General features: G+C 30.5%; 147 protein-coding genes and 1 other RNA gene (2 of these 148 running past the window's edge). 83 read left to right on the top strand and 65 right to left on the bottom strand.

What is annotated here, in order from left to right; translation table 11 throughout:
- From urtA to urtE, 5 genes are all read left to right on the top strand, one after another.
- On the top strand, positions 1–138 hold the 3' portion of the coding sequence (urtA, locus tag HA149_RS04285) for an urea ABC transporter substrate-binding protein (RefSeq protein WP_209113341.1). Its footprint begins 1140 nt before the window's first position; 138 of the gene's 1278 nt are visible here — the last part of the coding sequence; its start codon lies beyond the left edge, outside the window; its stop codon occupies positions 136–138.
- An 84-nt stretch (positions 139–222) separates the two neighbouring features.
- Positions 223–1377 (top strand): urea ABC transporter permease subunit UrtB, encoded by a 1155-nt coding sequence (gene urtB / locus HA149_RS04280; RefSeq protein WP_209113339.1) that lies wholly within the window; start codon positions 223–225, stop codon positions 1375–1377.
- Positions 1377–2507 carry an urea ABC transporter permease subunit UrtC gene (gene urtC, locus HA149_RS04275; protein WP_209113337.1) on the top strand — a complete coding sequence of 377 codons (1131 nt, stop codon included), beginning with the start codon at positions 1377–1379 and terminating at the stop codon, positions 2505–2507. Before urtB ends, urtC begins: the two co-directional genes overlap by 1 nt.
- A complete protein-coding gene (urtD, locus tag HA149_RS04270) occupies positions 2500–3249 on the top strand; it encodes an urea ABC transporter ATP-binding protein UrtD (RefSeq protein ID WP_209113335.1) in 750 nt (249 codons plus the stop codon). The genes urtC and urtD overlap by 8 nt, the downstream gene beginning before the upstream one ends.
- A gap of 2 nt (positions 3250–3251) precedes the next feature.
- Positions 3252–3962: an urea ABC transporter ATP-binding subunit UrtE gene (gene urtE, locus HA149_RS04265; protein ID WP_025894429.1), complete on the top strand. Its 711-nt coding sequence runs from the start codon at positions 3252–3254 to the stop codon at positions 3960–3962.
- A 27-nt stretch (positions 3963–3989) separates the two neighbouring features.
- On the opposite strand, the gene HA149_RS09530 is transcribed toward urtE, so the two are convergent.
- From HA149_RS09530 to HA149_RS04250, 4 genes are all read right to left on the bottom strand, one after another.
- Positions 3990–4169 (bottom strand): hypothetical protein, encoded by a 180-nt coding sequence (locus HA149_RS09530; RefSeq protein WP_245154666.1) that lies wholly within the window; start codon positions 4167–4169, stop codon positions 3990–3992.
- A gap of 257 nt (positions 4170–4426) precedes the next feature.
- Positions 4427–4600 (bottom strand): hypothetical protein, encoded by a 174-nt coding sequence (locus tag HA149_RS04260; protein WP_209113333.1) that lies wholly within the window; start codon positions 4598–4600, stop codon positions 4427–4429.
- 398 nt (positions 4601–4998) lie between these two features.
- Positions 4999–5313 (bottom strand): hypothetical protein, encoded by a 315-nt coding sequence (locus tag HA149_RS04255; RefSeq protein ID WP_209113331.1) that lies wholly within the window; start codon positions 5311–5313, stop codon positions 4999–5001.
- A 126-nt stretch (positions 5314–5439) separates the two neighbouring features.
- On the bottom strand, positions 5440–5838 hold the full coding sequence (locus tag HA149_RS04250) for a hypothetical protein (protein ID WP_209113329.1): 399 nt from the start codon (positions 5836–5838) through the stop codon (positions 5440–5442).
- Between the two features lie 76 nt (positions 5839–5914).
- Here HA149_RS04250 and HA149_RS04245 point away from each other — a divergent pair, with 76 nt between their 5' ends.
- The 3 genes from HA149_RS04245 to HA149_RS04235 all read left to right on the top strand — a co-directional run bounded on the left by HA149_RS04245 (position 5915) and on the right by HA149_RS04235 (position 6972).
- The gene (locus tag HA149_RS04245; protein ID WP_209113327.1) at positions 5915–6064 is read left to right on the top strand and encodes a hypothetical protein; all 150 of its coding nucleotides are present in this window, start codon (positions 5915–5917) and stop codon (positions 6062–6064) included.
- Between the two features lie 93 nt (positions 6065–6157).
- Positions 6158–6454, top strand: a complete 297-nt coding sequence (locus HA149_RS04240; protein WP_025931810.1) for a hypothetical protein — start codon at positions 6158–6160, stop codon at positions 6452–6454.
- Between the two features lie 335 nt (positions 6455–6789).
- Positions 6790–6972 (top strand): hypothetical protein, encoded by a 183-nt coding sequence (locus tag HA149_RS04235; RefSeq protein WP_209113325.1) that lies wholly within the window; start codon positions 6790–6792, stop codon positions 6970–6972.
- Positions 6973–6993: 21 nt separating this feature from the next.
- Here the strand turns inward: HA149_RS04235 and HA149_RS04230 are convergent, their stop codons facing one another.
- On the bottom strand, positions 6994–7335 hold the full coding sequence (locus HA149_RS04230; RefSeq protein ID WP_209113323.1) for an RNA-binding protein: 342 nt from the start codon (positions 7333–7335) through the stop codon (positions 6994–6996).
- Positions 7336–7687: 352 nt separating this feature from the next.
- Here HA149_RS04230 and HA149_RS04225 point away from each other — a divergent pair, with 352 nt between their 5' ends.
- The 6 genes from HA149_RS04225 to HA149_RS04200 all read left to right on the top strand — a co-directional run bounded on the left by HA149_RS04225 (position 7688) and on the right by HA149_RS04200 (position 11470).
- Positions 7688–7882: a hypothetical protein gene (locus tag HA149_RS04225; protein WP_025931807.1), complete on the top strand. Its 195-nt coding sequence runs from the start codon at positions 7688–7690 to the stop codon at positions 7880–7882.
- A 158-nt stretch (positions 7883–8040) separates the two neighbouring features.
- A complete protein-coding gene (locus HA149_RS04220) occupies positions 8041–9363 on the top strand; it encodes a Rieske (2Fe-2S) protein (RefSeq protein WP_209113321.1) in 1323 nt (440 codons plus the stop codon).
- Positions 9364–9467: 104 nt separating this feature from the next.
- A complete protein-coding gene (locus HA149_RS04215) occupies positions 9468–10256 on the top strand; it encodes an ABC transporter ATP-binding protein (RefSeq protein ID WP_209113319.1) in 789 nt (262 codons plus the stop codon).
- A 17-nt stretch (positions 10257–10273) separates the two neighbouring features.
- Entirely contained in the window at positions 10274–10441 is a 168-nt protein-coding gene (locus tag HA149_RS04210; protein WP_209113317.1) for a hypothetical protein, read from the top strand.
- Between the two features lie 149 nt (positions 10442–10590).
- A complete protein-coding gene (locus HA149_RS04205; RefSeq protein ID WP_209113315.1) occupies positions 10591–11178 on the top strand; it encodes a Crp/Fnr family transcriptional regulator in 588 nt (195 codons plus the stop codon).
- A gap of 4 nt (positions 11179–11182) precedes the next feature.
- Positions 11183–11470, top strand: a complete 288-nt coding sequence (locus HA149_RS04200; protein ID WP_209113313.1) for a hypothetical protein — start codon at positions 11183–11185, stop codon at positions 11468–11470.
- On the opposite strand, the gene HA149_RS04195 is transcribed toward HA149_RS04200, so the two are convergent.
- Positions 11456–12010 carry a ferritin gene (locus HA149_RS04195; protein ID WP_209113310.1) on the bottom strand — a complete coding sequence of 185 codons (555 nt, stop codon included), beginning with the start codon at positions 12008–12010 and terminating at the stop codon, positions 11456–11458. The genes HA149_RS04200 and HA149_RS04195 overlap by 15 nt on opposite strands.
- Positions 12011–12253: 243 nt before the next feature.
- The gene (locus HA149_RS04190) at positions 12254–13312 is read right to left on the bottom strand and encodes an ABC transporter ATP-binding protein (RefSeq protein WP_209113937.1); all 1059 of its coding nucleotides are present in this window, start codon (positions 13310–13312) and stop codon (positions 12254–12256) included.
- Between the two features lie 95 nt (positions 13313–13407).
- Here HA149_RS04190 and nth point away from each other — a divergent pair, with 95 nt between their 5' ends.
- Genes nth through HA149_RS04175 form a run of 3 tightly spaced genes read left to right on the top strand, consistent with a single transcriptional unit; the run spans position 13408 to position 14970 of the window.
- Positions 13408–14061, top strand: coding sequence for an endonuclease III (nth, locus tag HA149_RS04185; protein WP_209113308.1), 654 nt, complete (start codon positions 13408–13410; stop codon positions 14059–14061).
- Positions 14062–14095: 34 nt separating this feature from the next.
- Positions 14096–14755: an SDR family oxidoreductase gene (locus HA149_RS04180; RefSeq protein ID WP_209113306.1), complete on the top strand. Its 660-nt coding sequence runs from the start codon at positions 14096–14098 to the stop codon at positions 14753–14755.
- A gap of 26 nt (positions 14756–14781) precedes the next feature.
- Complete coding sequence (locus tag HA149_RS04175; protein ID WP_209113303.1) at positions 14782–14970, top strand: hypothetical protein; 189 nt, start codon at positions 14782–14784, stop codon at positions 14968–14970.
- A 10-nt stretch (positions 14971–14980) separates the two neighbouring features.
- On the opposite strand, the gene HA149_RS04170 is transcribed toward HA149_RS04175, so the two are convergent.
- A complete protein-coding gene (locus tag HA149_RS04170; RefSeq protein ID WP_209113301.1) occupies positions 14981–15592 on the bottom strand; it encodes a PCC domain-containing protein in 612 nt (203 codons plus the stop codon).
- Positions 15593–15776: 184 nt separating this feature from the next.
- Between HA149_RS04170 and pgsA the strand changes: the two genes are divergently transcribed.
- Complete coding sequence (gene pgsA / locus HA149_RS04165; protein ID WP_209113299.1) at positions 15777–16316, top strand: CDP-diacylglycerol--glycerol-3-phosphate 3-phosphatidyltransferase; 540 nt, start codon at positions 15777–15779, stop codon at positions 16314–16316.
- On the opposite strand, the gene HA149_RS04160 is transcribed toward pgsA, so the two are convergent.
- Positions 16290–17210, bottom strand: a complete 921-nt coding sequence (locus HA149_RS04160; RefSeq protein ID WP_209113297.1) for an NAD-dependent epimerase/dehydratase family protein — start codon at positions 17208–17210, stop codon at positions 16290–16292. The genes pgsA and HA149_RS04160 overlap by 27 nt on opposite strands.
- 92 nt (positions 17211–17302) lie before the next feature.
- Between HA149_RS04160 and hisA the strand changes: the two genes are divergently transcribed.
- From hisA to fba, 17 genes are all read left to right on the top strand, one after another.
- Complete coding sequence (gene hisA / locus HA149_RS04155; protein ID WP_209113295.1) at positions 17303–18070, top strand: 1-(5-phosphoribosyl)-5-[(5-phosphoribosylamino)methylideneamino]imidazole-4-carboxamide isomerase; 768 nt, start codon at positions 17303–17305, stop codon at positions 18068–18070.
- Positions 18071–18149: 79 nt separating this feature from the next.
- The gene (locus HA149_RS04150; RefSeq protein WP_209113293.1) at positions 18150–19766 is read left to right on the top strand and encodes a DUF3685 domain-containing protein; all 1617 of its coding nucleotides are present in this window, start codon (positions 18150–18152) and stop codon (positions 19764–19766) included.
- A gap of 14 nt (positions 19767–19780) precedes the next feature.
- Complete coding sequence (locus tag HA149_RS04145) at positions 19781–20332, top strand: thylakoid membrane photosystem I accumulation factor (protein ID WP_209113291.1); 552 nt, start codon at positions 19781–19783, stop codon at positions 20330–20332.
- 5 nt (positions 20333–20337) lie between these two features.
- A complete protein-coding gene (locus tag HA149_RS04140) occupies positions 20338–21504 on the top strand; it encodes a hypothetical protein (protein ID WP_209113289.1) in 1167 nt (388 codons plus the stop codon).
- Positions 21505–22560, top strand: coding sequence for a hypothetical protein (locus tag HA149_RS04135; RefSeq protein ID WP_209113287.1), 1056 nt, complete (start codon positions 21505–21507; stop codon positions 22558–22560).
- Complete coding sequence (gene ruvX, locus HA149_RS04130) at positions 22557–23018, top strand: Holliday junction resolvase RuvX (RefSeq protein ID WP_209113285.1); 462 nt, start codon at positions 22557–22559, stop codon at positions 23016–23018. Before HA149_RS04135 ends, ruvX begins: the two co-directional genes overlap by 4 nt.
- 25 nt (positions 23019–23043) lie before the next feature.
- Positions 23044–23580: a DUF3727 domain-containing protein gene (locus HA149_RS04125; protein ID WP_209113283.1), complete on the top strand. Its 537-nt coding sequence runs from the start codon at positions 23044–23046 to the stop codon at positions 23578–23580.
- Positions 23581–23586: 6 nt separating this feature from the next.
- Positions 23587–24081, top strand: coding sequence for a YqeG family HAD IIIA-type phosphatase (locus HA149_RS04120; protein WP_209113281.1), 495 nt, complete (start codon positions 23587–23589; stop codon positions 24079–24081).
- Positions 24078–25160, top strand: coding sequence for a glutamate 5-kinase (gene proB, locus HA149_RS04115; RefSeq protein ID WP_209113279.1), 1083 nt, complete (start codon positions 24078–24080; stop codon positions 25158–25160). Before HA149_RS04120 ends, proB begins: the two co-directional genes overlap by 4 nt.
- 20 nt (positions 25161–25180) lie before the next feature.
- Positions 25181–26215, top strand: coding sequence for a UDP-3-O-(3-hydroxymyristoyl)glucosamine N-acyltransferase (gene lpxD, locus HA149_RS04110; RefSeq protein WP_209113276.1), 1035 nt, complete (start codon positions 25181–25183; stop codon positions 26213–26215).
- Positions 26216–26243: 28 nt separating this feature from the next.
- Entirely contained in the window at positions 26244–27317 is a 1074-nt protein-coding gene (gene leuB / locus HA149_RS04105) for a 3-isopropylmalate dehydrogenase (RefSeq protein WP_209113274.1), read from the top strand.
- An 89-nt stretch (positions 27318–27406) separates the two neighbouring features.
- Positions 27407–28303 (top strand): phosphoribulokinase, encoded by an 897-nt coding sequence (locus HA149_RS04100; protein ID WP_209113272.1) that lies wholly within the window; start codon positions 27407–27409, stop codon positions 28301–28303.
- A 139-nt stretch (positions 28304–28442) separates the two neighbouring features.
- Complete coding sequence (gene accD / locus HA149_RS04095; protein WP_209113270.1) at positions 28443–29324, top strand: acetyl-CoA carboxylase, carboxyltransferase subunit beta; 882 nt, start codon at positions 28443–28445, stop codon at positions 29322–29324.
- A gap of 1 nt (position 29325) precedes the next feature.
- Positions 29326–29718: a hypothetical protein gene (locus HA149_RS04090; protein WP_209113268.1), complete on the top strand. Its 393-nt coding sequence runs from the start codon at positions 29326–29328 to the stop codon at positions 29716–29718.
- A 2-nt stretch (positions 29719–29720) separates the two neighbouring features.
- Complete coding sequence (locus HA149_RS04085; RefSeq protein ID WP_209113266.1) at positions 29721–30818, top strand: Gfo/Idh/MocA family protein; 1098 nt, start codon at positions 29721–29723, stop codon at positions 30816–30818.
- Between the two features lie 103 nt (positions 30819–30921).
- Positions 30922–31989: a class I fructose-bisphosphate aldolase gene (locus HA149_RS04080; protein ID WP_209113264.1), complete on the top strand. Its 1068-nt coding sequence runs from the start codon at positions 30922–30924 to the stop codon at positions 31987–31989.
- A 147-nt stretch (positions 31990–32136) separates the two neighbouring features.
- Positions 32137–33210 carry a class II fructose-bisphosphate aldolase gene (fba, locus tag HA149_RS04075; RefSeq protein ID WP_075487829.1) on the top strand — a complete coding sequence of 358 codons (1074 nt, stop codon included), beginning with the start codon at positions 32137–32139 and terminating at the stop codon, positions 33208–33210.
- Between the two features lie 52 nt (positions 33211–33262).
- Here fba and purQ read toward each other — a convergent pair whose 3' ends face one another.
- The 5 genes from purQ to HA149_RS04050 all read right to left on the bottom strand — a co-directional run bounded on the left by purQ (position 33263) and on the right by HA149_RS04050 (position 36078).
- Complete coding sequence (gene purQ / locus HA149_RS04070; RefSeq protein WP_209113262.1) at positions 33263–33928, bottom strand: phosphoribosylformylglycinamidine synthase subunit PurQ; 666 nt, start codon at positions 33926–33928, stop codon at positions 33263–33265.
- A 1-nt stretch (position 33929) separates the two neighbouring features.
- The gene (gene purS / locus HA149_RS04065) at positions 33930–34184 is read right to left on the bottom strand and encodes a phosphoribosylformylglycinamidine synthase subunit PurS (protein ID WP_011376342.1); all 255 of its coding nucleotides are present in this window, start codon (positions 34182–34184) and stop codon (positions 33930–33932) included.
- Between the two features lie 97 nt (positions 34185–34281).
- On the bottom strand, positions 34282–34446 hold the full coding sequence (locus HA149_RS04060) for a hypothetical protein (protein ID WP_209113260.1): 165 nt from the start codon (positions 34444–34446) through the stop codon (positions 34282–34284).
- A 60-nt stretch (positions 34447–34506) separates the two neighbouring features.
- Entirely contained in the window at positions 34507–35556 is a 1050-nt protein-coding gene (locus HA149_RS04055; RefSeq protein ID WP_209113258.1) for a GTP-binding protein, read from the bottom strand.
- A 9-nt stretch (positions 35557–35565) separates the two neighbouring features.
- Positions 35566–36078, bottom strand: coding sequence for a pentapeptide repeat-containing protein (locus HA149_RS04050; RefSeq protein ID WP_209113256.1), 513 nt, complete (start codon positions 36076–36078; stop codon positions 35566–35568).
- Between the two features lie 63 nt (positions 36079–36141).
- Between HA149_RS04050 and HA149_RS04045 the strand changes: the two genes are divergently transcribed.
- Genes HA149_RS04045 through ilvD form a run of 3 tightly spaced genes read left to right on the top strand, consistent with a single transcriptional unit; the run spans position 36142 to position 38776 of the window.
- Complete coding sequence (locus HA149_RS04045; protein ID WP_209113254.1) at positions 36142–36759, top strand: uracil phosphoribosyltransferase; 618 nt, start codon at positions 36142–36144, stop codon at positions 36757–36759.
- Between the two features lie 29 nt (positions 36760–36788).
- Entirely contained in the window at positions 36789–37079 is a 291-nt protein-coding gene (locus HA149_RS04040; protein ID WP_011376338.1) for a hypothetical protein, read from the top strand.
- 23 nt (positions 37080–37102) lie between these two features.
- Positions 37103–38776 carry a dihydroxy-acid dehydratase gene (gene ilvD / locus HA149_RS04035; protein ID WP_209113252.1) on the top strand — a complete coding sequence of 558 codons (1674 nt, stop codon included), beginning with the start codon at positions 37103–37105 and terminating at the stop codon, positions 38774–38776.
- Between the two features lie 21 nt (positions 38777–38797).
- On the opposite strand, the gene HA149_RS04030 is transcribed toward ilvD, so the two are convergent.
- From HA149_RS04030 to glpX, 7 genes are all read right to left on the bottom strand, one after another.
- Positions 38798–39184 (bottom strand): hypothetical protein, encoded by a 387-nt coding sequence (locus tag HA149_RS04030; protein ID WP_025933409.1) that lies wholly within the window; start codon positions 39182–39184, stop codon positions 38798–38800.
- A complete protein-coding gene (locus HA149_RS04025; RefSeq protein ID WP_209113250.1) occupies positions 39174–39722 on the bottom strand; it encodes a CIA30 family protein in 549 nt (182 codons plus the stop codon). The genes HA149_RS04030 and HA149_RS04025 overlap by 11 nt, the downstream gene beginning before the upstream one ends.
- A 30-nt stretch (positions 39723–39752) precedes the next feature.
- A complete protein-coding gene (gene pgl / locus HA149_RS04020) occupies positions 39753–40490 on the bottom strand; it encodes a 6-phosphogluconolactonase (protein ID WP_209113248.1) in 738 nt (245 codons plus the stop codon).
- Positions 40478–41896: an NADP-dependent phosphogluconate dehydrogenase gene (gene gndA, locus HA149_RS04015; protein WP_209113246.1), complete on the bottom strand. Its 1419-nt coding sequence runs from the start codon at positions 41894–41896 to the stop codon at positions 40478–40480. Before gndA ends, pgl begins: the two co-directional genes overlap by 13 nt.
- Positions 41897–41991: 95 nt before the next feature.
- Positions 41992–43287, bottom strand: a complete 1296-nt coding sequence (locus HA149_RS04010; protein WP_209113244.1) for a glucose-1-phosphate adenylyltransferase — start codon at positions 43285–43287, stop codon at positions 41992–41994.
- Between the two features lie 130 nt (positions 43288–43417).
- A complete protein-coding gene (locus tag HA149_RS04005) occupies positions 43418–44728 on the bottom strand; it encodes a glutamyl-tRNA reductase (protein WP_209113243.1) in 1311 nt (436 codons plus the stop codon).
- An 18-nt stretch (positions 44729–44746) separates the two neighbouring features.
- A complete protein-coding gene (gene glpX, locus HA149_RS04000) occupies positions 44747–45748 on the bottom strand; it encodes a class II fructose-bisphosphatase (protein ID WP_209113241.1) in 1002 nt (333 codons plus the stop codon).
- A gap of 188 nt (positions 45749–45936) precedes the next feature.
- On the opposite strand from glpX, the gene rpe reads away from it, so the two are divergent.
- Complete coding sequence (gene rpe, locus HA149_RS03995) at positions 45937–46695, top strand: ribulose-phosphate 3-epimerase (protein WP_209113239.1); 759 nt, start codon at positions 45937–45939, stop codon at positions 46693–46695.
- Positions 46696–46716: 21 nt separating this feature from the next.
- Here rpe and ccsB read toward each other — a convergent pair whose 3' ends face one another.
- The 5 genes from ccsB to HA149_RS03970 form a co-directional block, all read right to left on the bottom strand.
- Positions 46717–47646 carry a c-type cytochrome biogenesis protein CcsB gene (gene ccsB / locus HA149_RS03990; RefSeq protein WP_209113236.1) on the bottom strand — a complete coding sequence of 310 codons (930 nt, stop codon included), beginning with the start codon at positions 47644–47646 and terminating at the stop codon, positions 46717–46719.
- A 113-nt stretch (positions 47647–47759) separates the two neighbouring features.
- The gene (gene lptB, locus HA149_RS03985) at positions 47760–48488 is read right to left on the bottom strand and encodes an LPS export ABC transporter ATP-binding protein (RefSeq protein ID WP_209113234.1); all 729 of its coding nucleotides are present in this window, start codon (positions 48486–48488) and stop codon (positions 47760–47762) included.
- 94 nt (positions 48489–48582) lie between these two features.
- Positions 48583–48951: a DUF309 domain-containing protein gene (locus HA149_RS03980; protein WP_209113232.1), complete on the bottom strand. Its 369-nt coding sequence runs from the start codon at positions 48949–48951 to the stop codon at positions 48583–48585.
- An 11-nt stretch (positions 48952–48962) separates the two neighbouring features.
- Entirely contained in the window at positions 48963–50759 is a 1797-nt protein-coding gene (gene typA, locus HA149_RS03975) for a translational GTPase TypA (RefSeq protein WP_209113230.1), read from the bottom strand.
- Between the two features lie 112 nt (positions 50760–50871).
- Entirely contained in the window at positions 50872–51591 is a 720-nt protein-coding gene (locus HA149_RS03970; RefSeq protein WP_209113228.1) for a M15 family metallopeptidase, read from the bottom strand.
- A 113-nt stretch (positions 51592–51704) separates the two neighbouring features.
- Between HA149_RS03970 and chlP the strand changes: the two genes are divergently transcribed.
- The gene (chlP, locus tag HA149_RS03965; RefSeq protein WP_209113226.1) at positions 51705–53045 is read left to right on the top strand and encodes a geranylgeranyl reductase; all 1341 of its coding nucleotides are present in this window, start codon (positions 51705–51707) and stop codon (positions 53043–53045) included.
- Here the strand turns inward: chlP and glyS are convergent.
- Positions 53026–55188 carry a glycine--tRNA ligase subunit beta gene (gene glyS / locus HA149_RS03960; protein WP_209113224.1) on the bottom strand — a complete coding sequence of 721 codons (2163 nt, stop codon included), beginning with the start codon at positions 55186–55188 and terminating at the stop codon, positions 53026–53028. The two genes, chlP and glyS, sit on opposite strands and share 20 nt — an antisense overlap.
- An 87-nt stretch (positions 55189–55275) precedes the next feature.
- Between glyS and HA149_RS03955 the strand changes: the two genes are divergently transcribed.
- The gene (locus HA149_RS03955) at positions 55276–57063 is read left to right on the top strand and encodes an NADPH-dependent assimilatory sulfite reductase hemoprotein subunit (protein ID WP_209113222.1); all 1788 of its coding nucleotides are present in this window, start codon (positions 55276–55278) and stop codon (positions 57061–57063) included.
- A gap of 3 nt (positions 57064–57066) precedes the next feature.
- On the opposite strand, the gene HA149_RS03950 is transcribed toward HA149_RS03955, so the two are convergent.
- The 11 genes from HA149_RS03950 to HA149_RS03900 form a co-directional block, all read right to left on the bottom strand.
- On the bottom strand, positions 57067–57750 hold the full coding sequence (locus tag HA149_RS03950; RefSeq protein WP_209113221.1) for a M15 family metallopeptidase: 684 nt from the start codon (positions 57748–57750) through the stop codon (positions 57067–57069).
- 57 nt (positions 57751–57807) lie between these two features.
- The gene (gene recG, locus HA149_RS03945) at positions 57808–60264 is read right to left on the bottom strand and encodes an ATP-dependent DNA helicase RecG (RefSeq protein WP_209113219.1); all 2457 of its coding nucleotides are present in this window, start codon (positions 60262–60264) and stop codon (positions 57808–57810) included.
- Positions 60265–60286: 22 nt separating this feature from the next.
- On the bottom strand, positions 60287–61363 hold the full coding sequence (locus HA149_RS03940) for an adenylate cyclase (protein ID WP_245154664.1): 1077 nt from the start codon (positions 61361–61363) through the stop codon (positions 60287–60289).
- 13 nt (positions 61364–61376) lie between these two features.
- The gene (tsf, locus tag HA149_RS03935; RefSeq protein WP_209113215.1) at positions 61377–62033 is read right to left on the bottom strand and encodes a translation elongation factor Ts; all 657 of its coding nucleotides are present in this window, start codon (positions 62031–62033) and stop codon (positions 61377–61379) included.
- A 64-nt stretch (positions 62034–62097) separates the two neighbouring features.
- Positions 62098–62802, bottom strand: a complete 705-nt coding sequence (gene rpsB / locus HA149_RS03930; RefSeq protein ID WP_025942891.1) for a 30S ribosomal protein S2 — start codon at positions 62800–62802, stop codon at positions 62098–62100.
- Between the two features lie 129 nt (positions 62803–62931).
- The gene (locus HA149_RS03925; RefSeq protein ID WP_209113213.1) at positions 62932–63843 is read right to left on the bottom strand and encodes a glycosyltransferase family 2 protein; all 912 of its coding nucleotides are present in this window, start codon (positions 63841–63843) and stop codon (positions 62932–62934) included.
- Positions 63844–63903: 60 nt separating this feature from the next.
- Complete coding sequence (locus tag HA149_RS03920; protein ID WP_011376314.1) at positions 63904–64053, bottom strand: hypothetical protein; 150 nt, start codon at positions 64051–64053, stop codon at positions 63904–63906.
- Between the two features lie 18 nt (positions 64054–64071).
- Positions 64072–64800 carry a DevA family ABC transporter ATP-binding protein gene (locus HA149_RS03915; RefSeq protein WP_209113211.1) on the bottom strand — a complete coding sequence of 243 codons (729 nt, stop codon included), beginning with the start codon at positions 64798–64800 and terminating at the stop codon, positions 64072–64074.
- A 13-nt stretch (positions 64801–64813) separates the two neighbouring features.
- Positions 64814–65986, bottom strand: a complete 1173-nt coding sequence (devC, locus tag HA149_RS03910; RefSeq protein ID WP_209113209.1) for an ABC transporter permease DevC — start codon at positions 65984–65986, stop codon at positions 64814–64816.
- Complete coding sequence (locus tag HA149_RS03905) at positions 65986–66900, bottom strand: HlyD family efflux transporter periplasmic adaptor subunit (protein ID WP_209113207.1); 915 nt, start codon at positions 66898–66900, stop codon at positions 65986–65988. The genes devC and HA149_RS03905 overlap by 1 nt, the downstream gene beginning before the upstream one ends.
- Positions 66900–67625, bottom strand: a complete 726-nt coding sequence (locus HA149_RS03900) for a phycocyanobilin:ferredoxin oxidoreductase (RefSeq protein ID WP_209113205.1) — start codon at positions 67623–67625, stop codon at positions 66900–66902. The genes HA149_RS03905 and HA149_RS03900 overlap by 1 nt, the downstream gene beginning before the upstream one ends.
- Before the next feature lie 41 nt (positions 67626–67666).
- Here HA149_RS03900 and HA149_RS03895 point away from each other — a divergent pair, with 41 nt between their 5' ends.
- Positions 67667–68920, top strand: a complete 1254-nt coding sequence (locus tag HA149_RS03895; protein WP_209113203.1) for a M16 family metallopeptidase — start codon at positions 67667–67669, stop codon at positions 68918–68920.
- A complete protein-coding gene (locus HA149_RS03890; RefSeq protein WP_209113201.1) occupies positions 68914–70131 on the top strand; it encodes a M16 family metallopeptidase in 1218 nt (405 codons plus the stop codon). The genes HA149_RS03895 and HA149_RS03890 overlap by 7 nt, the downstream gene beginning before the upstream one ends.
- Position 70132: 1 nt before the next feature.
- On the opposite strand, the gene HA149_RS03885 is transcribed toward HA149_RS03890, so the two are convergent.
- Positions 70133–70342 (bottom strand): NAD(P)H dehydrogenase assembly family protein, encoded by a 210-nt coding sequence (locus HA149_RS03885; protein WP_209113199.1) that lies wholly within the window; start codon positions 70340–70342, stop codon positions 70133–70135.
- Between the two features lie 108 nt (positions 70343–70450).
- On the opposite strand from HA149_RS03885, the gene ftsH reads away from it, so the two are divergent.
- The gene (ftsH, locus tag HA149_RS03880) at positions 70451–72364 is read left to right on the top strand and encodes an ATP-dependent zinc metalloprotease FtsH (RefSeq protein ID WP_209113197.1); all 1914 of its coding nucleotides are present in this window, start codon (positions 70451–70453) and stop codon (positions 72362–72364) included.
- On the opposite strand, the gene clpP is transcribed toward ftsH, so the two are convergent.
- Positions 72361–72951, bottom strand: a complete 591-nt coding sequence (gene clpP / locus HA149_RS03875) for an ATP-dependent Clp endopeptidase proteolytic subunit ClpP (protein WP_348535639.1) — start codon at positions 72949–72951, stop codon at positions 72361–72363. The genes ftsH and clpP overlap by 4 nt on opposite strands.
- Positions 72952–72983: 32 nt before the next feature.
- Between clpP and psb29 the strand changes: the two genes are divergently transcribed.
- Positions 72984–73640: a photosystem II biogenesis protein Psp29 gene (gene psb29 / locus HA149_RS03870; protein ID WP_209113193.1), complete on the top strand. Its 657-nt coding sequence runs from the start codon at positions 72984–72986 to the stop codon at positions 73638–73640.
- Positions 73641–73779: 139 nt separating this feature from the next.
- Here psb29 and petN read toward each other — a convergent pair whose 3' ends face one another.
- The gene (gene petN, locus HA149_RS03865; RefSeq protein ID WP_011376303.1) at positions 73780–73881 is read right to left on the bottom strand and encodes a cytochrome b6-f complex subunit PetN; all 102 of its coding nucleotides are present in this window, start codon (positions 73879–73881) and stop codon (positions 73780–73782) included.
- A 125-nt stretch (positions 73882–74006) separates the two neighbouring features.
- On the opposite strand from petN, the gene HA149_RS03860 reads away from it, so the two are divergent.
- Positions 74007–74285, top strand: coding sequence for a DUF2103 domain-containing protein (locus HA149_RS03860; protein WP_209113190.1), 279 nt, complete (start codon positions 74007–74009; stop codon positions 74283–74285).
- 260 nt (positions 74286–74545) lie between these two features.
- On the opposite strand, the gene HA149_RS03855 is transcribed toward HA149_RS03860, so the two are convergent.
- Positions 74546–74815, bottom strand: coding sequence for a hypothetical protein (locus HA149_RS03855; protein WP_209113188.1), 270 nt, complete (start codon positions 74813–74815; stop codon positions 74546–74548).
- Positions 74816–74943: 128 nt separating this feature from the next.
- Between HA149_RS03855 and HA149_RS03850 the strand changes: the two genes are divergently transcribed.
- The 3 genes from HA149_RS03850 (at position 74944) to HA149_RS03840 (ending at position 76032) form a co-directional block, all read left to right on the top strand.
- Positions 74944–75381: a hypothetical protein gene (locus HA149_RS03850; protein WP_209113186.1), complete on the top strand. Its 438-nt coding sequence runs from the start codon at positions 74944–74946 to the stop codon at positions 75379–75381.
- Positions 75382–75464: 83 nt separating this feature from the next.
- Positions 75465–75641, top strand: coding sequence for a hypothetical protein (locus tag HA149_RS03845; protein ID WP_209113184.1), 177 nt, complete (start codon positions 75465–75467; stop codon positions 75639–75641).
- 40 nt (positions 75642–75681) lie between these two features.
- Positions 75682–76032 carry an alpha-2-macroglobulin gene (locus HA149_RS03840; protein ID WP_209113182.1) on the top strand — a complete coding sequence of 117 codons (351 nt, stop codon included), beginning with the start codon at positions 75682–75684 and terminating at the stop codon, positions 76030–76032.
- Positions 76033–76345: 313 nt separating this feature from the next.
- On the opposite strand, the gene HA149_RS03835 is transcribed toward HA149_RS03840, so the two are convergent.
- Entirely contained in the window at positions 76346–76528 is a 183-nt protein-coding gene (locus tag HA149_RS03835; RefSeq protein WP_209113180.1) for a hypothetical protein, read from the bottom strand.
- Between the two features lie 143 nt (positions 76529–76671).
- On the opposite strand from HA149_RS03835, the gene HA149_RS03830 reads away from it, so the two are divergent.
- Complete coding sequence (locus tag HA149_RS03830) at positions 76672–76866, top strand: hypothetical protein (protein ID WP_209113177.1); 195 nt, start codon at positions 76672–76674, stop codon at positions 76864–76866.
- 25 nt (positions 76867–76891) lie between these two features.
- Here the strand turns inward: HA149_RS03830 and HA149_RS03825 are convergent, their stop codons facing one another.
- Positions 76892–77089: a hypothetical protein gene (locus tag HA149_RS03825; RefSeq protein WP_209113175.1), complete on the bottom strand. Its 198-nt coding sequence runs from the start codon at positions 77087–77089 to the stop codon at positions 76892–76894.
- A gap of 136 nt (positions 77090–77225) precedes the next feature.
- On the opposite strand from HA149_RS03825, the gene HA149_RS03820 reads away from it, so the two are divergent.
- Positions 77226–77399 (top strand): hypothetical protein, encoded by a 174-nt coding sequence (locus tag HA149_RS03820; protein WP_198936906.1) that lies wholly within the window; start codon positions 77226–77228, stop codon positions 77397–77399.
- 51 nt (positions 77400–77450) lie between these two features.
- On the opposite strand, the gene HA149_RS03815 is transcribed toward HA149_RS03820, so the two are convergent.
- A complete protein-coding gene (locus HA149_RS03815) occupies positions 77451–77654 on the bottom strand; it encodes a hypothetical protein (RefSeq protein WP_209113173.1) in 204 nt (67 codons plus the stop codon).
- 231 nt (positions 77655–77885) lie between these two features.
- On the opposite strand from HA149_RS03815, the gene HA149_RS03810 reads away from it, so the two are divergent.
- The 9 genes from HA149_RS03810 to HA149_RS03770 all read left to right on the top strand — a co-directional run bounded on the left by HA149_RS03810 (position 77886) and on the right by HA149_RS03770 (position 86887).
- A complete protein-coding gene (locus tag HA149_RS03810) occupies positions 77886–78254 on the top strand; it encodes a CopG family transcriptional regulator (RefSeq protein WP_209113171.1) in 369 nt (122 codons plus the stop codon).
- 132 nt (positions 78255–78386) lie between these two features.
- Positions 78387–79706 carry a DUF2130 domain-containing protein gene (locus tag HA149_RS03805; RefSeq protein ID WP_209113169.1) on the top strand — a complete coding sequence of 440 codons (1320 nt, stop codon included), beginning with the start codon at positions 78387–78389 and terminating at the stop codon, positions 79704–79706.
- A 96-nt stretch (positions 79707–79802) separates the two neighbouring features.
- Entirely contained in the window at positions 79803–80084 is a 282-nt protein-coding gene (locus HA149_RS03800; RefSeq protein ID WP_209113167.1) for a translation initiation factor IF-2 N-terminal domain-containing protein, read from the top strand.
- A gap of 83 nt (positions 80085–80167) precedes the next feature.
- A complete protein-coding gene (locus tag HA149_RS03795) occupies positions 80168–80581 on the top strand; it encodes a competence protein ComC (protein ID WP_209113165.1) in 414 nt (137 codons plus the stop codon).
- Between the two features lie 35 nt (positions 80582–80616).
- Positions 80617–81603 carry a ligase-associated DNA damage response exonuclease gene (locus HA149_RS03790; protein WP_209113163.1) on the top strand — a complete coding sequence of 329 codons (987 nt, stop codon included), beginning with the start codon at positions 80617–80619 and terminating at the stop codon, positions 81601–81603.
- Positions 81604–81605: 2 nt separating this feature from the next.
- Positions 81606–83246, top strand: coding sequence for an ATP-dependent DNA ligase (locus tag HA149_RS03785; protein WP_209113161.1), 1641 nt, complete (start codon positions 81606–81608; stop codon positions 83244–83246).
- Positions 83243–85729, top strand: a complete 2487-nt coding sequence (locus HA149_RS03780; protein ID WP_209113159.1) for a ligase-associated DNA damage response DEXH box helicase — start codon at positions 83243–83245, stop codon at positions 85727–85729. The genes HA149_RS03785 and HA149_RS03780 overlap by 4 nt, the downstream gene beginning before the upstream one ends.
- A complete protein-coding gene (gene pdeM, locus HA149_RS03775; RefSeq protein ID WP_209113157.1) occupies positions 85730–86380 on the top strand; it encodes a ligase-associated DNA damage response endonuclease PdeM in 651 nt (216 codons plus the stop codon). It abuts the gene before it with no gap.
- A gap of 204 nt (positions 86381–86584) precedes the next feature.
- Positions 86585–86887: a hypothetical protein gene (locus HA149_RS03770; protein WP_209113155.1), complete on the top strand. Its 303-nt coding sequence runs from the start codon at positions 86585–86587 to the stop codon at positions 86885–86887.
- A gap of 183 nt (positions 86888–87070) precedes the next feature.
- Here the strand turns inward: HA149_RS03770 and HA149_RS03765 are convergent, their stop codons facing one another.
- The 10 genes from HA149_RS03765 to HA149_RS03725 all read right to left on the bottom strand — a co-directional run bounded on the left by HA149_RS03765 (position 87071) and on the right by HA149_RS03725 (position 93985).
- Positions 87071–87217, bottom strand: coding sequence for a hypothetical protein (locus HA149_RS03765; protein ID WP_002808068.1), 147 nt, complete (start codon positions 87215–87217; stop codon positions 87071–87073).
- 394 nt (positions 87218–87611) lie between these two features.
- Positions 87612–88421 carry a phosphate ABC transporter ATP-binding protein PstB gene (pstB, locus tag HA149_RS03760; protein ID WP_209113153.1) on the bottom strand — a complete coding sequence of 270 codons (810 nt, stop codon included), beginning with the start codon at positions 88419–88421 and terminating at the stop codon, positions 87612–87614.
- Positions 88422–89315: a phosphate ABC transporter permease PstA gene (gene pstA / locus HA149_RS03755; protein WP_209113151.1), complete on the bottom strand. Its 894-nt coding sequence runs from the start codon at positions 89313–89315 to the stop codon at positions 88422–88424.
- 6 nt (positions 89316–89321) lie between these two features.
- The gene (gene pstC, locus HA149_RS03750; protein WP_209113149.1) at positions 89322–90269 is read right to left on the bottom strand and encodes a phosphate ABC transporter permease subunit PstC; all 948 of its coding nucleotides are present in this window, start codon (positions 90267–90269) and stop codon (positions 89322–89324) included.
- Between the two features lie 105 nt (positions 90270–90374).
- Positions 90375–91346, bottom strand: a complete 972-nt coding sequence (pstS, locus tag HA149_RS03745) for a phosphate ABC transporter substrate-binding protein PstS (protein ID WP_209113147.1) — start codon at positions 91344–91346, stop codon at positions 90375–90377.
- A 99-nt stretch (positions 91347–91445) separates the two neighbouring features.
- Positions 91446–92501, bottom strand: a complete 1056-nt coding sequence (locus tag HA149_RS03740) for a potassium channel family protein (RefSeq protein WP_011376270.1) — start codon at positions 92499–92501, stop codon at positions 91446–91448.
- A gap of 183 nt (positions 92502–92684) precedes the next feature.
- Entirely contained in the window at positions 92685–92816 is a 132-nt protein-coding gene (locus HA149_RS09575; protein ID WP_011818220.1) for a hypothetical protein, read from the bottom strand.
- A 77-nt stretch (positions 92817–92893) separates the two neighbouring features.
- Positions 92894–93247 carry a DUF1499 domain-containing protein gene (locus HA149_RS03735; protein WP_209113145.1) on the bottom strand — a complete coding sequence of 118 codons (354 nt, stop codon included), beginning with the start codon at positions 93245–93247 and terminating at the stop codon, positions 92894–92896.
- A gap of 120 nt (positions 93248–93367) precedes the next feature.
- A complete protein-coding gene (locus HA149_RS03730; protein ID WP_209113143.1) occupies positions 93368–93505 on the bottom strand; it encodes a hypothetical protein in 138 nt (45 codons plus the stop codon).
- A 96-nt stretch (positions 93506–93601) separates the two neighbouring features.
- Positions 93602–93985: a DUP family protein gene (locus tag HA149_RS03725; protein WP_079339727.1), complete on the bottom strand. Its 384-nt coding sequence runs from the start codon at positions 93983–93985 to the stop codon at positions 93602–93604.
- A gap of 283 nt (positions 93986–94268) precedes the next feature.
- On the opposite strand from HA149_RS03725, the gene HA149_RS03720 reads away from it, so the two are divergent.
- On the top strand, positions 94269–94580 hold the full coding sequence (locus tag HA149_RS03720; RefSeq protein ID WP_011818215.1) for a DUF3303 domain-containing protein: 312 nt from the start codon (positions 94269–94271) through the stop codon (positions 94578–94580).
- A gap of 95 nt (positions 94581–94675) precedes the next feature.
- A complete protein-coding gene (locus HA149_RS03715; RefSeq protein ID WP_209113140.1) occupies positions 94676–94870 on the top strand; it encodes a hypothetical protein in 195 nt (64 codons plus the stop codon).
- A 20-nt stretch (positions 94871–94890) separates the two neighbouring features.
- Here the strand turns inward: HA149_RS03715 and HA149_RS03710 are convergent, their stop codons facing one another.
- Positions 94891–95133, bottom strand: coding sequence for a hypothetical protein (locus HA149_RS03710; protein ID WP_209113138.1), 243 nt, complete (start codon positions 95131–95133; stop codon positions 94891–94893).
- A gap of 22 nt (positions 95134–95155) precedes the next feature.
- Entirely contained in the window at positions 95156–95392 is a 237-nt protein-coding gene (locus tag HA149_RS03705; RefSeq protein ID WP_209113136.1) for a hypothetical protein, read from the bottom strand.
- 534 nt (positions 95393–95926) lie between these two features.
- Here HA149_RS03705 and HA149_RS09570 point away from each other — a divergent pair.
- The 5 genes from HA149_RS09570 to HA149_RS03685 all read left to right on the top strand — a co-directional run bounded on the left by HA149_RS09570 (position 95927) and on the right by HA149_RS03685 (position 97324).
- Positions 95927–96052, top strand: coding sequence for a hypothetical protein (locus tag HA149_RS09570; protein WP_280634142.1), 126 nt, complete (start codon positions 95927–95929; stop codon positions 96050–96052).
- Positions 96053–96326: 274 nt separating this feature from the next.
- Positions 96327–96578 (top strand): molecular chaperone DnaJ, encoded by a 252-nt coding sequence (locus HA149_RS03700; protein ID WP_209113134.1) that lies wholly within the window; start codon positions 96327–96329, stop codon positions 96576–96578.
- A gap of 16 nt (positions 96579–96594) precedes the next feature.
- On the top strand, positions 96595–96750 hold the full coding sequence (locus HA149_RS03695) for a hypothetical protein (RefSeq protein ID WP_012007524.1): 156 nt from the start codon (positions 96595–96597) through the stop codon (positions 96748–96750).
- Between the two features lie 92 nt (positions 96751–96842).
- On the top strand, positions 96843–97070 hold the full coding sequence (locus HA149_RS03690) for a hypothetical protein (RefSeq protein WP_209113132.1): 228 nt from the start codon (positions 96843–96845) through the stop codon (positions 97068–97070).
- On the top strand, positions 97070–97324 hold the full coding sequence (locus HA149_RS03685) for a hypothetical protein (protein WP_209113130.1): 255 nt from the start codon (positions 97070–97072) through the stop codon (positions 97322–97324). The genes HA149_RS03690 and HA149_RS03685 overlap by 1 nt, the downstream gene beginning before the upstream one ends.
- A gap of 535 nt (positions 97325–97859) precedes the next feature.
- Here the strand turns inward: HA149_RS03685 and HA149_RS03680 are convergent.
- Entirely contained in the window at positions 97860–98525 is a 666-nt protein-coding gene (locus HA149_RS03680; protein WP_209113128.1) for an SDR family oxidoreductase, read from the bottom strand.
- Positions 98526–98697: 172 nt separating this feature from the next.
- On the opposite strand from HA149_RS03680, the gene HA149_RS03675 reads away from it, so the two are divergent.
- The 8 genes from HA149_RS03675 (at position 98698) to HA149_RS03640 (ending at position 101296) form a co-directional block, all read left to right on the top strand.
- Positions 98698–98904, top strand: coding sequence for a hypothetical protein (locus tag HA149_RS03675; RefSeq protein ID WP_209113126.1), 207 nt, complete (start codon positions 98698–98700; stop codon positions 98902–98904).
- A gap of 66 nt (positions 98905–98970) precedes the next feature.
- Positions 98971–99162, top strand: coding sequence for a hypothetical protein (locus HA149_RS03670; protein ID WP_209113124.1), 192 nt, complete (start codon positions 98971–98973; stop codon positions 99160–99162).
- The gene (locus HA149_RS03665; protein ID WP_209113122.1) at positions 99152–99361 is read left to right on the top strand and encodes a hypothetical protein; all 210 of its coding nucleotides are present in this window, start codon (positions 99152–99154) and stop codon (positions 99359–99361) included. The genes HA149_RS03670 and HA149_RS03665 overlap by 11 nt, the downstream gene beginning before the upstream one ends.
- A 182-nt stretch (positions 99362–99543) precedes the next feature.
- The gene (locus HA149_RS03660) at positions 99544–99756 is read left to right on the top strand and encodes a TIGR02450 family Trp-rich protein (RefSeq protein ID WP_209113120.1); all 213 of its coding nucleotides are present in this window, start codon (positions 99544–99546) and stop codon (positions 99754–99756) included.
- A 98-nt stretch (positions 99757–99854) separates the two neighbouring features.
- Positions 99855–100028 carry a hypothetical protein gene (locus tag HA149_RS03655; RefSeq protein ID WP_198930216.1) on the top strand — a complete coding sequence of 58 codons (174 nt, stop codon included), beginning with the start codon at positions 99855–99857 and terminating at the stop codon, positions 100026–100028.
- Positions 100029–100556: 528 nt separating this feature from the next.
- Positions 100557–100811, top strand: a complete 255-nt coding sequence (locus tag HA149_RS03650; protein WP_209113118.1) for a chlorophyll a/b-binding protein — start codon at positions 100557–100559, stop codon at positions 100809–100811.
- A 98-nt stretch (positions 100812–100909) separates the two neighbouring features.
- A complete protein-coding gene (locus HA149_RS03645; RefSeq protein WP_209113116.1) occupies positions 100910–101107 on the top strand; it encodes a hypothetical protein in 198 nt (65 codons plus the stop codon).
- Positions 101108–101113: 6 nt separating this feature from the next.
- On the top strand, positions 101114–101296 hold the full coding sequence (locus tag HA149_RS03640; protein WP_209113114.1) for a hypothetical protein: 183 nt from the start codon (positions 101114–101116) through the stop codon (positions 101294–101296).
- A 730-nt stretch (positions 101297–102026) separates the two neighbouring features.
- Here the strand turns inward: HA149_RS03640 and HA149_RS03635 are convergent.
- Positions 102027–102317: a DUF1651 domain-containing protein gene (locus HA149_RS03635; protein ID WP_209113112.1), complete on the bottom strand. Its 291-nt coding sequence runs from the start codon at positions 102315–102317 to the stop codon at positions 102027–102029.
- Between the two features lie 191 nt (positions 102318–102508).
- Between HA149_RS03635 and HA149_RS03630 the strand changes: the two genes are divergently transcribed.
- The 4 genes from HA149_RS03630 to HA149_RS03615 all read left to right on the top strand — a co-directional run bounded on the left by HA149_RS03630 (position 102509) and on the right by HA149_RS03615 (position 104061).
- The gene (locus tag HA149_RS03630; protein ID WP_209113110.1) at positions 102509–102745 is read left to right on the top strand and encodes a hypothetical protein; all 237 of its coding nucleotides are present in this window, start codon (positions 102509–102511) and stop codon (positions 102743–102745) included.
- 70 nt (positions 102746–102815) lie between these two features.
- Entirely contained in the window at positions 102816–103073 is a 258-nt protein-coding gene (locus HA149_RS03625; RefSeq protein WP_209113108.1) for a Notch domain-containing protein, read from the top strand.
- Between the two features lie 31 nt (positions 103074–103104).
- The gene (locus HA149_RS03620; protein ID WP_209113106.1) at positions 103105–103311 is read left to right on the top strand and encodes a hypothetical protein; all 207 of its coding nucleotides are present in this window, start codon (positions 103105–103107) and stop codon (positions 103309–103311) included.
- Entirely contained in the window at positions 103312–104061 is a 750-nt protein-coding gene (locus HA149_RS03615; protein WP_209113104.1) for an NAD-dependent DNA ligase, read from the top strand.
- 123 nt (positions 104062–104184) lie between these two features.
- On the opposite strand, the gene HA149_RS03610 is transcribed toward HA149_RS03615, so the two are convergent.
- Genes HA149_RS03610 through HA149_RS03600 form a run of 3 tightly spaced genes read right to left on the bottom strand, consistent with a single transcriptional unit; the run spans position 104185 to position 104763 of the window.
- Positions 104185–104352 carry a hypothetical protein gene (locus HA149_RS03610; RefSeq protein ID WP_209113968.1) on the bottom strand — a complete coding sequence of 56 codons (168 nt, stop codon included), beginning with the start codon at positions 104350–104352 and terminating at the stop codon, positions 104185–104187.
- A complete protein-coding gene (locus HA149_RS03605) occupies positions 104327–104467 on the bottom strand; it encodes a hypothetical protein (protein ID WP_193741858.1) in 141 nt (46 codons plus the stop codon). The genes HA149_RS03610 and HA149_RS03605 overlap by 26 nt, the downstream gene beginning before the upstream one ends.
- Positions 104464–104763 (bottom strand): DUF1651 domain-containing protein, encoded by a 300-nt coding sequence (locus HA149_RS03600; protein WP_209113102.1) that lies wholly within the window; start codon positions 104761–104763, stop codon positions 104464–104466. The genes HA149_RS03605 and HA149_RS03600 overlap by 4 nt, the downstream gene beginning before the upstream one ends.
- Positions 104764–105025: 262 nt before the next feature.
- On the opposite strand from HA149_RS03600, the gene HA149_RS03595 reads away from it, so the two are divergent.
- The 3 genes from HA149_RS03595 to HA149_RS03585 all read left to right on the top strand — a co-directional run bounded on the left by HA149_RS03595 (position 105026) and on the right by HA149_RS03585 (position 107363).
- A complete protein-coding gene (locus HA149_RS03595; RefSeq protein WP_209113100.1) occupies positions 105026–105547 on the top strand; it encodes a hypothetical protein in 522 nt (173 codons plus the stop codon).
- A 60-nt stretch (positions 105548–105607) separates the two neighbouring features.
- Positions 105608–106969: a S1C family serine protease gene (locus HA149_RS09645; RefSeq protein ID WP_209113098.1), complete on the top strand. Its 1362-nt coding sequence runs from the start codon at positions 105608–105610 to the stop codon at positions 106967–106969.
- A 223-nt stretch (positions 106970–107192) separates the two neighbouring features.
- The gene (locus HA149_RS03585; RefSeq protein ID WP_209113096.1) at positions 107193–107363 is read left to right on the top strand and encodes a hypothetical protein; all 171 of its coding nucleotides are present in this window, start codon (positions 107193–107195) and stop codon (positions 107361–107363) included.
- A gap of 414 nt (positions 107364–107777) precedes the next feature.
- Here the strand turns inward: HA149_RS03585 and ssrS are convergent.
- Both ssrS and HA149_RS03575 read right to left on the bottom strand, forming a co-directional pair.
- Positions 107778–107962: non-coding RNA, 6S RNA (gene ssrS, locus HA149_RS03580), on the bottom strand.
- A 17-nt stretch (positions 107963–107979) separates the two neighbouring features.
- Complete coding sequence (locus tag HA149_RS03575) at positions 107980–109170, bottom strand: 5-(carboxyamino)imidazole ribonucleotide synthase (protein WP_209113094.1); 1191 nt, start codon at positions 109168–109170, stop codon at positions 107980–107982.
- Positions 109171–109295: 125 nt separating this feature from the next.
- On the opposite strand from HA149_RS03575, the gene aroB reads away from it, so the two are divergent.
- Complete coding sequence (gene aroB, locus HA149_RS03570) at positions 109296–110387, top strand: 3-dehydroquinate synthase (protein ID WP_209113091.1); 1092 nt, start codon at positions 109296–109298, stop codon at positions 110385–110387.
- Here the strand turns inward: aroB and HA149_RS03565 are convergent.
- Positions 110384–110880 carry the final stretch of an SAM-dependent methyltransferase gene (locus HA149_RS03565; RefSeq protein ID WP_209113089.1) on the bottom strand. 694 nt of this gene lie beyond the right edge of the window, so only the last 497 of its 1191 coding nucleotides appear in the window; its start codon lies off the right edge, out of view; it ends in the stop codon at positions 110384–110386. The genes aroB and HA149_RS03565 overlap by 4 nt on opposite strands.

The raw sequence follows: 110880 nt of genomic DNA, 5'->3' as shown, positions 1-110880 counted from the left end.
AATGCAGAGGGTGGGTTTACAATTCTTGAAGAGACAGGAGTTGTTCTTCCTCAAGCATGGAACCAAAAGCATCCAAGCTCAAAAGGATTTGCATGCGATTGGACAGATCCTTCAAAAGGAGAAAAGTATAAGCTTTAATTTAATTAAAACCTATACTTCAAAATAATAAGGAGGTTAACACCTCCTTTTATTTTATATAATCAAATATTTTCTTTTTCTAAATTGGAGTTACTTCTCGATAGTCTTTTTAACGGTGTTGCAATCGGATCTGTACTACTTGTTGCTGCATTAGGTCTAGCAATTGTTTTTGGTCTTATGGGTGTAATAAATCTTGCCCATGGAGAACTTATGATGCTTGGGGCTTACACAACATACGTAACACAATTAATTTTCAAATTACCTTTATTAAAACCTTTCTACAATTCTTACATAATAGTTTCTATTTTCCTCGCTTTTATTGTTAGTGGGGTAGTAGGCATTCTCCTGGAAAAAACCATAATAAGAAAGCTTTATGGAAGTCCACTAGAAACACTTCTCGCAACTTGGGGCGTAAGCTTAATTCTTCAACAATTTGTAAGAAGTGTACCTTTAGCTTATGGGACCGGTCTGGTTATAAGTCTATTAATTGGTTTATTCTTACCAGCAACATTCCCTTCAAAAATAAAAGAATCAATAAATTTTAAATATTTTAAATTTAGTTCTTGGATATTTGCCGCTTTAACTGGGGTCATGACAGGTAGCGTAATCTCATCCTCAGTCAGCAAACTTAGTAGAGCAAGCGCAAGAAATGTTGATGTAACAGCACCCTCATGGATGAGAGGTCAAGTAGAAATTATTGGCACTGCATTTCCTAAAACAAGATTAATGATAATTGTCATTACTCTAATCTCTGTAATAGCAATTACATTATTTCTTAATCAAAGTGCTTGGGGGATGCGTATAAGAGCAGTTACTCAGAACCGACAAATGAGTGATTGCCTTGGTATATCTACTGAAAAAGTGGATATAATTACTTTTGGAATTGGATCTGGCTTAGCAGGAGTTGCAGGGGTAGCAGTATCTCTTTTAGGTTCTGTAGGACCAAATGTTGGAGGAAACTATATTGTTGGTTGTTTTATGGTTGTAGTGCTGGGAGGAGTAGGAAATTTATTAGGAACAGTACTTGCTTCATTTGGAATAGGAATAATGACTGATTTAATTGGAGCTGGAAGGCTCTTATCAATATGGCCAGACATGCCTTTACCTTTATCAAACACAATCAACTTTTTTGCGACCACAAGTATGGCTAGAGTAATGATATTTGCACTAATTGTTATATTCTTACAATTTAAACCTACAGGTTTATTTCCTCAAAAAGGAAGGATGGTTGAAAACTAATGTCCTTAAGTAAAATTAAATTTGATAAAAAAATAGTATTATCATTTTGGATAATATTAATAGCCTTAATTATTGCAGCACCAACTCTACTCCCTGTATTTAGACTAAACCTTCTTGGTAGATACTTATCTTTATCCATAGTTGCACTTGGTGTTGATCTTATCTGGGGATATACAGGTTTACTAAGTCTTGGACAAGGTATATTTTTTGCACTAGGTGGATATTGTGCAGCAATGTATTTGCAAATAACCAGCTCTTCTGAATTTCCAAATAATATTCCTGAATTTTTTGCTTTATATGGTGTAGAAAAATTACCTTTTTTCTGGGAACCGTTTAGATCGCCTGTTTTTACCTTCTTCGCTATCTGGATAATTCCAGCATTGGTTGCTGGTTTAATTGGATTTCTTGTTTTCAGGAATAGAATCAAAGGGGTTTATTTTTCTATACTTACTCAAGCTTCTCTTCTTGTATTCTTTAATTTTTTTAATGGACAACAAAAACTTATAAATGGAACAAATGGATTAAAAACAGATGTAACCCAACTATTTGGTCAGATGGTAGGTTCTGAGTCCATGCAAAGAATATTCTTTTGGATAACTGCCATACTAGTAATAGCCGCATGGTTTTTTGCAAAGTGGGTAGTGAAAGGGAGATTTGGAAATATCCTTATAGGAATACGAGATGATGAACCAAGAGTTAGGTTTACAGGATACAATCCAGTCATATTCAAGACGATAATATTTTCTATTGCTGGTGGTCTCGCAGGTATTTCGGGAGCTTTATATACTGTTCAGTCTGGAATAGTATCACCTCAATTTATGACGGTTCCCTTTTCTATAGAAATGGTTATCTGGGTTGCTGTTGGAGGAAGAGGAACTTTATTGGGAGCGATACTAGGAGCAGTTTTCATCAATTATGCAAAAAGTCTAGTTAGTGAAGCGTTACCTGCTAGCTGGATGTTTATTCAAGGAGGGTTATTTATCTTAGTTGTAACAGCTCTGCCAGAGGGAGTTTTAGGATGGATTCAAGGAGATGGTCCTAGGAATCTTCTTCAAAGATTTGGTTTGAAAAGGAAGATTGAAACCTATCCAAGCTTAGAAGTTAACAATAAGGAGGAGAATAATGAATAATAAAGATCTTCTAAATTTAATAGATATTACTGTTAGTTTCGAGGGTTTTTTAGCTCTTAACAAACTAAATTTAAATTTAAAGAAAGGAGAATTAAGAGCTGTCATAGGACCCAACGGCGCAGGTAAAACAACATTTCTTGATGTAATAACTGGAAAAGTTAAGCCAACAAAAGGTGAAGTAATTTTTAAAGGGGAATCTTTAGTAGGTAGAAAGGAGCATAAAATAGCCAGACTTGGAGTTGGAAGAAAGTTCCAAAGTCCAAGAATCTTTGAGAATCTAACAGTTAAAGAAAATCTTGAAATCTCGGTGACAACTCCTAAAAGTCCCTTAAACCTTATAAATAAGAGTATTAAGGATGAGCAGCTTAACGAGATTGACCGTCTTATGAAGATTGTTAATTTAGCTCAAAAAGTGGATTCTAAAGCAGGATCTCTATCACATGGCCAAAAACAATGGCTCGAGATAGCCATGTTAGTAGGACAGAAGCCAGATTTAATGTTAGTAGATGAACCTGTTGCTGGTTTAACTGATGAAGAAACTGATCTTACAGCTGATTTATTAAAATCTTTATCAGGAGAAAATACCGTAGTGGTAATAGATCATGATATGGAATTTATAAGAAGACTTGATAGTAATGTTTCAGTATTAAATCAGGGCACAGTATTATGTGAGGGAACGATGGAAACCATACAAAAAGATAAAAAAGTTATTGATGTTTATTTAGGAAGACCTGAGGACTAGTTATGGAAAATTTACTCGAAATAAAATCGTTAAATACCTATTATGGCGAGAGTCATATTCTTAGAGATGTAGATTTAAATGTTAAATCAGGAGAAATGGTTTGTTTGATTGGAAGAAATGGAGTTGGTAAAACAACTTTATTGAAATCACTAATTGGCTTGTTAAAACAAAAAAAAGGTGATATTTATTTGATTGGTGAAAATATCAATAGAAAAGCACCTCATCAGAGGGCGAGGAAAGGAATGGCTTACGTTCCTCAAGGGAGAGAAATTATTCCATATCTATCGGTTGAAGAGAATCTTATGTTAGGAATGGAGTCTCTACCAGGTGGATTATCTAAGAACAAGAAAATAGATCCATTTATTTATGATCTCTTCCCAATCCTAAAAGATTTTCTTCAAAGGAAAGGGGGAGATCTTAGTGGAGGACAACAACAGCAATTAGCTATTGCAAGAGCACTGCTGGGCAAACCTCAACTTCTATTACTTGACGAGCCAACGGAAGGTATTCAGCCTAATATAGTTTTAGACATCGAAAATGCAATTAACCAGATAATTAGAGATACAGGAATTGGTGTTTTATTAGTTGAACAACACTTGCATTTTGTAAGACAAGCCAATAGATATTATGCGATGCAACGCGGAGGTATTGTTGCTAGCGGAAATACTAGTGAGTTGAGTCAAGCAGTTATAGATAAGTTCTTAAGTGTTTAAACAAATTAGTTTACATAAAACTTTTATTCATTTTTCGCATCTTATAAGGTCTATACTGTTCGGATGCTCATTTATATACTTATTAAATTCCATAGCTAGTGTTCTAGCCTCGTAAGCGTCAAAAGCATAAAAACAATTTTCTAATCTTATATTTTGTAAATTACGATAATGAACCGTATATGGCTTCAACATATCATTTTTGTTCATTTTAATTTGCTTAAAAGCAATTATCTTATATCTCAACCTTGCATATAATCGTAAATTTAAAGTACATCTTTTGTGGTTATCAAAATATATTGACTGAAATTATGTATTTAAAGATACTTTAAAAAATAAAAATAATTGAACTATTTGTTTTTATTTTTAGAAACTTGCTTTTTACCTTCTATTAAAAAAACAAATTTTGATAAAATATAACCAAAAACTGGAACCCAAAACTTTTCATAAAAAAATTTCATAAGAAATTAAGCAGCTAATGATTCGTTATCTTCAATTTCATTTTTATTAATACACTTCAAATCTGTTGAATTAAATAAATGCTGCATAAGCAGAAAATCAAGTTCCCCTTTCAACAAATTAGTATCGGATGAAAGTAGATCATCAACAAAATCATCAAAAGTATCTGAAAGAAGATTCACAATTAAAAAATTATTTTTGATATTATCATCGCATTAACAAAAAAAGTCAACCAAATTCTAAAATTAACTTTTGAATTTTTTGATAATTAATAAAGACTAAAAAATTAAATAATAAATATAAACAAGCAAAATAACAGATTTAATATCAAGCTTAGGGTTTTTGAATTAAATTTCATTATCATGATTATCTTAATTTTATATCTCTCCTGATTTGCATTATCAAAACGACAATACACATATTTGCTAAAAAGAAATTTAAAGAATTCATCATCAAACCTTTTAATATATTTATAGCAAAACTATTGATGTGACAATTAGGAAAGAATCACTTAAAAATTTTTTAAACGTAATAAATTTTTATGGCAATCAAATTTGATATTAACTGCTAATTTTAAATATTATTTTTTAATTAACTCGAAGTAACCATTTTTATTTAATAAGTACTTATCAAACCAAAGGCTCAATAGATTATCTAATCCTACTCCATTCATTTTATTTATTTGCGAAGTCTTATAGTCTGAGAGTGCAAGCAATAAATAAGGAAAAATCATATCAGAAACTCCTTTGGGCAGTTTTTCTAAAGGTACTCCATGCGCTCTATCCCATAATATTTGCATATCCTGAGAGAACAAAGAACTCCAATAACTAAAATTACAATATAACTTGTCTGGAGGTAGTAGATTTACAGATGGCACTGGGAGAGATGAATTCATAGGAATAAATATTTTATAGATTAATTGAATTTAGTTTTTGAAATTTCTAAAAATAACTTTAATATGCGAATCTCCTATAAATACAAATTAAATTTAACGCACAGTGTATCACTTAGCAACACTTTATTAAGTGTTATATTTATCCATCATTTCCTGAAATTTTAGGAATGATAAAAACTTTTTATAAGTTTGCAAGTCAAAAGACTCCTGATTCTCCTCATTTAAATGTGTTGATTTACTAGGAATAAAATGCTTGCCTAAGTTATTATCAATTGAAAGTTTTGCTTTATCTAAAAAGTCACCAGAATTATCAAATGAGTTTTGTGGATTATCTTCATTTAGCTGATATGATTGAGCTGCTTTACCATTTTTTTTATTAAATATACCTCTTATAGAAAGTGCTTCTTCTACCAAAATACTTATTATTTTTGAATTACTTAAATTGTTCTCTATGCTCAACTTGTCAATTATTCTCATAACATCTTCTCTAGGAATAAAACCAACTCTTTTTTTCTTGGTAGGCATTTAAAGATTAATTAAAGTTCAGCACTTGACTGTAATAAGTGTTGCACTATATTCATTATAAGTCAATTAAATGCTAATGATTTTACCAACAACATTACTTTTAGGAGCCCTTGGATATCTTTTCTACACCTCAAAAAAAGAACTCTCAGTAGATCACCATGACCATCTAGAAAACGAAAAAGAGAATGATGATTTGTATAAAGATTTAGAAGATCTATTTATTTAAAATTACTGTATATGCATTAAAGAACTTTGTTTCTTGACTAAAGATATACAAAACCTTAAACATAATTAGAATAATATAAAAGCTATAAATTAAATGACTGTCCATCAAGATTACGAAATAAAAATCAATCTAAATGAATTGATTGAGAAGAGAATTCCATGTTGTGATTTACTTCATCCAGATCATTGTCTAACAGAACAACAAGTCTCTGAAATTGCACATGATATACGTATGGATTTAAATTTGCATGATCTTTACAAGCAAGTGGATAAACACATCATGAATTATGTAAATGCAGCTGGCATTGATAACAAAGATCATTGGGTTGAACCTCATCTTCCAGATTTGGAGAGAGATTTAAAAGAAGAAGTAGGTATAGAGTTTGATTAAATTTTTCTCCTAAAAAAGATTAATATATGTATTTTTTTTCTAAATCATCTATTAATTTATAAATACTTTTAGCTGATCTTTTTCTTTTTTTTAAAATTGTAAAAACTATAAATCCAATCAATAATGCAAAAATAGGTGTGAAAATAATAATTTCATGATTCATAACCATCAAACAGAATTATATTATATAAATTATTAAAAACTCTGAATCAATAAAATAGGTACTTTATACAAATATATTTCACTATAAATAATTAAGATTTTTTATAAAGAAGTGAAAGAATTAAAATTTTTTGTAAATTATGTAGATATAAATTTTTAATTCAATACAGATAATGAATAATTATTTTGCCTTAACAGTAACAGAGATGGGGATTGGTAAAATAGAGTTAGTAGTTATTGGCGCAGTAATTTTAATATTTCCAATTTTATTTGTTTATGCATCTAGAAACCTTGATGCAAAGGGAGTTTTCGAATGGATGATGGAGAAACCCAATGATTGGATAGGTAAAAAATAAGCCTTTAAAATTTACATTTTTCTAGTTGAATTTTAAATTTTCTAAATTACTAATATCGAAATCATAAAACTGGCAATTATTTTCTAAATCATTAACTATTGAATTTTTTAGATGAGAATAATCTATCAACTTATTGAGTTTATTATTTTTAAATTCCTTATTAGTTTCTCCAATAGCAAATGCCAAAGCTCCTTCATAAGAAATACCGAATTTGGAAGTGTTGCAGTAAGTTCTAGTGAATTTGTTAGAAATCTTTTTAGTATACTTTTCAAGAGTTTTAGAAGAAGTATCTAATGAGTAAACTGGACTACTAAATAGAAAAAGCAAAGTTAAAGTGAATATCGCAAAAACCCTTTTGATCATAATTTTTCAAAAATTGCAAATTCAATATAGTTTAAAATTCAACTCTCCTGACTATGTTTTATTAAAAATTTATTAACCACAACAGCTATTTCATATTTTGGATGATAAAAACTCTCTAAATGAGTATTTTATAGTTTGAATTTTTTTTGGTAATTTTTTTAAAAAACGCCTAATTGCTTTTGGCATAATAAAAAATTTATATCAATAATTAATAGATAACAAATAATATATGGGTATTCAATAAATAATTATCCAAAAATAAGTAAATTAATTATTAAATATATGTTTTGAGCTATGGAAATGTATTTAAACATGAATTATTGTTTAACTAAGTATTAAATACAAAATTAATATGGCACTACCAGAACTTATTTATGCTCCTATAGATGGCGGAACAATACATAGATATGAAATTAGTGGTGGCAAGAGAAAATTTTTAAGATTTATAGGTTGTTATTTAGGTCAATGTAATTTCCACAAAAATATTGATGATGCTATTGATTACATAAAAAATTTGAAAGAATCACAAAAGATACAAAAAACATGAAATAAATATACATTGATACGATAGAGACTCAATATTTTTGGATAACTACATAATTATTGCTACAAATAATAGAGAATTTTCTTTTTATAAGAAATTGATTATTTACTTGGGTTATAGTTCCGAAAGATAAACAGTCATTTAAAAAAAGAAATTAATTTATGGAAAACAGACAAATTAATTTTTTTAAATCAAAAGACTTTAATACCGTTCTTAAGCCATTTAAAAAAGGAACGGTAGTAAAAATTGACTCGTTTGATATTAGAGAAACTCAAAAAGATTTAAATATAGGTTTATTTGGTTGGTATGCAATTTGTCCCTCTAAAGAACTAAAAAAAAATAAGCTATATTATTTTTCACTCTATGATGAGCCTCTTGTTCTTTATAGAGATGAAAATAAAAACGTTAGGTGCATTAAAAATATCTGTCCACATAGAGGGGCCTCCTTTTTTGGAGGGACATTATCAGATGGAATAATAACGTGCCCATATCATGGAGCTAAGTTTTCATCTGGAGGAAGTTGCCAAAATCTCGACAGAATAACTTGTCGCCATATAGTTGATAATAACTACGATAACTACGCCAAAAGAATTCATTTATCTCAATACAAAACTTCAGAAAAAAATGGATATATTTTTGTACAATTTTCTAAAAAATCTGAGACTGATTTAAATAACATAAGTGAAGATACACCTATAAGTAACTACGAATTATATGAAAATGGTTTTTCACATAAGGATTATGTCTTTGAGGAGGTATTAGTCGACTTCAAATGTGATTGGTCAAGGATTATTGAAAATCACCTAGATATCCTTCATATCTTTTGGGTTCATGGCGATACAATCCCAGATAAAGATGTGAATAAAAACGTATTAGTTAGTTTTAACCAGAAAATTAATATTAATCCCTCATACATTGAAAGTATTTATTATTACAAGAATGACCCTACAAAAGAATTTATTCGGATAAAGTACATACCTCCAGGAAGGATATTAATTTACAAAGGCGATCCTTCCTCATCAAGATATTTACAAGTTTTAGATCATATCCCTCTAGGAAATAACAAAGCAAGAGTGATAGTAAGACACTACAGGAAATTTCTACAAAATAAACTACTTAATAACCTCTTATTATTTAAAGAGACTCAAAGAAAGATTTTTTATAAGATATTCGATGAGGATTATATGATTTTAAAAACACAAACATATAATCACGATATGGGATATATAAGTAAGGATGAAATAAAATTATTGGGAGAAGATAGGATAATAAATTATTTTTGGAAGTGGTACAAGAAGTCTGAAGATAAAGATGAACCATGGAACAATATTAACAACACCCAAAATCTTGATGTATATGACAAAGTTATATTGAAATACCCTCCTGAAATAAAGAAGTTAGAAATTGCAAATAATATAGATATTATTAGAAAAACATTTGTAAGATTTGCTGCTCCGCTTATATTTTTTATGTTAATAATATAATCCATGAAGAAAGTAGATAGACCTTCATGGTTGAATTGGCTTTATCTCTTTATATTTATTTTAAGCTCGATTCAATTGATTATATTTTGGAGTAATAAGTTTTAGTGTTTAATAAATTTTGGTTTGACGCAAAAAATATAAATTGTTTTAGGAATGGCTTCAGAGTAATTAAAGATTTAAATTTAAAGATTTCTTATTCAGAAAATGTAATATTAATTGGACCAAATGGTTCAGGTAAATCATCTCTAATTGAAATAATTAATAGAAACTTATACCCAGTAGTAGCTAATGAATCGAAACTGAAGATATTTGACAAAGAACTTATAAATATATGGGAACTAAGAAAAAAAATAAGTACTGTAAATAATGATATAAAAAATAGAATAAATCCAAATTTACAAGTTTTTGATTTAATTTTAAGTGGACTATATGGAAGATATTGTTACGTACAAAATAAATCTGAAAAAGATTCAAATAAGGTGGAAAAAATCATGAAAAAAATGAATATATCTAATTTATCTAAAAAGAATTTTGCCTATTTATCCGATGGAGAAAAACAAATTTCTATCATTGCAAGGGCTTTAATCAAAAAACCGGAAATCTTAATTCTAGATGAACCAATAGCAAATCTAGATTATAAATCAAAGTTTTTTGTAGTTGATAAGATTAATGAATTATCAAAATTAAATACCAGAATTCTTTGCGTAACTCATGATATTTCTATGATTACAAGAATATATGATCGTGTCATAATGCTAAAAGATGGCAAGATAATCGCTGAAGGTCATCAAAATAAGGTTATAAATAGTGAGAATCTTAATAAGTTATACGGTATTGATGTAGAGGTGACTAAAAATAATGGACTTTGGAATATAAACAGATTACCTAAATAACAATTATAAAAATAGCTATGGCAATAGCGAGAAAAATAAACTTTTTGCTTTTTAAAAATGAAGAGGATTTATTTTTAAATGAAGAAGATCCACATTTAGAGCAGACAATCTTACCTCCTAAAGATCGATCTGAGACAAACGATGAACTTCCACAATTAAAACAAACTCTATTTACGCTCATCTAAAATAAAATTTTTAGCAATTCTATCTAAATTATATTGCTAAATACTATGTAAAGAAAAACTTCAGAAACATGTTGATAATGAGAATCTATTGCAATAAGTCAATTTATAGTGCATAATTGATAATAATTCTCATTATCATATTTAAATTAATGAATTTCCATAGTTATGGAGAATCTCCGTCAAAATTAGTAAGGATAATAACTGGACAATCCGTATTAATAGATCCTTCATCGAGACCAAAAGGGACTTGCCTAGAAGTTGAAAGTGGAATTGCAAGAGTTTATTGTCCTTGTGAAGAAACTGAAGGAATGACACTCGCATTTTTACAATCAGGGGATCAATTAAGAACAGACCTTTTATGTAGCGAAGGTGTCTGCGTTGAAGCACTAACAGATTTGTCGTTTCACAGCAATGTAAATATTGATGAGAATATGGGTTTCGATGCAGTAAATGAATGGACTTTGCAGCTCCTTAGGATTAGACACTTAGGGAATGCAGAACAGCGATTACAAGCCTTGTTTTCAATACTAGTAAATCGTCTAGGTAGAAGATGTGGTCAATGGTGTGAGTTACCTTTTAGGTTAACTCACGAAAGGATTGGCGAATTAATCGGTTCTACACGAGTAACATCAACAAGATTAATTTCTAAATTAAGATCATCTGAGTTATTAATAGCTCCTCTCGGGACCCAAACAGTCAGTGTTGCCCCTTCTTTTATTGAAACATCGCCGCTATAAAAACATGAAGGAATCACAATCACTTACAAACAACTTGTTAATGGAAATTGATGTTTTATCGAATAGACTCAGAAATATCAAGCAATCCTACAAAACCACAGATAATAAAGCATTGAAGGGAAGGTTATTTACTGAAAACAAAAATATTTTTAAAAGAGTTAATGAGATTCATAAAATAGCTAAACTCTTAAATAAAAATAATGAGAAAATCAACTTTTCGAATTTACTTTTTGAAATAACAAAAAGGACATTGAATGAAAATAAATTTGAAAGTAGTTTATTTTTTCTTTAAATCACTATCTATTAATAATATTGCCGAAGGTTGATTAGAAGCAAACTTTACTTTGCCAAGTATGTTCGCAAATTCATCTTCTGATTGTGTTTGAGCCTCTATAATTGGATCTAAAAATACGTTAGTTCTTGTATCTGAAATTCTTTCTGATATGGAATAAAGTTGTTGTAGAGATGAAGTTAAATCAGCCTCCATGTTAAAAGAATAAGAAATCAGCTCCTCTATAGAATCCCATGCTTGAACGGGTGAAGGAATTTCTTCTAATTTTACGCTTTGTCCTCTTGCGATTAAGTAATCTGCAAATTTCTGAGCATGTTCCATTTCTCCTTGTGATTCACTTAGAAAATGAGAAGCAAATCCATTTAAATCACGTTCTTGGAACCATAGATACATAGAAAAATATTGAACATTGGCATATCTTTCCATTGTTAGATGTTCAAAAATGTTATCCAATAAACTATTGTCTATCGGTTGAGCAACAGCTCTTCCAGATGGACCAAAATTAATTAATTTCTTTGTTTTTAAATTATTTTCATTCATTTTCAACTAAGTATCTAAATAAATAATACAACATTTTGTATAAATTAGTAATTATTAAATCCTTTAAATTAAATTAAATAATATGATAATGAAAATCACTCGCAATACTATAAATGAATTTAGAGTACAGTTTTTCTGAACTGCTATTAACTAAAAAAATATATAAAAGTAAAAAAAAGAAATGTAAAAAGAAAAAATGCTCTAATTGGAAGGGAGGCAAGTGTAACTGCCTATAAATAAATTCTAAATATGTACCTTATGTGCTCCAGGATATAAAAAATAATAACTACTTTTATTAATAGAAAGAGAACATTTATCACCATTATTTAGAAGATTATTAATATCAGTTCTAACCCTTAATATGTTTCCATTAATAGATACTTTATAAATAAGAAATTCTCCAAGAAATTCTTTAGATATAACAATCGCATCACCAGATTCTAATCTTTTAATTGAAATAAATTTAGGCGAAATTGACATACTTTTGATACTTGTATTTTTCAAATCCTCTGAACAATTTATTTCACCTAAACAAGAAATATATGAATTACCATTTTTTTTGAGATTAATAATATTATTGCCCAAAATAAAACTACTAACAAATATGGTCTTTGGATTATTTAGAAGGTTAATTGGTGTATCAATTTGATGTATTTTCCCATCATTCATAACGGCGACTTTATCGCAAATTGACATCGCTTCTTCCGGATCATGAGTTACCATCAATCCGCTTGCATTACAACCTTTTAGAATATTAGGGAGTTCACTTCTCAATTTTAGTTTGACATGCATATCAAGACTACAAAAAGGTTCATCTAATAAAATAAAATTTGTACCTGGAGCGAGAGCTCTCGCAATTGCGAGTCTTTGTTTTTGGCCTCCAGAAAGTTCATGTGGGTACCTTCCAACAAAACTATCAAGACCAACAACATTTAATAAATAATCAACTCTAGATCTGTCTTTTTTGTTTTTCAAACCAAAAATTACATTTTCCAAAACAGTTAAGTGAGGGAAAAGTGCATAGTCTTGAAAAACCATACCAATATTTCTTTTCTCAGGACTAAGAATTTTTTTCCTACTTGAAATTTCCTTATCATTTAGAGAAATACTCCCTCTAGAGGGATATTCGAACCCCGCGATTAATCTTAAAAGAGTAGTTTTTCCGCAACCAGAAGGGCCAAGCAACCCTAAAAATTCACCATTCTCAATTTTAAGGTTAATTTCGTTTAATATCCAGTTTGAAGATTCTCGCTTATCATATTTATGATGCAAATCATCAATTACTAACGCATCATTTTTCACTAAGTTCTTCTTATTCAAATATATTAAGTTAGCAGAAAATATTCACCTAAAATATCCCTTGTATAATTTTATACACCATTTAATTTTCAAATTTAATGAGAAAGTCTGAAAGAGCAGAAATAATACGCAAAGAACTCAAAAAGCTATATCCATCGCCTCCAATACCCCTTGATCATACAAATGCATATACACTACTAGTCGCCGTAGTTTTAAGTGCTCAATCAACAGATAAGAAAGTTAATGAATTAACAAAAAGCTTATTTAAGGTTGCAGATAATCCAGAAAAGATGATGCAGCTAGGTATTAATGGCATTTACGAATACATAAAATTTTTAGGCCTATCAAATCAAAAATCCAAGAACATCTATAACTTATCTAAATTATTGATTGAGAAGCACAATGGTACGGTACCAGATTCTTTTGAGAAGCTTGAATCTCTTCCAGGGGTAGGTCATAAAACAGCATCAGTTGTAATGGCTCAAGTGTTTAAAATACCCTCATTCCCAGTAGATACTCACATACACAGGTTGGCACAAAGATGGGGTCTATCAAATGGAGATAGCGTAGTTCAAACAGAAAAAGAACTAAAAAAAATATTTCCTGTTAATGATTGGAATACCTTACATTTGCAAATAATCTTTTATGGCAGAGAATACTGCACAGCAAGAGGCTGTGATGGAACAAAATGTTATTTATGTCGCACTCTTTATCCCAAAAGAAAAAAGAAATTTGTATGTAAAAAGCCTTAAGAAATCTATATAATATTTAAATTAGTTTTTAATCATGAAAATAGCAATTACTGGTGCATCGGGGAAAACAGGTTATAGAATTTCCGAAGAAGCAGTTAAGAAAGGATATAAAGTAAGGCAAATCATCAGAAAGAATTCAAAAGTCTTAGCAGGACTAGAGAGTTTAGAAACAATTAGGGTGTCATTAGACAAAAAAGGAGAACTTGATAAAGCTTTAAAAGATATTGATGCTTTGATAATTGCTACTGGAGCGAGAGCATCATTAGATTTAACTGGTCCTGCAAAGGTTGATGCATTAGGTGTATACAGGCAATTAGAGAGTTGCAAAAGAGTTGGTATTAAAAGAGTTATTTTAGTTAGTTCCCTTTGTACTGGTAAATTATTTCACCCATTAAACTTATTTGGTTTAATTCTTATTTGGAAGAAATTAGGGGAAAACTTTCTACGAAATTCAAATTTCGAATGGACTATTATTAGACCTGGAGGATTAAAGGAAAATGAAGATATCAAATCAGAAAATATAAATTATTCAAAGGAGGATACTCAAATTAATGGATCAATCCCAAGAAGATTAGTTGCGCAATGTTGTATAGATTCTTTAAAAAACAAAGAATCTATAAATAAATTAATAGAAGTTACAAGTTCCAATGATAATAAAAAGATATCTTTTAAAAAAGCTATGCAAATGATTTAAAAGATGTAAATATATAAATTAAAACTATGAAAATAAATCCCAAAATTGACGCATTACAGTTAATGCTTACTGATTTAAGAACTAGAAATGAGCCAATAAGACATAAAGCTGCATTTAAAGGCTGTCAACCAGAATTTCAAAGTCTTGTATCAAGATTAATAAAGCAGTTAGAGGACGAATTAGTTGCTGAAAAACTTACTAATCGTAATAGTTAAAAAATTTAGATTACTTAAATGAAATTAAGTTATCCAATTTTGCTTGTTCCAAAAGTTCATCATATCCCCCAAAAAATTTATTATCCAAAAATATTTGAGGGAAAGTATTATGGCTACTTTGAGCCATTATTTTTTGAAAGCTCTCATCATTGTTTATTAAAGTAACTTCATGAGGGATAGATAAAGAATTAAGCAACCTAATTGCTCTTTTAGACCAAGGACAATCCTTTAAAATATATGCTTTTACACGTGATTCATTTTTTAATAAATCATTACTTGAGATATTAATAATTTTTTGTTCAAAAGAAAGTAATAATATATCAGTACCTTTTTTTACAATACATCCCTCCTCAAGATGGCCACCAAAGACGTTACATCCCTCATCTGCAAAACTCAAATGTAAATGAACATCTCCTTTATTAAAATGTCCATTTAAAGAAACTATCTCTAGATTTCCCTCAAATTTATTTATCTCTTGATTTCCTGGGCATTGAATACAAACTGTTCTAAGATTACCAACCACTCCAGAAACATACCCGTATAAATTATTCGATAAAGAATATTCTTTAATTGAATTTATCAAATCAGATTCTGGAGATAGCTTTAGGCTATGAGGCTGCATTAGATATAAGGAATAATTTTGTAATATAAAACATCATCATTCATAAAGAGAAGTTGATTTTATAATCTTTAGGATTCAGATTTAAATTTAATTTTAGAATATAGCATTTAAAACCATTTAGAATTTTTACTAAAAATTTAAGCTTGTTGAGAGTGTAATATATTTTTTACATACAAAAACTAATTTGTTATTAAGAAAAAATCTTAAAAATTTGGCATTGAATATTCCCAACTTATTATCGATATCTCGCCTTTTCCTTGTATTTCCATTAATATTTTTTTTAGAAATTAACAGACCTATTTATGTCTTTATATTGATAATTATTGGAGGTTTAACTGATTATTTTGACGGGTTAATTGCAAGGAAATTTAATCTTAAAACCAGATTAGGAGCTATCCTTGATCCCTTAAGCGATAAAGTATTCTATTTAATTCCTTTAACCTTCCTTTGTAAAAATAATTTTATACCATTCTGGTCTTTGTCATTAATTTTATTTAGAGAATTAATTATCTCTGGCCTGAGGAACTCTACAAAAGATGGTTTACCAGCATCTATGTTAGGTAAATATAAAACATTTTTCTTTTTTATTTCAGTAATTACCTTCTTTACACCATTAAAAATTAGCTTAATGAATAATTTGTCATTAATTTTTTATTGGTTAGGATTCATCCTGACTTTTGTGACTTTATTAGGCTATTTAAGAAATAAAAAGAATATTATCTGAATTTTCATCAAAATCCTCACTCTTTTTATTATTAAAATCTTTCTCAAAACTATCCTTTAAACCATTAAGTAAATCAAAAGTTGGCACCCACTCTAAATCACGTTTTATCTTAGAGATATCAGTCTGATAATGATTTAATCTAATTGGAAATCCCTTTCGAGATTTAGGATCTAATTTTTGATAATCAAATGTTCTTAAAGAAATCTCATTTTGGTTTAATCCAAGAACATTCGCACAGAAATAAATTAAACCCTTTATTGTAACTCCTTTTTCACCTGAACAGTTGTAAATATTATTTTTGGAATTTTCAAAATTTATGCACCTAATCATTACATCAGTTAGATCAGAAACATGGCCTAGCTGAGTAATTAAAGACCCGTCACCAGGGATTGGTATAGATTTTTTAGTAAATAACCTTTCAAAAAACCAATTTTCAATTTTATTATAATTTCCTGGTCCATAAATATAAGTAGGTCTAAAACTTGTAAAAGGAATTTTTTGGTTTTTTAACCAATTTTCTGTCTCAAACTTTCCTTTGTGCCTACTATCTGGATCAATTGGATCAAATTCGGATAAGGGTATTTCACAATTTTCTTTATAAACACCTGCAGAGCTGACATATATATATCTCTGAAAAGAGTTATCTAAATTTTCTATAAGAAGTTTGGTTTGTTCTAACTCTCGTCCAGAAATATCATAAACAACATCATACTTTTTATTTCTTAGCTTGACGATATCTTCTGAATTATTTCTATCGCCCTTAATTAAATTTGTTTTTTCAGGATTACTTTTATTACCTCTCGTGAAAATATCAATATCATAATTTTTACTTAATAACTTTCCAACCAAAGACTTGCCAACAAATCTAGTGCCACCCATTACAAGAATTTTCATATTCAAAAAATATTTAACTGAAGTAGTAATCTTAAATAGAATTACATATTGAATAGTACTACTAATAAGTAATTAATGAAAAGGATGATTCTATGGACCTAATACCAGCAATTGATTTAATGAATGGTAAGTGTGTAAGGCTTTTTAAAGGTGACTTTAATAAAAGAAAAGACTTCACCAAAGAGCCTCATGAGCAAGCTAAATTTTGGGAAAGCGAAGGGGCCAAATATATACATATAGTTGATTTGGATGCTGCAAAAACTGGATCCCCAACAAACGATAAATCAATAAAAAAGATTGCGAAAACAGTTAACATACCTATTCAAATAGGCGGGGGGATAAGGTCTCAAGAAAGGATAGAACAACTATTTTCTTATGGTATTGAAAAAGTTATCATGGGAACCTCTGCAATAGAAAATAGAGAGCTAGTTAAAGAGTTATCAAATAAATTTCCTGGACGGATAATTGTTGGGATAGATGCAAAAGATGGAAAAGTTAGTACAAGGGGTTGGCTTGAGCAATCTAATATTTTTGCCACAGATCTAGTAAAGGAGTTTTCGTCATTTAAAATTGCTAGTTTTATTGTTACAGATATAAATACAGATGGGACGTTAGAAGGGACAAATGAAGAATTCATAAAAAGCATACTTGAAATTACAGATATTCCAGTAATAGCCTCAGGAGGTGTTGGTTCAATTTCTGATTTATTATCGTTAGTAAAATTTGAAAACTCTGGACTCTTAGGAGTAATTGTAGGTAAAGCTCTATATGAAAATAAATTCACGATAAACGAAGCGAATAATGTATTGTCATCAGAGAGATTAAATGACTTTGATTTAAACAGAAATTTCTACGCTTAAAAGAGTATAAAAATTGATTTAAGGCTGGTGCTTGCAGTAATTGTTAGTTAATTTTGTATAAGAGATAAGAAATCTAGTCTTGGAATTAATTTCAAAAAAATCGATATTGATTATTGCTCCAAGCTTAATAGCAGAATCTTTATCACTTAAGTTAACATCACTAGACCAAAATTTAGATATTAATTTTAATAATGGAATAGGTGATAAAACTCCGGATTTAGTTATATGGAATGTTCTTAATTTCCAATCAGAAGATCTTATAAGGTTAGAATTATTAAAATTAAGAGAAAGATATGATGAGTCAAAGTTTCTTATAATTCTCTCTGGCGAACTTGTTTATGAAGCAAATACCTCTCCATCATTAAATGCTGAAGGTTTTCTTTTGAATCCCAGTGCAGAGAAAGTTCTTGAATCTATTGATACCATTTTAAATGGAGGAAGGGTATTTGATATAGAAAATAATTCCCGAGTTCAATTAAACAAAAATAAGCCTCTCTCTTTTAGTCAAAAAATTCTAACTTCAGGTCTTAAACAAATAGATTCTGAAATTAATTATATATTCAAATATGTCAACTCTGATTCAACACCAGAATTTTATAAATTTATTTTAAAAGGAAGATTAAGAGAACTTATTACTGCAAAATCTTTTCTAATTTTCTTATGGGGTAATTCACTAGAACTTTATACAGAGGCAGTTTACACTGAAAATAAAATTAATCTTGAAAATAAGAACACTGTATTCATTAAAGATAAAAACACTACAGAAATATGGAATTTAATTTTAGATAGACTAAAAGAAAGGTATAGCTCAACAAACTTACAGGTTGAATTTAATAATTCATCAATAATTCTCTCTGGGATAAAGAAAGAATTCATTTCACGACTAATTTGCAAAATGTTAGATGAGTTAGATAATTTAGTAAAAAATATTAAGGAAAACTATAAGGAGAAAGATTTTCAAGATGATTTAAATTCTCTTATAAAAGAACTTAAAGTTAATACAATTTCAAATATCACAGACAGCTATTTTCGATTAAAAAAAGGAGGCGAATCTATATCAATAAATGATTTTATTTATAGTGAAGTAAGTTGCGAAGAGATAGATAGAGAATCACATGAATCAATAATGTTTATTGAGCCAATTATTAAAAATGAAGCTCTTGACTATGATGGAAAATTACTCCCTCTATATGAAACAGAATCATTTTTGATCCTTGAAAATATAATTTCAAATTGGACAATAAGAAACTGTAATTTATTAGCTTCTGAAATCTTTAATATTTGTTCGTATTGGCCTGAATTAAGGACTGTACTTATAAATCCCGAATTACAATCGACAAGAAATTTTGAAAGATTTAGAAATAATATTAATAACTACAATCGCTGGCATGACTATATTTATATGCCTATCTACTTGTATGAGAGTAAACGAGAATATATTGATATTATCGATAAAAAATTTACCCGATACTTTAAAAATGAAAATAGGGAGAAAGAATTAGAGAATCTAGAATGGCTACAAAAACAAGTTACATTGTTAGTTGAGATAAGAGATGCCGTAGCACCGCAGTTAGAAGTTGCTGTAAAATATATCGGTAATCTTTTCGTAACTTTCCTTACAAAGGTCGTTGGCAAAGCTATCGGTTTAGTTGGGAAAGGAATCCTTCAAGGATTAGGAAGATCAAGTTCAAAGTAAGTTTTTAAACTTTAATGAAAATAATTCAATGGATCCTAATAGCATTAATTTTCTTAAGTCCATATCAAGCAAATGCCTCTAGAGATTCTGATAGTTACGATGGCAACATCTTTCCTATATACTCAGGAAATGGGGCTATAGTTCCTCCTCAGGTAACTCTTCTGGAATCATTAAAAAATAAAAGAGTCGCGGTTTTATTTTTTTATCTTGACGATAGCTCAGATAGTAAAGCTATGGCTCCGATAATATCTGGTTTAGATTTGATATGGAGAAATAATATAGATATTATTGCTCTAACTACTGATGAATTACAGGATAAAGAAAAGTCTGATCTTAGAAATGAACCTAATTATTATTGGAACGGATTAATTCCACAAACCATTATTTTAAATAGTGATGGTGAAGTTAAATATGATAAAAATGGAATGATTAATATCGATGAATTAAACAAAGTTATAGGAGAACTTAAAGGAATTGATATAGAAGATACTACATTTTCTGTAGAAAGTTTTAATGAATACAACAGTATAATTTCTGAAAAAAAAGATAAAAAGAAAATTAATTAAAAAAAATGATATTAATAAATATCCTCTTAGTTCTTTTAATTTTTTTAATTCTTTCAGATTTATATATTAAAAACTCACCCAAATCAAAGTTAATTCTGGTACCTATAAATTACAAACTCAAAAAAAAGGATGGTTTAAACGAATTAATTATTGATTTAAAAATAACTAATAAAAGTAAAACCAAAGAGACGATGGTATCTAATATAAATTTTGAATTAGATTTTTTTAAAAGTAAAGGGAACGAATATTGCCAAAATTTAAATTATCAAGAAGATATTTATATATATGAAAATAATAAAATTAAGAATTTAAATAATTACTGGCCAACAACAATTATCAAGTCAAATTCAGAATTATTTGTAAGAATCATATATAAATTTAGCAATAATAATTTTAGAAAAAAAATAAAATATCTATGGCTAAAAGTATATTGGGAGAACTATGGACATTTTGGTATTTCAAATAATAAGGATTGTTTGTTAATTAATTTAGATGGTCAAAAACAAAGGCCAAAAGAAGTTTTTGAAATTCCAATAAATAATAAATATAAAGCTTTTGCTATTAAAACTGATTTACTTGGTTGCTTTGATAACCCAGTAAATACTGTTATTGAATACTGCAAAGGAATTGTAGAAAAAAATGATATTTTAACAATCGGCGAGAGTCCGCTAGCGATTATGCAAAATAGATATATTTCCCCTCAGAATTTAGAATATAGTTTATTTTCGAAAGCTTTATGTTATTTTTTTCACCCTACAAGCAGTCTCGCAACAGCTTGCGGCATGCAATTATTAATAAATAGAATCGGAGTCACAAGAATAACCTTTGCACTATTTGTTGGATTTCTCTTCAAATTAGTTGGTACTAAGGGTATGTTTTATAGGTTAACTGGTTCAGAATCATCCCTCATTGATGATATAAGCGGTACAGTTGTACCTTACGACAAGAGTATAGTTATGGGCCCTCTCAATGTGGATTTATTTTGTAAAGAGGTCTCTAGCTATCTAAATATAGATGTTGCTGTTGTCGATGTTAATGATCTTGGAGGTGTGAAAGTCTTAGCTAGTTCAAATAAAAAAGTAAATAAAATACTCAAAAGAAACTTAATATCTAATCCAGCTGGCAATGGAGATGAAAAAACCCCTATAGTATTAATAAGAGAAAAAAAGTAAATGAAAAAAGATACCTCTTATTCTTTTCAATCGAAAAAAGGAATGGAAGTAACTTTTGAAGAACTCCATATAAGACACATTAATCTTTTAATAGATATTAAAAATAAGGAATTGAATAATTGGTTTTTAAAGATGGCAATTATAAATACCTTTGATGACTTAAAAATTTTTTTAAATAATCTTAAGAAAAATAAAAATAAATGCATAATTGCTATATACGGAAACGAAATTATTGGTTATTTGAATATTTTTCCTTTAAACAAAAAAGAGACTTGCTTAAAAATATCTAAGCCCAAGTTGATTAACAACAAGTGTTCTTTAACAGATAAACAATTAACTTTAGGATTGATAAAAAAATCTATCTCAATAAAAGACATCAAAACTTCAAGTTGGATAATTAACGCTGATATAAACAATGTTGATCTTATATCAACCTCAAGAGAATTAGGCTTTCAACCATTAGGAGAGATAATACTTTGGGATGGTTCTGATCTAAATAAATCTATAAGGCAAAATACCCAAAGCTATACTTTAATGAATGAACTCCAAAAAATTAAGCAACAAAATATATTGAAAATAGTCAATTTCATAAGATCAAATCAATCACCCCTAATAAGAAATATTTTAGATTTTTATCAAGACGATATCCTTAAAAGAAATAACTCTAAAAGTGGTGCGATAATATATGAAAATTCTGTTTTATGTACAATTTTAAAAGATATAAATTATCAAAACGAAGAAATTTATACTTTAACAATAAATAGATATTGGGATAATAGATTCAATTCTGTTCTAAAAGAATTTATAAAAGGATTTTTTAAAAAATCTCCTGCTTCCTATTTAAAAACCTATAAAGAAAATTCTCAATTAAATCTTTTTCTCGAAGAATGTGATCTGAAAGAAAAAAATCAAGAACTTATTCTTATCAGGAACACAATTGTTAAGAATGAAGCCAAAAAAGTAAATAAAATAAATCAATCTTTAGAATCAATCTTTGAAAAATTAAGCCCACAAGGTACTCCATATCCATCTCCTATTCAATTAAAAACAAAGTGAAATTTTGCAAACCCAAACCTAGGTCAATTTTGAGTTTGGATGTAGGTACCAAAAGAATAGGATTGGCTTATTGTGATCCTCTATGCATAACATCAAATATACTTCCAGCAGTAAAAAGGTTTGAAAGTAATCAAGAGCTTAAAATTATTAGAAATCACATAGATGAATTTAATTTGACTGGTTTTATTGTTGGTCTCCCTCTTGATGAGCAAGGTCAAATGACCCCTCAAGCTATTGACTGTAAAAATTACGGTCTATTACTTTCAAATAAATTAAAGCTTCCATTCTCATACGTCAACGAACATAGTTCAACTTGGGAATCATCAAATAGATTTGGAATTAAAAAAGATAAATCTGGATTGATTGATAGTTTTTCAGCAAAAATAATACTTGAACAATGGATAGAAGAAGGTCCTGAATTAGAAGAATTAGCTGGTAAAAGACAGATAAAATATTAGTATTAAAAAGGATAGATAATTTTAAATGAAAGAAACAAACTCAAATGATAATTATGATGCACAGACACTAATACTAAATGACTCAAATGGAAACGAGCTATTTTGTTATCTTGAACAAATAGTAATTGTTGAGGGAAAAGAATATGCTTTATTAACACCAGTTGATACTCCAGTAAGTCTTTTCAAAATAAATGAAAAAGATGAACCTGAACTAATTGAGAAAATAGATAAAAATGAACAAATACTAAAAAATGCTGAAGCGGTTCTTCAAGAACATGATTTAAGACTGATCAGATCAGCAGTTACATTAACGGTTTCAGGAGAACTTGAAGAACCAATTTACGATGAATTAGAAGAAGATTACATCGATGATGATAGTGAGAGTTTTGAATTGCTTGTTAACTTTAATCTTTTTGACCAGGAATATGGTTTATATATTCCACTTGATCCTTTTTTTATTGTCGGAAAATTAAAAGATAAAGGTGCCTTATTAGTTGAAGATGATGAGTTCGATAAAATTCAACCTTTAATTGAAACTGAGCTAGAAAAAAGTAATTCTTAAAAATAAATGAGATCTATCCTAAAAGTTAGTTGGGATTCAAATTTACCAATATATAAGATTTCTCAATCTGAGTTACAAAAACAAGGAATTCATTCTTTATTACTAGATGTGGATGGAACTTTAGTAAATAGAAAGTCAAATATAATCCCAAAAGCTGTAAAAAATTGGATCATTGAATCTAAAAAACTTTTCTCCTTATACCTAATAAGTAATAATCCATCAAAAAAAAGAATCGCGAAAATAGCGAAAGAATTAAATTTAAGATACAAATACAATGCATCAAAACCTTCAAAAAAAGTAACTTTGTCCGCTATCAAAGAAATAGGCAGTGAGCCAAAAAATATAGCCATAATTGGCGACAGGATTTTTACAGATATTATTGTTGGAAATAGATGTAATATAAAAACAATTTTAGTTAAGAGATTAAAGAGAGATGGCTTGCCTATAAAATTTAATTTAACTTTAATAATAGAAAAATTAATTTCTCATTTTATAAAATGAAAATTTGGGTTATAAAAATTGGTACTAGTATTTTAAGAGGGACAGAAGAAAAATCTACTGAAGAAGTTGTTGAAACCCTTTGTAGAGCTTTTACAAATTTTCTTTCAAAAGGAAATAAATTGATTTTAGTAACTAGTGGAGCCGTAGGATTAGGTTGCCAAAAATTAAATATTAAAACAAGACCAAATGATTTAAGTATCCTTCAAGCCACTGCTGCAGTAGGTCAAGTTAATTTAATGACTTTATACGATAAAGTATTTAGTAAATTAGGCCACAATATTGCTCAAATTTTAATCACTAAAGCTGATTTCAATTCACGAGAATCCTTCAATAATGCTTCTAAAACTTTAAAAAAATTAATCGATTTGAATGTGATTCCAATAGTAAATGAGAATGATACAGTATCAAATGAAGAGCTCAAATATGGAGATAATGATACCCTCTCTGCCTTAGTTGCGTTAGCTATAAATGCTAACAAGCTTATTTTATTAACTGATATTGATAATCTATACTCAAAAGATCCACGTAATAATAAAGATGCACATCCTATTAAAGAGGTTCATAATAGTGAGTTAAAGGAAATTAAAGATAAAAATATTCAAAATCCAAATAACGAATGGGGAAAAGGAGGAATTTCTACAAAACTAATTTCTGCAGAAATAGCAACAAAAGGAGGAGTTGAAGTCCAACTAGTTGATGGAACTAATAAAAAAAACTTAATTGAAATTTTTAATGATAATAAAATTGGAACCTTATTTTATCCTGTAGAAAAACCTATAGGAAACAAGAAAAGTTGGCTTTCACATGCGATTCAGACCGTAGGAAAAATTACTTTGGACGATGGAGCTTCTTTTGCAATTAAAAAAAAAGGTGCTTCACTTTTAGCAGTTGGTGTTAAAAATGTAGAGGGTAACTTTACGGTTAATCAGGCAGTTAAAATCGTAAATGCAAATGATAAAGAAGTTGCAAAAGGTTTAGTATCAATAAGTAGCGACAAATTGAGAAGTATCTTAAATAATAATGAAAATAACAACTCCTCGATAATTGTCGTACACAGAGATGTTCTTGCTCTCTCTTAGAAAAAATTTAAAACTGACAAATGCTTTTAAGTGATTTAGTAGATCTAATAAAAAAAGGAAATTCAAATTTTATTAGTGCCAATATTGTAGAAGATTTAAATATAGATGATGCTGCCTCATTAGATGCTGCAGATAACCATCAAATATCTTTTTTAGAAGAAAATAATATCCTTAAAGAACAATTAGATCAAACTAAAGCATCAGCAATAATAACCACTAATAACAATGAAATCGTTAGTATCCTAAAGAAACTCAATATATCAAACATAATTGTTAAAAATCCTAGAATTGCATTTGCAGAGGTATTGAATTGTTTATACAAAAAGATCAATTTCATACCAGGGATTCACGCTTCAGCCGTCATAGATAAAACAGCAATTATTGGAGCAGATTGCTATATTGGACCTAATGTCTATATCGGAGAAAATACTGTAATTGGTGATAAAAATCATATTCTTCCTGGATCATCAATTTTAGGAAATGTAAGAATTGGAGATAATAATATAATTCATCCAAATTGTGTTATTTACGAAAATACCACTCTAAAAAATAATTGTGTAATTAATTCGAATTCTGTTATTGGTTCCGAGGGATTTGGTTTCATTCCTAAAGATGGCAAATGGGTAAAGATGCCTCAAAAAGGTGGCGTAAAAATAATGAGTTTTGTAGAAATTGGAACCAATTGCTGTATTGATAGACCCGCAGTAGGGTTTACTTTTATTGATGAGGGAACAAAGTTGGATAATTTAGTACAAATAGGTCATGGGGTTAAGATTGGTAAGAATTGTGCATTTGCAGCTCAAGTTGGTATCGCTGGGGGAGCAAATATTGGAGATGGTGTTATTTTGGCAGGGCAAGTAGGAGTTAATAATAGAGTAAAAGTTGGTAATAATGTCATAGCGAGTTCAAAATGCGGGATCCATTGTGACATAGAAGATGGCAAGGTAATTAGTGGTTTCCCTGCGATGGATAATAAATCATGGCTAAGGAGTTCAAGTATTTTTAAAAAATTACCTGAAATAGCAAAAAAACTTAGACAATTAGACAAGCAATAATTTATTGTTCTATTAAACAAAAATTTAAATGAAGAAATATAAGATTGTTTTATTGTCAGGTGACGGAATTGGACCAGAGATTTCAGAAGTTTCAAAAAAAGTTTTAAAAAAGCTTTCAAAAAATCATAACTTCGATATTGAGATTATTGAAAAATTATTTGGAGGGATAGCTTATGAAAAATATGGGACTCCTGCTCCAGATGAGACACTAGATCAATGCAAAAAAAGTGATGCTGTACTTTTAGCATGTGTTGGAGATATTAAATATGACTCTCTTGCAAGAGAATTAAGACCAGAAAGTGGGTTACTTAAGTTAAGATCTGCCCTAAACCTTTTCGCAAATATCAGGCCTGTCAAAATAAGAAAATCTCTATTAGATGCAAGTACATTAAAAAAGGATATCGTAGAGCATGTAGATCTTATTGTTGTAAGAGAATTAATAGGGGGAATTTATTTTGGAAAACCAAGAGGACATATCACAAATACAAAAATCCCAAAAGCTTTCAATACAATGGTTTATGATTCGGCAGAAATAGAGAGAATAACTGAAATAGCAATAAAAATTGCTAACCAAAGAACTAAAAAAATATGTTCTGTTGATAAATCAAACGTTCTTGAGGTTAGTCAATTGTGGAGAGATACAGTTTTAAATATCATCTCAAAAGATAAAAATATATCTCTAAGCAATATGTACGTTGATAATGCGGCAATGCAATTAGTTAGAGATCCTGGTCAATTTGATGTAATTTTAACTAGTAATTTATTTGGAGACATTCTAAGCGATTTAGCCGCAATGTTAACTGGTTCCATTGGTATGCTTCCATCTGCTTCTCTAAACAATAATGGCCCAGGAGTTTTTGAACCTGTTCATGGTTCCGCTCCCGATATAGCAGGTAAAAACATAGCGAATCCTATAGCAATGCTTTTATCTGCTTCCATGATGTTAAAAATTGGATTAAATGAAGAAGAAGCTGCAAAAAATTTAGAAACTGCCGTTGATAAAGTTTTATCAAAAGGATTTAGAACAGCAGATTTAGCTGATGGGTCTCCTGAAGTTTTATCTTGCAGTGAAATCGGAGATAAAATAATGGATGAAATTTAAAAAAAAATTAATAAATAAAAAAATATTTTTAAGTAAAACATAAAGTTGGCATATGACCTGTCAGAATCATTAGATATTGTTTTTAAAAAATGTCAAAACGTCATCCAGTAGTTGCTGTAACAGGATCTTCAGGAGCAGGAACAAGTACAGTAAAAAGAGCCTTTGAGCATATTTTTGCCAGAGAAGATATTGTTCCTGCAGTTGTAGAAGGTGATAGTTACCACAGATTTGAAAGAATGCATATGAAAAAAGCTATGGCAGACGCTCTTTCAAAAGGTGAAAATTTCTCTCATTTTGGTCCAGAGGCTAATCTTTTTGACAAGCTAGAAGAACTTTTTAAAATCTATGGTGAAACTGGAGGAGGAAAGAAAAGATATTATCTACATAGTCTTGAAGAAGCAGAAGAGCACAATACAAGGCTAGGGACATCCTTGGAACCTGGACAATTTACTCCATGGGAAGATATTCCTGAGGGAACAGACGTACTTTTTTATGAAGGTTTGCATGGCGGGGTAGAAGGTGATGGATACAATGTGGCATCTTATGCTGATTTACTTGTTGGTGTTGTTCCAATTACAAATTTAGAGTGGATTCAAAAAATCCATAGAGATAACGCAGAAAGAGGTTACTCAGCGGAAACCATTGTGGATACTATATTGAGAAGAATGCCTGATTATATAAATCACATCTGCCCACAATTCAGCAAAACTGATATTAATTTCCAAAGAATTCCCACAATTGACACTTCTAATCCTTTCATATGCAGGAATATCCCAACTCCTGATGAGAGCTTTGTTATCATACATTTTAGAAAAGGGGCAAGAGAGAAATGGGGGATTGATTTTCAATACTTGCTTGGAATGATTAACGATTCATTTATGTCAAGTCCAACAAGTATCGTTGTAAATGGAGGAAAAATGGGTTTCGCAATGGAACTAATTCTCACTCCAATAATTCATAAAATGATTGAGGAGAAAAATAAATAATAATTAATTTCGATTATCAACTCAAATCATTACATTTTTTACTTTGAGTAGTTTTTAATCTAAAGGATCTCAAATTTTTATATATCTTTCTTGATAAAAGTACCTTATTTAGATTTAAATAGAAAAAACAGTAAACGTTGTGTCATTAATCGACTGGTTTGCCGCAAGGCGTAAAGATCAATTTGTTGGGAAAGTTTCGCAAGATACTGATGAGGGAGATGGTTTGTGGGTTAAATGTTCAGAATGTTCGCAAGTAGCCTATAGAAAAGACCTAATTACAAATTTCAATGTTTGTAGTAATTGCGGGCACCACAATAGGATAAATAGCGATGAAAGGATAAATATAATTGCTGACAAAAATTCATTCGAAGAGTTTGATAGTTCACTAAGTCCTACAGATCCTTTAGGTTTTAAAGATAGAAGATCATATGCTGATCGAATTAAAGAAAGTCAAGCAGGCACAGGTTTAAGAGATGGAGTCGTAACAGGTATCTGTTCTGTAAATTCAATGCCTTTAGCATTAGCTGTTATGGATTTTAGATTTATGGGAGGATCCATGGGTTCAGTAGTTGGTGAAAAAATTACAAGGATAATTGAAAGAGCAACTTTAGAAAATTTTCCAATTCTTATTGTTTGCGCATCAGGTGGAGCAAGGATGCAAGAAGGCATGTTAAGTCTCATGCAAATGGCAAAAATATCTGGAGCACTAAAAAAACATAAAGAAAAAAATCTTCTTTATATGCCCTTATTAACTCATCCAACCACTGGGGGGGTAACAGCAAGCTTTGCAATGTTAGGTGATTTAATTTTGGCGGAACCTAAAGCTCTTATTGGATTTGCTGGAAGAAGAGTTATAGAACAAACATTAAGAGAAAAATTACCCGATAATTTTCAAACAGCTGAATATCTGCTTGAGCATGGTTTTGTTGATGTAATAGTTAGAAGGAAAGATCTCAAAGATACTCTGACTAAAATTTTAAAAATTCATGGTGTAAAAAAACTTGCAAAAGCAAATATATAATATGAGAATTATTTCAAATTTCTTTTATTTTTCTTTAAGCCTTTTATTTTTTATTTTAAATTTTGCTCCATATTCTTATGGAATAGGAAATGTTGACTGGGTCCTACTAAAAGAAAATAATGAAGGGAAAGAATGGCTTGACAAAGGGAGTATTAAGCAGCTTCCAAATAATGAAATAAGTGTTTTGACAAAGTTCTTTAAAAATCCAACTAATTCTGATGATGATGGAGAGTTATCACTTTATGTAATGAGAATTAATTGCGATGAAAAAAAGTTCAAAGATACTTCAATAAATGGAATCCCTAAATTTAATTCAAAATGGCGAACTTCTAATAATGATGAACTAATAGATGTTGTTATTGAAAATAGTTGTTCAGAGTTTATTAATAGATAAGAATGAATACTAAAAATAAAAAATTAAAAATAGCAATAGCTGGATTAGGGTTTGGTAAAAAAGTCCATTTAGAGGCATTAAAAGAGTCTGATTATTTAACTCCTGTAGCTATTTATCATTATGAGACTAAGCAAAAATCGATACTAGAAAAAGAAACTGGATTAGAGTTCTTTCATAATTGGGAAGAATTAGTTAAATCTCCAAAAATTGATGGGATTATAATTGCTACCCCTCCTGAATCAAGATTTAAATTAGCAAAACAAGCTCTTGAGAATAATAAAAATTTGCTTCTAGAAAAACCCGTTGCAATATCCTCCTCAGAAATTGAAGAGCTTCAGAGAATATCATTGATGAATAATTTAAGCGTATGTGTTGATTTTGAATATAGAGCAGTACCTCTTTTCCTTCAGACAAAAAAACTTATTGATGAAAATATCTTAGGAGATATATATTTAGTCAAATTAGATTGGTTAATGGGCAGTAGATCCGACCCCAAAAGATCCTGGAATTGGTATTCATTAGAAGAAAAAGGTGGAGGAGTTATTGGCGCCTTAGGTACTCATGCATTCGATATGTTGAATTGGTTTTTTGGAGAAGCAATAAACGTGTCTGGCAAGTTAGCAACATCAATAAAAAAAAGACCTTTAACTAATTCATCTGATTTAAATGATGTTACGAGTGAAGATGTATGTTTAGCCAATATAGAAATATCAAACTACAGCTCGAATCTTATTCCATGTCAGGTATCTTTATCATCGATTTCTAAAAATGGTAGAGGATTTAGTTTTGAAATATATGGGAGCGAAGGTTCACTTATTCTTAAAAGCGAAAACCAAAAAGATTATGTACATGGTTTTAATTTGAAATATTCAAATAACGAAAATAAAATGCAAAATTTAACTGCAGATTCAAGTTTTAATTTTGAAAAAACATGGACTGATGGGAGAATAGCTCCAGTTTTGAGAATTCAAAATTTATGGGCTAAGAGTATAATTAATAGAACACCTGTAATCCCAGGCTTATTTGAGGGACTTGCTAGTCATAAAGTTTGCGAAGCCATAAGAGAATCTTCGAAAAGTGGATTAAGTATCAAAATTTAAGGCTATACATTTATAAGTAGCAATTATCACCCGATAAAGTATTGGATTGATTTTATTTTTTTTTCATATTCTGGAAAAATCAATTGAACTGAATTATTAAAGAATGGCTTTAAATTATTACAAAAATGAGCTTAAAGAAAATGCTCAATTACTAGCTTCTAAAGGGAAAGGGATATTAGCGGTAGATGAATCCACTAAAACAGTAGGTAAAAGACTCGCTGGAATTGGCGTTGAGAATACTGAAGACAATAGGAAGGCATATAGAGGAATGCTTTTTACTACAGAAGATCTTGGTAAATATATAAGTGGAGCAATCCTCTTCGAAGAAACTCTTTATCAGAATCACCAAGATGGTGAGTCAATGGTTAAGAAACTAAATGATTTAGGTATTATTCCAGGTATAAAGGTTGATAAAGGCCTAAATCCACTTCCAGGAGGAGGAGATGTAGAAACTTTTTGCTCTGGCCTAGATGGGTTAGTTGAAAGAGCAGCTAAATATTATGAACAAGGTGCCAGATTTGCAAAGTGGAGAGCAGTTCTGCAAATTACAAATGATGGTTGTCCCTCAAAACTATCAATTCAAGAGAATGCTTGGGGATTAGCAAGGTATGCAAGATCAGTTCAAGAATCCGGGCTGGTACCAATTATTGAACCTGAAATTTTAATGGACGGAGATCATACTATTGAAAAAACTGCTGAAGTCCAAGAAGAGGTAATAAAGCAGGTTTATATTGCGTGTCAAGCAAATGGAGTTTTTCTAGAAGGAACCCTATTAAAACCTTCTATGACTGTCAATGGAGCAGATTGTCCAACAAAGGCTGATCCTATGAAAGTTGCTGAAATGACAATCAGAACTATGGAAAGATGTGTTCCTGCATCAGTGCCTGGAATAGTATTCTTATCAGGAGGGTTAAGCGAAGAAGCTGCTTCTGTTTATTTAAATAATATGAACACTCTTTACAGGAAAGCTTTATGGAATGTTTCATTCTCCTATGGAAGAGCATTACAGCACTCATGCTTAAAGGCTTGGAAAGGAAGCGACGTTGAAGGAGGTCAAAAAGCATTAATAGCAAGAGCTCAAGCAAACTCTGAAGCTTCAAAAGGTGCCTATGTAGCAGGATCTCAACCTTCATCTGATGAGCAATTGTTTGTAGCAGGCTACACTTACTAACTAAAAAATTCTAAAAATATACTCTGGGTCATAAAATTAGTTTCTTTAATTTAGTATTTTGTATATCTAATGACGTGACATTTGATACCTCTTTATACTAAACTCGCGGAAACATGTGCTTTACATAGCATTTAACTTATTTTAATTATGGCCCTCGTTCCACTAAGACTACTTTTAGATCACGCTGCTGAGAATGGTTACGGTATTCCAGCTTTCAATGTTAATAATCTTGAGCAAGTTCAAGCAATCATGGAAGCAGCATACGAAACTGATAGTCCTGTAATCCTCCAAGCTTCAAGAGGGGCAAGAAATTATGCAGGAGAAATTTTCCTACGTCATCTAATCCTTGCTGCTACAGAAACATATCCCAATATTCCAGTGGTAATGCATCAAGACCATGGTAATGAGCCATCAACATGCTATTCAGCAGCAATAAATGGTTTCACATCAGTAATGATGGATGGTTCTCTAGAGGCAGATGCAAAAACACCCGCTAGTTACGAATATAATGTTGCAGTTACAAAAAAAGTAGTGGATTTTGCTCATTCAGTTGGAGTTAGTGTTGAAGGAGAATTAGGTTGCTTAGGTTCATTAGAAACAGGAAAAGGTGAGGCAGAAGATGGTCATGGGTTTGAAGGTGAACTTTCTACAGATATGCTTTTGACTGATCCTGACGAAGCTGCAGATTTTGTTGCTAAAACAAAAGTTGATGCATTAGCTATTGCTATAGGTACAAGTCATGGTGCTTATAAATTCACAAGAAAACCTACAGGAGAAGTTCTTGCAATAAGTAGAATTGCTGAAATTCATAAAGCACTTCCAAATACCCATCTTGTAATGCATGGATCTAGTTCAGTCCCTCAGGAATGGTTAGATATCATTAACAAATATGGTGGTGAAATTCCTCAAACATATGGGGTTCCTGTTGAAGAAATTCAAGAGGGAATAAGAAATGGAGTTAGAAAAGTCAACATTGATACTGATAACAGACTTGCTTTTACTGCCGCGGTTAGAGAAGCAGCATTTGCTGACAAGGCAAACTTCGACCCAAGACATTTCAACAAACCTGCTAGAAAATACATGAAGCAAGTTTGTCTTGACAGATACAAGCAATTCTGGTGTGAAGGTCAAGCAAGTAAGATCAAACAAAACAGTACCAATTATTTTGCTGATCTTTACGCTAAAGGTGACTTAGATCCAAAAGTAAAAGCTACTGTTTAATTCATAACTGAATCAAACAAAAAAGACCTCCAAAATTGGGGGTCTTTTTTTTTTATTTCAATAATAATGATTTTAATGTAAAGAGACCATCAGTCCCACCAATTGTCTCGTCACATGCTCGCTCTGGATGTGGCATTAAACCTAAAACATTTCCCTGTTCATTAGTTATACCTGCTATGTCGAATGAAGATCCATTAGGATTAATCTTATATCTCAAAGCGATCAATTCATTATCTAAAAGTTTTTTTAAAGTATCAGAATCACAATAATATCTTCCTTCCCCATGCGCTATTGGCAACTTAATAGTTTGTTTTTCATCCCCATTATTAAACCAACCTCCTTTTGAAGAAACAATATCAAGTTCAACGTCATCACATATAAAATTTAGATTTTTATTTGCAACAAGAGCACCAGGCAAAAAACCTGATTCTGTCAAAATTTGAAACCCATTACAAATACCTAAAACTCTTTTTCCGCTTTTAACAAACTCATCCAAGGCATTTATTAATGGAGAGAATCTCGCAATTGCTCCGCATCTTAAATAATCACCATAGCTAAATCCTCCAGGTAAAACTATTGCATCTATATCTCTTAAATCTGAAGACTCATGCCACAAGTATTTTGTTCTTATGTCTAAACAACCTTCCAGTGCCCATGAAACATCACGATCACAATTAGAACCAGGGAAGACAACAACTCCTACAGTAAAATTATCCATCTTATAACTTTTCTAGTGAATACTCATAATCTTCAATAACAGTATTAGCGAATAACCTATCACACAACAAATCAATTTTTTCTCTTACTTCGTTTTCACCATTACCTTCTATTTTTACTTCAATCATTTTTCCTATACGTAATGATTTTATTCCCTCGGCTCCAAGTTTTATAGAAGCAGATTTAGTAGCTTCCCCTGCTGGATCTAAAACTGAAGGTCTTAGTCTTACAAAAACTTTTACAGCAAATTGGTCCAATTAAAAATTAATTTCTACTAGAAGATTAGTTTAAATTTTAATAAAAAGTACTATTGATTAATAAACAAATATTTTTACCTGAAGGTTTTCTGAATTACTAAATGTTTATGTAACCTTTACCAAAACAAACTAAGCAAGTTCTTCTTGAATTTTCTGGTGTTTTAAAATTTCCTGACCCTCCACATTTTGTACATGTGATTTTATCAATTGATGTTACATCGTCAGAGATTATTTGTTTTAAAGCAATTTTTGGATTTTCCATTTAGTGCTGTCTGATGTAGTAAGTATCCCGACAAGCAACTATAAAGTCAAATTAGTATTTTTAGGTCACTAAAATCTTAAATTTCTCTTTAATTTTTCTATTAAAAGTTTTTATAGATTTTTCATCAAAGGAAATTATTACTAATTCAAGCCCAGCATTATCATTTGGTCTCCAACAGTTGTCTGGAGCCTCTTCAAACCAAGTATTAATTTTTTTTCCAACAATTTGTATTTGTAAAGGCAATGATTTGTTTGGTATCCAAATACGTCCTTTTATGCGAAGAATGTTTAATTCATCCAAGATTTTTGACATCTCTTTTTCAAAGTCATTTTTTTCAAGGAAATAATTTAATTTAATTGAATCTGATACAAGCTCAACATGATTATGATCATGTTCTTCAGTTAAAAATTCTTTATAAGTCTCTTTTTTAAATTGAAAATCAAATAGGTAATTTAAATCAATTTTGCCATTTTTGGATTTGAGGACTGGCACAGATGAGTTTAGACCTCCCTTGATTTTGTTTTTTACAAATTCAAATTGATCATCATTTAAGATGTCTGATCTAGAAACTAAAACGATATCAGAGACTTCAAGTTGCTCCTCAAAAAGTTCTTCAATAGAAGCGTTGTGATCAATTTTATCTATATTATTATGTTGTTTTTTTATTTTATCTAGATCATTAATTGGAGAACCAATAAGCATTGATTCTCCATTAACGATACCAACAACAACATCTAGGTAGATAGAAGACCTGATTTCAGGCCAGTTAAGTGCTTGAATTAAGGGAATTGGTAGTGCCAAGCCACTTGTTTCGATAATTATTGATTCGATAAGAGGATTAAATTCGAGGAGAGCTTTTATTGATGGAACAAAATCATCTTGAACAGTACAACATAAACATCCATTATTTAATTCGATTACGCAGTCGTCTTCAGTATCATCACATCTATCGCAACTTTTAATCAAATCACCGTCAATTCCAACATCACCAAATTCATTGATTATTAAACCAAATTTTTTATTACTCTCCTTTAATAAATATCTAAGAAAAGTTGTTTTACCTGAGCCAAGAAAACCTGAAACTACTATTACGGGTATTTTTTTTTTCATCCTTAATTATTAACAACCTAGACTATATTCTGTACTCTCTCCTGTAGAACTATTTGTGCCATTAGCAATCGCACATAATTGTTTTTGTTGTGTACGACTAAGAACAGCATCAGTAAAATCAGCACCATCTATTTTTGCTCCTTCAAAATTACTCTCCATTAATAAAGCATTTGTAAAATTAACATCCGAAAGATCTGCATCTGTAAAATCAGTGGCATAGGCAAGAGCGTCTCTTAAATTAGCACCAGTGAAAGTTGCATTTTGCAATTTACTATTATTAAATACAGCACCCTCTAAATTACTTTCACTGAAATTAAACCCATTCAGGTCAAACTTAACATATTCGTTACCACTTAAATCTTGACCATGCATATCTGGTTCTAGATTAAGGTCTTGCTGATTTCTAATCTCTGGAGGTCGTTTCGCCCAAGCAGAATTAACAGAATTAAAAAATATAATTCCAACAAGCAATATTGCAATTAATGCATTTTTTAGTGAAGGGAAAACAATTGATTTAATCATAATAAGACTGTATTTTAGAACTTAGGTATTTAAAGTTTGTAAGGTTATTTTAAAGGAAAATATATGGCAATGTCACTAAAGGTTATTGTTCCTCCTCATCCATTAATAAAACATTGGCTTTCAATATTGCGAGAAAAAAATACTCCAAATATTTTGTACTCAACAGGATACGAACAATTAGGGAAATGGCTTACATATGAAGCATTAAGGAACTGGTTGCCATATAAAAAAGAAATAGTAAATACTGATAATGGGGACGCAGATGGATTCTTTATTAATAATGATTATCCAATAAAAGTTCTCGCGATGTTACCCGAAGGGTTATCTCTTTGGTTTGGATCTAAAGAAGTAATTCCTAATTCAACCCTCTCATTAGGAGAACTTCCTAAAACTATTGAATTAAATGAAGGAATTATATTTTATTCGGAACAGATAACGACAAGATCAGAAACACTAGAAACTTTAATTAAATTAAAGGAATTAGGTGTTGATTCAAATAGGATTATTTTAATAACTGCTATTTGCTCAAATAAAGGGTTAAATGAAATTGCGAAAATATTCCCTAATCAGGTAATTTACACTTCTTGCATCGATGAGGAAGACGAAAAAACAAAATTTCTAGTACCGGGTATTGGAAATCCTTTATCGCGGTTAAGTACTATATTTCAAGATAAGAACTAATATATAATGTAGGAGTAAGTATTTTAACAATGTCTGAATACAGAGATTCGTCTTCAAATAATCTTTTATCATTAATAAGCGGTGCTTTTATTGGAGCAGCGGGTCTAGCTTGGTGGTTAATATCCGAAGCTGACAAAAGAAAAGAGGAAAAAAAACAAAAAGCAATGATGTATTCCTCCAGAATTCAAGATGGGTCTGAAGCAATTGATTCAAATGAAAACATAAATGAAGTTGAAGGAGAGAATCTGGAGAAGAAAGTTGAGCAACTTAATTCTGCAATTGCTGATGTGAGGAAGCAACTTGAAGAGTTGGGGCAATAGAATAAAAAAGGTTCTCACATAATATGAATAAACTAAGATCATCTGCAATAACCCAAGGTGTGCAAAGATCCCCTAACAGATCTATGTTAAGAGCTGTTGGATTTAATGATGAAGATTTTAATAAACCTATTATTGGAGTTGCAAATGGATACAGCACCATAACACCATGCAATATAGGTTTAAATAAGTTAGCTCTCAAAGCTGAAGATTCAATAAAAAGATCAGGCGGGATGCCTCAGATGTTTGGAACGATAACAGTAAGTGACGGCATTTCTATGGGAACAGAGGGCATGAAATATTCCCTAGTGTCAAGAGAAGTTATTGCTGATTCAATTGAGACAGCATGCAATGCTCAGAGTATGGATGGAGTGCTTGCTATAGGTGGATGTGACAAAAATATGCCGGGTGCCATGATAGCGATTGCAAGAATGAATATTCCTTCAATTTTCATTTATGGAGGGACAATAAAACCTGGAAAGTTGGACGGAGAAGATCTTACTGTTGTTAGTGCATTTGAAGCTGTTGGACAATTAGCATCAGGCAAAATTAATGAAGAAAGGCTAATCCAAGTTGAGAAAAATTGTATTCCTGGTGCTGGTAGCTGTGGAGGGATGTTTACAGCTAATACAATGTCGGCGGTTATTGAAGTATTAGGGTTAAGTCTTCCTTACAGTTCCACTATGGCTGCTGAAGATCTTGAAAAAGAACTAAGTGCAGATAAAAGTGCTGAGATATTAGTCTCCGCAATAGAAAAAGATATAAGACCTCTAGACCTAATGACTAAGAAAGCATTTGAAAATGCAATATCAGTAATTATGGCAATTGGAGGATCAACAAATGCGGTATTGCACATCTTAGCTATTGCAAATACTGCAGGAATAGATATCAACATTAATGATTTTGAGAGAATCAGACAAAAAGTACCCGTTATTTGTGACCTTAAACCGAGTGGTAAATATGTGACGGTGGATCTTCATAATGCAGGTGGGATTCCACAAGTAATGAAAATACTTTTGAATGCAGGATTAATTCATGGCGATTGCAAAAATATTGAAGGGAAAACCATCTCAGAATACTTACAGAATATTCCAGATAAGCCTCCAACAAATCAAAATGTCATAAGAGACATAAATAACCCTCTTTATAAAAAAGGACATCTAGCGATATTAAAAGGTAACTTAGCGAGCGAAGGTTCCGTAGCCAAAATTAGCGGAGTAAAAAACCCTGTATTAACAGGTCCAGCAAAGATTTTTGAAAGTGAAGAGGATTGTTTAAAATCAATATTGAATAATGATATCAATGCTGGTGATGTTGTTGTTATTAGAAACGAAGGGCCTGTAGGAGGACCAGGTATGAGAGAGATGTTAGCTCCAACATCTGCAATTGTTGGTCAAGGCCTCGGAGAGAAGGTAGCTTTAATTACCGATGGAAGATTTAGCGGGGGTACTTATGGTCTTGTTGTTGGTCATATAGCCCCAGAGGCTGCTGTTGGTGGAAATATTGCTCTAATAAAACAAGGTGATTTAATTACAGTAGATGCTGTAAAGCAACTAATTGAAGTTGATTTATCTGACGAAGAATTAGAAAAAAGAAAAAAAGATTGGATAAAACCTACACCAAAATACAAAAGAGGGATACTTTCAAAATATTCAAAAATCGTAAGCACATCAAGTTTAGGGGCTGTTACTGATTTATAGATCAGCTCAAAGTCTATTTTCTTAATCAATAAAGCTTTTTATCCTATTTGCTAAGTTTTCCAATCTAGCGCTGTATTTTGGTGAGTTACATTTTTTTCCATTATTGCTATTCATCCACAATGTTTTAACTCCACACCACAATATTGGTTCATCAGGAAAATTAAGCTTAGAGATAACTAAAACTAACTCTTTATTTGATTTAAAAAGTTCTAATTCAAGATCGTAAATTTCTAATCTTTTACCTTCTTTATCTCGACATAAAATATTAACCGTCAAATCAATATCTTCTTCTTCGATTTCGTATTCACCATTTATTTTTACGACAGAATGCACAAAAGGTTTATTTGTTAAATCTGCTGATTTGGCGATTAAGCTCTCTATATTTTTAGATGGATTTTCAAATAACACTTATTGATTTAATTAAAACTTTTATGGAACCCTGTTTAAACTTATTATTAAGTAAACCATCATCACCAAACTTAGAGTGTAGTAGTTGTAATCTTTTAATTTTAGAAGGCTTGAATTTAAATGGGAACCGTACCTTATTAGCTCTTACTGAAGGTTTTAGCTCACTAAACGGAATTTGAACATTTGTTGTTCCGAATTTTTTTGTTGGGAATGATTTAATCCATCTAAGTCCACCCGGAATAAATTCTGTTAGTCCAAGGAGATCATCTTCACAAGCGACAGCAAATTTAAAAGTTCTTCCTTGTCCATCAATATTTAATTCGAAGGATGAATATTCAGATACGTTTAAAGAGGGTTTATAAATAGGCGATCTACAACTAACAAATCCTCCTGCTTTCTCGACAATATTACCCTTTAATAACAAACCAGAATTTGAAATTTCACAAAAAGCAGAACTTGATCCGCCCATAACAGTATCATTTAATGATTTCCAACCATCGAACTCCTTTTTCTGGAATAAAAATTTTTTCTTACTCATTAAATAATTTAAATTATTAATAGACTTTAACTAAATTTCTAATTCTTTTGCTGATTCCTGATCACAAAATATTGAAATTTGATTAATAGATTTTATTAATTTTGATGGTGTTCTATCTGGTGGCTCTTTTTCATCTAATAACCTCTCAAGAGCAATTCTTTTATTGGCGCCACTAACCAAAAATACTATCTTTGATGAGGCGGAAAGGACCTTTGGTGTTAATGAAATTCTTTTTAATCCTTTGCCTTCATTAAAAATCACAAAATCATCTACATTATTATTTTTTTGATAAGGAAATAGTGAAGCTGTATGACCATCGTCTCCAAGACCTAATAAAGTTAAATCAAATGAGGGAGGGTTTGATCCGCATTTTTCAAATAATTTAGAAATAAATTGATTTTTTATAACTTCATCATCAGCGTTTACTTCATTGAAAATTTCATAAAAATAAGCTTTAGATCCAAAATTAGTTAACAAAGAATTTTTCAACATTAACGAGTTACTTAATTCTGAATTTGGATTAACACATCTTTCATCTCCTAAAAAAACATCAACAAAATTCCATTTAAGATTGCTTTTAGAAAGCAGTTGATACAGAGACTTAGGAGTTGAACCTCCACTCACACAAAATTTGAATCTTTCTTTCTTTTTTAGAGTATGAATAATTTGACTTTCAATAAACTTAAAAACCGCTGTTGATAATTCAAACTTGTCTTTATATATATTTATGGTGTATCCATTTTTGACCTTTTCAATCATTTCATCCATTCAGTATGAAAACTACCTTCCTTATCAATTCTTTCATATGTATGAGAGCCAAAACAATCTCTCATTGCCTGAACAAGATTTTGAGGAAGCCTATTGGTTCTGTAACTATTCAAATAATCTAGAGTACTTGATAAACATGGAACTGGGATCCCAGCTTTAGTGGATAACGAAACTACTTTGGCTAAGTTATCTAATCTTGTTGCGATTTCATTATTAAACCAATCATCAAAAATTAAATTTTTTAAGTTGGGATCTTTATTGTAAGCGTCTTGAATTTTACTTAATAATTTTGATCTAATTATGCAACCGCCTTTCCATATTTGAGCAATTGACGGCATATTCAAACCATAGTTATATACTGAAGATGCTTCTCTTAAAATATCCATACCTTGGGCATAGCTAGCAATTGTGGCAAGGACTACAGCATCAAATAAAGGTTTCATTCCATCAGATATATTTCCTAAATCAAAATCTTCTATCTCTTTAGTTGGAATAGTTTTTTCAATCTCACTACGTTGCTCTTTTAAAGAACTCATTACTCTTGCATTCAAAGATGCATAAATAGTTGGGACTGATACCCCAAGTTCTAAAGCACTTACAACAGTCCATAACCCAGTACCTTTCTGGCCAGCTTTATCTAATATTTTCTCCACAACATCATCTCCTGATATCTCATCTTTTGTATTTAGGCAAATCTCTGTTATCTCAACTAGATAAGAAGCTAATTCATCAGTATTATTCCAAATACCAAATACCTCTGACATCTGCTGACCATTCATACCTTTGACTCTCTTCATAAGGTCATAAGCTTCTGCCAGTATTTGTTCAATTCCATATTCGATTCCATTATGAACAGTTTTTACAAAATGGCCAGAGCCTCCTGGTCCAACGTATGCGACACATGGTCCGTCTTCAACTTTGGCAGCCATTTTTGTTAACAAGCTTTCTATTGCATCATATGAAGCCTTAGTACCACCTGGCATCATACTCGGTCCTTCAAGAGCTCCTTTAGCGCCTCCTGAGACTCCCATTCCAATGTATCCAAAGCTTTTACTTTCAAGAGTATTTACCCTTCTTTCTGTATCTTTAAATTGAGAATTGCCGCCATCGATTAATAAATCCCCTTCCTCAAGGTATCCAGAGATATTATCTATAACAGCGTCTGTTGCTGGTCCAGCTTTTACCATCATTAAAATTCTTCTAGGTCTCTCAAGCTTATTAACAAATTCTTGAAGAGTTTCAGCTCCCTCAATATTCTTTCCAAAGCCTCGACCTTTTAAAAATTCTTCAGTTTTTGAATAAGTTCTATTAAAAACTACACTTGAAAATCCATTTCTCTCTGCGTTAAGAACTAAATTTTCGCCCATAACACCAAGACCAACTAAACCAAAATGTGCCTTGGACATAAAAAATTAAAAAACTCAATAAATATAGTGTGACTACAACTCAATAAAATTGCTCAAAAAAAATACTTATGTCAGCGAAAAATGATCGAAAAGATTTAAATAACAGTTCCGTTTGCAATAGTTGCATTTTTAACTACTACAACAATTCCATTTCTTATGTAAAAGCCTAATTCTGGCTTATCTGCCTCTTCTACTCGATCTTTATTAATGATCACAACATTATCACCAATCCTTGTATTCTTATCAAGAATTGCTCTTTTTACAGTTGTTCCTTCTCCTACTCCAAGAGGAGTTCCGCCCCCTTTTCTTAATTCAGTCCTCTCTTCAGGCGATTCAAAGAAATCGGCACCCATAACTAGAGTGTCCTCAAGAACCGAATCACTTTCAATCCTGCTTCTTACACCTAAAACACAATGCAAAATACTGCATGACTTCAAGATTGTACCTTCACAAACAATTGAATCAGTAATTTGAGCATCTACAAGTTTAGAAGGCGGGAGAAATCTTGGTCTTGTATAAATTGGAAATTTTTCATCATAAAAACTAAATGGAGGTTTTGGTTGCTCAGTTAATGCCAAATTTGACTCAAAGAATGCACCAATGGTTCCGATATCTTCCCAATAATCATCGAATACATAACTTTTAAGAGTATCCCCCCTATTAAGTGCTTGAGGAATTATGTCCTTACCAAAATCGGTATAACTAGGAAATTTATTTAAAAGATCAAAAAGAGTATTTCTACTAAAAACGTAAATACCCATTGAGGCTAGGTAAGGCTTTTCTGAAGCAGACTCCTTACTTAAGCCAAATTTTGAAGTATCTACTGCCATTGCCTTCAACTTCTCTCCAGTAGGCTTTTCGCTGAATTCTTTTATATTTCCTAAATCATCAGTTCTCATTAAGCCAAAACCTTCTGCCTGAACTTCATCAACAGGCAAAGCTGCGACAGTTAAGTCAGCTCCATTATCTCTATGATGTTGGACAAATAAACTGTAGTCCATTCTGTACAATTGATCGCCTGACAATATTAAGTATTCATCAACATCCCATTCTTGAAATAACCATTGATACTTTCTTACAGCATCAGCAGTACCCTCAAACCACTTTGGACTATCAGGCGTCTGTTGAGCGGCTAAAACCTCCACAAAACCTTGGCCGAAAGGTCCATTTAAATTATATGTTCTTCCTATATGTCTATTTAGAGATGCACTATTGAACTGAGTCAAAACGTACATTTTCTCTATGCCTGAATTAATACAATTACTTATTGGGATATCTATTAAACGATACTTACCTGCCAATGGGACAGCAGGCTTCGCCCTCATTTTTGTTAAAGGGTAAAGTCTAGAACCTTTTCCTCCGCCGAGGATGATGGCCAAAACACGCTTCATTCAATCTAATGGACTTAGAGATACAACTATTTAAAGTAACTGATTGTGGGCAAATTTAGAAACAGGAATGGTCAGTTTACGAAGGTATTTCAATAAATCACTAGAAAAACTTAATATAAGTGAAGAATATTTAGCTATTTTTATCATCATCCACCAAAGAAAACAATTTTTCAACGATTTTTAAAGAAGCTTGTCTTTCCTCTCTTGATTGAGGGCTTCTCAACTTAGTAACAGGAGTATGAAGTATTTTATTGATGATTCCTTTAGTCAGAGCTTCAACAACTTTTCTTTCTCTTGCAGAAAAATCTGGTCCCATCCGACTAAGCGCTTTTTGCAATTCCTCTTTTCTAATTAACTCCAAATCTGATCTAAGTTTATTTATTACTGGAACCGCCTCTAAACTTGCCCACCATTCTAGAAAAATGATTCTTTCTTCTTCTACTAAACATTCTGCTTCTTTAGCGATTTTCTGTCTAAATTCCTGATTTCTTGAGACAACCTCTTGCAAGTCATCCACATCAAATGATTTAACAAATTCATGTTGCTTAACATCATTAGATATATTTCTAGGTACACCAATATCAATAAATTTAAGTTTATTACTTAAATTTAATTTTTCAATTCTAGCCAGATCAATTATCGGTTCTTCTGACGCTGTACTTGTAAAAACAAGAGAAGATATTGATATATTTTCATCTAGTTCGTTTAACCCTTTACAAACAATTTCTATGTCGGGGAAATCTACGGTAAGATTTAATGCTCTATCAATATTTCTATTGACAAGAATAAGTTTATGACAACCTTTTGATTTTAAATGAGTTATTAAAAGCCTACTCATTCTTCCAGCCCCAACTACAAGAACCTTCTCTGATTCCAATCCCACAAGAGTATCAACTCCCTTTTCTTGTCCAATTTTTAATTGAGCAAGTTCTACTGCTGCCGAACTGATTGATACAGCTCCAGTGCCTAAATTTGTTTCAGATCTAACTTTTTTACCTGTACTAACAGATTGGGTTAATAGTCTATTAAGAATAGGCCCAATAGATTGATTCTCTTGACCTAATCTCATCATTTTTTTTACCTGAGAAAGGATTTGTCCTTCGCCAAGAACAAGGCTATCGAGTCCCGCAGAAACTTTCATTAAATGCAAAACTGCATCTTCCTGTCTAAAGCAAAAAAGATGAGGATTTAAATCTTCAAAAATAATTCCTGAATAACCTGATATAAATTCTTTAATTGATGAAATACCAGTATTTTTATCCTTTACTAGAGCGTATATTTCTAGCCTATTACAAGTACTTAAAATTGACACCTCTAACACATCAGAGAAAGCTTTTAATGCTTCCAATGATTCTGTTATGGATTGGTCAGGAATACTTAACTTCTCACGCACTTCGACGGGTGCCGTGCGATGACTTAGTCCGACGACAACAATATGCATAAAATTAAAAGTAAATTTTTAAAGACTGATACTCTTAGCACCATCTTTTATATGGACAGTATTTGTGAATCTTGCAGTACTATCTAATGTACTTATTACTAAACTACTTGTTCTAACACAATCTCTTTCAAATTTAACTCCGTCAAATAATAATCCATCAGTTATTCCACTTCCAGCGAAAACAACATTTTCTCCAGATGCCAATTCGTTAGCTTCGTAGATTTTATCTATATCTGTTATGCCCATTTCATTTAGACGTTTTATATTCCCTTCTTTTGTGTAATCAGCCCATTCAGAAGTTTGAGCGATTGCTGGATCATAAACTAGTTGTCCTTGAAAGTGTCCACCTAGAGCTCTCATTGCAGCTGCGGAAATAACACCTTCTGGAGCTGCACCTATACCCATCAAGCAATGTGTTCCAGTTCCTGCAAACCCACATGCAATTGCAGCTTGAACATCACCATCAGAAATCGGTTGTACTTTTGCACCACATCCACGAATTTCATTAATTAAGTCTTTATGCCTCGTTCTATCCATTACAACAACAGTAAGTTCATCAATAGAGAGTTCCAAGCAATCACTAAGAATTTTCAAGTTTTCAGTAGCCGAATTTCTAATATCTACTTTCCCTTTTGCAGCAGGCGGAGCTGCTAATTTGTTCATGTAAAAATCAGGTGCATTAAAAAGACCACCGGTATCTGATGCTGCCAAAACGGCCATAGAGCCTCTTTGATTATTTGCACAAAGATTTGTTCCTTCACAAGGATCTACCGCAAAGTCAACACCTGGTCCACTTCCACTTCCCACCTCTTCACCTATATAAAGCATAGGTGCTTCATCTCTTTCACCTTCACCAATAACAATTTTCCCTTTCATTTCAATTTTGCCCATTCGCAATCTCATTGCTTCCACAGCTGCAGCATCAGCTTCATCTTTTTGACCAAGTCCTGTTAGTTTTGCTGAAGCAATTGCTGCTTGCTCGACAACTTCGAGAATTTCTTGAATTAAAGTTTGATTCACAATTAAATTTTTGAGGATTTTCTAAAAGGTTTTGAGTATGATCTCATAAAAAATATCATTTTTTATGAGAATTATTATGCTAGTAAGCTTTTTTTAACTCTTTACAGCTGTTACTTTATCAGGCCGTGACTTTAAATTAGGAATAAACAACTAAATATAGTATCTTTATTAAATATTTTAAAAATTAAATGACTGAGACAAATCAAGCAAATTTAGCTGGTGTTAATAGACCAATTCAAATAATTCCTTCAGTTTTACCTGCAGATTGGGCAAATATGGGGGCATGTGTTAAAGAGCTCGAGGAAGCTGGGGTAGATAGAATACAATTTGATGTAATGGATGGAAATTTCGTCCCAAATCTTACATTCGGTCCTGAAATGATTGCTGCATGCAGGAAATATTGCAATGTCCCTTTTGAAACTCAATTAATGGTGAGTCAATATAATTGTGAAACCATGCTTGAATCTTATGTAAACGCTACAAAAGGGGCAAATGGTGAACCTGGGGTAGTAATAGCTCATGCCGAAGCTAATATTCATTTGCATAGAGTTCTCGGAAGAATTAGAGACCTTGGAGGATCTCCTTCTGTTGCATTAAACCCTCATACTCCTTTTGAAATGATTAAAAACATTATGGATATGGTTGATCATGTTTTGGTTATGACAGTTAATCCAGGGTTTGGTGGTCAAGCTTACATACCAACAATGCTTAATAAAATCAGAGAAATAAGAAACTTTATTATAGAAAAAAACTTAGATGTAGACATTGAAGTTGATGGGGGCATTAAAGCAAATTGGACTATTTCACAATGTGCCTATGCTGGTGCTAATTGTTTTATTGCAGGTAGTGGAATGTTTGCTTACCCTACATTAAAAGAGGGATGTGATGACTTGAGAAAAGTTGCGCAAGAAGCACAAAAAGGGAATGTGATTTCAGAGCCTCAATAAATATTAAGGGTGATTTTTTTATCACCCAAATATCCAGCCATAACTATGTAAGCCTATTCCCAAGAAATTAACTCCTAAATAACATACTAAAACAACTAAAAAGCCAATAGATGCTAATAATGCTGGTTTGCGTCCTTGCCAACCCTTGCTGATTCTCATATGCAGATAAGCGGCATAAAACAACCATGAGATAAACGCCCATGTTTCTTTTGGATCCCAACTCCACCATGTGCCCCAGGCCTCATTAGCCCAGACTGCTCCTGAAATTAAACCGAGAGTCAAAAGAACAAAACCTATTAATATAGAACGATAACTTAACGTATCTAATTCTTCTGAATGAGAAAATTCAATAGGTTCAACTATACCATTCAAAGGATAGTTGTTAGTAAGTTTGAACCCTCCAATACCAGTAGAACTACTTCTGATTTGAAGCGGCTTATTTTTATTAATGAACAAAACAGATACTGAAAGTAAAGAACCTATTATTAATGCAGCATAACTAAGCATTACGACACTAACATGCATTACTAACCAACTAGATCTTAATGCTGGAACCAAGTTGGATGATAGTTTCAAATCGTCAGGCAAAACAAAACAAGCAAAGGCAACAGTTAGCAACTCAATAGGTATGGCAATTGAGGGGATTATTGGAGATTGGTATTCCCTCTCAATCAATAGTTGTCCTATTGTGATCCCCCAAGCAAGGAAATAAAGAGATTCATACAAATTGCTAATAGGAAAATGTCCAGAAATTGACCACCTAAAAAGTAATTGTAATGTTATTAATAAATTCACTAAAATTGTTAGAAGTCTTACAGTAGAAGAAGACTTTTTTTTGAAAACTGCACCTAAAGATATTGGTAAATTAACTAATAAAAAATAAAAGACTAAAAGACCTAGGACTGAAACTGGATCATATATTAAATTTTTAATAAGATTATCTAGTATCATTCAAAAAACTTTATCTGGTTTTAATATTTTAAGACAATCAAATAATAATTAAAATCATCTTTATATGAGGAAATCTTTAATAATTACTTTTTAATTTATTTTTCAAAATGATTTCAAAGTTTGAAATTATCTCCTAGATAATACTTCCTGACAATTGGATTATCAGCTAATTCATTTGATGATCCGTTTGCTAAAATTTTTCCTTCACTTAATACATATGATTTGTTAGTAATTAAAAGTGTTTCCCTTACATTATGGTCTGTAATAAGAATCCCTACACCGTCATTTCTTAATTTAAGAATTAGTTTCTTTAAATCATTCACAGCTAGAGGATCGATTCCAGCAAAAGGTTCGTCTAATAATAAATATTTAGGTCCTTTTCTACCTACAGTAAGAGCCCGGGCTATTTCACATCTCCTCCTCTCTCCTCCTGAAAGTTGATAACCATAATTATCTACAAAATTATTCAAATTAAATTCATTAATTAATTGTTCTCTTCTATTTCTAATTGCTGCTCTACTATAGGATGAATTCTGCAAAGCTAAATCTATATTATCCTTCACAGTAAGGTCTCTAAATATGCTCGCTTCCTGCGTTAAATAACCCAAACCAAGTCTTGATCTAATTGTGAGAGGTAGATTGGTTATATTTTTACCATTCATTAAAATTTCACCTTTATCAGGTTTTATATTCCCAACAGCAAGATTAAAAGTGGTAGTTTTCCCAGCACCATTAGGTCCCATCAAACCTACAACTTCTCCTGGATTTACAGTTATGCAAACATCATTTACGATTAATCTCCCTTTAATTGAAAGGGATACATTATGAATTTTTAAGTTCATTTTCCTTCATATCGATTAGTTTTCTTGTTTTCTTGGAAAAAAAATGAGATAGAAAATAATATTTTAATTGAAGATAAAGATATATTCATATTTATCAAAGAGGTTTCAAAAAAGGCTTGTCGTTCTCACTTAATAGCTCCTTATATTGTAATTTCCTCAATAAATCTTCCAAACATAAGCAGAAGGATTCAAGATCAATCCCTAAATTAATCTTGGTTCTAGTTTTTATTCTGCCTAAACCCTCTCCAAGCAAAATAGTTGCTCCATTTAAATTACCCTTACTTAAGTGAAACTGAGAAACTGATACTTGTAAAATTCCCTGGATAACTTGTCTTTCGTCACCATCAACGGAGTTCCATATTTCTTCAAAAGCATCATGAGCCTCATACCATTCATGATTGTTAAAAAGATTTAAAGCAGTAAAAAGGGAATCTTTAAAACTTTTTGTACTTTCTTCGTTCATGAAACTAATTATTAATTTTTTTTCTTTTTATTTATTTTTCTCATTCTTATTGAATCCGGTGTTACCTCTAGCATTTCATCTGGTCCAATATATTCTAATGCTCTTTCAAGGGTAATATCAACAGGTGACTGCAAAGTATCAAGTTCTTCTGCCCCTGCAGACCTCATATTAGTCAACTGCTTAGTTTTACATATATTCAACTCAAGATCTTGAGGTCGATTATTCTCTCCGATTATCATTCCCTTATAAACTTTAACTCCAGGTTTAATAAAATAAACTCCCCTATCTTCCGCATTCTTTAATGCATAAAATGTGGCTACACCTTCCTCAAAAGCTATAAGGACTCCATTTCTCCTAGTTTCAAAATCTCCTGTTTTAGGTTTATATTCATAAAATGAGTGACTCATGATACCTTCACCTCTTGTAATACGAACAAATTCACCACGAAATCCAATTAGTCCTCTTGATGGAACAAGAAATTCTAATTGAGTTCTCCCATCTGAACTTGTCTGCATGTTTTTCATCTCCGCCTTTCTCGATCCAAGTTTCTCTATACATGAACCAACGGATACTTCAGGCACATCTAGGACCAAGGTCTCTATAGGCTCACATTCAACATCATCAATTTCTCTAAAAATTACTTGAGGTTGTGAGATTTGAAACTCGAACCCTTCTCTTCTCATCGTTTCAATTAGAATACCTAAATGTAATTCTCCTCTTCCTGAGACTGAGAACCTATCAGGAGAATCAGTTTCTTCGACCCTCAGGGCAACATTTGTTAAAAGTTCCCTTTCCAATCTATTTTTTAATTGTCTACTAGTAACAAATTTTCCTTCTTTACCCGCAAATGGAGAATCGTTAACAACAAAAGTCATATTTAAGGTGGGTTCATCAACTTTGATTAATGGAAGTGGATGGGGAGAATCGGAACATGCTATGGTCTCACCAATATTGACGTCATCGAAACCAGAAACGGCAACGATATCTCCCGCAAATGCCTCATTTATATCAATCCTTTGTAATCCTTCGAATCCTAGTAATTTACTAACCTTACCTTTAATAGTTTTTCCATTTTCTTTAATTAAACTAGCTTGTTGACCATTTTTGATAGTTCCATTATGAATTTTTCCAATTACAATTCTGCCTAAGAAATCAGAATAATCCAAAGTAGTTATTTGTAGCTGAAGAGGCTTATTTGCATCACCTACTGGAGGTGGAACATGTCTGATAATAGCTTCAAAAAGAGGCATCATATTGTCACTATTAGATTCCATCTCTTCTTTTGCGAAACCAGATAAGCCGCTTCCAAAAAGATAAGGGAAATCACATTGATCATCATCAGCTCCTAATTCTAAAAACAAATCCAGTACCTTATCAATTGCTATCTCTGGCACTACTCTTGGTCTATCAATTTTATTTACAAAAACAATAGGCCTAAGTCCTTTTTCTAGTGCTTTTTTTAAAACAAATCTTGTCTGCGGCATTGGCCCCTCATTTGCATCAACGATAAGCAGGCAACCATCAACCATTCCCAATACCCTCTCGACTTCTCCTCCAAAATCTGCATGTCCTGGTGTATCTATAATGTTAATCCTGGTATCTTTGTAGTTAACTGCTGTATTTTTTGAGAGTATTGTTATTCCTCTTTCTCTTTCAAGATCATTCGAATCCATTACGCATGTAGGAATAACTTCATTGTCTCTAAATATTCCTGATTGAGATAACAAAGCATCCACAAGGGTTGTCTTCCCATGATCTACATGGGCAATAATTGCAACATTCCTAATTTCTTTTATCGAAGATGACATTTATAAAATTTAAACAAATAGTAGATTGACTTTATTAAGGCTAACCCAAAGAATGCTTATTATGAGAATTTTCTCTTTAAGACTTTGACAAACATACATCATATTGAATGAACTAAATTTGTGATTTTCTATTTGAAATTTCAAAAACTTTTAAAGCTTCAATTGATCCCTCATATCTCCAATGCCAAGGTTCATAATCTATATATTTATTATCTTTGGGGAAAGATAACTTAAAGTGAAATTTAGGTGCATTCTTTATTAACCATTTAAAGGCGTCAGTATTTTCGAATTCGGCCTCAAAGTCCGTTTCTCTTTGAGTAGCATCTCCAATATCAATGGCAAAACCAGTACTATGTTCAGAATATCCTGGAGGGGCTGAAACTCTAGCTCTTTCTGCCGCTTCTTGATTTCTAATAGATTTTAAAGAATAAAAGATATTGTTTTGCAAATTTATTGATCTATAACCACTTAAGAAGACCAAATATATCCCATCCTTTTTGGCTGCTTCTCTCATCTTTAGAAGAGAATCGCGCATATCAATATGAACTTCAATATTAGGCTCAATTAAAACTAGTTTCTCTTTAGGGGTTTCATTATATGGAAGATGGCCTAAAATTCTGGCATCATGATTTCTTTCAACCTGAAATTTGAGATTATTAAGAGGTATTAATTCTACATTTCTAATAAATCGCAATGAAGCGACAGAAAAGATAAGGAAAAGAAATGGAGAAAATATTAATAATTTTTTTAATAATGTTGAATTAGGGTTATTTAGATAAGTTCTTTTGGCGAGTGGTATATCAAATTGATCGATATCTTTGTTTAGTTCCAATATTTAGAAGTGAATTTGGAAAACATATTTCGATATTAACTATTATTTTAAGAAATGCACTTTTATAAGCAAAAAAGATGTAGTTTTTATATACAGTATTATTTTTTTTTCATATGTTGAGGGTAGCTGTTATTGGTGGAGGTCCAAGTGGTTCTTGTGCTGCAGAAATACTTGCTAAAGCTGGAATAAAAACTTGGCTCTTCGAGAGGAAATTAGATAATGCAAAACCATGTGGAGGAGCAATTCCACTTTGCATGGTAGAAGAATTTGATTTGCCTGAGTCAATTATTGATAGGAAAGTAAGACATATGAGAATGATATCTCCTTCCAATAGAGAGGTAGATATAAGTTTAGATAGAGTTTATGGGGAAAGTGATAATGAGTTTATAGGGATGTGTAGAAGAGAAGTTATGGATGCCTTTATGCGCAACAGAGCATCAGATTATGGTGCTACATTAATAAATGGATTAGTTACTTCTATTGATACTGGCGATAATAATCAAGGGCCATATAAGCTTTCCTACTCAGATTTTACGAATGGAGATAAAAAAGGGGAACTCAAAGAGCTTACTGTTGACCTTTTGATCGGAGCTGATGGAGCCAATAGCAGAGTCGCAAAAGCAATGGATGCGGGAGATTACAAAGTTGCTATAGCATTTCAGGAAAGAATTAAATTGCCTAAAGAAGAAATGAGTTACTACGAAGATCTTGCTGAAATGTATGTCGGAACTGATGTTTCTCCTGATTTTTATGGTTGGGTATTTCCGAAATATGATCATGTTGCTGTGGGCACTGGAACCATGCAAAAGAATCAGTCATTAATTAAAGGACTTCAAGAGGGTGTAAGAAATAGGGCAAAGAAAAGACTTGTTAATGGTGAAGTAATAAAGGTAGAAGCTCACCCTATTCCTGAGCATCCAAGGCCAAGAAGAGTAGTTGGGAGAATGGCATTGGTTGGTGATGCAGCTGGTTATGTTACAAAAAGTTCTGGAGAGGGTATTTATTTTGCTGCAAAAAGCGGAAGAATGTGTGCTGAAGAAATTGTTGAAGCATCAAAAAATGGTCAAGTAATTCCATCAGAAAAAGATTTAAAAAACTATCTTAAAAAATGGGATAAAAAATATGGAACAACCTATAAGGTGCTAGAAATCCTTCAAAATATTTTCTATAGAAATGATTCTGCAAGAGAAGCCTTTGTTGAGATGTGTGATGACATGGATGTGCAAAGACTTACTTTTGATAGCTATTTATACAAAAGAGTTGTCTCCATGAAACCATTACAGCAACTTAAAATTACAATGCTTACACTTGGCTCGATTTTAAGAGGGAAAGCTCTAGCACCTCTTAAATATAAACCCGTTGATAGTGCTGTTAGGGAAAATAAAGAAGTAGAAAAAATGCTAGAAAATTATTCAATAAAGGGAGGCATTAAAGTTAAGAGTTCAAAAGTGTAAAGTCGGCTATTTTTAGAGAATAATTTCTAATTAAGCTCAATAAATTGAGTCTATTATTTCTTATTTTTAAATCCTCTGACATTATTAGGACTCCCTTTTTATTATCAAATAAATCCTCGATAGTGCTTATATTAATCTCAAACAAATTTAGAAGTTCCAAATAATTGCAATAACCTTTCGAAAAAAGTTTTTCTAATTCTTCAATAAATTCAAAAACTTTCAATTCACAATCTTTTTCAAAAAGTTTTGTGTTTACATTCTCCTCTGCAGAGAAAACATCTGCTGAAAGATTACTATTTTTAGCTAATTTGCTTACCCTGGTAATTACCTTCTGGATTTCAACAAAATTTTCCTTTTCTTTAAAATTCATAATAGATTTAATCCTATTTTTAAGATCAACAATATTTAATACTCTTTTTTGAGATAATTCATCAGAAGAGCAAACTGCCTTGATTAATTCTTTACTTAGTGATATTTCTTCTAGATGACTAACAATTCTTTGAACTAAAAATTCATTTAAATCATTAAATACTATTTCTCTTGAGAAGTTTAAATTCGGAAATACGATTCCCCAAAAATCAATAAGTTCGTTGAACAATTTATCTAAAGGTAAATTAAATTCATAATCCCAAATTATTTTAATCACTCCATTCAAATTTCTTCTTAAGGCATAAGGATCAGATGATCCACTAGGACGTTTACCAGAAATAAATATACTTATTAAAGTTTCGACCTTATCTGCGATAGAAACTATTGCACCATATTTTGTGGAGGGCAAAGCATCTTTATAAAAAGAAGGTAAATAATGTTCAGCGACAGCCAAGCAAACATCCTCACTAAATCCCTCATATTTAAGATATTTACCACCCATTATTCCTTGCAGCTCAGGGAATTCGAAAACAATTTCACTACATAAGTCGTTTTTACAGTATTTAGCAGCTTCTATTATTTTTTTTTCTTCTAAAGACTTATTATTTAAAAATTTAAGAATTTTTTTAGTAACTTCCTCTATCCTTTCTACCCTCTGAAATATATTTCCAAGTCCTTTCAAATAGGAAACAGATTTAAGCTTTTCATTTCTTTCGATTGAAGCAACTTTTTTGTCACTTTCTACGAAAAACTTTGCATCTGAAAACCTTGCCCTTAATACTTTCTCATTACCTTTGGCAATATTATTATTTGATTCCTCAAGACCATTTGAAATAAGGCAGAAAGTTGTACTAATATTTTTTTCAGAGCTTAAATCTAGTTTAGAAAAACTTTTGTTTTTCAATAAAAGAGGAACGTATCTCTGATGACTTTTCATAACTGTTGAGAGAACTTCAACCGGAAGATCAAGAAATTCATCACTAAATTTGCCAATAATTAAGTCTGGCCATTCAACTAAATCAGTTAGTTCATTTAGTAATCCTTCTGAAAGATTAGGTTTCAGATTTAAAGATTTAGATGCCTGATTTATTAAACTTTCAATTTTTTCTTTTCTTTCATTTCGAATAGCTATTACTCTATTTCGTTTCAATAATTCAAAAAAACCATCAGGATTCTGAACTTCTAAAACTTCATTGATTAGTCTATGACTTTTTGTTTTATTACTTATTTTGATCTTTGGATCACATTCATCAAATTCAAAACTAAGAATTTCATCATTATATATGGAGGCAATCCACCTTATAGGTCTTGAAAATTTTATGTTCCCAGCCCCCCATTTCATAAATCGAGGGCCTTGAAGACTCTTTACTAATTTTGGGATAATCGAAGACAAAGAATTTTTTGTTGATAGTCCTTTCTCAATTTTCTTTCCAAATACAAAATCACCCTTTTCTGTATTTTTTATTTCTAGCTCAGCTACATCTATATCTAAGCTATTAGCAAATCCTAAAGCAGCATTAGTAGGACATCCATTTAAATAAGCTGAATTTGCTTTAGGCCCTTTTCTTTCTATTATCTTATCTTCTGCATAATCAACTAAACCTTCGAGAAGTAGAACTATCCTCCTTGGTGTGGAGGTAACAACTATATTTTCGAATTTGATTAACTTTTTATCCAATTCAAATTCTATTAAAGATTTAAATTGTTCAAGAACAGAATGAGAAAATTTTGCGGGCATCTCTTCTGTTCCTATCTCAAGTAAATATTTAGACAAGAAAAAAATATGACTACACTTACTATAATTTACTACCAGTTAAATAAGCTTTTCGCTAATGTATAAAAAGAGATATTTTTTGGTCCTTTGATCAAGGTTGAGAAAGTAAAAAAGAAAAAAGATCCCACCAAGGAAGAAACTGTTTGTTTGGCAAATGGACTAGAAGTTTCTAAATTTGAAAATTTTAAAAAAAGTAGCCAATTTCTTAAAGAACCACTTGCTACTGAATTAGTGAATGAGAGCGATCATTTTACCAATGATGCAGTTCAGTTATTAAAATTTCATGGTAGTTATCAACAAGATAACAGGGAAAATAGAAGGCCTGGCAAAAGTAAAGATTGGCAAATGATGCTTAGGTTAAGAAATCCCGGCGGGGAAGTCCCTGGGAAATTATTTTTAGCATTAGATGAATTATCTGACAAACTAGGTAATGGAACACTTAGGGCCACTACTAGACAAGCCTTTCAAATGCATGGAATTAGAAAGGAGAACCTAAGGGAAGTAATTCAAACAATAGTAAATTCAATGGGCTCCACATTAGCTGCATGTGGAGACATAAATAGAAACGTTATGGCACCTGCGGCTCCATTTGATTCGCCAGACTATAATATTGCAAGAGCATTGGCAAAAAAAGTTGCAGATCTTCTCACCCCAATGGCTGGCCAAGGCACTTTTTTGGAGCTTTGGGCTGATGGAGATTTAGAGTACACCATAAAGCCTGACAAAGATATTGAAGCAATTAGGAAGCTCCAATTCAAAGATAATGTTTTTAGTGGGATAAAAGATGAGCCTCTCTATGGTTCAACTTATTTACCGAGAAAATTCAAATGTGCTGTTACAGTTCCCGGGGACAATTCTGTTGATCTTCTTACCAATGACATTGGAATAGTAGCCTTTACCTCTAAAGATGGAAACTTAGAAGGGTGCAACTTCTATGTTGGAGGTGGTATGGGGCGAACACATAATAATGAAGAGACCTTTGCCAGAATTGCGGATCCACTTGGATATGTTGAAGAACCTGATGTTTATGAATTGATACAAAGCATTGTGGCTGTTCAAAGAGATTATGGCGATAGAAAATCAAGAAAAAATTCGAGAATGAAATATCTTCTTCATAGAAAAGGTATTAAATGGTTCAAAAAGATACTTTCTGATAAGTATTTCAAAAAAGAAATTAAAAAAATCAGAAAAGAACCTGATAAGGTTCTTATTGATTACCTAGGTTGGCATAAACAAAATAAAACCTCCTATTTCGTAGGTTTACCATTATTATCAGGGAGATTATCTGGAGAGAAGAAGAATACCATCACAAGTATTGTTAAAAAATATAATTTAGATTTAAGACTCACACCTAATCAAGATATTTTACTTTGTAATATCGCCAATAAAAACAAAGGTGCAATTCAAAAATCTCTATCAAAAATTGGATACGAAAATTTAGAAAACATTAATGAAATACAAAGACACGCTTTAGCTTGTCCTGCTTTACCACTTTGTGGTCTTGCAATGACTGAAGCTGAAAGAATATTACCTGATGTATTAAAAAGGATTGAAAATTTACTTTTAGATCTAAATATACAAAAGACAATATTATTCAGAATGACAGGATGTCCGAATGGATGTACCAGGCCTTATATGGCCGAATTAGCACTTGTTGGAAGTGGGCAAAACAAATACCAATTATGGTTGGGGGGAAGTAAAAATCTACAAAGGCTTGCTAAACCATTTTTACAAAGAATGGAACTTAATGATTTAGAAAAAACTCTTAAACCATTATTTGATAATTGGAAGAGTAATTTGGATTTGGAGTTCGGAGATTTTATAAATACTCAAGATGAAATTTATATATTGAATTTACTAAATAAAAATCAATAGAATTTAAATTTTTCCATAAAGGGCATTTGCTTTTTTATTTTTCCAAGCCCATAATTGATCACCATAACTAAAATGCCACCATTCATTAGGATGTTGAGCAAATCCGAATTTAGTCATAATTTCCCTTAATAAATTTCTTCTACTATTCCAAATAATTGCTTCTTTATTCTTTATGTTTGCATAAAAATATGGATTTGAGGTCTCATCCATTTGATCAACCATACTTCCCATTTCAACAAGATTTCCTTCTTTATCTGATAAACAAACATCTAATGCACCCCCAGTTGAATGAGGGGGAGGACACCTAGTGTCATAAGAAGGATATGCCCAAAATTTTTCAACTTTTTTTATAATGGATGGATAAGATTTTATATTTTCAAAAGAAATATCAATATCGGATTTTTCACACTCTAATAAAAATGCTCTTTTAAACATAAATTCCTGGACTTCTAAAGGTCGCCAACTGTCATAAATTAAAAGGTTAAAACTACTCTTTGATACCAAATTATCATTTACTTTTACTAATCTATTTACTACCTCCTCTCTTAATTTCCAAATTGAAGTTTTATCTTTGTAAGGTGCTCCTAAATGAAAGTAAGGGTGGGGATCTAAAAACTTTAGGCAGCTAGGTATAGCTATTAATTTATCTCCATTATCTTTGATTGGTATTTTATTCCAAATTTTCAATTGAAATTTGCAATTGATTTATAGTGGCATATATATCAAAAATTACAATGATAGTTTTCAATTTAAGAAATCATGAATGAATTTATTATCAGAATTATCAATAAGTATATTCCTTAAAACAATATTTTCTTTTAAATCAGGATCATCACTAACGATCTTAATAGCCTCTTCACGAGCCTTATCAATAAGAAACTTATTGTTAGGTAAATTGTCCAGTACAAAATCAGGCAATCCGGATTGTCTATATCCTAAAATCTGGCCTGGTCCTCTAAGCTCCAAGTCTTTTTCAGCAATATAAAAGCCATCATTAGATTTTTGCAAAACACAAAGTCGTTTATTTTCTAATCCATTTTTATCGGGGGTTACCAGATAACAAAAAGATTTTGTTGATCCTCTACCAACTCTCCCCCTTAATTGATGTAGCTGGGACAATCCAAATCTGTCCGAATTATAAATAATCATAATTGTGGCGTTAGGCACATCAATGCCAACCTCAATTACTGTGGTTGAAACCAATATATTAATTTCATTCTTTAAAAAAGAATTAATTACTTCATTCTTTTCTTGTGAACTTAGTTTGCCATGTAATAATCCAACTTTTTTGTTAAAAAAGACCTCTTCTGATAAATGTTTGAATGTTTTCTTTGCAGAACTTAAATTCATTTTTTCTGAATCTTCTATAAGTGGCAAAATGACATAAGCTTGCTTTCCCTTATTAATCTCATCTTCAACAATCTTAAACAAGTTAGTTAAATCATCTTCTGAAATTATTTTTGTTGTTATAGGAACTCTCCCAGGAGGGAGTTCTGAAATTTGACTCACATCTAAATCACCATAAATAGAAAGCGCAAGAGTTCTTGGAATTGGTGTTGCTGTCATTGATAACAAGTTAGTATTTTCTCCTTTGTTCAGTAATCTATTTCTTTGAGTAACTCCAAATCTATGTTGTTCATCAATTACGACCATCCCTAATGCATTAAAGATAACTTTATCCTCAAATAATGCATGAGTACCTACGAGGATATCAACTAATCCATTGTTCAAATTAGAGATAATTTCTTTTCTCTTTTTTTGAGGAGTATTCCCAGTAAGTAGTTCAACAGAAACTAAAAGGGGGTTCAAATATTTTAATAAGTTTTTATAATGCTGTTCTGCCAATACCTCAGTTGGGACCATAAATGCACCTTGCAGGTTTTTTTCAATGACAAGTAAAAGAGACGCTATTGCAATTATGGTTTTACCGCTTCCCACATCTCCCTGAAGCAATCTAGACATTGGTACGGGGTTAGATAAATCTTTCTTAATTTCATTTAAAACATTATCTTGAGATTTTGTTAATTCAAAAGGAAAAGTATTTAAAAATTCTTTTAATAAAGATTTCTTTTGAGGTAATTGTTTGGAAGTTACATTTTTATTCGTCTTTCTTTTTCTAAGTAGGAACTTTATTTGAAGTAGGAATAACTCATCAAAAACCAAACGTTTTTTTGACTCAATAAGTGCCTGTTGAGTTGGTGGAAAATGAATATTAATCAATGACTCTCCTTTTGATAATAAAGATAATGAATCAAGTTGCTTTTTATTTAAAATTTCTGGATATTGCTTTGCATAAATTAGTACCTTTTTCATAAGTTTTATAAAACTCATATTTGATAATGCTTCACCTAATGAATACAAGGGTAATATTTTGCCTGAGAAATTAAAATTATCATTGTTATCCTTAAGAATTTCAATCTGCGGATCTACAAAAGTTTTGCCATACTCTGTCAATTTAACCTTACCCGAAATAGCTAATTTGGTACCCGGAGTATACAAAGATTTTTGAGATGTGAAGAAGGAGTAAGATCTAAATCTTCTTCCTAAAAAAAATTTTGTAACCTTTATTGAAGACGTTTCATCAGAAACTACAATATTCATTATTGATAAATTACTATTTTTTTTACTCTTATGAATATAAAATCTTTTAACGTTTGCGATGCACGTGTATAAATTATCTGGTTTTAAATTTATTATCTTGACTCTATTCGTATAGTCTAGATATGTTCGTGGGAAATAATTAATTAGATCTTTTATATGAAATATCCCTAATTCATTAAGCTTATTTTTATAAACTTTTCCTACATTTTTTATTAATGAAATATCTGCATCAATTGACAAACTTGAATCAGCTTTATTCAGAAAAACATTATTAGAAATATTATCAGAACTTTCTATTTCTAGAGTTTTACCTAGTTTATAAAGATTTTTTCTCGTATCTATAATTAATCTTTTTCTTTGATTTTCATCTAATTTATTATATTCATTATATTTTTTAGAAAATTCATAAAATATACTTAAATATTCGTCTGAGAGATTTAGATTATCTAGTTTTTTTAATGATTCATGCAAATAATCATTAAAATATTTTTCTCTTCCTAAAGTATTAATAAATTTGTTTTCAGTTTCAATAGTAAGAGATTTTTGAAGAGGTCTTATCCAATCTTTAATTAATTTATTATTATTCTCGCTAATAGTCACATTTGAAAAAAGAGTTATTTTTTCAACGTATCTTATTCAAAGTTATTTCTTTTTGCCTCCAATATGTCTCTTTTTTAATCAAACGCTGAAATTGATTTTTTAGCTCATTTATTTTGTTCCTTTGAATAGAAAGATTTAAATTTTTAAACTCTAACTCAACAGTAGATATATTGAAGAAAATAATGCTTGGAAAATTATTGCCGATTAATGATGACCGATTTAAGTTTAATTCGAAATTAATAACAAAAGGATATGGATGTTTTATCATAAAATTTTTGCCTACTAAGTAATCAAAGGAATCTTTAGATATCATCTTTTTTATTAGATTTGCCTTGAATAATTCTTGGTTGATCTTATATGAAAGATTCAATAGTAAATTTTCCAATGACTTATCTATTAAATCAAAATTATTAAGAATCTGGTTTTTTGGTAAATTATCTATTTGATTGATATTTTCTTTTTCTTGATATCTTGGGTTTTCCACCTTTTCTTCTCCTATTAATTCAAGTAAGGAGGAAATAAATTTTTTTTCAACTCCTAGATTTTCAAAAATATTGTTTTTAGATAAATAATTATTATGGTGGTTATTATCTAAATCAAGTGATACGAATCTCTCATAATTATGAGCTTGATAATATTCAGAAGTATTTGCAAAGTCTTCAGTAATCTCGAAATGAGTGGGTTCTTTTAATTGAAAACCATCTTCATATTGAAATTTTTCTTTTTGATCATCCTTTATTTTTGTGGAACTATCAAAAATAGTAAAATTAATTTCATTATTTATATTTTTTTCAATTTCATTTATCTTTAATTGTTCTACTGTTAAAAAGGGCAGATTCGTAAATATTAATTTACTTATTTTTTCTTCAAAAAGAATATAGAATTCATTTTCATTTAAGAAATTATCATTAATTGTTGGATAACTATATATTTGATTAAGGCCTTTTTCTACAGAGATGAAAAGTAGATCTCTTACTAGATTAAGATAAAGTTCATATTCCCTATAGATATTTCTAGTTAATATTCTTTTTTGTATGTCTGCTCTCTCTAATTGAGAATTAATTTTATCTATATCTGTGTAATTATTGAAATTATTCAAATCATTCAAGTGACTAGTTTGTTTGCATTGATGCGACCTCTTCAGCAAAGTCCATCTGATTTTTTTCAATACCTTCACCCAATGTATATCTTGTAAAGCGTCTTACTTTGATATTTTCCCCAATTTTTGCAGCTGCTTGTTTAACAAGATCCTCAACTGTTAGAGAACTATCTTTAATGTAGGGTTGTGAAAGCAAAACAAGCTCATTAAGCCTTTTTGCTATTCTCCCTCCAACTATTTTTTCTTTAATTTGTTCTGGTTTTCCAGATAAATCATCCCTACCCATTTCAATCTGCTTTTCTTTTTCCACAACATCTTCTGGTATTTCATCAATTGATACATATTCAACATTTGGGCATGCTGCTACTTGCATTGAGACATCTTTCAATAGAGATTGGAATATATCACCTCTAGCAACGAAATCAGTTTCACAATTTAACTCTAGTAAAACTCCGACTCTTGATCCAGTATGTATATAACTACCAATTGACCCTTCGGCCGCTACTCTTCCCGATTTCTTTTCAGCACTAGCTATGCCTTTCTTTCTTAACCATTCCAAAGCTTTATCTAGATTTCCTTCAGTTTCGTTAAGTGCTTTTTTGCAGTCCATCATTCCTGCGCCAGTTTTGTCTCTAAGATCTTTTACAAGTTTTGCTGTAATGTTTCCCATTTGAAGTAATAAAAAATAGTGAATAGTAAGTTTTAATAGTGAATAGTAAGTTTTAAATTAGAATTTAATTTTTTCTTTCGGCATTAGAGCCCTTTCTACCCTCATTTATGGCATCTGCAAGTCTTCCTAAAATAAGTTGCACAGATCTAACGGCATCATCGTTACAAGGAATTGGAACTTCACACAAATCCGGATCGCAATTTGTATCTAACATTGATACTAATGAGATATCTAATTTTCTAGCTTCTAATACTGCATTAGATTCTCTTCTCTGATCAACCAATACAACTACATCTGGTAATCTTCTCATACCCTTAAGTCCACCTAAGTATTTTTGTAATCTTTCAAGTTCTCTCCTTAATACTGCAGCTTCTTTTTTAGGCCTCATTGCTATTGAACCACTACTTTCCATTCTTTCTAGATCCTTTAATCTTTCAATCCTAGCCTTCATTGTTGTCCAATTAGTCAACATCCCTCCAAGCCATCTTTGATTTACATATGCAGCTCCACAGCGTGAAGCTTCCTGAGCGACTACATCTGAAGCTTGTTTTTTTGTCCCGACAAATAGGAAACGTTTACCGCTTTTTGCAGCGTTTCTCGTCCATTTATATGCATTGTTCATACACAATGCTGTTTTTACAAGATCAATAATATGAACTCCATTTCTAGCGCAATATATATACTTAGACATCTTGGGATTCCAACGTCTAGTTTGATGCCCAAAATGAGCACCAGCTTCCATCATTTCTGATAGTGATACAACAGCCATAATTTAAAAAGGGTTTCGGGTTAGCCTCTATCTGACGGGGAATTAATATTAATAATTCACCCGAAACTGTCAGATATGTGAAATTTATTTCAACTATCTTAGCAAGTGATGTGTATTTCTAAAAGTTTTTTATCTTGATTTGGTTAATTGTTTAATGTAAATCATATTTAAAGGGATCCTAAGTATCTCAAGTGCAAGTCTATTTCTTCTTATATGTACTAAGAATCTCAATAAAGGAAGGATTCTATCAACACTGATTAGTCCTCCCAAGCAAAGAATTTGCCAAAGTAAATTATGGAGAGGAGTTAATTGAATCATAAATCTAACCCTTAAATTTGGGTGTTTCTTGTAAAACACTAAAGCCATTTTTGCTCTCTCTTTTTCTTGAGCTATTAATGAATCTATTTGTTCGCAATTAAATGGCGGATGCCAATGAAAACCTACTGCATTTGGGCATTTAATTAATTTTGTCCCAATTTTTTTTAGTCTTTCTCCAAGTTCTAAATCCTCCCAACCGTAAAGACTAAAAGAAGTATCAAATAATCCCACACTTAAAATCAATTCTTTTGATATCGCTACATTCCCAGTAGCAAAGTATGCAAAAGAAGTGTCCATTATTTTATGTTTTTCACTCTGAGGATTTAAAAAATTAGATGTATTGACTACCGAGCCATAGGTAAAACATTTTTTATCATTTTTTCTCCAAGAGGCAAGTAATTTTTCTAGGTGGCAATTTATAAAATTGTCTAAAACAATAAGATCACTATCAATAAATATAATAATTTCATATTTTGATTTAATTACTCCCAGATTTCTTCCAAGTGCAGGCCCTCCATGTTTTTGCTGAAATAGAATAACGTGTGGGAGATTAGCTTTGTTTTTATTTATCCATGAGGTTGTCCCATCAGTAGATCCATCATCAACTACTATTACTTCATAATTACTGATATTTGTATTTAATTTTTGATTCTCAAGCGCAAATAGACATTTCTCTAATATAGGTAATCTATTGTAAGTCGGTATAACAATACTTACATTCATGATTATGTCTTAAATATGCATAAAATATTGAAATCCAAAAGATAAAAATAAAAATATTCCCTAATCAGCTGCACCGCCATTATTTGCTGTACCTGTAACGTTTCCACCATCAGGTCTTCCATCTGTTCTTAATTTCCTTTTTTTGAATTTTCTAGCATAGGCTCTATTACGTTCCTGCTTTTCTTTTTTTAGATTCCTTCTCTTAGACATAAAATTTTTAACTTTTAATTATATTAGCTCACTATGAGCACTATATATTTTACCATCTTCCATATTTAATATCCTATCAGCCATATCAGAAATTCTTGGATCATGCGTCACCATAAGTACAGAACAATTTTGCTCTTTTGCTAGTTTCCTTAAAAGGGTTACTATTTCTCTTCCTGTGACGCTATCTAAAGCAGAAGTGGGCTCATCAGCTAATAAAAGTTTTGGGTTAGCAGATAAAGCTCGAGCAATTGCTACTCTCTGTTTCTGTCCACCAGATAAGTCATTTGGCAACTTTTTATGATGTTCTTCTAATCCTACTGCTGACAACCAATTCCGTGCTATTTCACGTCTTTGCAAATACGTTAAACCTTTTATTAAATCGGCGCCCATCTGGACATTTTGTTCTGCTGTTAAACATCTCAGAAGATTGTGACCTTGAAAAATCATTCCAATACTTCTTCTAAGAATCTGACGAGTTTTCCTTGATGCTCCATTTAACTGATTATTTAATACAGTTAAATCTCCACTTTGACAGGTTCTCAAGGCACCAATTAATGTTAAAAGAGTAGTTTTACCACATCCAGAAGGTCCTTTCAAAAGAACCAACTCTCCTTTATCAATATTTAAATTTACGTCATTAAGAACTTTTTTTTTATTCTCATTTTTTCCATAAAAGTGACTCAAATTATTTATTGAGACTGTTTTAAAGTTTTTAACATTATTTTTTGATTTATTAGCTTTAACCATTTATCTTCAATTGTTAAAAAATTTCGGCAGGATCAGCGTCAACTAATTTACGCATCGCAACAGCGGCGGACCCCATACACATAACTAAAACTAATACGAAAATTAAAATAGTTTTATCTGCGTCCATTATTATTGGGAGTTTAGTAGAACTTCTTATAACTGAATAAAGTATTTGACCAGAGAAATAAGCAGGTAAATAACCAAACAATGCCAACAAAACCCCCTCTCTAGCTACAACAAAGAAAAGGGACTTAAGTCTATACCCCATTGCCAATAAGGTGGCGTACTCTGGGAGGTGATCTGTAACGTCACTATAAAGAATTTGATAAACAACCACACACCCTACAACGAAACCCATCAATGCTCCCAAACTAAATATAAAACCTATTGCAGTACTATTTTTCCAATAATTCTTCTCAAATTCTATAAATTGATTTTTTGTAAGAACCCTAACATCATTTGGGAGTGAGTTATTTAATATCCTTGAAATCAATTCAGGATCAGATCCTTTTTTTAGCTTTACCAAACCAATTTCTATACTGCCAGGAGGATTAGCAGGAAAAAGTCTTAAGAAGGTTTCTCGACTAGTTATCAAATTACCATCTGCACCAAAAGATGGTCCCAACTCCACAAGGCCCTCAACAATTACTCTTTTCCCAGCAACCTCAGTCTCAACTTTTTTTTCAGATAAGAACCATTCTTCAATCGGTCCAAATTCAGGTCTAGATAGTTTGTCAAAAAGAACTCTTGATGGATTTCTCAATTTATAAGCTTTCTTTGAGAATCCCTTATCTAAAAGAAGTGAATCGGAGGGATTGAAACCTAATGCAAGTATTGATCTAGTTTTAAGGTTTTCAGGATTTCTCCAAAGTAAATAATTTAGATTAACGGGAGCAGTTTTTTCAACATCTTCTACTGCGAGAGTTTGAATTAATCTTCTTTTTGGGAATCCACTCATGCTTATAGAACTTTTTGATCTGGGACTTATCAAAACAAGATCGGCATCTAGAAGTTTATGAATAGTTACGCTCGTGTCAAATAAACCATCTCTAAAACCTAATTGCATAAACATCAAAATTCCTGCAAAACTGATTCCAGCTATGGCAACTGCTAGCCTTAATGGTTGCCTAGTTAATAACAACCAAGCTAATGGTATTTTTCTAAATTTTAAAAAAGAAAAAATCATTAGGGAATAAATTTTGCAATCACTTTCATTCCTGCGTAGTTTTGAACAATATCTATAGAATCTTTATCTAGTTTTACTAGTACCTCAATAATTCGTGAATCAGCATCCCCCGTTGGATCAGTCGATAGAACTTTTCTTTGTTTTACCTGAGGACTAATCCTAATCACTTTTCCCTTAAGATTTTTTTGGAAACCTCCATTCTCACTGCTCAATTCAACATTCTGAGAGATAAAGACTCTATCGATGTCAGATTCATAAACCTCTATCAAAGCTTCCATTTTTTGACTAGAACCAATATCCAAAATCCCTTCATTTTGAGGCCTTTCACCAACTCTCGTGTTTATTCCAAGGATAAAACCATCGATTGGACTCCTTAGTTTTGAATTAAATAGATCTATCTTGATATTTTTTTGATCTCCGATAAGGTTTATTTTCTGTTTTTGCAATTTTAAAAGTTCATCTTTTCTCTGTGAAAAATCTACAAAAGAATATACATCTTTGCTCAAAGCTAACTCATACCTTTGAATTTGATCTTTCTTTAGGATAATTTCTTTGTTGATAGTATTAATTAGATTTTCGTTTCTTTCAAGATCAGCAATTAATTTTTCTCCATTTTCAAAGGTTGCGAGTATATCACCTTTTTTTACGAAATCTCCTTCATTTACTAAAATTTCGACAATTCGGGGGGAAGAGCCAAACTGACTTATTGGAGCTGCCAATTGTCTAATCTCTCCCGAAGGAGAAAGTTGACCAAGTGCTGCAACAGCTGTAATAGGAGGTATAAAATCTGAAGTTATTTCCTCTTTAAATTTTGAACTAGATTTATTATTTCCAGAACAGGAAATAACACCAAGAGATATTGGTGTAAATAATAAAAAATAAATAAATAAATTTTTTAATATTTTCAATTTCATTAAAAATCGAAGAGTACTGTTTTGATATAGTTATTTACCCATTTTTCATCAAAATATTTTAAAAGAACCATGCTAGTCTTTTCATTTTTCATTTGTTGAACACAATATTTTTTTTGAAAATCTATTCTCTCTTGGATAATTTCCTCATTAACTTCCGGTTTAGCTTTCTTACTTAATTTGATTAAAATAGTTAGGTATTGATCCACAACTCTACAAAAATCATTTTTTTCAGATTTACTTTTTAAGGAAGCAAAAAATACATTATTAGAAAAAATCCCCCCCCATTTAGGAATATCTCTCAAAGAGGTAAAAGAACTTTTATCAACTTCAGAAAGTAATTTTTCGTATTTCAAACCTTGGTTTTGTGATGCCGGTGATAAATCAACAATGGCAGCAGAAACAATATCATTTATTTTTACCAAATCCATCCCAAAAATTGGGATATCAAACTTTGGATCAGGAAAAAAAACGCAGTGTAATATTTTTAGATTCTTTGAAAATTCTGCTACTTCAATATGTAATTTTCTAAAACCTTTTGCTTTATAAAATTCATTTTTAATATAAAGTTCTCTGCCTATATCTTTAGATATTATGTTAGTTAGTTTTGGATCAATTTTTATACTCTTAAGGTCCTCAAGCATGGATCTATGCTCTCTAATATTTTGTAATAAATCCAAAATAAGAGGGTCAGTTAATTTTGTTTTAGTTAAAGATTCAGACAACAAGGCTAAAAAGTACCAAAATAGAATTTAAAGAGAGAACCTAAATGAAAGTAGGAGATGTTAACTACTACACCCATTCAAGCAAAACTAGATGTGTGTTTGTGGATAATAAAGAATTGCCGCTTTTAAGCATTGATATTTGGTGCAAAGCAGGTTCTTCATTTGAGGATGTTGATAAAAACGGCACTGCTCATTTTCTAGAACATATGATTTTTAAAGGATCTAACAAAATAATGCCAGGTGAGTTTGACCATAAAATTGAATCCCTAGGCGGATTAAGTAACGCTTCAACTGGTTATGATGATGTACATTACCATGTCTTAGTTCCACCCAGTAACTTTAAAGAATCACTTGCTCTTTTGACAAATATTGTCGTTGCTCCAGATTTTAATCCTGATGAATTTATAAAAGAAAAAGGGGTAGTTATTGATGAAATAAAACAACAAAATGATCAGCCTGAAGAAAGACTATTTAATTATTTTTTGAAAAGGGTTTGGTTAAGTCCGAATTATGCCAATGCGATTCTGGGAACTGAACGTAGTATTAAAAACTTAGAGATAAATGACCTTGTGAAATTTCATAGCAAACATTACACTACCGAAAAAATTTGTATTGCAATTGCGGGGAATCTTTCTGAAGAAATTTATAAAATTTTTGAAAAAAGTGATCTATCTGGCATAAAAGAAAGTCCAAATTTAATAAATCCAACAAAAAATAAACCTTCTTTAAAAATTAGGAATGGGAGAGAGTTAATTAAGTTTGATAATTTAGAGTTTTCAAGAATATTTATGGCTTGGTTTATCCCAAACCTCAATGATCAAAAAAATATTATTGGACTAGAGATATTAGCATCAATACTTTCTGTAGGAAGAAACAGCAGATTAGTTAAAACTTTAAAAGAAGATAGAAATCTTGTTGAATCGGTATATGTAGATGTAAATGCTGGAGAATTAGGTGGATTATTTATAATAGAAGCGAGTTGTGAGTGCAAAGATATTGATTTAGTAGAAAAGCAAATTAATAAAACAATAGATGAGATCCTAAATTGTAAAGCCTTGACTTTGGATGAAATAAAAAAAGCAATAAATATAGTGAAAAGTAATTATATATTTAACTTAGAGACATCTACACAACTTTCTTCATTCTTTGGAAATGAACTTCTTTGGGGGAGAAAATCTTCAATTAATAATTTAGAAATTCATTTAAATTATTGGAATGATTTGGATAATTTCAAAGAGATCACAGAATATATCCTTGGAGAAAAATTCACTTTAGTTGCTTCCCCTGATAAATGTTGAAAAGATATTTTTTAAAAAATAAAAAAAGAAATTTTTCAACTGCTTCAATTTGGATTAAAGGGGGGAGTGATGTAGATAGTGTTGGCAAAAAAGGTATAAACAAGATTCTCAGTTCATTACTTACCAGAGGATGTGAGGGTTTTAATAATTTCACTCTTTCTGAGTATATTGAGTCCTATGGAGCAGAATTAAATCAAGAAGTACTTGAAGATGGTATTTCAATAAGCATTAAATCCCTAAATGAACATTTCAGCAAATTATTCCCTGTATTAGATTTAATAATTAATAAACCAACTCTCTTAGAAATTGAATTTCAAAAAGTAAAAAAATCCTCAATTAATTTTATAAAAAAAGATAAAGAGAATCCATTCAATATCTGTTTTGAAAAATGGAGAAAAATTGTTTACTCAAATCATCCTTATGCTTTTAACACAATTGGCAATGCAGCTGATGTCTCAAAGATTACCTATGAAGATGTTTTGCTTGAGTTTAAAAATTTTAAAAATAGAGAAAAGTTCTTAATTTCAAATAATCCCGAAATAAATGGAGAAAATTTTGGCACATTAGAAAAAAAAATCCCTAGAGAGAAATCAGGACGTGTAAATCATAATTTAAGTACTATGAATAGATTTGATTACATTAATAATGATTCAAATCAAACAATAATAATGATGGGGGACCAAACTTGCTCGCGAAGAAGTAGTGACTATTTGCCACTTAAGGTTTTGGAGTCATATTTATCTTATGGAATGAGCGCTGCTTTATTTAAACTTTTTAGAGAAAAACATGGTATCACTTACGATTTAGGTGTTTATTATCCTATAAGGAGTGGGAATGCACCATTTTTAATTTATTTATCAGTATCTAATAAGCAAGCCCTTTTTGCTTTTGAGCTTTTATCAAAACTATGGAAAAATTTACTTTTTAATCCTTTGACTAATGCTGAAATATTTTTAGCGAAAGAAAAACTAAAAGGTTCTTTTCTCTTAGGAAATCAATCACTAGATGAAATTTTGCAGAGAAAGATACAATTAATTAGTTATGGTATTTCACCAATTTCTGAGATCGATTTAAATTCAAAAATAGAAGAAATATCTTCGTTAGATATTCTTAAATTAACTTATAAGTATTTTTCAAAACCTTTTCTGAGTATTTCGGGCAATGAAAAAATATGTTTAGAAATTTCTAATAGGTGGAAGAAAAACTTTTAAGTTAGTTTTTCTCAATCTTATCAATATCAATTAAAAACGAACCTCTTCTAAACTTTACTTCAACAGTATCTGGAGATTTGATTGATAGGATTTCCCCAATTTCATCAATTGCCACTAAATCAGGTGGTCTTAACATCGGCATATTATCTGAAGTCTTCAAGTAAGAGACTGGCGCAATCAACTTAACCTTATCCTTGACCTCAAATTTCATTTATAAATTAGATACATTCAAGGGTAGTATAAGCATAAAGTTAGATAAAATACCAACGAAATGCATTGATTCATCCTACAATCTTATAATCATTCTTCATACAAATTAATGAATCAGAAATTTAAAACAATAATTTTATGGGCTTTACCTATACTTTTAGTAATTGCGCTTTCCTACCAATTTTTATCTTCAAGCAATGTTGATTCACTTAAATCTAATGGGACTACTGTTGCACCAAGAAATTCTGCGGTAGCAAGAGTTAGTTATGGCAGATTTTTAGATTATATTAATTCAGGAAGGGTTACATCTGTTGATATTTTTGATGGAGGAAGAAATGCAGTTATAGAGACAATAGATTCGGATTTAGATAATAAAGTTCAAAGGTTGCGTGTAGATCTTCCAGGCTTAACACCTGAACTTATAAACATTTTAAAAAATGAGGGAATCAGTTTTGATGTGCATCCAGTTAAAACAGCCCCTCCTGCATTAGGAATTTTGGGTAATTTACTTTTCCCAGCTATTTTGATTGGAGGTTTAATTCTTTTGGCTAGGCGTTCAAATGGTATGCCTGGTGGCCCTGGGCAAGCCATGCAATTTGGGAAAACAAAGGCAAGATTTGCAATGGAAGCTGAAACAGGAGTTGTTTTTGATGATGTTGCAGGCGTCAATGAAGCCAAGCAGGATTTGCAAGAAGTCGTAACTTTTCTGAAAAAACCAGAAAAATTTACTTCTGTGGGAGCAAGGATTCCAAAGGGTGTTCTATTGGTAGGACCTCCTGGAACTGGTAAAACTCTTTTAGCAAAAGCTATCGCAGGTGAAGCAGGTGTACCATTCTTCTCATTATCGGGTTCTGAATTTGTTGAAATGTTTGTTGGTGTTGGTGCTAGTAGAGTTAGAGACCTTTTCAAAAGAGCTAAAGAGAATAGTCCTTGTTTAATTTTTATTGATGAAATAGATGCTGTCGGAAGGCAAAGAGGTGCAGGTATTGGTGGAGGTAATGATGAGAGAGAACAAACTCTTAACCAATTGCTTACTGAAATGGATGGCTTCGAAGGTAATAGTGGCATAATAATAATTGCAGCCACAAATAGGCCTGATGTTCTAGACTCAGCTCTAATGAGACCTGGCAGATTTGATAGACAGGTCACCGTTGACGCTCCTGATATCAAGGGAAGACTATCAATATTGGAAGTTCATGCAAGAAATAAGAAACTTCAAGAGGATTTAACACTTGAAAGTATCGCAAGAAGAACACCAGGATTTACTGGGGCAGATCTAGCAAATTTATTAAATGAGGCTGCCATATTAACTGCTAGGAGAAGAAAAGACTCTATCAGTATTTCAGAAATTGATGATTCTGTAGATAGGATTGTTGCAGGAATGGAAGGTTCACCATTAACAGATGGTAGAAGTAAGAGGTTAATTGCTTATCATGAAGTTGGCCATGCTCTAATAGGTTCATTAGTAAAAGCACACGATCCTGTTCAAAAAGTGACCGTCATTCCAAGAGGTCAGGCTAAAGGATTAACTTGGTTTACTCCAGACGATGAACAAACCCTTGTTAGCAGGGCTCAACTAAAAGCAAGAATAATGGGTGCATTGGGAGGAAGAGCTGCGGAAGATGTAGTTTTCGGAAAAGGTGAGATTACAACAGGAGCAGGAGGTGATTTCCAACAAGTTGCTTCTATGGCACGTCAAATGGTTACTAGATTTGGAATGAGTAATTTAGGTCCCATAGCTTTAGAAAGTGGAAATCAAGAAGTATTTGTTGGTAGAGATTTAATGACTAGAAGTGAAGTTTCAGATTCAATCTCTAAACAAATAGATGAAAGTGTAAGAGTAATGGTAAAAGAATGTTATAAAGAAACCTACGATATAGTGAACAAAAATAGAAAAGCTATGGATAAGATTGTTGATCTATTAATAGAAAAAGAAACATTAGATGGTGATGAATTTGTAAGTATTCTCTCCAAATTCACAAAAATTCCTGAGAAAGAAAGAACACCTCAACTATTAAATTAGAATTTATTAGGTTTCTTATCTAATACCAGATCAATTAAACCGTACTCAACTGCTTCGTTTGGGGACATATAAAAATCTCTATCAGTATCTTCTTTGATAGTGTCATAATCCTTCCCTGTTCTTTCTGACAATTCAGTATTTAGTCGCTCTTTAAGAAACAAAATTTCATCTGCTTGAATCCTTATATCACTGGCTTGTCCTCTAGCGCCTCCAAGTGGTTGATGAATCATTATTCTTGAATGTCTAAGGCTGCTTCTTTTACCTTTAGTGCCTGCGGCAAGCAAAAATGCGCCCATACTAGCTGCTAAGCCTACACAAACTGTATGAATATCAGGCTTAACATGTTGCATTGTGTCAAAGATACCCAATCCATCATATACGGATCCTCCTGGTGAATTTATGTACATATAAATGTCCTTATCTGGATCCTCTGCTTCAAGGAACAATAACTGAGCAACAATTCTATTAGCAGTTTCACTGGTAACTTGTTCTCCCAAAAAGATTATTCTTTCTCTTAATAGTCTCGAATAAATATCAAAGACTCTTTCACTACCGCCAGATTCTTCTAAAACTAAAGGGATCATAATAATATTTATCTGTTTATTAGATATTAACGATATTGAGTCAACATACGCTAACCTTATTAAGGTTTACATATAAAAAATTGAAAGAAAAATTGACTGTTTCAGATAGCAAAAAGTTATTTCATGAAAAATTTCCTTACGTGATTCCAGGTTTATATAAGAGAATAGTTGATGAAATGCTTGTCGAACTTAATCTTCTGAACCATCAAAATGATTTTAAGGAAGATTATCTATTTTGTGTCGGTCTCACCGAAACATTTAAAGAATTAACGAAAGGATACAAACCTGAGAAACATTTAGATCTTCTTTTTGAATCTTTATGCAGTTCTACAAATTTTGAAGCGAAGGACATTAATGAAATATCTCAAAAATCTCAAAAGGAATTCAAGAATAAATCATCTAACGATATTTTGAAATTACTAATAGAAAAAAGCAATTCTAAACTTTATCCTTCAAGGATTTTGAACTTAGCTATATATATATTAATTTCAAACGCCCATGACCTTAAAGAGAAAGATGAAGCAGAGACAAATAAGATGATTTCTGATATTTTTGAAAAATTAAACTTATCTGCTAATAAAGCAGAAAAAGATATTGGAATTTATAAAAGTAGTATTTCAAAAATGGAACAAGCAAAAGAATTAATTGCAGAGCTCAGGAATAAAGAAAAGAAAAAAGAACAAAAACAATAAACCTATTTTTTTAATCTTTTTTTATCTTTCCAAGAGACATAGGATATATAAATTACAGCTAATGTTATAAATATAAGTAAAACAAACGATGTTAGGATGAGAAAATTATTTAAATAGAATTCATTAGTTAAAAATGAAATCATATATCAATGGAACCATCACCATTTCTTCCCCAAACAACCATAGCAATTGAAAAAGTAAAAATTGCAGCCAATGCTGCCCAACCTATTTGAAAGATCATTAAATTTAAATCGCTAATATTACTACTATAAATATAACAGAACTTCAAAACTTTTAATCATTTTTAAAGCTAAAGTTAATTTCTCAGAAACAAAATTTTCTCAATAGAATAGTGATAAATCTAAATTGGGAAGGTTAGTTTTAAATCATAGTACAAATATAGAAGGTCTAATTCCAATACTCCAAAAATTAGCACTGGATATTAATATCAAAACAATTACTCCAGCTGCTATTTCAAGAGCCAGGGGAAGATCTTCTAAATTGATAATTAGATTATCAGTGAAAACTATAAACGGATATAAAGCAATAGCAAGAAAGGGTAAAACAGCCCAAGAAGTTTTTATTTCAACAGACTTAAGTAAGGATGAATTAAAAGAAATTATAGATACTTATAATAAAAAGTAATTAAATTAAAGAGAATTAGAAAATAGTCATGAGAGAACAAATGAAATTTGTATTGAATTTTTCAATGTTTTTATTGGCCTTTTTTTCATTTAGTAATGAATCATTCTCACTCACTGACCACCAAATAAAAAGATTTTGCGCAAAGGAGAAAAAGGTATCTTTATGCATCAAAAATTTACAAGAGAAAAGATCTGACCTCCAGAAAGGAAACCTAATTGAAATCCCTGTAAGACCTTACAAACGGTAATTGGAAATTGAATTTAAATTTCAAATTCTGATTCGAAAAGATTAAAAGCATCTTTATAGCTTGTGAGAAGTTCTTCAGAATTATCAGAAAATCCTTGTCGATCGTAATCTTCTTTTAATTCATCATATAAGTACACCACTTTGTTAAAGGCACTCATATATTCTTTTTGTATATCTTCATCATTGATATCATAGATTTTTGCCAGTACTAATTCGACATTTTTTTTTGATGAATATATTTTTCTCTCAAAATCTTTATTTAACTTCCTTCTTTTTTTTGCCATTTAAAATTTCTAAATACAGATTAACAATACTCAAATTCATAGATAAATTAAATTAAAACTTATAAAATAAAAATATAGTTACCAAATCAAAATAAAACCTCTACATTCCATATAAATCATTCGATGATATGAGTAAAAAACAAACAACTAATCCTAAAGAGGTTAGAAACCAAAACTATGAAGCCAAGAACATGAATACTGCCGAAAACTTAAAGAAAAAGAAAGATAAGGATCTTCCTTGGTGGGTAGAGTTATTATTTGTTCAGATAGGATTACCAGATAAATTACTAATAAAAATATTAAACGTCAAAAAATATTCTAAAGAATTTATTAAAAATGATAAAAAATCATTAATAATATTTTTATTTGTAATTACTACATTGGCATATTTTTATCCAGTTATTAAACATGCAAAAAACAAATTAGATTGTGAAGCAATTGCTAAAAATTATATTATTAAAAATAAAAATATAAATGGAATTAACAATAGGGAGATAAAAATGATATCTACAAATTTTTGTTATGGTGGCGAAGAAATCTATGAAATAGAAAATTTAAAAAATTAAATTTTGAATTATTCTCTATAAATTAAGCTCCTCAATATTATGATAGTAACTTTAAATTTAATAAAGTTTTAAATTTTATTCCTATGACTGATATAAAACAAAAGAAAGAAAACGTAAAAATGCATTTAAAAGATTTGAGGCAAAACTTAAAGAAAATGCATTTAGAAGTTACTGAAGAATTAATATTACCAAAGCCTGGTGAGGTAAAAGACTTGATGAATAAAATGGATAAACTATTAAAATTAATAGAATCAAAATAAACTATAATTTAAATAATTTAGAATCGTCAATCGTTAAAAAATGAAAATAATAAAACAATTTCCACTGATAATTCTAATTGCAATTTTCTTAATTTCTTGTAGGACATCAACCAATAAAGAGTATCCCATTAATAATTTGGAAAAAAATATTGATGAGAATCCTTATTCAGAAAAGAAAAGAATGGAAATAAAGTTTTCTTGTGGAGACGATGGTATTTCAGAATACTTAGATGATGGATGGAATATTTTAAAAGAAGATTCCCAAGAAAAAATTTGCACCTGGAAATCTGTTCCTGCCACAAAAGATTGCAATATGGAAAAAGATAAAGGATGTAAAATAACAAAGCCAGATAAAATAGGTGAAGAGAAAATCTATTTATTGGAAAAATAAATTTAATATATGACTACAAAATCAGAACACTTAGTTGATTTAATTTTTAATAAATTAAAAACCTATGAGAATAAAAAAGTATTTTTAGAAAAAGAAAGTTTGAATAAATTTATTCTTTCACTTTTCAAAGAGAACTGATTCAAGGACTTATTTAAGTTAACTGCTATAGTTAAATATATTTTTTGATTAAAAAAGATATGTATAGTTTTTCTTCATTAACTGTTATTCTGTCAATAATTTTTATTATAAGTCTTTATCTTTTATTTAGGGTTACTTCTAGTAAAAAGAATTAGAAAATATTTTTACTTCATACTCAAATGATAGGATCATCTCTTAGTAGTAAAACTGTATGCTTATTTAAACCACCATTAATCCATTCCTTATATTCTTCTTGGACACACTTTTTATCAGAATTATCTAGTAGATTAATTCTTTTTTTTGCATTATCTAAGGCTAACTTAATACAGAATTTATAATCATTAGAGTTTTCTTTCATAAGTTTTTATTAAATACTAGTAAAAATAATTCCTTATTCTGTATTGAAAATTACAATAATAAACGTTGATTTAATAAGAGTATCAAACAATACGGAAGAATTTTTAATATATTTAGGATAATAATTATGTTTATAAAAATCCCATGTCATACGAAGCAGGCAGTAAAGAATGTAGACATTTAATTGATGCCAAAGAAAGTCTTCTATCAACATTAGATGCGTTAAGTAATATAAATTCTACAGATCTAATACAAATCCAAATCAAAGAAATTTACAATAAATTAGAACAGATGCACGATAAAAGAAAAAAAATAGAATCAGCTACAAATTATCTTTAAATATATTCGTATTAACCGAAAGTTTTTAAAATTGGTTTTTTATCTTCGTCACTCTTTTTTCAGACAATAAATCCAATAAAGCATCAAGCTGTGCAAGTACCTCCTTTGCTTCATTAAGATCTGGCAACAAATCTTCTTTGATAAGCATTTGATGCATTTCTCTGAGCTCTAACCTTATATATCTAAGGTGAGAACATACTTCCTCTCTCTTAGTTGCACTCATATTTCCTTTATATTCTTTATATTATACAATATTATCTTTTTTGAATCCCATATCAATTTTGTTAAATTGAAAAGTTATTTCAACCCCGGTAACATATCAAAATCTTTTAAAGTCGCTTTGTAGTAATATTTCCTTCATGAAAAAGAAAAAATCAAAAAAAAATCAAACCAATTCAAATTTAAAAGATCAAAAATTAGGTCAAACAAAAAATTCTGCAAAATTAGTACTGTTTGTTTTCGGGATAGGTCCAATTATTGGCATAATAATATTTTTGTACAGTAAAGGATTTTTTAATTCACCAACTATTTAAATCTTAAGTAGTTAAGATTATTATTAAAAAATTAATATAATTTAAAAATAATTATTGAAATTTTTTTAATGAAAATATTCTAAATTCTGCAATTTTTTTAGCATTTTCTGGATTAGATATTAAAAAAGGGTGGTCTGATAAAAGTTCAAATACCTTATCTATCTTTAATGATAAATCATTACAATCAATATTTTCCCATGCCTCATCAAATGACATTGCAAAGCTATCAGCATTATCATATAGTTTATCTTTCATAATATTTGGAATTTAAATTAAGAAAATTTCAGAAATCCGACCCAATCTGAGAGAGTAATTAGAAAAAGCATCTAAAGCTATCCTAATGACTGTTTGAGAAATAACATTGTATGAGTATTCTTTAAAATTATACTTTAATCTCATTATTTAAATTTATACATAAAAGTGCTTTTAATCAAAATCTAATTACATTTGACAGAAGTGTTACAATATTGGCATATGTAAAGGCTCATGGAAAATAAAGTTAAAAGAATAGGATATCTCCCTAGAAAAAGAGTACTTGAAATTATTGATGAAATATCTAAAAGCGAATCTATAAGTAGATCTAAGGTAGTTGGAATATTAGTTGAGGAAGCATTAGATGCCAGAGGAATTGCGAATTTTGGATATAGTAATATCAGTAAGTCAAATAAATACAAGTCGGATAATTTTAAAGATCTCCATAATGAGAATGCCCACTTAAAAGATACTGAAGACGAATTTGTTGACGATAGTGGATACACAGTTTCAACTCACAAAACTTTAGACCGTTCAATATCTTCTGCAGATATTGAATTAGCAAATAAAATAAATATTCTTAAGGAATCAGGATTAATATAACTTTTATTGAGTAATTTTTTTATTTTTTAATGCATAACATTGAATCATTGTTTATTCTTAATCAAGAATAATATTCTTTTTACATAATTCGAATATTAAATCCTTTCTAATATTAATTTTGTAAATAAAAAAATGAAAGATATTAAATGTCCTTCATGCGGCAAAACCTTCCGAATTGATCCCAGCAGCTTTGAAGAAATACTTCTTCAGATAAAAGACGAGGAATTTAACAAACAAATAAAAGAAAGACTTATTCTGGCTGAAGAAGATAATAAAAAAGCTTTGGAAATTTTAAAACGAGAGTTAAAAATACAGTTAATAGAGCAAAATCGTATTAAAGAGTCTGAGATCCAAACTCTTGAATCTAAATTAAAAATAACTGAAGAAAAGAAAACAAATGCTCTTAATGATTTAAAAAATCAAGCAACAAATAAAATTAATTTACTGAATAATGAATTAATCAAGCTAAAGGATGAAATTAAAAACCAGTCTTTAATTTCAGAATTATCTTTAAAAAACAAAGTTAGTGAAGCTGTTACTAATTTAGAAAAAGAAAACTCATCATTAACAAATTCCATTGAAAAGATGAGACTTGAACATTCAATTAATGAAAAATTAATTGAAGAAAAGTTTAAAAGCAAAATTAGTGAAAGGGACCTGACTATTCAGGAGTTAAGAGAAATGAAATCCAGATTATCTACAAAGATGATAGGAGAAACATTAGAAATCCATTGCGAAACCCAATTTAATCTGAATCGTGCCTCTGCGTTTAAAAACTCATATTTCGAAAAGGATAATGATGCCACTTCTGGGAGTAAAGGTGACTATATATTTAGAGAATTTGATGAAAATAAAACTGAAGTGGTATCTATAATGTTCGAGATGAAGAATGAAAGTTTAAATGGAACTAATAAAAGAAAAAACGAAGATTTTTTAAAAGAATTAGATAAAGATAGAAGACAAAAATCTTGTGAATATGCAGTTCTCGTATCCCTTCTAGAACCAGATAGTGAACTATATAATGCTGGCATAGTAGATGTTTCTCATAGATTCCCAAAAATGTATGTCATAAGACCTCAATTTTTCTTGCCCATTATTTCTCTGCTAAGAAATGCATCTATGGAAACCTTAAAATACAAATCACAAATTGATTTAATGAAACGTGAGAATTTTGACATAACTAATTTTGAAAGTACTCTTGAGCAATTCAAAAATGCAGTTGGGAAAAATGTTTCTCTTGCTCAAGATAGATTTAATGATGCAATTTCAGAAATTGATAAATCAATAACCCATTTACAAAAAACTAAGGAGGCTTTAGTTCTCTCAAAAAAACATCTTTTATCTGCTGACAGCAAGTCTCAAGATTTGACAGTAAAGAAATTAACTAAAAATAATCCAACCATGAAGAAGAAGTTTAATGATTTAAATAATTTCGAAGATGAAGTAGCCTAATTAAAAAAGTTTTTGAAATTAAAAATAGTTAAAAATATATTTAATTTCTAATTTATAAATATACTATAAATAATAAATTACTTAGTAAAGAAAATAATGACTATCAACACTCCTATTTTTAGTATTGCCAAAGATCTTAATGTCGAAAGTAATAGAATATTACTAGCCTGCAAGAAACTTGGAATCAACGCAAAAGGTGCTACAAAAAGATTAAATAAAGAAGAATTAGAAAAAATTAAAAGTTATTTTAAAACGGGCAAAAATGTGTCAGATGAAGTGATCAATTTAAATAAAGTTAAAACTAAAAGTAGTTCAAAAAAAATTGAAGAAAAGGTAAAGATAAAATATTTTGCTAACAGACTTATTCGTAAATCTTAAATAAAAATAATTTTTTTAATTACTTAAAGGAATAAGCCACAGAAGAAAAAAATAATAATTTATCATAAGTAAAAATACTTAAAATGAGCATAAGCCAAATTTTAAATTCTCTTGAAAAATCCTGGGAAAGAAATGATATTCTTTCAAATATAAAAAAGGGTTTTGGGACAGACGAGATAGTTAATGAATTTCTTATAAAAAACGAAAGACAAATTAAAGAATTAAATTCTTTATTAAGACCAGAAGATATTGAATTATTAAATCAAGTAGAGAAACTCTCAACTTGCGAGTCTAAATTAATAAATGAGATTAAAAATTTAAATTACTTAGAAAATAATGAAAATCATCACATTATGAATAAAAAAAAGATTATGCCATCTAATAGAGTTTCTTTCAACAAAGTTAGTTCATTCATGATTAATTGGAGTAACAAATTTGTAGTTATTGCTTTAATAACAATTTCAGCTATAGCTTTATCAAAACAAGCGTGGGCATAATTAGCTAAATTAACTTCATTGTAAGAGATGTAGTTTTGAGAACTAAACAAGAATATTTAATTAGATATAAAGATGGAAATCTTTATTGTCAACTTGCTGATATTTGGATTGATCCAAGCAAGCCAGTAAAAAAGGCATTAATAACTCATGCACATTTTGATCACTTTACATTTGGCTGTGAAGAATACATTTCTACTAAGGAAACTGCGATACTTCTTAAAGAAAGAGTTGGAGATAATATCAAAATTAAGACTTTTGAATATGGAGAAGAATTTAAGATAAATGGCATTAATATTTCTTTTCATCCATCCGGTCACATCCTTGGATCTAGTCAAATAAGGTTTATTTTTGCTGAAGAAAAATGGCTAATTTCAGGAGACTTTAAGCTTCAAAAAGATCAGACTTGCAAAAAATATGAAATAGTAAAAACTGATTATTTAATAAGCGAATGTACTTTTGGGTTGCCAATATTTAAGTGGGATGAATCAAATAAAATAGCAAATGATATTTCAAAATGGATAACTAATTCACCAGAAAAAACTTCTTTACTTTTCTGCTATTCACTTGGAAAAGCTCAGAGATTGTTAAACGAAATTAGTCAAACAAATTTTAAGGGCAATATTTATTCTCATGGCAGTATTCACAAAATGAACAATAGTTATAGGGAACTTGGAATTGATATTAAGGATACTATAAAAATTGAAAATAAAAAAAAGATAGATGAGCTTAAAGGGAGTCTTGTATTATTACCGCCATCTTTAAGTAAGGGTTCTTATTTAAAAAATTTCAAAAACATTCAGACAGCTTTCGCGAGTGGATGGATGTCAATAAGAGCTCTCAGAAAAAGATCAGGATATGATAAAGGATTTGCAATCTCTGATCATGCGGATTGGGATGGAATTCTGGAAGTAGTAAAAAAGTCTGAAGCAAAAAATGTATTTTTTCATCATGGAGATAGTGAAGCCTTAAGTAAATATTTAGTTGAAAATGAATCAATAAATGTCCTTTTATTCGGTAAATAAATATGAGCTTAAAAAAGTTTTCAGAATTATTTTGCGATCTAGATTCATTTAATAGTACAAATAATAAAATTGAAGTTTTAAAGAATTATTTTTTATCTAATGATCCAATAGATAATTCATGGGCAATATATTTACTAACTGGAAAAAGTAATAAGAGATTTATTAGTGGAAGATATTTAAAAAATCTTTTTTCTCAAATATATGAATATCCTCAATGGTTAATTGATACATGTTATTTAAAAGTTGGTGATTCTGCTGAGGTAATAACATTATTACTTAAAAATAAAACTAATTCTAGAAAAAAGAAATTATCAAATATAAGTCTCAATGAATTACTAAGCGAAACAATACCTGCATTATCAATACTTAATGAGCAGGAGAAAAATTTAGAAATTAAAAATCTTTGGGAAACATTACCTGAAGATAACCATCTAATTTTTAATAAAATTCTTACAGGAACTTTTAGAGTAGGAGTCTCTATCGGATTAATCACAAAATCAATATCAAAACTAATTAATATTGAGGAAGAGATTATTTCTCATAGGTTGATGGGTGATTTTAAACCTTCAATTGATTCATATAAATTTTTAATTAACAAGAATATCAATCTTCAAGAGTTAAATTCCAAACCATTTCCATTTCTTCTAGCAAATACTATTGAAGATAAAATCTTCAAAAATCCAACAAATCACTTTCAATTTGAATGGAAATACGATGGTATAAGGATGCAATTAATTAAAAGATCAGGCAATGTTTCGTTATGGACAAGAGGGCAAGAATTAGTAAATGAATCTTTCCCAGAATTAGTAGATAAAATGTCACATATAAAAGATGATTTTGTTCTTGATGGGGAATTATTAGTTTGGAATTTTAAAGAACAAATTGCCTTTGATTTTTCTTTACTTCAAAAAAGAATAAATAGAAAATCGCCTACTAGATCAATCCAAATAAAATATCCTATTATTTTTATTGCTTATGATCTTTTAGAGATTAATGGGAGAGATATAAGAGAAATTAAATTAGAAAATAGAAGAATTGAGTTAGAAAAATATTTTTCAAAATGGCAAATTAAAACTGAGAATAATATCACTGATATTTTCAAAATATGTGATTTAATCTTTCCTAAAGATTGGCCTGACGCTTTAAATTATAAAGAAAAATCTCGAGAAAATAATACTGAAGGATTAATAATCAAGAAAAAGACTTCTATATACTCCCCTGGTAGAAAGAAAGGTATTTGGTGGAAATATAAAGTTGATCCTATGCAACTGGATGCTGTTCTAATTTACGCTAAGGGCGGTAGCGGTAGAAGAGCTGGTCTGTATACAGATTACAGTTTTGCATTATGGAAAGACAAAGAATTAATTAAATTTGCAAGTGCATATTCTGGTTTAACGAATATTGAGATTAAAGAGCTAGATAAATGGATAAGAAAAAATACAATAGAAAAATTTGGTCCTGTTCGATCGTTAAAACCAGAAATGGTATTCGAAATATCTTTTGAGAAAATACAAATTTCTAAACGTCATAAGTCAGGCATAGCAGTACGATTTCCAAGAATAACAAAATGGAGAAAAGATAAAAAAATTAATGATGCAGATAGCCTAGAGAATGCTTATGAACTAATGAAAAAAATATCATGAAAAATATTACGAAAAATAATAAGCAAAATAATTTAATTTCTAAAATTAAAAAGTTTTTCTCCACAAATGGATGGGAGCCACTAACCTATCAGATCAAATCTTGGGAAGCATTTTTAAATGGAGAGAGTGGAATAATACAAGTTCCTACTGGATGCGGCAAAACTTATGCTGCATTAATGGGACCTCTATCAAAGATAGAAGATCCCAAAAATAATAAAAGTGTGAATATATTGTTAATTACCCCTTTAAAAGCACTAAGTAGAGATCTAAAAAATTCCATCCAATTAGCAGCTTTACATTTTAATAAAGAAATCACTGTTGAGATTAGGAACGGAGATACAACCCCATATGAAAAGAAAAAGCAAATAGCTAAACCACCTAATATTCTTATTACCACTCCAGAGTCTTTATCTCTTTTACTTTCTAATAAAGAATCTAATAATCTATTCAAGGAGTTGTCATCAATAATTATTGATGAATGGCATGAATTGATGGGTAGTAAAAGAGGAAACCAGTGCGAGTTATCTTTAAGTTGGCTAAGAGGTAATATAAAAAATTTACAAATTTGGGCAATGTCTGCAACTATTGGGAATATTGAAGAAGCAGCAAGAGTAATAGTTGGGATGAGCGCTATTAAACCCAAAATTATAAGTACAAATATTCAAAAAGAGATCGAAATTATAAGTGTTTTACCAGAGGAGGAAACTACCTTTCCATGGAGTGGGCATCTTGGGATTAGAAGTCATTCTTCACTATTAAAAATCCTAGATAAAAATAAAAGCACCTTATTGTTCACCAATACGAGAAATCAATCTGAAAGATGGTATCAATGTCTTAAATTTTTTCTCCCAGATATGGAAGACAAAATTGCACTACATCACGGCTCCCTGGATAAAGAAGATAGAAAAAGAGTTGAAGAAGGGGTTAAAGACGGATTAATAAAATGGGTAGTCTGCACCAGCTCGTTAGATTTGGGAGTTGACTTCCAACCTGTAGATCAAATAGTTCAAATTGGTAGTGCAAAGAATTTAGCTAGACTAATCCAAAGAGCGGGAAGAAGTGCTCATAGACCAGGTGGAAAATCAAAAATAATTTTTATGCCTACTAATTCTTTAGAGTTATTAGAGATTAGTGCAATGAGAAGAATAATAAAAAGTGGTATATCTGAGGAAATTAGAATTCCTGAATTATCTTATGATGTACTTCTACAACATCTAATAAGTTTGGCATGTGGAAATGGCTTTGATCCGAAAATTGAGAAAGAAAGAATTAAAAATTGCTGGAGTTATAGAAACTTAAAAGATCAAGATTGGAATTGGTGTCTTGACTTTTTAGAATATGGAGGAAAATGTCTTAAAGCATACCCAAAATATAAAAAGATAGTTAAAGAAGAATTACAAAATAATAATGAAAAATTTAAGTATTTTGTAAAAGACAAATCTTTAATAAGAATGCATAAGTTCAATATTGGGACTATTACAAGTGACAAATTTGTGAATGTCAAATATATGAAAGGTAAATCTTTAGGTAATTTAGAGGAGAATTTTGCTTCAAAATTAAATCCTGGAGATACATTTTACTTTGCTGGCAAAATGCTTCAATTTGTAAGGATAAGAGATATGATCTTATACGTTAAAAAATCAACAAAAAAAAGTTCTCTAATTCCTGCATGGGTTGGAGGTCAAATGGCAATTTCTGATCTACTTTGTGAGAGTTTGAGAAATGAAATAGATATATGCAATGAACTAGAAAATTATGATTACTTAAATCCTGAACTCAATTCATTACGACCAATATTGAAGAAACAAAAAGTTCTTTCAAATATTCCAAAGAAAGATGAATTCCTCATAGAAATATATAAAACCAAAGATTTATCAAATCTTTTTGTTTTTACACTTGATGGCAAATTTGTAAATGAAGGAATTGCATTTTTATGGGCTTTGAGATTGGCAAAATTAAAACAATCTACATTTAGCATTACTGCTAATGATTTTGGATTCAGCTTAACTACCGCAGAAGATTATGATTTTTCCATAATAAAAAAAGAAGCTGATTACTTTTTGAATAACAAAAAATTAGAAGAAGATCTAGAAAATGCAATTAATTTTTCAGAATTAACAAAACGAAGATTTAAAAATATTGCCCAAATAAGTGGACTTGTAAATCAAAATAATCCAACAAAAACAAAAACCTCCTCTCAACTTCAAATAAGTTCAAGTCTTTTCTACGATGTCTTTACTAAATATGAAGAAGACCATCTTTTGATAAAACAATCGCATCAAGAAGTTAAAGAATATCAATTAGAAAATAAAAGAATATCTAGATCATTAGAAAGATTAAAAAATTTAAAAATTATATTAAACGAGATAAAAACTCCAACGCCTTTTGCTTTCCCTTTATTAGTTGAAAGACTTAAAAATACTTTAAGCAATGAACCAATAGAAAAAAGAGTAGAAAAACTTATAAAAAAATATAGTGATTAAATGAAAAAAAGTTCTTTTAAATTTTGTTGGGAAGATACATTGTTAGAGATGCTTCCTTCAAGAGCGTTATTTCTACCAGAAACAAAAGAGTTGTTAATATGCGATATTCATCTTGGGAAAGCTGAGTATTTTCAGCAAAATGGTATACCTCTTACTAATAATTCAGATAAAAATAATTTCGCAAGAATAAAAAAAATAGTAAAAAAATATAGTCCTGAAAAGTTAATAATATTGGGAGATTTATTCCACAGCAAATATTCAATAGATAAAACTCTTCAAAAAAAAGTTGAAGATCTTCCTGAGCTACTAAAAACTAATGTTGAACTTATCCTCGGTAATCACGATGTAGGTTGTGATATTAAAAATATAAAAATTTTTGATATTAGAAAAACTAAAAATATTACTTTTAGTCATGAGCCAGTTAAATCAGAGAACAAAAATACCTTGAATATTTGTGGACATTATCATCCAAAAATCTATATAAAAAACAATGGAGATAAATTATCATTTAGGTGCTTTGCAATGGATATGAATAAAAATGTTTTATATATTCCTGCATTTGGAGACTTAACAGGCGGATATCCCTGCAAAAAGTCATTTAAAAAATGGGCAATTGTTTCGGAAGAAGAAATTATCGAAATAAAATCTTAAAAAAACCTATTGAAGTGACTTAAATTTTTCATTTAGATATACCAATTTATACTTAAAAGTCTCGTTTATTTTATTTATCTACTAATTTGTGTCTATTAATCTATTTCTACTAGTAGAAATAGATAATAAAAAATTTATACAGCTAATGACCCTTTCTTTAGCAGACAATCCACGTTATAAAAAAAATAAACACATTTTATAGAAATGAAAAAATTAATAGCCTTGATTTTATTTCCATTTCTTTTCATGCCATTTGGGGCAAAAGCAAATGATAATTTTTCCGTTGAAATAGAAGCACTTACACTAGTAATGGAGCAATACAAGGAAGAAACTGAATCAAGTCTTGAACTAGACATGGAAAATAAAAAGCCAAGTTACATGGCTCTTAAACAAGACGAATGCAATGCCACTGTTGAAGTTACACAAAAAACAGGATTAGAAGTTGTAAATACTGAATCTTTCGATGTAAATGTCTGCTTGAAAGAAATCTATAAAGTAATCAACTAAATAAGCAGGTTATAAAAATATAATAAAAACATACAATTTAAAGAGGTCTTTTACTTAAAGAAGGTAAGACCTCGAGACCTAACAGAAAACTTTGGAACGGGTTCTGCATAACCAATTAATAACTACAATGGATTTGTAGAGGTGTAATTAAAAGTACAAAACCTAAAATTATTTTTTAAATAATTACTTCTTCTTTGATAATGTTTGTGATTCTTCTCTAGACATTAAAGCTTCGATTTGAGCAAGAACTTTTTGAAGTTCATCCGTTTTTGTTAGAGATGCTTCTGCTACTTCTCTTAATTTTTCTAACTGTTCTTTAGTTTTATCCATGATAAATAAATTAGAAATTAACCACTTTTAAAAATGGTTTTAATACAGATTTTTCACTCCCACACAGATTCATATTCTCTCTTTTTTTTATAAAGTCAAATAAATTTCCCTTTATTAAGGTTTTATGAGGACTTCCAATTAATTCTTTATTTAATATTGAAACCATAAGATTACCTGAAAAAGAAATACTCTTAAATTATGAAGTAAATACGGGCAATCCTATTGTTGCAGTTGTTATGAGAGCTCCTGCAAAAATCAAGAAAGGTAGAAAAGGGTAGTTTTTCAAAGATAAACTTTATTAATTCGAAATAACTATATAGGTATTTATACTGTTTGTCTACCCCTAGCCCCTGTTTAAGGTAAAAATTTTTCTTTTAAAAGTAAAAATTAAACATCAACCAAATTTACCTGATATGTATTCCTGAGTAGTCTTTTCTTTGGGAGAATTAAAAATTTTCTTAGTAGAATTAAATTCTGCAAGATATCCGACTTTACCTCCATCGCCGTCTTCATATTCAATAGCATTAAAAAATGCAGTCATATCACTAACTCTTAATGCCTGTTGCATATTATGGGTAACGATTATTATTGTGTAATTCTTCTTAAGTTCATGCATCGTCTCTTCTATTTTTAAAGTCGAGATTGGATCTAATGCTGAACAAGGCTCATCCATGAGAATTATTTCAGGTTCAATTGCAATGGTTCTAGCGATACATAATCTTTGTTGTTGTCCACCAGATAAAGAGTAACCACTATCATTCAATTTATCCTTACATTCGTCCCATAAAGCTGCTTTTCTAAGTGAGCTCTCCACTAATTCATCCATATCTCCAGTAAAGCCATTAATTCTTGCTCCAAACGCAATATTTTCATAGATAGATTTAGGAAAAGGATTAGGTTGTTGAAAGACCATTCCTATTCTTCTTCTCACTTCAACTGGATCTACTCTTTTATCGTAAATATTAGTTCCATCAAACAGGACAGTCCCTTTTAATGAGCAATTAGGAATTAAATCGTTCATTCTGTTTAGAGATCTAAGAATAGTTGATTTACCACAACCTGAAGGTCCAATAAGGGAGGTAATATTCCCTTTTTTAAAGTTACAAAAAACATTTCTTACGGCTTCAAAAGTTCCATAGCTAATAGAGACATTCTCAAGGGATAAAATGATATTTTTTGGAATTTTTTTATTAGTTTTAATCATTTATACCCTCTTAGTTTTCTCAGTAAAAGCGGCTAATATCCTTGAAAATATATTTACTGATAGTATCGATAAAACAAGAATAAAGGAAGCTGCCCAAGCTAGTTTATTCTGGGCATCGTAAGGTTCAAGGGCAAAGTTGTATATCAATACAGCCAAAGAACCCATCTCATAAAACAAGTCTCCAAAGCCTGTTATGTAGTAGTAAGAGAATAAAGCCGTAAATATCAAAGGTGCTGTTTCACCTGCAGCTCTTGCGATACCAAGTACAACGCCAGTAGCAATAGATCTAAATGCGGAAGGTAGTGTAACTTTTAATATGGTTGTACACATACTTGCTCCAACGCCAAGAGACGCATATCTCAACTCATTAGGCACCAGCTTTAAACCTTCATCAGTCGTTTTAATCACAGTAGGCAACATTAATATTGAAAGTGCCATACCTCCGGCCAAGCCACTGTACATACTTCCAAATAAGATCTTTGTTGAAACAATTAAGGCATAAATAAATACTCCAGCAATAATTGAAGGGACTCCAGCTAAAACATTTACCCCGAATCTGATAAATCTTGAAAAAGCTCCACCTTTGGAGTATTCAGCTAGATATATTCCACCACCAACACCTACTGGTATAGCGATAATTGAAGCAATGGTAGTTATTATTAATGTTCCGATCAATGCAGGATTAATACCACCTGCATCTAAATCATCTCCAGGGGGATTTGGTTCTAAAGTAAATAGTTCTGGTGTGATTTGGGATCCACCTTTGATGAGAATATAAGTGACCAGAAAAATCAAAGGTAGTATTGCGATCAATGCACAAATTACTGATAAAGAAGTAAAGAATTTATCTCCTATATTTCTTGATAATCTTTTCTGGTAATAAAGAGAATTCATAATTATCTAATATTTGAGACTAAATTTCTTAACTAGCCATTGCGCAAAGATATTAACAACTAAAGATAGGATCATCAGTACAAAAGCTGCATAAAAGAGTGATGAAACCTGACTTCCATCAGCCTCGCCAAACTGGTTTGCAAGCATGGAAGAAATGGTATATCCAGGAGATAATAGAGACCAACTAAATGCATTGGAATTACCAATAATCATTGTCACAGCCATAGTTTCTCCCATCGCTCTGCCTAAAGCTAATAAAACACCTGCCATAATTCCTGATAACCCTGCTGGCAAGATTACTGAAAATATTGTTTTCCATCTACTTGCTCCAATTCCATATGCTGCATTTCTAAGCTTTTTAGGAACCTGATTGAGTGAATCTCTTGCAATGGAGGTCACAATTGGCAAAAGCATCACGACTAAAATTAATATTGCTAGCAAAGAATTCCTACCTGTAGGTTCAGTACTGAATAAAGGTATCCAACCAAAGAAATTATGTAAAAAGACAAAAAATGCTCTAAAAAAAGGTTCCATAACAAATATTGCCCAAAGTCCTAATACAACTGATGGAATAGCTGCTAATAATTCAACAAAAGAACCTATTATTTCTCTAACAACTTTAGGCACAAAGTCTTCGGTAATAAATATTGCAGTTCCAACTCCCAAAGGGATAGTTATTAATAGCGACAGGAATGAAGTTACTAATGTGCCATATATTGCAGTAAAAGCTCCATATTCATCTTTTACTGGATTCCATTCAGAGGTTACGAGAAACTTCAAGCCATACCTTGAAAAGGATTCAAATGACTGAAAAAAGACTACTAAAATAATTCCTAAAAGTATTATTGCTACGAAACTAGACAAGACTAGAGCAGTATTCTTGAAGATAATATCTATATTTTTTTCGATACCGAATCTTTTACGATTCTTGAAAAGAGTTAATTTCTCTTCCATTAAAAAAAGAATATCTCTATAAATCTACTACTAAATGTTGTAAAAGACTTTAAGAGGGGTTAAAGGTATATGAAAGTCATGATAATTTGACATGGATTGAAAAATTTATCTACCTATTTTTTTTACGGCGGCTCTTGATTTTTTTAAAATTTCTCCTTTCAAGGGAACGAAACCTAAGGCAGGAGCTTTTGATTGGTATTCATCGCTGAGCAATTTATAGAATGTATCTTGAATTGCATTGGTATTCCTACCATTACCTTTTTCATAAGCGAGTATCCAAGTTAGGGTTGCTATTGGATAAGCTCCTTTAGCAGTAGGGTTTGCATTTTTACCAGCCAAGTTCTTATCAAGATTTATTCCATTTAAAGCTATTGCTCCTGCTTCAGTATTCGGAGTAACGAATTCGTCAGAAAGATTTTGTAAAGCTGCAGCTCTTACCTTCCCTTTTATATATGATTGATTGACATAACCAATTGCTCCGGGAGTATTTTGTATAACACCCGCAACACCAGAATTACCTTTTGCTCCAACTCCCGAAGGCCATTTAACAGATTTACCAGTACCTAAATTCCAACTTTTAGAGAAAGCTTCCATAGAATTAGTAAAAGCTTTAGTCGTGCCTGAACCATCGGAACGATGCGTCCAAGTTAATTTTCCTGATTTACATCCTAATTCCTTCCAATCTTTTATCATTCCCATTGCTACTTGAACAGCCTGCTCTTGAGTTAGTTTCAAGTCGCAATCATAGTTATATCCAAACGCAATTGTTCCGCCTACCATCGGTATTTGAACAAGTCCTCTTGTAACTTTCTCTATATCAGAATCTTTCATAGGCTCATCTGATGCACCAAAATTTACAGTTTCGTCTATAAAGGCTTTTCTTCCAGATCCAGAACCTACTGCTTGATAATTAACTCTAGGGCCTCCAGCTTTAGCTAAGTCAAAAAACCATCTTGTATAAATTTTTGAAGGAAATGTTGCACCAGCTCCACTCAATCTTTTTGAAGCCATCGCAGATGGAGAAAGTATTAATGAAATTACAGAAGATAAAATGAGTGTTTTTTTGAAAATGCCCACTATGTAATGAGAACTAGGTTTGATATTTATAAAGATAATTTACAGCCTTTAATAAATTAAAAAATTGAAAGATTTATATATCAAATTATTTTGATATATCTATTTTAATAGCTCTACCGCTACGACAAGATTTCCTAATAATCCGTTCAAAATATTTAGTTGTTCTTTACTACCAAATGCTATTAATACCTGACCTGGCTGAAGTATAAAGTTACCACCAGGATTAGTGAACAACTTTTCATTTTCTTTAATAGCTAAAATTTTTGCACCGCTTTTTTTACCTATTCCAAGTTCAGAAAGTGATCTTTTCTCTGCAGTTTCAAAAAGACTAATATCATTACTTAATTCAAATTCTTCAATTTCACATTCACTTCCAGCAAGAAGATCTAGAAAGTCAATAGCAATAGGTCTTAATGCCATGGATGCCATTGCTCTTCCAGCTGCGATATAAGGACTTACAACTATACTTGCACCAGCTAATCTCAACTTACTTGCAGCTTCTTCAGTTCCAGCTCTTGCAATTACTCTTATAGAACTTCTTATTCCTTTGGCGCTTAAAACGACATATAAATTAGCCGCATCATTAGGTAAGGTAACAACCAAACTTTTGCATTTTTCTAATCCTGCTAGTTTTAAAGTCTCGTCAAGAGTTGCATCAGCACAAAGAACTTCTAAACCATTTTCTTCCGCAATCTTTTTTCTATCTTCATCGCTCTCAACCACAATAATTGGAATATTTTGCGTTTTTATTTGGTTAGATATTTCCTGACCTACCCTCCCATATCCGCACAAAATTACATGATTTTCCATTTTTCTAAGAAGTCTTTTAAAACGTAATTCGTTTACTCTTTGAAAATAGCCAGATTCGAATAATCTAACAGCTTTTTGAAAGGTAAATTGAATAAAGATCAATCCGCCAACGATTACTAAAACAGTTACGATTCTGCCTTCAGGACTTAAAGGTTGAACTTCTCCAAAACCAATAGTGGTTATTGTGATTAGAACCATCCATAAGCAATCACTCCATTCCCACCCCTCTGTTATTCGATAGCCAATTGCACCTAAAAAAAACAGAAAGAATAAAGAATAAATAAGACCAAACCAAGGCCTTAAATAGTCTTTAATAAAATAGAACTCAAATAATCTAAGCTTCATATCCCTTATTATCGTTAACTATTCAAAAATTTCAAAAAAATTTTCTATTATGTTCCTAAAACTATTTATTTGTTGAAGTGAAATACATATTAAGCAGGATAATAATATTTATTTTCGTAGCTGTATGCATTAAACAAATGATTACTGTCTCAGGTCTCTTTTAATGCTTCATTAAAAATTAATTCAAGGTTTTACTTGTACTGATTCAATAAGAAAATCAGAAGCTGCTTTTAACCAATCAGCGACGGTAAGACGAAGGTCAGGTTGAGAATATACAAGTGCGACAATAATTCCAACTAAGATTATCTTTACCATGGCAATTCAAATATTCTTATGAATTAAAGCACACCTATTTAGTAAAAAGAACCTTAAATTTATAAAAAACAGATTAATTAAAATTGCTCTAATTGATTAAACAAGTATTCCACTCTTCTTAGATTAACGCCTAAATCTGATTGACCTAATCTGGCTGCAGATCTTATCTGAATGATTCCTTTAGATCTATCTACATAACTTCTTACATCAAGCTTTAAAATTTCAAGGTCATCAGGAAATCTAAAAATCAAGCTCCTACAAACACCTCTCCAATAATTCCTTCCACTTTCAATAACTTCTGTACGAGGTAAACCTTCTGCCAGAGAAACAAGTTGAATAAACTTTTGATCAACATTTATTAGTTTCTTTTCTACTAAGACACTATTTAATGGATTGGTTATTGGAGCAAGACCTTGAATGGAGGAAACCATATTTTTAAGAAAGATATAGATGTTCTAACCGATTGCATACACAAAGTGAGAGAAAAAAGTAAATAAATTCCCCATAAATTTAATCTCTTTATAAAGATTCCTTATTTTTTGATCAAAATTCTAAAATTTGAGATTTTTAATTGTTTTTTTTGATAGAGATGGTTGTCTACCTTTATTACTAGTTAGTTTCCTAACCCATAAAAAAACTCCCACAAACAAAAAAATTTCAACAATAATTCCAACCTTTATTAGACTCATTTTTTATCCTCTTTCTTCTTGTTGGTGCCCTCAATGTATGGCACAAGAATATTTAATAACCACTTTTTAAATGAATTTAACGGTTTCATAATCTTTTTACTTACCTTTTCTCCACAAACTCCTCCCTTTAATGAGATCCTCTATATTTGGCCAAGCTGCTATTAATTCTTTAAGTGCCTTTCTGTTAGGAGTATAGAAAACACATGACAATGCACTTATTACATAAAGTATGAACCATAACTTACTTTCTGAATAAGCTAAAAACAATGAGAAAAGAAAACTTCCAATAAAGAAAAAGAAAAATGACCTATTTAATATTTCTAATGGAGTTCTTTTGAGTCTGTAGAATTTAATCTTTTTAATATCTTCTTCAGTATCTTTCTGAAATTTACTTTCGTACGAATTAATTATTTCTTCTTCTAGAACTTTTTCATACTCTAAATTATCAATTGGATCACTTTGATCCTTTTTATTTATCATTGGTATCTATACAGTACAAATATGGTAACTAATTTAAGGTATTTTAAAAAGTATCAAATTTTATCTGTTAACTGGAGCTATACGAACAGATCATGGTTTTGAAAATACTTCAAGATTGTCTTATTTATAAAAGATAAATTAGTCAAAATATTCTTTTTAATTTTCCCAAATTTTTCGGTCATTTAAAACAATCACTTCTATAAACTTCATAGCATTAATTAAATTGGGAGGCAATATCTAAATCTAGAGTTAAAATGGTTTAGAGATTTTAACAATAATCTATATGCAAAGGTATTTGATTTCCTACGAATTTACAGATGGCGAGGATCAAGAAGAAGGGGCAGAAATGCTAATTAATTGGTACGAATCAGGTGGTCCCCAAAACAGACCTGAAAACTATGAGGTTCATTCTTGGATTTTTATGGTTCAAAATGGGATTGGACATTCTGTAGTGAGTGCAGATTCTCTTGAGACAATTTGGAAGCAATGGCATCCCTGGAGAAGGTTAATGGATATAAGTATTCAGCCTTGTATGGATCTTGATGAGACAGTCGGATTATTCAAAAAACAAAAAATGAATACACGGATAGTCTAAAAGTATTTCTAACTTCTAAATATAAATTTTTTTTTAGTAGCGCCTTATACTACATACATATTTCACTGCGTTAAAAAGGATAAGATTAATTTTCCATGATGAATGATTCTTATCACATTTACTTCAAAGGAGAAATTCTTTTCAAGAATTTAAGTAAAGATGAATTTGAATTTGTTTGGGGGAAACTTTATACATCTTATATAAATGCCCTAAATAAAGAGCTAACCTACGAATTAATTAGTGAAAACAATATTACTGAGACGGCCTTTAACCTTGAGCCATCTTACTAAATCAAGAACTAAATCCTAGATTATGAATAAAACAAGAAAAGCTGTCTCTCTTTTATTTTGAGATAATCTTTTTCTTCTTTGCTTATATCCAAAGCAATTTTATTTGCCTCAATTTCGACGTTCGAACTATAAGTTTCAAAGTTCTCATCTTTTTTAAATAGGGCAACAATACCAATATCTGTTATAAACCAAATAAAGTGATCAGTTTCACCAATTGGCTCCTCTTTTAAAGAGTCAATTATCAAATCACTTGTCGAATCCATTTAATTTTTCTGTTAAAGACTTTTAAATGCCCCCATTGCAATACCTTACCGCCTCTGAATTAGTACCACCATCTTCAATAATTTCGTCAACACATTTATTAAAAAGTTTAGACTCTTTTTTTACTGAACAGAATCCAAAAGCAATAGCAGCTAAAGCTAGTGCAGATACGAAACTAGAACCAAGTTGTATAAAACCATAGGCAAACATAATGTTTTTCTTCCCAGAACATTTTTTTGAATCCTTTTTTTCTTCTGTCATTTTAAATATTTAACTCATACAAACCTATTTGATTAATCTTGCGTTTGGGAAGTGTTGCCATAGAGAAAACCGAATCAAGACTTAATTTAAACAGATGAGACAAAATTTCAAAAATTCAAGTTTCCTTTTGTTTTTCTTAACTTTAATTGTCAATTTGATACATCATTCAAAAATAAATTTTTTAATTTTTTCTCAACACTAGTTTCTAGTAAAAATCCTTTTTATCAATATAAAAGTAATGATCCCACAGTTATAACAATAGATTATGAAGCATCTTAAACTATATTTAAACTTTTCTTGATGAAGTATTAATACTTAAAAATTATTCCAGAAAAGCTTGTTTTGATCATGCTCCCCGAGAGTTATCCACTTTTTTAGTGTTTTTCAACAGGGTTTTCCACAATATGTTGATTGAATTAAATCTTCTATGTGCAAAATAAAATATTTTCTCTTTTTTAAAAAAAATATCCACATTTTGTTTTGACGATCAGTAGGATTTAAATTGTCTTTTTTTTTTGATTGACTTTTAAAATTATGAATACTAATAAAATTAAAAAAAATCCGACTATTGAAATCAAAGAAAAATTTAAGAAATCAAAGTTTGATGTACTTACTAACGAAAATGATTTTTTAGTTAAAAATTTAAAAAAAGCTGGATAGTCTCCTAGATTCACCAAAATTATATTTTTTCAAGCAATCTTTTTAATTTATAGTTTGTTTTTAGATATTTCAAATGAATTCATCAAATATAAATTTTCTATTAAAAATAAAAAAATATTACTCCTACAATAAACATTAAAAAAAAATATCCGTTATATTAGTTAAATCTCAACATGAGATCAGATTAGAAATATAAACGGTAAATTTATAGGGCTTATTTTAATTATTTATTGCTTCTTTTTACCAATATTTGAAAACTAGTTTCATTTAAAAGATGAATACCCAAGAACTTAAAGTCAACTACAAAAAGCTTTTAAACAAAGCTGCTAAAGCAAACGGTCGAAAAGAAACTGTTTCTTATTTAAATCGAGCTGCTAAAATCCAGTCAAAACTATACTCAACTTCTAAAGTAAATTGCTTCAGATGTAATGGAGCAGGTTTTCTAAGAATTTCATTAGATGAGACTAAAACGTGTCTATCTTGCTATGGAAAGGGTTTTTTAGTTCAAGAAATACCTGAGCTTTAGAACATTTTTTTTATTAATGAAAGATCTCATTCAAGCTCATAAAAAATTAATTAAAACAGTCAAAGAACAAATGGGTTTTTCAGATTATGGTATGTACTGGCTAGCTTTCTTGGAAGGAGGATTAACTATATGGTTGCTGGATAGAATATTTTTCCACTGGTTAAAGTTTTAATTTTGATTTAACATCAAAAAAAATTCTATAGGTATTAAATAAATTAATTTATCGAAACCATTTAAAAAGTTGTAGCATAGTAAAAAACCAATATGCAATTACTGGGATTAATTCTTTTACTAGCTAGTAGCTGGTACTTATGGAAATTAACATCAAACTTTCTTGATGAACCAACAAAAAAAGAGCTGATAAATAGTTTTAATAATCTCAAAAATCAATTCTCTAAGGGCAAACAAAACTTCTCTAAAGCAAAAATAAGTGAAGCTTGGGAAAAATATAAAGAAGAAGGTGGAGCCTTATCTAATAAAGACAAAAGCTAGTGGACTTTTTTATTATTACAAGACTCACTAAAGATATTTCTAGAATTGATCTGTTTGGTATTTTGATTGGTCATTTAATCTTTGGTGTTGCATTGACGCAGCTTTTAGATTGGACGTGGTTGAAGAACCTTATGAGCGAAGAAGATAAAAAAAAGATGCTTAAAAGTTATACATGGAAAGACTTATTAGTTGATGGAGCAATTGTTACGGTAGTTCTAGGAATAATCTTTTTAGTAATTAGCATTTTTCTATAAATGAACGTAACTTACATACTTTTAGTTTTTTTAATGATCTCAATTGTGATTTTCACTCAAATAATAAATGCCTCCGACAAAAATCAGAATAAATGACAGAAGTAACTAGCAACTCCTCAACTGGGTGGTATTTAATCGCTTTGGTGAGCACTATATCTTTTTTAGCCTTAATATATTTTGGCCAAAAAAGATAGCATACACCTTGAAAGATTATTGAAATTCATAAAAAAAACTCTGCAACTCCTTGAGAAGCAGAGCTTTTAATTATGAAGTGACTGATTTATATAAATCTATTGATTATAAAACCTTTTTTCTTTATCAAAGAAAAAGAGACCGATGAATGTGATGAAGATACTGAATTCACGGTCCCTTTGATAACCGCATTTTTCGGTAGATACGACAATGAATCACCTCCTTTACTAATGTTTTTTTAAAGATAACTAAAAGAATGAAACAAGGAAAGAAATATGTTAAAAATTTAAAAGTTTTTTAACAAATCTAATATATAAATCTCTTAAAAATAAAAATATAGATATTACCAAGGCAAAACTTCTCCGTTGGCATGCCAAAACGTGCCCGAGTTATTTTTATTTAGAGAATCAATACGTTTTAAAAGGCCATTTACTGATTCTTCAGGACTAATTCCATTTCTTGTAAAGCCAGTCATTCTTGTACTTACTAATCCAGGATGCAAAATAGCTACATAAATATCTTCTCTTGATAAATCCATGGAAAGTGATTTTGCTGCCATGGACAAGGCTACCTTAGACATCCTGTAACCATAAGAACTTCCAGATGTATTATCTTCAATAGATCCCATTCTACTTGTGATAAAAGCAACTTTAGAAGATCTTTTTAAAAGATGTTTAAGAGATTGAGTCATACATATTGGGCTCAATGCATTGACTTCAAATTGCCGCAAAATACTTTTTTTATCTAAGTTTTCGAAAGAATTAAATTCATAAATTCCTGCATTATGAATTAAGCAATCTAATTTAACGCCAGATAGTTTTTTACACAAATTTGTTATCGACTCATCAGAAGAAATTTCTATATTCTCTTCGATTCTCACTCCTAAATCTTTAAGTTCTTTTGAAGCTTTCCTACAAGTTGCAATTACATTTTCTCCCCTCTTATGAATTTGCCTACAAAGTTCTAATCCAATCCCCCTATTTGATCCTGTAATTAGATAAGTCGACATCTCTGAACTAAAAAATAAAAATAATCTAAATCCAAAAATAAAAAAAGGAAACTAGAAAAAGAAAAAATTTATAAAATTCCTTATAAAATTTTTTAAGGTTATAATAAATTTTAATATTTAAAAGATTTTATAAAAAGAAAATAAAGATATTTTTATCATCAAAATTTAATGTATGGAAATTTCCAATCAAGAATTTATACAACAGCTTATTAGCTTAACGTGGAGAAATCCAGCTTTCATGGCTATAGCTATTGCATTAGTTTGGCTTATCCCACAATTATTTATCAGAAAAATAATGGCAAAAAAATTTGAACGAAGAAAAATAGAAATTCAGAAAAATAAAATTCAGAAGCTTTACCCAACTAATACTTCTAAATAAGATTTTTATTTATAAGATGATTTAATGAATCAAAAAAAAATATACTTTTTTTCATCTAAGTAAAATATGACCTACAAAATAATTAGAATTGATGGAAAGGATGACGAATTAACCGTTCAAAGTTTTGATAAGTATTCAGATGCATACGATTTGTTAGAGGAACTATATGGAGATTTATGTTGTTCAGATGCTGATTATGTAGACATAACCTATTACGATATTGTGGAAAATAATTTAAAAAATATTAATGGAGAATAAAAAATGGGCTCCCTCCCAAGAAGAAAATTTAGGGGTAATAACGAGTGTTTATGAATTCATTAAAGAAGAACTTTCAGAACTTCAAAGAGAAACTGGATGCCCCGATTCATTTATTTATGATTTTGTTGGCAAAATTCAGAATGAATGGCATCCTGAATCTTGCCACTCCATAGTTAGAAATAAAAAAAGGAAAAATTAGAAAATATTAAATCTTCAACTCAAATTTATAAATCTTCTTTAATATAACTTGAATTTAAAAATACTAAATCATGATTATTAGAATACTAGGTATCGTACTTATTCTTGGTACTATTGCATATTATGGTTTAGTTTTGACTGGGCAAAGCAAGCTTTAGTTTTTTTAGCTCTTAAAAATTTCTCATGAAATGGCCTCCTACTCTTTGTTGGACAGCACCAAAAAATATTAATGGTAATAGGCATTTTCAAGTTAAAGCTTATGGTGGTAAAAATGAAGATAGATGGGTTGATATTTTTCCTACCAAAAATAAAAAAGATATTAAAAGGATCTCATGGACAAAACTAAAATCAGAATGGACTTCTGGATGGTTAAGGCTCCCAAAAGATAAAGATTAATTTGTTTTTGTAAACAAATATTATTAACCAGAAAAATGTAAAAAATAATACCTAATACAAAAAAAATAACTTCTAAAATTTCTAAAAAGTTGCTTAATATGAAGCCAGAACCGAAGAAAAAACTCCCTAATAAAAAAATTATAAGTTCAGCAAAATTTGAGGCTAAAGAACAATTCACAAAATCTGCATTAGAAAATTTAAAAACAGAAAATGAAAGACTTGTTAATTCACTAAAAAAATCTGGGGAAATTAAAGAATCAAAAAGAAAATAGACTTACAGTATTAAAAATTTTTTATTATTATATTTATTTATAGGTTAATAAATGATTGAAAAAATCTCTCTAGCAAATTCTCATTTACCTCAACTTATTGGGTTCGTACTCATGGCAATTGGTTATACATTAGGTAATAAATTTTACCTTCCGGAAATCAAACAAAAGTAATAATTTCAAGTTTTTAAAAAATATTTTAAATAAATAACATTGAAAATATATTCTTATTTAGAACTTATCAATACTTTATCTAATTTGGAGAAACAAGACTTTAAAGCTAATTCTGTAATTTAATTAAGACAACACTTAGGATATAACTGACACATAATTGTAACATTTTAGCCCTCAAAAATGTGAAACAGAAAGAAAAAGTAAGAATTCATACTATTTTTTTTAAAATATGTTACATTCTTTAATAATTCAAGTTAAGGTTTCCTCTGTCAATAAAGCAGAAATAAGGAAATGTTTGATACATAAAATTATCATTTACTCTTTGGCTTACTAATTGATCACATATCAAATCTAAAAATGGATGCTCTTACTAGTTTTATAGTTGTTATCATTGCAATCACAATTCAATTTTCTTTATACGCCATCAAAAGGTTGCAGGAACCTTTAGAACCAAATTATTTGATAGATAAAAATTCGATAAAAATTAAAAACTACATGGGTAAATTTTGGAAAAATGCCGAAATAACAAATGGGAGATTAGCTATGATTGGTTTTTTAGCTTTAATAATAAACTACGGTTTTTTTGGCTGGATAATACCTGGTTTTATTTAAACTAAAGATAGAATAAAGTCTTAAAGAGAAATTAATCTCTCGATCAAAACAAACTCTCCTTTTAAAAAAAAAATTTTTATCATAAGTAAAAAAAACAATTGAGTAACTCTGATTTTGATAAAAATGGATTAGACAGCTATGGAATACATTGGCTTCAATATGCTGCTTTTGCTGTCTCTGGTTTTGCTATTTTTACAACCTGGGCATTTTTTTATGATGAAAGATTCCACATCTTTGTAATGAATATTTTTAGGATTATTAACTGCAGTGGGTTCAACTGTAATGGAGTATTTTAAAATTCTATGGCTAATCCAGATCAAAAAACAATATTAATTGATAATGCTTATGAGGAAATAAAAAACATTTGTATAAATCTTCAAAAAGATACTGATGCTTCGAATTCAGAAGTTAAAAGTTTATTAAAACTAATTATGAATGAATGGGAAGAAAAGGAAGGGCAAAAAACTGGTTTTGGGTTCAGGTAAAGTTAACCATTATCTACAATTATCTTTGGCTTCAAATCATTTTAATATGAACAAATTTTTTACATTTATAATTTTATATTCATAATTTCGTCCCTTTTAAAATAATTAAAAAGGAATGAATCTCAAAAAGAAAATTCATTCCAGATTTAGCATTAGTTTTATCTAGATTTAAATTTTATGAACTAACTCCTCTGGTGGACTGTCAATCATTAGATCCCTCCTACTCGACAAGTTAAACCTAGGCCTTACTTATTAAGAAAGTAAATCAGTAAAAATGCTGATTTATTATTTTCTAAAATGTTTGTATTAAAGAAGCCAATTCTGGTGCATCTAATAAAAGTGCAAAAAATGTAAGCACAACTAATAAAAATATTGAAAAGTAAAATTGAATCATGGTTCAAAATTACTTAAAAGAAATTTTTTAAGTTGTATAAAATAATGCTTTGTTTACATAATTAAATATATCTACTTAGAAAATTTTAATTAGAGAATAATTAAGATAATTCAGGAGAAAATATCGTCCTATTTTCTTGCCAATATTCACAACCTTTAAGTAAATGATCACCCTGTGGTATGCGTTTTTCATATCTTGGACAGATCAAGACAGTAGCAAAAGTTTCTGTGGTGCTGTATCGAAAGTGATTGCAGGTAATACAAATCTTTGTTCGTTTTCGTTTTAAGGTAGATTCTTTTAGATATTCCCAGTTTACGGGATTTACCTTGATCATATTTACTGGAATTTATTAGTAACAATTTGCCAACCTCCTGAAATTAATTCATTCCATGTTTCACAAGCACACTCAATAGAATGAAGTCTTGAATTTTTAAGTTGGGCTGGTTCACCTAATTCATTTGCATAGAAAAGGTGAGTATATACTTTTAAGTTATTAGAAACATATTTCTTATAACTCTCAAAAAAAATTAATAAACCACTTTTTTGGTTAAACAGCCAGCCAGTTGGGGGGTCAATAAGGCTGCTACGATAAAAATTAGTCCGAACATTAGCGACTCCTGAAGTCATGAAGATAATACAGTTGTACTATTAATATAAATGTACTACTTGCCGACGTCAAGTATTCCGCCAAACAATTATTTAATTACAAAATTTCTTTCCAGAGATAATCAGCCATAAACTTCTTATTTGGTAATAGGGTATACAAATAACTCCTTCAAAAGGAAAATATCATTAAAGAGTAAATCCAAAAACATAAAATGTATCGAAATCCCTTCTATTTAGGATGGAATAAAGGTTGGTCTTTTTTATTTTTTTTAGAGGGTGGCATTGCAAAAATTGAAGCAAAAGGTTTTGGTATATCTATTACAACAAAAGTTGAGAAAGGAGAATCACTCTTAGAATCTGCCGATAGATTAGTCTGGAAAGAGCAAAGAATTAGAAAATCAAGATATTATTCTTGGGTTAAATCTATTAATGAAAAAACAATAAATTAATCAATCCTTCAATTACTTAAGTAATATTGTTGACAATCAATTTAAAATAGAAATTAGTTATTTATTTTTCGTGTCTAATAAATTTTATGAATGGTGGAAAAACCATAGAAAAGTTGTAACTTATGGAGCATTTATTATCTTGTTTGGTTTTTATTTATTCCCTATTGTAAAAGAAGCAAAATATAAAAACCAATGTATTAAGTATTCTACTAAGGGAGCATTAACTAAATTTAATAAAGACGATATAGGCGAAACTTTATTAGAAGAAACAGGTTTAAATATTGATGAACTAGCGAAGATTGAAGGTTATAAAAATTGCATTAATTAAAAAGTTTGCAAAATTTACGCTGAATTTTTAAATGATTAAGGTTATATTTAAACTTTTTTTATTAATATTATTATTTGGATTTATATCAATTAGTCCAAAAACAAGATATATGATTGGCATATCCCTAAAACAAATTTCTTCATTTCTTTTATGGACTGTTAAATATGAAGATAGAGAAAAATGGATCATAGATAAACCAAGTTGGATACATAGCCAAAAAATTAAGCCATCGTATTAAATGAAGACTTATTTAGAAGAACGCATTGAATGGTATGACGATAATTATAGAAATGGTAATGCTTTAATTTCTGATAAGCAGTTCGACCAACTTGAAAAGAATTTATTAAGAACAAACCCTAATTGTGATTACTTTAAAAAGAAAAATAAACTAGTTTTACCTTCATTAGAAAAGGATTCATTAGATGATTTTTTAAAAGGATTATTAGTAGATACCAGATTATTAATTGAACCGAAAATTGATGGTTGTGCTGTTGCTTTGCAATATAGAGATGGAACCTTGGAGAAAGCAATATCAAGAAAAGGGTCAGACATTACTATTAAACTTATTAAAGTCCAAGACATTCCCACTAATCTCCCTTTACGAGGAGTTCTTCAAGTTAGAGGTGAATTATTTGCGCCCAACCAATGTCCAAATATTTCCCAGAGATTCGCTTCTGGATATCTAAGAGCTAAAGAAGGATTTTCTGAAAGTCTTAGCTTCTGCGCATTTCAAATACTAAATTCAACACTTAACCAATATGAGTCCAAAAAAAGTCTTTCGGAGCTGGGCTTCACGATCCCTCAGGATATTTCATGTAACTATACGAGCCAAGTTCAAGTATTTAGAAAAATGTGGCTAGAAGGGAAGCTTTTTAGGAAATATCCCACAGATGGAATAGTAGTAAAGATAAACTCTAGAAAATTGCAATTAATGAGAGAAAAATCAAATTTAGATTATCCTTATTGGCAAGTGGCAATAAAAAGTTGATGGAATTAGTACACCAGATTTTTCCTACTTGGCATATTTACTTGGACATGTTTTTGGTTGGCTTTGCAACTTACGGTTTTCTAAGAATTAAGAAAAAAATAAAAACTAAATAAAGTTTTTAAATCATTCGTGGTCCTTAAGCATGGATTTAAGTTGTTCCATATCTAATTGCTCGAGATAATTTCTCATTACCAACCAAGATCTTCTGCTTTCTAACTTACCGCTTTGTTTAAATAAATTTGCGGAAACTTCTTCTATCAATTCTTTATGAGTCATATCTATATTCTTCATCAAGTTCAATGACAACACCATTAAAAAATTCTGCTAATAATTTTGATGAGTCTTGAATAGATATCTTTCTATCTACTTTTGATAGTTTCTTTTTGATTGGATTTAAGTTAGTCATACTGATTCAGGTAATTCAAGTTCTTCAAAAGTCCAACCTTCTAATTGAAGGTCATGCCATTTATCCCAAGCATTATCCAAATACATTTGAGTTGATGATTTAATTGCCATTGGCTCACCAAGATTATTTGCATAATAAGTATGAGCAAAGATTCTCATATTATTTCTTGGAGATTTTTTATTCCTTGTAAATAAAATTAATCTGCTGCGGCTTGGGCTAAGCAACCAACCACTTGGGGACTCATTACGATAACCGTAAGAAAAATTAGTCCAAACATTAGCTCCTCCTAAAGTCATTAGTTAGTAATACATATGTACTACTACTATAAATACATTGGCAATGAATCGTCAAGTATTATGGCGAGCGAATTATTGAAACTGATAGAGAATAAAAACAGTCTAGCTATTCCTAAAAAATAAAATACCTATCAAAAGCGTATTTGAACAAGCTTTTGATAGATAAAACCGGATCCCCGTCAGTTCTCTGCTGCATCGACCTGAAAAAGCCATAAACTCATAGAACTCTAATAATAGCTTGAATAACTAGGTTTTCATTGCTATGTTGGTCCTGCATAATGGTCCTGCACAAGTGTCTAGTATCCACCAAAGAAAAGGTAGAACTGGTTATTACATAACAGTTGCGACACCAAAGTCTTTGAGGGCTAAACTTGGGAACTCAATAAGGAAGAAAGTAGGCAATACTCACAAAGAAGCACTCGCGAACAGGTCAAAGGTTGAAGCAGAAATACAACGTCAAATTGGAAAGGAAATAAATCAACTATCACTAGTAGAAGAAGTTCAAGAGAATTATAGAAAGAATGATCTTTCTGAATTACCAAAAGAGGAGAAAGAGATCCTAAAGGATATATATCAAATTAATTTTGATAAAGAAGGAAAACCAACTAACCCTGAAGAGGTAATCAAAATAATACTTCAATTCAAAGAAGAACAAGAAAGAGTAGGAAAGAAAACAAATGATTATTCTGGACTTCAAGCTGCCTTCGGTAATGAACTATATGTTGATGGTGGAGTAGTTAAAACAAGGAAGAAAGATAATCAAGCCAAGGTTAAGAGAACTTAATAGAGGATTGAAGATATTAGAAAGAATCATTATCATACTTGTTAATTAATTAATAGTCTTGTGAAAAGAATAAAAGCTACTTTAATCTCTCTTTCTTATCTTGCTTTTATTGGAATCTCTTCAACTTACGCACCAGAAATATCTGCCGTTAAGATAAATTGCGAATCTCCAGTACATAGAGGTAAGCATAAAGATTGCGTTGATAAAGATGGCAATCCAAGAAGAAAAGAACTTATTGATCCTGATACAGGATTATCAGTTGTTGAACTGGAAAGTGATATTTTATGGAATAGAGTCCCAAAAAGAAGAAAAGTTCCTTACGGACAAATTGTAAAATTAGTTTCTGGATTCGATAAATCTATTGAATATGTAGTTTATGACAGGAACTACAAATTTAGTTACCCTTATGAATCAACTGTTTTTACAAAATGGAGTACTGACTACGTAAGGGGATTATGGTCATTAAAAGCAGGTTGCGGATTATTAGCATGTTCCTATGGATATGAGACTGCGGGAGGAGAAATACCATCTCCATTAGAAATTAAATTTGCAGGTAAAACTTATTCTTTATATGGAGATGATGGAATATTTATGTTGCCGAATGCATTTGTAAATGATGTAAAAAATGCCAAATCATATGATGGCTTATCAATAAGAGTAGATAAAACAGTAGTTCCTATCGGAGAAGAAACAGTAGAAAAAATGTCTGCTCTTTATAAAAAATCTATTAAGCAATGGAAAATTCCAAAAATAAACATAGCTATTAAATCAATTAAAGAAAAACCCTCAATTAGAGAAATAGCAGGGGGATCACTTCCAAGTGTTGTAACAGTAAAAGCAGGAAGTAGCCAAGGCACTGGATTTTTTGTTACTGATGATGGGAAATTAATTACAAATAGACATGTGGTAAGCGGATCTTATAACAAAGAAATCCTAATTGAGACTGTTTCCGGAAGAAGTTACAAAGGCAAGGTAATTTTTGTAAGTAGAGACGATGACTTTGCAATTATTAGTGTTTCTGGAACTAACCTACCAAAAGCTCTTCCTATTTGTTACTCAAACTACCCAACGGCTGGTGAAGATGTCATTGCATTAGGCTCTCCTCTAGGTTTATCAAATACCGTCACCAGAGGAATAGTAAGTGCCGTAAGAAGATCTGGAAATGATTTTGATTCTATTGTTATGGCTGGTTCCTCTTTAATTCAAACTGATGCAGCAATAAATCCAGGAAATAGTGGAGGTCCCTTATTAAATGAGAATGGTGAAGTAATTGGTGTAAATACTTTTGGTAAAACTTCTAGTGAAGGTTTAAATTTTGCTGTATCAATAGTCGATTTACTTCAACGAATAAAAGTGAAAAGACCAGGCGGACTAGATTCATTTGATATGAAATTAAACTCTTGTGGAAATAAATTTAATTGAGATATGAAACGCTTCCTAATCCCACTACTAGCTGCACTTGCTTTACCTACTGCTGTTAATGCAGGAACTGTATGGTTAGTTCTGAGATATCAAGGTATGACAAGTAACCAACCGATTCAATGAAACAATGCGAAGCTTCTGGTCAAAAATATATGAGCAAGAAAAAACTTAGTAAAACTAGGATGCTTTATTGGTGTTTAGAAGGTTCGGACTATTCAAGAGAATGAAAAGATTTCTGCTCCCACCACTTTTCAAACTATTCAATAAAAGCACTTTCCTCTCATCACTGAATCAAAACACCTGCCCTGTTTTAGATACTGAAGAGATCAAAAAGCTAGAACAGAAAGAAGCTATTGAAAGACTATATCCAGATAATTTCAACACAAATTTCTGAGCTCTCATATCGATATAGCAAGGATTCAAATTAACCCCTAAGGGGTCTAGGTAGCTCCTAGAGAAGTTTTAAATTAAAAACTATGTATAAATATATGTTTACCGAGTAGCCAGCGCAGGACCATAGAAGCTCAACAGAACTAAGTCATGCTAATCTTTGCTAGCAATTATGTTGGTCCTGCATACATTGACTTTTTCTTAAAAGAAAAGCCATTAAATAGATAAATATAGAATCAAATTACTTAAAATTTTATCTAAAGCGATCTGTTTCATTAGTTATAGCTTTATTTTGTTAGCAATCACTAATATGGTCCTGCATCTGGTACTGCAACTTGGTCCTGCACCTTGGTCCTGCACACCAAATTCATAAAATAAAAAGACCTATCAAAAGCCTGTTATAACAAGCAGTTTGATAGGTATTACCGGATCCCCGTCAGTTCTCTGCTGCATCGACCTGGAAATGCCAGAAGAGGATTCAAAGTGGGCTTTCGTTTCCGATTACAAGATCGGTTTACTACCGCATCACGACAGTCTCCTCATGTCGAAAGAGAGTCAGATCAGAGCACATAAAGAAGAACTTAACCAAAGATCCAGCAACTTAACTCTAACTTATTTTTTTATGCATTTGGAGATGGCCAAATGTCTCTTACCATAGTTAATAATACTTGTGCCTCATCATATCTTTCTGAATGCGTTTTACCATTTAATAAAAATGTAATATGAGCCATTTTCCTTCCCAGAATTTCTCGAGATTTGCCATAAAAATGAATATTAGAACCCTCAATTTCAGATAACATTTTAACTCTTGTATCCATTGAAATTGGGAAATTCTTTTTTAACCCCAGTAGATTTATCATAATTGCCCCTTCACAGTTCATTTTAATTTCAGGTGGTCTTATCCCAGAAGAAATGCAAACATATTGATCAAACTGACTTGAAGTACAAGCTTCAATAGAGAAATGAGCTGAGTTATGTGTTCTAGGAGCTATTTCGTTAATTAAAAGCCCATTATCTCCATAGAAGAATTCAATAGCCAAAACTCCAACGTAATTAAGTTCATTGACTATTGAAGAGAAAATATTTATTGCAAATAAGTTCAAATCATATTCATTTATCGCAGGTGCAAGAACCCAGTCACAAACATGATTCGATTGGAATGTCTCAACGATTGGAAAGAATCTTATATTACCTGTTCTATCTCTCGAACCAACAAGAGCTAGTTCTTTTTCATACTCTATCCATTCTTCTAGTAACCATTCATCAGTATTATTCTCTATTAAAAAAGAATCTAAATCTTCTTTTGTCTTTATTTTTTTGTTCCCTTTACCGTCATATCCACCTTTATTTGATTTTGCCATTAGAGGAAAAGTCCAATCATTGATTTCCTCATCAGGGAGATTTTTAAAATCCTCAATACTTGTCCATTTTGGACAGGGGATATTCATCCTATCTATTAATTTTTTTTGAGAAAACCTATCTACTAAAGGCTTAATTGCATTAAGGCTTGGAACAAAAATATCGTTATTGCCAATTAAATTTAATTTATCAATTTTTATCCATTCATTTTCAAAAATTATTTTTTCACACTCATTAATTAATGATTTATTACCTCTTATCTTTAAAGGATCAGCTTCTATGACGTGATCTGCTTTTAAACCCGCAGGATCATCACAAGATTTTGTTTGCACACATACTTCTAGATCTCTTTTTTTTGCTGCCTCAATCAACATCAAAGCCAGTTGACCGCCTCCAATTATTCCTAGGGAATAATTTTTCTTAATACCGTTTATATTTTTTTTAAGACTCATAGGATGATTTTATTACCATTTCTAATTCTTAACAACTGAATTTTTAAGTATCTAGAGCTTAGATTTTGCTAGTATATAAAGTATTTAATACCAAATATTTATAAATTTTAACTAGGTAATCAATTGTGAATAAGAGAAAAATATTAGTCCCGTTAGGTGATAAGTCATACGAAGTAATCCTAGAAGCAGGGATACTGAATAATATCAGCGAAGAACTTTTAAAAATTGGAATAACAAAGAATAGAAAAATACTTGTAATTTCAAATGAAGAAATATCACTTTTGTATGGTGAAAGATTCTTAAACAATTTAAAAGATAATAAATTTCAGGCCAAAATGTTCCTTATCAAGGCTGGAGAATCATATAAAAACTTAAAAACCTTAAGTGAAATATATGATGTTGCATTTGAATTTGGTTTAGACAGAAATTCAGTAATTATTGCCCTTGGAGGAGGAATTGTTGGAGACGTAAGTGGTTTTGCAGCTGCTACTTGGCTGAGAGGTATTGAATATATTCAGGTTCCAACAACATTATTATCAATGGTTGATTCATCTGTGGGAGGGAAAACAGGAGTAAATCATCCTAAAGGTAAAAATTTAATTGGAGCTTTCAATCAACCTAAAGCAGTTTTTATTGATCCAGAAACTTTAAAAAGTTTGCCTAAAAGAGAATTTAGTGCAGGCATGGCCGAAGTAATAAAATACGGAGTAATAAGAGATAAAGAACTTTTCGAATACTTAGAAATTGAAAAAAACAAGAATGAACTTATGAATCTCAAGAATGAATATCTTATTAAAATAATTAATAGTTCAATTAAAACAAAGTCTCATATTGTTTCTCAAGACGAACATGAAAATGGTGTTAGAGCAATATTGAATTATGGTCATTCTTTTGGTCACGTTATTGAAAATTTATGTGGATACGGAAAATTTCTTCATGGTGAGGCAATATCAATTGGTATGGATATTGCTGGGAAAATAGCAATTGAGAAAGGGTTATGGTCTAAAGAAGAATTAGAGAGACAGAAACTTCTCTTAGAAAGTTACGATCTTCCTACCGAGATCCCCATAATAAATAAAGAAGACGTTTTAACAATACTTATGGGCGATAAAAAAGTTCGTAATGGCAAAAAAAGATTTATATTACCGAGAGAAATTGGTGCAGTTGATATATATGATGACGTAGATGATTCATTATTTTTAAAGTTTTTTTCTTAACGCAAACAAGTTGAATTTATATTCATTTCCTTCTCCTTAAACTTATTAAAAACAAACCACTTAAAATCACCTAGACAGAGAGGGTCGACGAGTCTAAGTAATGCCTCTCTTCTTAAAAGGGCATTTGACAAATCCTCCTTAAATTCTTTCTGAATTCCATAAAGTCTCTCTGCTAATCCAAGTGCCAACAAAGCCTCTCCCTGTTTAGTTATTCCAACTGTATTAAATCCAAGAGTCTCAGCATCATTAATTAAAGCTTCTATGCAAACATGAGATGTTAAATCGCAATTTCCAGGAGAATCTAGGACATTATTCATCATTTTTTGATTTTCATAAGAAACTATCATTCCATCAGAATTGTTAGAGGTGTAGTATTTTTTAGCTTCTTTAGCGTAATCAATTATCAATAAAATACCATTATTAATTTTTCCATAAATAGCTTCTAACCATTTTGAGTTTTCTATATGCCATTCTGTCGTCCATCCTTCTAGGG

It is taken from the genome of Prochlorococcus marinus XMU1406 (genome assembly GCF_017696055.1).
Lineage (GTDB): Bacteria > Cyanobacteriota > Cyanobacteriia > PCC-6307 > Cyanobiaceae > Prochlorococcus_A > Prochlorococcus_A marinus_W.
The sequence above is the reverse complement of the archived record's forward strand: the minus strand, read 5'-3'. Positions and strand labels throughout refer to the sequence as shown.

What these genes read in the sequence shown, in the direction of transcription:
- urtC (WP_209113337.1), top strand. Translation starts at nt 1,377, where the DNA reads ATGTCCTTAAGTAAAATTAAATTTGATAAAAAAATAGTATTATCATTT.
- urtD (WP_209113335.1), top strand. Translation starts at nt 2,500, where the DNA reads ATGAATAATAAAGATCTTCTAAATTTAATAGATATTACTGTTAGTTTC.
- urtE (WP_025894429.1), top strand. Translation starts at nt 3,252, where the DNA reads ATGGAAAATTTACTCGAAATAAAATCGTTAAATACCTATTATGGCGAG.
- HA149_RS09530 (WP_245154666.1), bottom strand. Translation starts at nt 4,169, where the DNA reads ATGAACAAAAATGATATGTTGAAGCCATATACGGTTCATTATCGTAAT.
- HA149_RS04255 (WP_209113331.1), bottom strand. Translation starts at nt 5,313, where the DNA reads ATGAATTCATCTCTCCCAGTGCCATCTGTAAATCTACTACCTCCAGAC.
- HA149_RS04250 (WP_209113329.1), bottom strand. Translation starts at nt 5,838, where the DNA reads ATGCCTACCAAGAAAAAAAGAGTTGGTTTTATTCCTAGAGAAGATGTT.
- HA149_RS04245 (WP_209113327.1), top strand. Translation starts at nt 5,915, where the DNA reads ATGATTTTACCAACAACATTACTTTTAGGAGCCCTTGGATATCTTTTC.
- HA149_RS04240 (WP_025931810.1), top strand. Translation starts at nt 6,158, where the DNA reads ATGACTGTCCATCAAGATTACGAAATAAAAATCAATCTAAATGAATTG.
- HA149_RS04235 (WP_209113325.1), top strand. Translation starts at nt 6,790, where the DNA reads ATGAATAATTATTTTGCCTTAACAGTAACAGAGATGGGGATTGGTAAA.
- HA149_RS04230 (WP_209113323.1), bottom strand. Translation starts at nt 7,335, where the DNA reads ATGATCAAAAGGGTTTTTGCGATATTCACTTTAACTTTGCTTTTTCTA.
- HA149_RS04225 (WP_025931807.1), top strand. Translation starts at nt 7,688, where the DNA reads ATGGCACTACCAGAACTTATTTATGCTCCTATAGATGGCGGAACAATA.
- HA149_RS04220 (WP_209113321.1), top strand. Translation starts at nt 8,041, where the DNA reads ATGGAAAACAGACAAATTAATTTTTTTAAATCAAAAGACTTTAATACC.
- HA149_RS04210 (WP_209113317.1), top strand. Translation starts at nt 10,274, where the DNA reads ATGGCAATAGCGAGAAAAATAAACTTTTTGCTTTTTAAAAATGAAGAG.
- HA149_RS04205 (WP_209113315.1), top strand. Translation starts at nt 10,591, where the DNA reads ATGAATTTCCATAGTTATGGAGAATCTCCGTCAAAATTAGTAAGGATA.
- HA149_RS04200 (WP_209113313.1), top strand. Translation starts at nt 11,183, where the DNA reads ATGAAGGAATCACAATCACTTACAAACAACTTGTTAATGGAAATTGAT.
- HA149_RS04195 (WP_209113310.1), bottom strand. Translation starts at nt 12,010, where the DNA reads ATGAATGAAAATAATTTAAAAACAAAGAAATTAATTAATTTTGGTCCA.
- nth (WP_209113308.1), top strand. Translation starts at nt 13,408, where the DNA reads ATGAGAAAGTCTGAAAGAGCAGAAATAATACGCAAAGAACTCAAAAAG.
- HA149_RS04180 (WP_209113306.1), top strand. Translation starts at nt 14,096, where the DNA reads ATGAAAATAGCAATTACTGGTGCATCGGGGAAAACAGGTTATAGAATT.
- HA149_RS04175 (WP_209113303.1), top strand. Translation starts at nt 14,782, where the DNA reads ATGAAAATAAATCCCAAAATTGACGCATTACAGTTAATGCTTACTGAT.
- HA149_RS04170 (WP_209113301.1), bottom strand. Translation starts at nt 15,592, where the DNA reads ATGCAGCCTCATAGCCTAAAGCTATCTCCAGAATCTGATTTGATAAAT.
- HA149_RS04160 (WP_209113297.1), bottom strand. Translation starts at nt 17,210, where the DNA reads ATGAAAATTCTTGTAATGGGTGGCACTAGATTTGTTGGCAAGTCTTTG.
- hisA (WP_209113295.1), top strand. Translation starts at nt 17,303, where the DNA reads ATGGACCTAATACCAGCAATTGATTTAATGAATGGTAAGTGTGTAAGG.
- HA149_RS04145 (WP_209113291.1), top strand. Translation starts at nt 19,781, where the DNA reads ATGAAAATAATTCAATGGATCCTAATAGCATTAATTTTCTTAAGTCCA.
- HA149_RS04140 (WP_209113289.1), top strand. Translation starts at nt 20,338, where the DNA reads ATGATATTAATAAATATCCTCTTAGTTCTTTTAATTTTTTTAATTCTT.
- HA149_RS04135 (WP_209113287.1), top strand. Translation starts at nt 21,505, where the DNA reads ATGAAAAAAGATACCTCTTATTCTTTTCAATCGAAAAAAGGAATGGAA.
- HA149_RS04125 (WP_209113283.1), top strand. Translation starts at nt 23,044, where the DNA reads ATGAAAGAAACAAACTCAAATGATAATTATGATGCACAGACACTAATA.
- HA149_RS04120 (WP_209113281.1), top strand. Translation starts at nt 23,587, where the DNA reads ATGAGATCTATCCTAAAAGTTAGTTGGGATTCAAATTTACCAATATAT.
- proB (WP_209113279.1), top strand. Translation starts at nt 24,078, where the DNA reads ATGAAAATTTGGGTTATAAAAATTGGTACTAGTATTTTAAGAGGGACA.
- lpxD (WP_209113276.1), top strand. Translation starts at nt 25,181, where the DNA reads ATGCTTTTAAGTGATTTAGTAGATCTAATAAAAAAAGGAAATTCAAAT.
- leuB (WP_209113274.1), top strand. Translation starts at nt 26,244, where the DNA reads ATGAAGAAATATAAGATTGTTTTATTGTCAGGTGACGGAATTGGACCA.
- HA149_RS04100 (WP_209113272.1), top strand. Translation starts at nt 27,407, where the DNA reads ATGTCAAAACGTCATCCAGTAGTTGCTGTAACAGGATCTTCAGGAGCA.
- HA149_RS04090 (WP_209113268.1), top strand. Translation starts at nt 29,326, where the DNA reads ATGAGAATTATTTCAAATTTCTTTTATTTTTCTTTAAGCCTTTTATTT.
- HA149_RS04085 (WP_209113266.1), top strand. Translation starts at nt 29,721, where the DNA reads ATGAATACTAAAAATAAAAAATTAAAAATAGCAATAGCTGGATTAGGG.
- HA149_RS04080 (WP_209113264.1), top strand. Translation starts at nt 30,922, where the DNA reads ATGGCTTTAAATTATTACAAAAATGAGCTTAAAGAAAATGCTCAATTA.
- fba (WP_075487829.1), top strand. Translation starts at nt 32,137, where the DNA reads ATGGCCCTCGTTCCACTAAGACTACTTTTAGATCACGCTGCTGAGAAT.
- purQ (WP_209113262.1), bottom strand. Translation starts at nt 33,928, where the DNA reads ATGGATAATTTTACTGTAGGAGTTGTTGTCTTCCCTGGTTCTAATTGT.
- HA149_RS04060 (WP_209113260.1), bottom strand. Translation starts at nt 34,446, where the DNA reads ATGGAAAATCCAAAAATTGCTTTAAAACAAATAATCTCTGACGATGTA.
- HA149_RS04055 (WP_209113258.1), bottom strand. Translation starts at nt 35,556, where the DNA reads ATGAAAAAAAAAATACCCGTAATAGTAGTTTCAGGTTTTCTTGGCTCA.
- HA149_RS04050 (WP_209113256.1), bottom strand. Translation starts at nt 36,078, where the DNA reads ATGATTAAATCAATTGTTTTCCCTTCACTAAAAAATGCATTAATTGCA.
- HA149_RS04045 (WP_209113254.1), top strand. Translation starts at nt 36,142, where the DNA reads ATGGCAATGTCACTAAAGGTTATTGTTCCTCCTCATCCATTAATAAAA.
- HA149_RS04040 (WP_011376338.1), top strand. Translation starts at nt 36,789, where the DNA reads ATGTCTGAATACAGAGATTCGTCTTCAAATAATCTTTTATCATTAATA.
- ilvD (WP_209113252.1), top strand. Translation starts at nt 37,103, where the DNA reads ATGAATAAACTAAGATCATCTGCAATAACCCAAGGTGTGCAAAGATCC.
- HA149_RS04025 (WP_209113250.1), bottom strand. Translation starts at nt 39,722, where the DNA reads ATGAGTAAGAAAAAATTTTTATTCCAGAAAAAGGAGTTCGATGGTTGG.
- pgl (WP_209113248.1), bottom strand. Translation starts at nt 40,490, where the DNA reads ATGGATGAAATGATTGAAAAGGTCAAAAATGGATACACCATAAATATA.
- gndA (WP_209113246.1), bottom strand. Translation starts at nt 41,896, where the DNA reads ATGTCCAAGGCACATTTTGGTTTAGTTGGTCTTGGTGTTATGGGCGAA.
- HA149_RS04010 (WP_209113244.1), bottom strand. Translation starts at nt 43,287, where the DNA reads ATGAAGCGTGTTTTGGCCATCATCCTCGGCGGAGGAAAAGGTTCTAGA.
- HA149_RS04005 (WP_209113243.1), bottom strand. Translation starts at nt 44,728, where the DNA reads ATGCATATTGTTGTCGTCGGACTAAGTCATCGCACGGCACCCGTCGAA.
- rpe (WP_209113239.1), top strand. Translation starts at nt 45,937, where the DNA reads ATGACTGAGACAAATCAAGCAAATTTAGCTGGTGTTAATAGACCAATT.
- ccsB (WP_209113236.1), bottom strand. Translation starts at nt 47,646, where the DNA reads ATGATACTAGATAATCTTATTAAAAATTTAATATATGATCCAGTTTCA.
- lptB (WP_209113234.1), bottom strand. Translation starts at nt 48,488, where the DNA reads ATGAACTTAAAAATTCATAATGTATCCCTTTCAATTAAAGGGAGATTA.
- HA149_RS03980 (WP_209113232.1), bottom strand. Translation starts at nt 48,951, where the DNA reads ATGAACGAAGAAAGTACAAAAAGTTTTAAAGATTCCCTTTTTACTGCT.
- typA (WP_209113230.1), bottom strand. Translation starts at nt 50,759, where the DNA reads ATGTCATCTTCGATAAAAGAAATTAGGAATGTTGCAATTATTGCCCAT.
- chlP (WP_209113226.1), top strand. Translation starts at nt 51,705, where the DNA reads ATGTTGAGGGTAGCTGTTATTGGTGGAGGTCCAAGTGGTTCTTGTGCT.
- tsf (WP_209113215.1), bottom strand. Translation starts at nt 62,033, where the DNA reads ATGGGAAACATTACAGCAAAACTTGTAAAAGATCTTAGAGACAAAACT.
- rpsB (WP_025942891.1), bottom strand. Translation starts at nt 62,802, where the DNA reads ATGGCTGTTGTATCACTATCAGAAATGATGGAAGCTGGTGCTCATTTT.
- HA149_RS03925 (WP_209113213.1), bottom strand. Translation starts at nt 63,843, where the DNA reads ATGAATGTAAGTATTGTTATACCGACTTACAATAGATTACCTATATTA.
- HA149_RS03920 (WP_011376314.1), bottom strand. Translation starts at nt 64,053, where the DNA reads ATGTCTAAGAGAAGGAATCTAAAAAAAGAAAAGCAGGAACGTAATAGA.
- HA149_RS03915 (WP_209113211.1), bottom strand. Translation starts at nt 64,800, where the DNA reads ATGGTTAAAGCTAATAAATCAAAAAATAATGTTAAAAACTTTAAAACA.
- devC (WP_209113209.1), bottom strand. Translation starts at nt 65,986, where the DNA reads ATGATTTTTTCTTTTTTAAAATTTAGAAAAATACCATTAGCTTGGTTG.
- HA149_RS03905 (WP_209113207.1), bottom strand. Translation starts at nt 66,900, where the DNA reads ATGAAATTGAAAATATTAAAAAATTTATTTATTTATTTTTTATTATTT.
- HA149_RS03895 (WP_209113203.1), top strand. Translation starts at nt 67,667, where the DNA reads ATGAAAGTAGGAGATGTTAACTACTACACCCATTCAAGCAAAACTAGA.
- HA149_RS03890 (WP_209113201.1), top strand. Translation starts at nt 68,914, where the DNA reads ATGTTGAAAAGATATTTTTTAAAAAATAAAAAAAGAAATTTTTCAACT.
- HA149_RS03885 (WP_209113199.1), bottom strand. Translation starts at nt 70,342, where the DNA reads ATGAAATTTGAGGTCAAGGATAAGGTTAAGTTGATTGCGCCAGTCTCT.
- ftsH (WP_209113197.1), top strand. Translation starts at nt 70,451, where the DNA reads ATGAATCAGAAATTTAAAACAATAATTTTATGGGCTTTACCTATACTT.
- petN (WP_011376303.1), bottom strand. Translation starts at nt 73,881, where the DNA reads ATGATCTTTCAAATAGGTTGGGCAGCATTGGCTGCAATTTTTACTTTT.
- HA149_RS03855 (WP_209113188.1), bottom strand. Translation starts at nt 74,815, where the DNA reads ATGGCAAAAAAAAGAAGGAAGTTAAATAAAGATTTTGAGAGAAAAATA.
- HA149_RS03850 (WP_209113186.1), top strand. Translation starts at nt 74,944, where the DNA reads ATGAGTAAAAAACAAACAACTAATCCTAAAGAGGTTAGAAACCAAAAC.
- HA149_RS03845 (WP_209113184.1), top strand. Translation starts at nt 75,465, where the DNA reads ATGACTGATATAAAACAAAAGAAAGAAAACGTAAAAATGCATTTAAAA.
- HA149_RS03840 (WP_209113182.1), top strand. Translation starts at nt 75,682, where the DNA reads ATGAAAATAATAAAACAATTTCCACTGATAATTCTAATTGCAATTTTC.
- HA149_RS03835 (WP_209113180.1), bottom strand. Translation starts at nt 76,528, where the DNA reads ATGAAAGAAAACTCTAATGATTATAAATTCTGTATTAAGTTAGCCTTA.
- HA149_RS03830 (WP_209113177.1), top strand. Translation starts at nt 76,672, where the DNA reads ATGTCATACGAAGCAGGCAGTAAAGAATGTAGACATTTAATTGATGCC.
- HA149_RS03825 (WP_209113175.1), bottom strand. Translation starts at nt 77,089, where the DNA reads ATGAGTGCAACTAAGAGAGAGGAAGTATGTTCTCACCTTAGATATATA.
- HA149_RS03820 (WP_198936906.1), top strand. Translation starts at nt 77,226, where the DNA reads ATGAAAAAGAAAAAATCAAAAAAAAATCAAACCAATTCAAATTTAAAA.
- HA149_RS03815 (WP_209113173.1), bottom strand. Translation starts at nt 77,654, where the DNA reads ATGAAAGATAAACTATATGATAATGCTGATAGCTTTGCAATGTCATTT.
- HA149_RS03810 (WP_209113171.1), top strand. Translation starts at nt 77,886, where the DNA reads ATGGAAAATAAAGTTAAAAGAATAGGATATCTCCCTAGAAAAAGAGTA.
- HA149_RS03805 (WP_209113169.1), top strand. Translation starts at nt 78,387, where the DNA reads ATGAAAGATATTAAATGTCCTTCATGCGGCAAAACCTTCCGAATTGAT.
- HA149_RS03800 (WP_209113167.1), top strand. Translation starts at nt 79,803, where the DNA reads ATGACTATCAACACTCCTATTTTTAGTATTGCCAAAGATCTTAATGTC.
- HA149_RS03795 (WP_209113165.1), top strand. Translation starts at nt 80,168, where the DNA reads ATGAGCATAAGCCAAATTTTAAATTCTCTTGAAAAATCCTGGGAAAGA.
- HA149_RS03785 (WP_209113161.1), top strand. Translation starts at nt 81,606, where the DNA reads ATGAGCTTAAAAAAGTTTTCAGAATTATTTTGCGATCTAGATTCATTT.
- HA149_RS03780 (WP_209113159.1), top strand. Translation starts at nt 83,243, where the DNA reads ATGAAAAATATTACGAAAAATAATAAGCAAAATAATTTAATTTCTAAA.
- pdeM (WP_209113157.1), top strand. Translation starts at nt 85,730, where the DNA reads ATGAAAAAAAGTTCTTTTAAATTTTGTTGGGAAGATACATTGTTAGAG.
- HA149_RS03770 (WP_209113155.1), top strand. Translation starts at nt 86,585, where the DNA reads ATGAAAAAATTAATAGCCTTGATTTTATTTCCATTTCTTTTCATGCCA.
- HA149_RS03765 (WP_002808068.1), bottom strand. Translation starts at nt 87,217, where the DNA reads ATGGATAAAACTAAAGAACAGTTAGAAAAATTAAGAGAAGTAGCAGAA.
- pstB (WP_209113153.1), bottom strand. Translation starts at nt 88,421, where the DNA reads ATGATTAAAACTAATAAAAAAATTCCAAAAAATATCATTTTATCCCTT.
- pstA (WP_209113151.1), bottom strand. Translation starts at nt 89,315, where the DNA reads ATGAATTCTCTTTATTACCAGAAAAGATTATCAAGAAATATAGGAGAT.
- pstC (WP_209113149.1), bottom strand. Translation starts at nt 90,269, where the DNA reads ATGGAAGAGAAATTAACTCTTTTCAAGAATCGTAAAAGATTCGGTATC.
- HA149_RS03740 (WP_011376270.1), bottom strand. Translation starts at nt 92,501, where the DNA reads ATGAAGCTTAGATTATTTGAGTTCTATTTTATTAAAGACTATTTAAGG.
- HA149_RS09575 (WP_011818220.1), bottom strand. Translation starts at nt 92,816, where the DNA reads ATGGTAAAGATAATCTTAGTTGGAATTATTGTCGCACTTGTATATTCT.
- HA149_RS03735 (WP_209113145.1), bottom strand. Translation starts at nt 93,247, where the DNA reads ATGGTTTCCTCCATTCAAGGTCTTGCTCCAATAACCAATCCATTAAAT.
- HA149_RS03730 (WP_209113143.1), bottom strand. Translation starts at nt 93,505, where the DNA reads ATGAGTCTAATAAAGGTTGGAATTATTGTTGAAATTTTTTTGTTTGTG.
- HA149_RS03725 (WP_079339727.1), bottom strand. Translation starts at nt 93,985, where the DNA reads ATGATAAATAAAAAGGATCAAAGTGATCCAATTGATAATTTAGAGTAT.
- HA149_RS03720 (WP_011818215.1), top strand. Translation starts at nt 94,269, where the DNA reads ATGCAAAGGTATTTGATTTCCTACGAATTTACAGATGGCGAGGATCAA.
- HA149_RS03715 (WP_209113140.1), top strand. Translation starts at nt 94,676, where the DNA reads ATGATGAATGATTCTTATCACATTTACTTCAAAGGAGAAATTCTTTTC.
- HA149_RS03710 (WP_209113138.1), bottom strand. Translation starts at nt 95,133, where the DNA reads ATGGATTCGACAAGTGATTTGATAATTGACTCTTTAAAAGAGGAGCCA.
- HA149_RS03705 (WP_209113136.1), bottom strand. Translation starts at nt 95,392, where the DNA reads ATGACAGAAGAAAAAAAGGATTCAAAAAAATGTTCTGGGAAGAAAAAC.
- HA149_RS09570 (WP_280634142.1), top strand. Translation starts at nt 95,927, where the DNA reads ATGAATACTAATAAAATTAAAAAAAATCCGACTATTGAAATCAAAGAA.
- HA149_RS03700 (WP_209113134.1), top strand. Translation starts at nt 96,327, where the DNA reads ATGAATACCCAAGAACTTAAAGTCAACTACAAAAAGCTTTTAAACAAA.
- HA149_RS03695 (WP_012007524.1), top strand. Translation starts at nt 96,595, where the DNA reads ATGAAAGATCTCATTCAAGCTCATAAAAAATTAATTAAAACAGTCAAA.
- HA149_RS03690 (WP_209113132.1), top strand. Translation starts at nt 96,843, where the DNA reads ATGCAATTACTGGGATTAATTCTTTTACTAGCTAGTAGCTGGTACTTA.
- HA149_RS03680 (WP_209113128.1), bottom strand. Translation starts at nt 98,525, where the DNA reads ATGTCGACTTATCTAATTACAGGATCAAATAGGGGGATTGGATTAGAA.
- HA149_RS03675 (WP_209113126.1), top strand. Translation starts at nt 98,698, where the DNA reads ATGGAAATTTCCAATCAAGAATTTATACAACAGCTTATTAGCTTAACG.
- HA149_RS03670 (WP_209113124.1), top strand. Translation starts at nt 98,971, where the DNA reads ATGACCTACAAAATAATTAGAATTGATGGAAAGGATGACGAATTAACC.
- HA149_RS03665 (WP_209113122.1), top strand. Translation starts at nt 99,152, where the DNA reads ATGGAGAATAAAAAATGGGCTCCCTCCCAAGAAGAAAATTTAGGGGTA.
- HA149_RS03660 (WP_209113120.1), top strand. Translation starts at nt 99,544, where the DNA reads ATGAAATGGCCTCCTACTCTTTGTTGGACAGCACCAAAAAATATTAAT.
- HA149_RS03655 (WP_198930216.1), top strand. Translation starts at nt 99,855, where the DNA reads ATGAAGCCAGAACCGAAGAAAAAACTCCCTAATAAAAAAATTATAAGT.
- HA149_RS03650 (WP_209113118.1), top strand. Translation starts at nt 100,557, where the DNA reads ATGGATGCTCTTACTAGTTTTATAGTTGTTATCATTGCAATCACAATT.
- HA149_RS03640 (WP_209113114.1), top strand. Translation starts at nt 101,114, where the DNA reads ATGGCTAATCCAGATCAAAAAACAATATTAATTGATAATGCTTATGAG.
- HA149_RS03635 (WP_209113112.1), bottom strand. Translation starts at nt 102,317, where the DNA reads ATGACTTCAGGAGTCGCTAATGTTCGGACTAATTTTTATCGTAGCAGC.
- HA149_RS03630 (WP_209113110.1), top strand. Translation starts at nt 102,509, where the DNA reads ATGTATCGAAATCCCTTCTATTTAGGATGGAATAAAGGTTGGTCTTTT.
- HA149_RS03620 (WP_209113106.1), top strand. Translation starts at nt 103,105, where the DNA reads ATGATTAAGGTTATATTTAAACTTTTTTTATTAATATTATTATTTGGA.
- HA149_RS03615 (WP_209113104.1), top strand. Translation starts at nt 103,312, where the DNA reads ATGAAGACTTATTTAGAAGAACGCATTGAATGGTATGACGATAATTAT.
- HA149_RS03610 (WP_209113968.1), bottom strand. Translation starts at nt 104,352, where the DNA reads ATGAAGAATATAGATATGACTCATAAAGAATTGATAGAAGAAGTTTCC.
- HA149_RS03605 (WP_193741858.1), bottom strand. Translation starts at nt 104,467, where the DNA reads ATGACTAACTTAAATCCAATCAAAAAGAAACTATCAAAAGTAGATAGA.
- HA149_RS03600 (WP_209113102.1), bottom strand. Translation starts at nt 104,763, where the DNA reads ATGACTTTAGGAGGAGCTAATGTTTGGACTAATTTTTCTTACGGTTAT.
- HA149_RS03595 (WP_209113100.1), top strand. Translation starts at nt 105,026, where the DNA reads ATGTTGGTCCTGCATAATGGTCCTGCACAAGTGTCTAGTATCCACCAA.
- HA149_RS03585 (WP_209113096.1), top strand. Translation starts at nt 107,193, where the DNA reads ATGAAAAGATTTCTGCTCCCACCACTTTTCAAACTATTCAATAAAAGC.
- HA149_RS03575 (WP_209113094.1), bottom strand. Translation starts at nt 109,170, where the DNA reads ATGAGTCTTAAAAAAAATATAAACGGTATTAAGAAAAATTATTCCCTA.